Origin of the sequence: Pseudomonas sp. L7 (assembly GCF_046605565.1) — a bacterium.
Taxonomy (GTDB): domain Bacteria; phylum Pseudomonadota; class Gammaproteobacteria; order Pseudomonadales; family Pseudomonadaceae; genus Aquipseudomonas; species Aquipseudomonas wayambapalatensis.
This window is the reverse complement of the sequence record NZ_CP176784.1, coordinates 4,624,244-4,739,586: the sequence shown is the minus strand read 5'-3', so window position 1 is coordinate 4,739,586 and position 115,343 is coordinate 4,624,244. Positions and strand designations below refer to the sequence as shown.

Annotated in this window: 95 protein-coding genes, 1 other RNA gene and 2 pseudogenes (2 of these 98 running past the window's edge); 59 read left to right on the top strand and 39 right to left on the bottom strand. The window is 61.8% G+C overall.

Features of this window, described 5'->3' with window-relative positions:
- The 6 genes from ACK3BK_RS21795 to ACK3BK_RS21770 all read left to right on the top strand — a co-directional run.
- On the top strand, window positions 1-72 hold the final stretch of the coding sequence (locus ACK3BK_RS21795) for a gamma-aminobutyraldehyde dehydrogenase (RefSeq protein ID WP_238343440.1). It extends 1,386 nt beyond the left edge of the window; only the last 72 of its 1,458 coding nucleotides appear in the window; the start codon falls outside the window, past its left edge; the stop codon is at window positions 70-72.
- Between the two features lie 83 nt (window positions 73-155).
- Window positions 156-1,301 carry a putative ABC transporter substrate-binding protein YdcS gene (gene ydcS / locus ACK3BK_RS21790; protein ID WP_411383291.1) on the top strand — a complete coding sequence of 382 codons (1,146 nt, stop codon included), beginning with the start codon at window positions 156-158 and terminating at the stop codon, window positions 1,299-1,301.
- A gap of 198 nt (window positions 1,302-1,499) precedes the next feature.
- Window positions 1,500-2,525 carry an ABC transporter ATP-binding protein gene (locus ACK3BK_RS21785; RefSeq protein ID WP_411383290.1) on the top strand — a complete coding sequence of 342 codons (1,026 nt, stop codon included), beginning with the start codon at window positions 1,500-1,502 and terminating at the stop codon, window positions 2,523-2,525.
- A gap of 1 nt (window position 2,526) precedes the next feature.
- Window positions 2,527-3,477: an ABC transporter permease gene (locus tag ACK3BK_RS21780; protein ID WP_411383289.1), complete on the top strand. Its 951-nt coding sequence runs from the start codon at window positions 2,527-2,529 to the stop codon at window positions 3,475-3,477.
- Window positions 3,467-4,273, top strand: coding sequence for an ABC transporter permease (locus ACK3BK_RS21775; protein ID WP_186711580.1), 807 nt, complete (start codon window positions 3,467-3,469; stop codon window positions 4,271-4,273). The genes ACK3BK_RS21780 and ACK3BK_RS21775 overlap by 11 nt, the downstream gene beginning before the upstream one ends.
- A 35-nt stretch (window positions 4,274-4,308) precedes the next feature.
- Window positions 4,309-5,733 (top strand): gamma-aminobutyraldehyde dehydrogenase, encoded by a 1,425-nt coding sequence (locus ACK3BK_RS21770; RefSeq protein WP_411383288.1) that lies wholly within the window; start codon window positions 4,309-4,311, stop codon window positions 5,731-5,733.
- A gap of 132 nt (window positions 5,734-5,865) precedes the next feature.
- Here the strand turns inward: ACK3BK_RS21770 and ACK3BK_RS21765 are convergent, their stop codons facing one another.
- Complete coding sequence (locus tag ACK3BK_RS21765; RefSeq protein ID WP_411384519.1) at window positions 5,866-6,327, bottom strand: hypothetical protein; 462 nt, start codon at window positions 6,325-6,327, stop codon at window positions 5,866-5,868.
- 133 nt (window positions 6,328-6,460) lie between these two features.
- Window positions 6,461-7,405 (bottom strand): helix-turn-helix transcriptional regulator, encoded by a 945-nt coding sequence (locus ACK3BK_RS21760; protein ID WP_411383287.1) that lies wholly within the window; start codon window positions 7,403-7,405, stop codon window positions 6,461-6,463.
- 179 nt (window positions 7,406-7,584) lie between these two features.
- On the opposite strand from ACK3BK_RS21760, the gene ACK3BK_RS21755 reads away from it, so the two are divergent.
- The 3 genes from ACK3BK_RS21755 to ACK3BK_RS21745 are packed head-to-tail and all read left to right on the top strand — an operon-like array spanning window position 7,585 to window position 9,304.
- Window positions 7,585-8,031 carry a hypothetical protein gene (locus ACK3BK_RS21755; protein ID WP_186670370.1) on the top strand — a complete coding sequence of 149 codons (447 nt, stop codon included), beginning with the start codon at window positions 7,585-7,587 and terminating at the stop codon, window positions 8,029-8,031.
- A 3-nt stretch (window positions 8,032-8,034) separates the two neighbouring features.
- The gene (locus tag ACK3BK_RS21750; RefSeq protein WP_411383286.1) at window positions 8,035-8,685 is read left to right on the top strand and encodes a hypothetical protein; all 651 of its coding nucleotides are present in this window, start codon (window positions 8,035-8,037) and stop codon (window positions 8,683-8,685) included.
- Window positions 8,678-9,304 (top strand): hypothetical protein, encoded by a 627-nt coding sequence (locus ACK3BK_RS21745; protein WP_411383285.1) that lies wholly within the window; start codon window positions 8,678-8,680, stop codon window positions 9,302-9,304. Before ACK3BK_RS21750 ends, ACK3BK_RS21745 begins: the two co-directional genes overlap by 8 nt.
- 222 nt (window positions 9,305-9,526) lie before the next feature.
- Here the strand turns inward: ACK3BK_RS21745 and ACK3BK_RS21740 are convergent, their stop codons facing one another.
- The gene (locus ACK3BK_RS21740) at window positions 9,527-10,444 is read right to left on the bottom strand and encodes a LysR family transcriptional regulator (protein WP_411383284.1); all 918 of its coding nucleotides are present in this window, start codon (window positions 10,442-10,444) and stop codon (window positions 9,527-9,529) included.
- A 125-nt stretch (window positions 10,445-10,569) separates the two neighbouring features.
- Between ACK3BK_RS21740 and ACK3BK_RS21735 the strand changes: the two genes are divergently transcribed.
- From ACK3BK_RS21735 to dctM, 8 genes are all read left to right on the top strand, one after another.
- Complete coding sequence (locus tag ACK3BK_RS21735; RefSeq protein ID WP_186711573.1) at window positions 10,570-11,409, top strand: MaoC family dehydratase N-terminal domain-containing protein; 840 nt, start codon at window positions 10,570-10,572, stop codon at window positions 11,407-11,409.
- A 30-nt stretch (window positions 11,410-11,439) separates the two neighbouring features.
- Window positions 11,440-12,603, top strand: coding sequence for an acyl-CoA dehydrogenase family protein (locus ACK3BK_RS21730; protein WP_054895253.1), 1,164 nt, complete (start codon window positions 11,440-11,442; stop codon window positions 12,601-12,603).
- Between the two features lie 10 nt (window positions 12,604-12,613).
- The gene (locus ACK3BK_RS21725; protein ID WP_411383283.1) at window positions 12,614-13,963 is read left to right on the top strand and encodes an MmgE/PrpD family protein; all 1,350 of its coding nucleotides are present in this window, start codon (window positions 12,614-12,616) and stop codon (window positions 13,961-13,963) included.
- A gap of 20 nt (window positions 13,964-13,983) precedes the next feature.
- Window positions 13,984-15,183, top strand: a complete 1,200-nt coding sequence (locus ACK3BK_RS21720) for a CaiB/BaiF CoA transferase family protein (RefSeq protein ID WP_411383282.1) — start codon at window positions 13,984-13,986, stop codon at window positions 15,181-15,183.
- Between the two features lie 19 nt (window positions 15,184-15,202).
- A complete protein-coding gene (locus ACK3BK_RS21715) occupies window positions 15,203-16,030 on the top strand; it encodes an HpcH/HpaI aldolase/citrate lyase family protein (protein WP_186711570.1) in 828 nt (275 codons plus the stop codon).
- Between the two features lie 573 nt (window positions 16,031-16,603).
- Window positions 16,604-17,602 carry a TRAP transporter substrate-binding protein gene (locus ACK3BK_RS21710; RefSeq protein WP_411383281.1) on the top strand — a complete coding sequence of 333 codons (999 nt, stop codon included), beginning with the start codon at window positions 16,604-16,606 and terminating at the stop codon, window positions 17,600-17,602.
- 67 nt (window positions 17,603-17,669) lie between these two features.
- Entirely contained in the window at window positions 17,670-18,302 is a 633-nt protein-coding gene (locus ACK3BK_RS21705; RefSeq protein WP_186710382.1) for a TRAP transporter small permease, read from the top strand.
- Complete coding sequence (gene dctM / locus ACK3BK_RS21700) at window positions 18,302-19,585, top strand: C4-dicarboxylate TRAP transporter large permease protein DctM (protein WP_186670429.1); 1,284 nt, start codon at window positions 18,302-18,304, stop codon at window positions 19,583-19,585. Before ACK3BK_RS21705 ends, dctM begins: the two co-directional genes overlap by 1 nt.
- Before the next feature lie 64 nt (window positions 19,586-19,649).
- Here dctM and ACK3BK_RS21695 read toward each other — a convergent pair whose 3' ends face one another.
- Window positions 19,650-20,138 carry a hypothetical protein gene (locus ACK3BK_RS21695; protein WP_411383280.1) on the bottom strand — a complete coding sequence of 163 codons (489 nt, stop codon included), beginning with the start codon at window positions 20,136-20,138 and terminating at the stop codon, window positions 19,650-19,652.
- Between the two features lie 501 nt (window positions 20,139-20,639).
- Between ACK3BK_RS21695 and ACK3BK_RS21690 the strand changes: the two genes are divergently transcribed.
- The 5 genes and pseudogenes from ACK3BK_RS21690 (at window position 20,640) to ACK3BK_RS21670 (ending at window position 28,304) form a co-directional block, all read left to right on the top strand.
- Window positions 20,640-22,193: a GMC family oxidoreductase gene (locus tag ACK3BK_RS21690; protein WP_411383279.1), complete on the top strand. Its 1,554-nt coding sequence runs from the start codon at window positions 20,640-20,642 to the stop codon at window positions 22,191-22,193.
- A 207-nt stretch (window positions 22,194-22,400) separates the two neighbouring features.
- A pseudogene (locus ACK3BK_RS21685) lies at window positions 22,401-22,679 on the top strand (integrase core domain-containing protein); the annotation flags it as partial.
- Between the two features lie 572 nt (window positions 22,680-23,251).
- Window positions 23,252-25,456: a type I secretion system permease/ATPase gene (locus tag ACK3BK_RS21680; RefSeq protein ID WP_411383278.1), complete on the top strand. Its 2,205-nt coding sequence runs from the start codon at window positions 23,252-23,254 to the stop codon at window positions 25,454-25,456.
- Between the two features lie 45 nt (window positions 25,457-25,501).
- Window positions 25,502-26,776, top strand: a complete 1,275-nt coding sequence (locus ACK3BK_RS21675; RefSeq protein ID WP_238343441.1) for an HlyD family type I secretion periplasmic adaptor subunit — start codon at window positions 25,502-25,504, stop codon at window positions 26,774-26,776.
- 1 nt (window position 26,777) lies between these two features.
- A complete protein-coding gene (locus ACK3BK_RS21670; RefSeq protein WP_186722074.1) occupies window positions 26,778-28,304 on the top strand; it encodes a TolC family protein in 1,527 nt (508 codons plus the stop codon).
- A 189-nt stretch (window positions 28,305-28,493) separates the two neighbouring features.
- On the opposite strand, the pseudogene ACK3BK_RS21665 reads toward ACK3BK_RS21670, so the two are convergent.
- Window positions 28,494-28,865: pseudogene (locus ACK3BK_RS21665) on the bottom strand (DUF4113 domain-containing protein); the annotation flags it as partial.
- 106 nt (window positions 28,866-28,971) lie between these two features.
- Entirely contained in the window at window positions 28,972-34,530 is a 5,559-nt protein-coding gene (locus ACK3BK_RS21660; protein WP_411383277.1) for an Ig-like domain-containing protein, read from the bottom strand.
- A 615-nt stretch (window positions 34,531-35,145) separates the two neighbouring features.
- Here ACK3BK_RS21660 and ACK3BK_RS21655 point away from each other — a divergent pair.
- The gene (locus tag ACK3BK_RS21655) at window positions 35,146-35,598 is read left to right on the top strand and encodes an IS3 family transposase (protein ID WP_411383276.1); all 453 of its coding nucleotides are present in this window, start codon (window positions 35,146-35,148) and stop codon (window positions 35,596-35,598) included.
- Window positions 35,599-36,001: 403 nt separating this feature from the next.
- Here the strand turns inward: ACK3BK_RS21655 and ACK3BK_RS21650 are convergent, their stop codons facing one another.
- The 4 genes from ACK3BK_RS21650 to ACK3BK_RS21635 all read right to left on the bottom strand — a co-directional run bounded on the left by ACK3BK_RS21650 (window position 36,002) and on the right by ACK3BK_RS21635 (window position 43,329).
- Window positions 36,002-37,705: a LeoA/HP0731 family dynamin-like GTPase gene (locus ACK3BK_RS21650; protein WP_411383275.1), complete on the bottom strand. Its 1,704-nt coding sequence runs from the start codon at window positions 37,703-37,705 to the stop codon at window positions 36,002-36,004.
- Window positions 37,705-40,953: a DUF726 domain-containing protein gene (locus ACK3BK_RS21645; protein ID WP_411383274.1), complete on the bottom strand. Its 3,249-nt coding sequence runs from the start codon at window positions 40,951-40,953 to the stop codon at window positions 37,705-37,707. Before ACK3BK_RS21645 ends, ACK3BK_RS21650 begins: the two co-directional genes overlap by 1 nt.
- 290 nt (window positions 40,954-41,243) lie before the next feature.
- Window positions 41,244-42,155, bottom strand: coding sequence for a restriction endonuclease (locus ACK3BK_RS21640; protein WP_411383273.1), 912 nt, complete (start codon window positions 42,153-42,155; stop codon window positions 41,244-41,246).
- A 220-nt stretch (window positions 42,156-42,375) separates the two neighbouring features.
- Complete coding sequence (locus tag ACK3BK_RS21635; RefSeq protein WP_411383272.1) at window positions 42,376-43,329, bottom strand: DNA-methyltransferase; 954 nt, start codon at window positions 43,327-43,329, stop codon at window positions 42,376-42,378.
- Between the two features lie 101 nt (window positions 43,330-43,430).
- Between ACK3BK_RS21635 and ACK3BK_RS21630 the strand changes: the two genes are divergently transcribed.
- Together ACK3BK_RS21630 and ACK3BK_RS21625 are read left to right on the top strand one after the other, a co-directional pair.
- Window positions 43,431-43,667, top strand: a complete 237-nt coding sequence (locus ACK3BK_RS21630; RefSeq protein WP_411383271.1) for a helix-turn-helix domain-containing protein — start codon at window positions 43,431-43,433, stop codon at window positions 43,665-43,667.
- Entirely contained in the window at window positions 43,664-44,227 is a 564-nt protein-coding gene (locus ACK3BK_RS21625; protein ID WP_411383270.1) for a hypothetical protein, read from the top strand. The genes ACK3BK_RS21630 and ACK3BK_RS21625 overlap by 4 nt, the downstream gene beginning before the upstream one ends.
- A gap of 61 nt (window positions 44,228-44,288) precedes the next feature.
- Here the strand turns inward: ACK3BK_RS21625 and ACK3BK_RS21620 are convergent, their stop codons facing one another.
- From ACK3BK_RS21620 to ACK3BK_RS21605, 4 genes are all read right to left on the bottom strand, one after another.
- Window positions 44,289-44,591, bottom strand: a complete 303-nt coding sequence (locus tag ACK3BK_RS21620; RefSeq protein ID WP_411383269.1) for a hypothetical protein — start codon at window positions 44,589-44,591, stop codon at window positions 44,289-44,291.
- Between the two features lie 598 nt (window positions 44,592-45,189).
- A complete protein-coding gene (locus tag ACK3BK_RS21615; RefSeq protein ID WP_151924314.1) occupies window positions 45,190-45,453 on the bottom strand; it encodes a DUF3077 domain-containing protein in 264 nt (87 codons plus the stop codon).
- A gap of 516 nt (window positions 45,454-45,969) precedes the next feature.
- Window positions 45,970-46,361: a transfer-messenger RNA gene (gene ssrA, locus ACK3BK_RS21610) on the bottom strand.
- Window positions 46,362-46,466: 105 nt separating this feature from the next.
- On the bottom strand, window positions 46,467-46,760 hold the full coding sequence (locus ACK3BK_RS21605; RefSeq protein ID WP_063546147.1) for a hypothetical protein: 294 nt from the start codon (window positions 46,758-46,760) through the stop codon (window positions 46,467-46,469).
- Window positions 46,761-47,113: 353 nt separating this feature from the next.
- Here ACK3BK_RS21605 and ACK3BK_RS21600 point away from each other — a divergent pair, with 353 nt between their 5' ends.
- Genes ACK3BK_RS21600 through ACK3BK_RS21590 form a run of 3 tightly spaced genes read left to right on the top strand, consistent with a single transcriptional unit; the run spans window position 47,114 to window position 49,715 of the window.
- Window positions 47,114-48,550, top strand: coding sequence for a cytochrome ubiquinol oxidase subunit I (locus tag ACK3BK_RS21600; protein ID WP_411383268.1), 1,437 nt, complete (start codon window positions 47,114-47,116; stop codon window positions 48,548-48,550).
- Between the two features lie 3 nt (window positions 48,551-48,553).
- On the top strand, window positions 48,554-49,561 hold the full coding sequence (cydB, locus tag ACK3BK_RS21595) for a cytochrome d ubiquinol oxidase subunit II (RefSeq protein WP_186722437.1): 1,008 nt from the start codon (window positions 48,554-48,556) through the stop codon (window positions 49,559-49,561).
- A gap of 13 nt (window positions 49,562-49,574) precedes the next feature.
- Window positions 49,575-49,715: a DUF2474 domain-containing protein gene (locus ACK3BK_RS21590; protein ID WP_063546145.1), complete on the top strand. Its 141-nt coding sequence runs from the start codon at window positions 49,575-49,577 to the stop codon at window positions 49,713-49,715.
- Between the two features lie 380 nt (window positions 49,716-50,095).
- Here the strand turns inward: ACK3BK_RS21590 and ACK3BK_RS21585 are convergent, their stop codons facing one another.
- Complete coding sequence (locus tag ACK3BK_RS21585; protein WP_186709991.1) at window positions 50,096-51,220, bottom strand: methyltransferase; 1,125 nt, start codon at window positions 51,218-51,220, stop codon at window positions 50,096-50,098.
- A gap of 97 nt (window positions 51,221-51,317) precedes the next feature.
- Window positions 51,318-52,025, bottom strand: a complete 708-nt coding sequence (locus tag ACK3BK_RS21580; protein ID WP_411383267.1) for an autoinducer binding domain-containing protein — start codon at window positions 52,023-52,025, stop codon at window positions 51,318-51,320.
- A 203-nt stretch (window positions 52,026-52,228) separates the two neighbouring features.
- Here ACK3BK_RS21580 and ACK3BK_RS21575 point away from each other — a divergent pair, with 203 nt between their 5' ends.
- The gene (locus tag ACK3BK_RS21575; RefSeq protein WP_186668392.1) at window positions 52,229-53,005 is read left to right on the top strand and encodes a ferredoxin--NADP reductase; all 777 of its coding nucleotides are present in this window, start codon (window positions 52,229-52,231) and stop codon (window positions 53,003-53,005) included.
- A gap of 55 nt (window positions 53,006-53,060) precedes the next feature.
- Here the strand turns inward: ACK3BK_RS21575 and mscL are convergent, their stop codons facing one another.
- On the bottom strand, window positions 53,061-53,474 hold the full coding sequence (mscL, locus tag ACK3BK_RS21570; protein WP_054894040.1) for a large-conductance mechanosensitive channel protein MscL: 414 nt from the start codon (window positions 53,472-53,474) through the stop codon (window positions 53,061-53,063).
- Window positions 53,475-53,653: 179 nt separating this feature from the next.
- Between mscL and radA the strand changes: the two genes are divergently transcribed.
- From radA to ACK3BK_RS21530, 8 genes are all read left to right on the top strand, one after another.
- Window positions 53,654-55,021: a DNA repair protein RadA gene (gene radA / locus ACK3BK_RS21565; RefSeq protein ID WP_186710007.1), complete on the top strand. Its 1,368-nt coding sequence runs from the start codon at window positions 53,654-53,656 to the stop codon at window positions 55,019-55,021.
- A gap of 72 nt (window positions 55,022-55,093) precedes the next feature.
- Window positions 55,094-55,597: an RNA polymerase sigma factor gene (locus ACK3BK_RS21560; protein WP_186668387.1), complete on the top strand. Its 504-nt coding sequence runs from the start codon at window positions 55,094-55,096 to the stop codon at window positions 55,595-55,597.
- Between the two features lie 68 nt (window positions 55,598-55,665).
- Window positions 55,666-56,655, top strand: coding sequence for a FecR family protein (locus ACK3BK_RS21555; protein WP_411383266.1), 990 nt, complete (start codon window positions 55,666-55,668; stop codon window positions 56,653-56,655).
- Window positions 56,656-57,000: 345 nt separating this feature from the next.
- Window positions 57,001-59,664 carry a TonB-dependent receptor gene (locus ACK3BK_RS21550; RefSeq protein ID WP_186668419.1) on the top strand — a complete coding sequence of 888 codons (2,664 nt, stop codon included), beginning with the start codon at window positions 57,001-57,003 and terminating at the stop codon, window positions 59,662-59,664.
- A 78-nt stretch (window positions 59,665-59,742) separates the two neighbouring features.
- The gene (locus ACK3BK_RS21545; protein ID WP_411383265.1) at window positions 59,743-60,360 is read left to right on the top strand and encodes a heme acquisition protein HasA; all 618 of its coding nucleotides are present in this window, start codon (window positions 59,743-59,745) and stop codon (window positions 60,358-60,360) included.
- A gap of 162 nt (window positions 60,361-60,522) precedes the next feature.
- Window positions 60,523-62,286: a type I secretion system permease/ATPase gene (locus tag ACK3BK_RS21540; RefSeq protein ID WP_411383264.1), complete on the top strand. Its 1,764-nt coding sequence runs from the start codon at window positions 60,523-60,525 to the stop codon at window positions 62,284-62,286.
- 2 nt (window positions 62,287-62,288) lie between these two features.
- Complete coding sequence (locus tag ACK3BK_RS21535; RefSeq protein ID WP_411383263.1) at window positions 62,289-63,638, top strand: HlyD family type I secretion periplasmic adaptor subunit; 1,350 nt, start codon at window positions 62,289-62,291, stop codon at window positions 63,636-63,638.
- A 4-nt stretch (window positions 63,639-63,642) separates the two neighbouring features.
- Window positions 63,643-64,971 carry a TolC family outer membrane protein gene (locus tag ACK3BK_RS21530; protein ID WP_186710389.1) on the top strand — a complete coding sequence of 443 codons (1,329 nt, stop codon included), beginning with the start codon at window positions 63,643-63,645 and terminating at the stop codon, window positions 64,969-64,971.
- Window positions 64,972-65,020: 49 nt separating this feature from the next.
- Here the strand turns inward: ACK3BK_RS21530 and ACK3BK_RS21525 are convergent, their stop codons facing one another.
- Entirely contained in the window at window positions 65,021-66,538 is a 1,518-nt protein-coding gene (locus ACK3BK_RS21525; protein WP_411383262.1) for a nucleobase:cation symporter-2 family protein, read from the bottom strand.
- Between the two features lie 260 nt (window positions 66,539-66,798).
- The gene (locus ACK3BK_RS21520; protein WP_411383261.1) at window positions 66,799-67,173 is read right to left on the bottom strand and encodes a PilZ domain-containing protein; all 375 of its coding nucleotides are present in this window, start codon (window positions 67,171-67,173) and stop codon (window positions 66,799-66,801) included.
- Between the two features lie 434 nt (window positions 67,174-67,607).
- Here ACK3BK_RS21520 and ACK3BK_RS21515 point away from each other — a divergent pair, with 434 nt between their 5' ends.
- The 3 genes from ACK3BK_RS21515 to yjiA all read left to right on the top strand — a co-directional run bounded on the left by ACK3BK_RS21515 (window position 67,608) and on the right by yjiA (window position 70,940).
- Entirely contained in the window at window positions 67,608-69,674 is a 2,067-nt protein-coding gene (locus ACK3BK_RS21515) for a carbon starvation CstA family protein (protein ID WP_065864062.1), read from the top strand.
- A 13-nt stretch (window positions 69,675-69,687) separates the two neighbouring features.
- Window positions 69,688-69,885: a YbdD/YjiX family protein gene (locus ACK3BK_RS21510; RefSeq protein WP_054894051.1), complete on the top strand. Its 198-nt coding sequence runs from the start codon at window positions 69,688-69,690 to the stop codon at window positions 69,883-69,885.
- 80 nt (window positions 69,886-69,965) lie between these two features.
- Entirely contained in the window at window positions 69,966-70,940 is a 975-nt protein-coding gene (gene yjiA / locus ACK3BK_RS21505) for a GTPase (protein ID WP_411383260.1), read from the top strand.
- Between the two features lie 68 nt (window positions 70,941-71,008).
- Here yjiA and glyA read toward each other — a convergent pair whose 3' ends face one another.
- Window positions 71,009-72,262 carry a serine hydroxymethyltransferase gene (gene glyA / locus ACK3BK_RS21500; RefSeq protein WP_054894053.1) on the bottom strand — a complete coding sequence of 418 codons (1,254 nt, stop codon included), beginning with the start codon at window positions 72,260-72,262 and terminating at the stop codon, window positions 71,009-71,011.
- A 322-nt stretch (window positions 72,263-72,584) separates the two neighbouring features.
- Entirely contained in the window at window positions 72,585-76,406 is a 3,822-nt protein-coding gene (locus ACK3BK_RS21495; protein WP_411383259.1) for an EAL domain-containing protein, read from the bottom strand.
- A 370-nt stretch (window positions 76,407-76,776) separates the two neighbouring features.
- Between ACK3BK_RS21495 and ACK3BK_RS21490 the strand changes: the two genes are divergently transcribed.
- The 3 genes from ACK3BK_RS21490 (at window position 76,777) to gdhA (ending at window position 80,652) form a co-directional block, all read left to right on the top strand.
- Entirely contained in the window at window positions 76,777-77,181 is a 405-nt protein-coding gene (locus ACK3BK_RS21490) for a hypothetical protein (protein ID WP_411383258.1), read from the top strand.
- Between the two features lie 163 nt (window positions 77,182-77,344).
- A complete protein-coding gene (gene ettA, locus ACK3BK_RS21485; RefSeq protein WP_186721513.1) occupies window positions 77,345-79,012 on the top strand; it encodes an energy-dependent translational throttle protein EttA in 1,668 nt (555 codons plus the stop codon).
- A gap of 299 nt (window positions 79,013-79,311) precedes the next feature.
- Window positions 79,312-80,652 carry an NADP-specific glutamate dehydrogenase gene (gene gdhA / locus ACK3BK_RS21480; protein ID WP_186668366.1) on the top strand — a complete coding sequence of 447 codons (1,341 nt, stop codon included), beginning with the start codon at window positions 79,312-79,314 and terminating at the stop codon, window positions 80,650-80,652.
- A 31-nt stretch (window positions 80,653-80,683) separates the two neighbouring features.
- Here the strand turns inward: gdhA and ACK3BK_RS21475 are convergent, their stop codons facing one another.
- The 4 genes from ACK3BK_RS21475 to ACK3BK_RS21460 all read right to left on the bottom strand — a co-directional run bounded on the left by ACK3BK_RS21475 (window position 80,684) and on the right by ACK3BK_RS21460 (window position 84,145).
- Window positions 80,684-81,181: a GreA/GreB family elongation factor gene (locus ACK3BK_RS21475; protein WP_411383257.1), complete on the bottom strand. Its 498-nt coding sequence runs from the start codon at window positions 81,179-81,181 to the stop codon at window positions 80,684-80,686.
- Window positions 81,182-81,249: 68 nt separating this feature from the next.
- A complete protein-coding gene (locus ACK3BK_RS21470; RefSeq protein ID WP_186668362.1) occupies window positions 81,250-81,606 on the bottom strand; it encodes a hypothetical protein in 357 nt (118 codons plus the stop codon).
- A 119-nt stretch (window positions 81,607-81,725) separates the two neighbouring features.
- Entirely contained in the window at window positions 81,726-83,579 is a 1,854-nt protein-coding gene (locus ACK3BK_RS21465; protein WP_411383256.1) for a DUF4105 domain-containing protein, read from the bottom strand.
- 77 nt (window positions 83,580-83,656) lie between these two features.
- Entirely contained in the window at window positions 83,657-84,145 is a 489-nt protein-coding gene (locus ACK3BK_RS21460; protein WP_065864072.1) for a DUF3015 domain-containing protein, read from the bottom strand.
- A 253-nt stretch (window positions 84,146-84,398) separates the two neighbouring features.
- On the opposite strand from ACK3BK_RS21460, the gene ACK3BK_RS21455 reads away from it, so the two are divergent.
- From ACK3BK_RS21455 to ACK3BK_RS21435, 5 genes are all read left to right on the top strand, one after another.
- Window positions 84,399-86,837, top strand: a complete 2,439-nt coding sequence (locus ACK3BK_RS21455; protein ID WP_186668359.1) for a Lon protease family protein — start codon at window positions 84,399-84,401, stop codon at window positions 86,835-86,837.
- A 160-nt stretch (window positions 86,838-86,997) separates the two neighbouring features.
- Entirely contained in the window at window positions 86,998-87,336 is a 339-nt protein-coding gene (locus ACK3BK_RS21450; protein ID WP_186668357.1) for a hypothetical protein, read from the top strand.
- 99 nt (window positions 87,337-87,435) lie between these two features.
- The gene (locus ACK3BK_RS21445) at window positions 87,436-87,924 is read left to right on the top strand and encodes a TIGR00645 family protein (protein WP_003247486.1); all 489 of its coding nucleotides are present in this window, start codon (window positions 87,436-87,438) and stop codon (window positions 87,922-87,924) included.
- A gap of 131 nt (window positions 87,925-88,055) precedes the next feature.
- Window positions 88,056-88,361: a DUF6482 family protein gene (locus ACK3BK_RS21440; protein ID WP_411383255.1), complete on the top strand. Its 306-nt coding sequence runs from the start codon at window positions 88,056-88,058 to the stop codon at window positions 88,359-88,361.
- Between the two features lie 86 nt (window positions 88,362-88,447).
- A complete protein-coding gene (locus ACK3BK_RS21435) occupies window positions 88,448-89,065 on the top strand; it encodes an FKBP-type peptidyl-prolyl cis-trans isomerase (protein ID WP_186668353.1) in 618 nt (205 codons plus the stop codon).
- Window positions 89,066-89,229: 164 nt separating this feature from the next.
- Here the strand turns inward: ACK3BK_RS21435 and ACK3BK_RS21430 are convergent, their stop codons facing one another.
- The 3 genes from ACK3BK_RS21430 to ACK3BK_RS21420 form a co-directional block, all read right to left on the bottom strand.
- Window positions 89,230-89,475 carry a hypothetical protein gene (locus tag ACK3BK_RS21430; protein ID WP_186668351.1) on the bottom strand — a complete coding sequence of 82 codons (246 nt, stop codon included), beginning with the start codon at window positions 89,473-89,475 and terminating at the stop codon, window positions 89,230-89,232.
- A gap of 147 nt (window positions 89,476-89,622) precedes the next feature.
- Window positions 89,623-89,964 (bottom strand): zinc ribbon domain-containing protein YjdM, encoded by a 342-nt coding sequence (locus ACK3BK_RS21425; protein ID WP_186668349.1) that lies wholly within the window; start codon window positions 89,962-89,964, stop codon window positions 89,623-89,625.
- Window positions 89,965-90,137: 173 nt separating this feature from the next.
- A complete protein-coding gene (locus ACK3BK_RS21420) occupies window positions 90,138-91,106 on the bottom strand; it encodes a polyprenyl synthetase family protein (protein WP_065864077.1) in 969 nt (322 codons plus the stop codon).
- Between the two features lie 244 nt (window positions 91,107-91,350).
- Here ACK3BK_RS21420 and rplU point away from each other — a divergent pair, with 244 nt between their 5' ends.
- From rplU to ACK3BK_RS21395, 5 genes are all read left to right on the top strand, one after another.
- Entirely contained in the window at window positions 91,351-91,665 is a 315-nt protein-coding gene (gene rplU / locus ACK3BK_RS21415) for a 50S ribosomal protein L21 (RefSeq protein WP_003247466.1), read from the top strand.
- A 38-nt stretch (window positions 91,666-91,703) separates the two neighbouring features.
- Window positions 91,704-91,961 (top strand): 50S ribosomal protein L27, encoded by a 258-nt coding sequence (gene rpmA / locus ACK3BK_RS21410; protein ID WP_029614211.1) that lies wholly within the window; start codon window positions 91,704-91,706, stop codon window positions 91,959-91,961.
- 187 nt (window positions 91,962-92,148) lie between these two features.
- Complete coding sequence (gene cgtA, locus ACK3BK_RS21405) at window positions 92,149-93,372, top strand: Obg family GTPase CgtA (RefSeq protein ID WP_186668347.1); 1,224 nt, start codon at window positions 92,149-92,151, stop codon at window positions 93,370-93,372.
- Window positions 93,373-93,587: 215 nt separating this feature from the next.
- On the top strand, window positions 93,588-94,706 hold the full coding sequence (gene proB, locus ACK3BK_RS21400) for a glutamate 5-kinase (RefSeq protein ID WP_411383254.1): 1,119 nt from the start codon (window positions 93,588-93,590) through the stop codon (window positions 94,704-94,706).
- Between the two features lie 23 nt (window positions 94,707-94,729).
- Window positions 94,730-95,179: a CreA family protein gene (locus ACK3BK_RS21395; protein ID WP_186668416.1), complete on the top strand. Its 450-nt coding sequence runs from the start codon at window positions 94,730-94,732 to the stop codon at window positions 95,177-95,179.
- Window positions 95,180-95,306: 127 nt separating this feature from the next.
- On the opposite strand, the gene mksF is transcribed toward ACK3BK_RS21395, so the two are convergent.
- Genes mksF through mksB form a run of 3 tightly spaced genes read right to left on the bottom strand, consistent with a single transcriptional unit; the run spans window position 95,307 to window position 100,118 of the window.
- The gene (gene mksF / locus ACK3BK_RS21390) at window positions 95,307-98,138 is read right to left on the bottom strand and encodes an Mks condensin complex protein MksF (protein ID WP_112899166.1); all 2,832 of its coding nucleotides are present in this window, start codon (window positions 98,136-98,138) and stop codon (window positions 95,307-95,309) included.
- Window positions 98,135-98,842, bottom strand: coding sequence for an Mks condensin complex protein MksE (mksE, locus tag ACK3BK_RS21385; protein ID WP_186708123.1), 708 nt, complete (start codon window positions 98,840-98,842; stop codon window positions 98,135-98,137). The genes mksF and mksE overlap by 4 nt, the downstream gene beginning before the upstream one ends.
- Window positions 98,832-100,118, bottom strand: coding sequence for an Mks condensin complex protein MksB (mksB, locus tag ACK3BK_RS21380; protein ID WP_054892490.1), 1,287 nt, complete (start codon window positions 100,116-100,118; stop codon window positions 98,832-98,834). Before mksB ends, mksE begins: the two co-directional genes overlap by 11 nt.
- A gap of 271 nt (window positions 100,119-100,389) precedes the next feature.
- On the opposite strand from mksB, the gene ACK3BK_RS21375 reads away from it, so the two are divergent.
- Together ACK3BK_RS21375 and rimI are read left to right on the top strand one after the other, a co-directional pair.
- Window positions 100,390-101,184 carry an energy transducer TonB gene (locus ACK3BK_RS21375; RefSeq protein ID WP_186668345.1) on the top strand — a complete coding sequence of 265 codons (795 nt, stop codon included), beginning with the start codon at window positions 100,390-100,392 and terminating at the stop codon, window positions 101,182-101,184.
- Window positions 101,181-101,636 carry a ribosomal protein S18-alanine N-acetyltransferase gene (rimI, locus tag ACK3BK_RS21370; protein WP_186668343.1) on the top strand — a complete coding sequence of 152 codons (456 nt, stop codon included), beginning with the start codon at window positions 101,181-101,183 and terminating at the stop codon, window positions 101,634-101,636. The genes ACK3BK_RS21375 and rimI overlap by 4 nt, the downstream gene beginning before the upstream one ends.
- Window positions 101,637-101,648: 12 nt before the next feature.
- Here the strand turns inward: rimI and ACK3BK_RS21365 are convergent, their stop codons facing one another.
- Window positions 101,649-102,425 carry a TatD family hydrolase gene (locus ACK3BK_RS21365; protein ID WP_186668341.1) on the bottom strand — a complete coding sequence of 259 codons (777 nt, stop codon included), beginning with the start codon at window positions 102,423-102,425 and terminating at the stop codon, window positions 101,649-101,651.
- A 2-nt stretch (window positions 102,426-102,427) separates the two neighbouring features.
- On the bottom strand, window positions 102,428-103,420 hold the full coding sequence (gene cra, locus ACK3BK_RS21360; protein ID WP_186668339.1) for a catabolite repressor/activator: 993 nt from the start codon (window positions 103,418-103,420) through the stop codon (window positions 102,428-102,430).
- A gap of 279 nt (window positions 103,421-103,699) precedes the next feature.
- Between cra and ptsP the strand changes: the two genes are divergently transcribed.
- From ptsP to ACK3BK_RS21345, 3 genes are read left to right on the top strand one after another with little or no spacing between them, the layout of a single operon-like run.
- The gene (ptsP, locus tag ACK3BK_RS21355) at window positions 103,700-106,552 is read left to right on the top strand and encodes a phosphoenolpyruvate--protein phosphotransferase (RefSeq protein WP_411383253.1); all 2,853 of its coding nucleotides are present in this window, start codon (window positions 103,700-103,702) and stop codon (window positions 106,550-106,552) included.
- Window position 106,553: 1 nt separating this feature from the next.
- Entirely contained in the window at window positions 106,554-107,504 is a 951-nt protein-coding gene (gene pfkB / locus ACK3BK_RS21350; protein ID WP_186668335.1) for a 1-phosphofructokinase, read from the top strand.
- A complete protein-coding gene (locus ACK3BK_RS21345) occupies window positions 107,501-109,228 on the top strand; it encodes a PTS fructose-like transporter subunit IIB (protein ID WP_186721523.1) in 1,728 nt (575 codons plus the stop codon). The genes pfkB and ACK3BK_RS21345 overlap by 4 nt, the downstream gene beginning before the upstream one ends.
- Window positions 109,229-109,288: 60 nt before the next feature.
- On the opposite strand, the gene ACK3BK_RS21340 is transcribed toward ACK3BK_RS21345, so the two are convergent.
- A complete protein-coding gene (locus tag ACK3BK_RS21340) occupies window positions 109,289-109,504 on the bottom strand; it encodes a DUF3820 family protein (protein ID WP_054892498.1) in 216 nt (71 codons plus the stop codon).
- Window positions 109,505-109,728: 224 nt separating this feature from the next.
- Here ACK3BK_RS21340 and ACK3BK_RS21335 point away from each other — a divergent pair, with 224 nt between their 5' ends.
- Entirely contained in the window at window positions 109,729-110,205 is a 477-nt protein-coding gene (locus ACK3BK_RS21335) for a ferritin-like domain-containing protein (protein WP_411383252.1), read from the top strand.
- Here ACK3BK_RS21335 and ACK3BK_RS21330 read toward each other — a convergent pair.
- From ACK3BK_RS21330 to ACK3BK_RS21310, 5 genes are all read right to left on the bottom strand, one after another.
- Window positions 110,202-111,707, bottom strand: a complete 1,506-nt coding sequence (locus ACK3BK_RS21330) for a diguanylate cyclase (RefSeq protein WP_411384501.1) — start codon at window positions 111,705-111,707, stop codon at window positions 110,202-110,204. The genes ACK3BK_RS21335 and ACK3BK_RS21330 overlap by 4 nt on opposite strands.
- Window positions 111,708-111,922: 215 nt before the next feature.
- Window positions 111,923-113,254, bottom strand: a complete 1,332-nt coding sequence (locus ACK3BK_RS21325) for an OprD family porin (protein ID WP_411383251.1) — start codon at window positions 113,252-113,254, stop codon at window positions 111,923-111,925.
- A gap of 204 nt (window positions 113,255-113,458) precedes the next feature.
- Window positions 113,459-113,683: a hypothetical protein gene (locus ACK3BK_RS21320; protein ID WP_186668326.1), complete on the bottom strand. Its 225-nt coding sequence runs from the start codon at window positions 113,681-113,683 to the stop codon at window positions 113,459-113,461.
- Window positions 113,684-113,812: 129 nt separating this feature from the next.
- On the bottom strand, window positions 113,813-115,225 hold the full coding sequence (locus ACK3BK_RS21315) for a heavy metal sensor histidine kinase (protein ID WP_411383250.1): 1,413 nt from the start codon (window positions 115,223-115,225) through the stop codon (window positions 113,813-113,815).
- A protein-coding gene (locus tag ACK3BK_RS21310; protein ID WP_063546106.1) for a heavy metal response regulator transcription factor crosses the window boundary here: on the bottom strand, window positions 115,200-115,343 show its 3' portion. 531 nt of this gene lie beyond the right edge of the window; 144 of the gene's 675 nt are visible here — the last part of the coding sequence; the start codon falls outside the window, past its right edge; its stop codon occupies window positions 115,200-115,202. Before ACK3BK_RS21310 ends, ACK3BK_RS21315 begins: the two co-directional genes overlap by 26 nt.

The window sequence follows — 115,343 nt, the reverse complement described above, 5'->3', positions numbered from 1 at the left end:
TCCAGCGACTCGCTGCAGGACTACAGCGTGGTGCGCCACATCATGGCGCGTCACGGCGAGCTGCTCGACTGACACAAGAATCCGCTGGCGCCGCCAGGGACGTTGTTCGCTTGATACTGCCCCGACAATAGAAAGAACAATTTGGGAGATGAACGATGTACAAGACAGCGTTGCTCAGCGGGCTCGCCACCGCGCTCCTGGCCAGTGGCAGCCTCCAGGCCGCCGAAGCCCTGAAGGAAGTCGGCAAGGGCGAGGGCCAGCTCGATATCGTCGCCTGGCCGGGTTATATCGAACGTGGCGAGTCGGACAAGGCCTATGACTGGGTCAGCAAGTTCGAGCAAGACACAGGCTGCAAGGTCAACGTCAAGACCGCTGCCACCTCCGACGAGATGGTCAGCCTGATGGCCAAGGGTGGCTACGACCTGGTCACCGCGTCGGGGGATGCCTCGCTGCGATTGATCTACGGCAAGCGTGTACAGCCGATCGATCCGAAGCTGATCCCCAACTGGAAGAACCTCGACCCGCGCCTGCACGACGCGCCGTGGTACACCGTCGATGGCAAGACCTACGGCACCCCCTACCAGTGGGGCCCGAACCTGCTGATGTACAACACCAAGGTATTCCCCACCGCACCGGACAGCTGGAAAGCTGTATTCGAGGCCGAGAACCTGCCCGACGGCAAGCCGAACAAGGGCCGTGTGCAGGCCTACGACGGCCCGATCTACATCGCCGACGCCGCGCTCTACCTCAAGGCGACCCAGCCGGCGCTGGGCATCAGCGATCCGTACCAGCTCGACGAGAAGCAGTACGCCGCCGTGCTCGACCTGCTGCGCAAGCAACACGCCTTGATTCACCGCTACTGGCACGACACCACGGTGCAGATGAGCGACTTCAAGAACGAAGGCGTCGCCGCCTCCAGCGCCTGGCCGTACCAGGCCAACGCGCTCAAGGCCGAGGGCCAGCCGATCGCCACGGTGTTCCCGAAGGAGGGCGTCACCGGGTGGGCCGACACCACCATGCTGCATGTCGATGCCAAGCACCCCAACTGCGCCTACAAGTGGATGGACTGGTCGCTGGAGGCCAAGGTGCAGGGCGATGTGGCGGCCTGGTTCGGCTCGCTGCCGGCGGTGCCGCAGGGTTGCAAGGCCAGCGAGTTGCTCGGCGCCGAGGGCTGCAAGACCAATGGCTTCGACCAGTTCGACAAGATCGCCTTCTGGAAGACCCCGCAGGCCGAGGGTGGCAAGTTCGTGCCCTATAGCCGCTGGACCCAGGACTACATCGCGATCATGGGCGGGCGCTAGGTCAGGTTGCTGTGAGAGCTGACTTTGTGGGAGCAGTCCACTTTGTGGGAGCGGGCTTGCCCGCGAACACCGGCAAAGCCGGTGCCATTCACCGCGGTGTTCTTTTCGCGGGCAAGCCCGCTCCCACAAAGGCAGCACCCACAGAGGCCACTCCCGAAGGTCCGCCCCCGATAACTTCCAGCCCCCGGAGCCTCCACCATGCCCCCAGCCGTCCAGTTCACCCAGGTCTCCCGTCAGTTCGGCGAGGTGAAGGCCGTCGACCAGGTGTCGATCGACATCCAGGACGGCGAATTCTTTTCCATGCTCGGCCCCTCGGGCTCGGGCAAGACCACCTGCTTGCGCCTGATCGCAGGTTTCGAGCAGCCCAGCGCCGGTTCCATCCGCATCCATGGCCTCGAAGCCGCTGGCCTGCCGCCCTATCAGCGTGACGTCAACACGGTGTTCCAGGACTACGCGCTGTTCCCGCACATGAACGTGCTGGACAACATCGCCTACGGCCTGAAGGTCAAGGGCGTGGCCCGCACCGAGCGTTTACAGCGCGCCGAGCAGGCGCTGGAGATGGTCGCCCTCGGCGGCTATGGCTCGCGCAAGCCTGTGCAGCTCTCCGGCGGCCAGCGCCAGCGCGTGGCCCTGGCCCGCGCGCTGGTCAATCGCCCGCGCGTGCTGCTGCTCGACGAGCCGCTGGGCGCGCTCGACCTCAAGCTGCGCGAGCAGATGCAGGGCGAACTCAAGCGCCTGCAACGGCAACTGGGCATCACTTTCATCTTCGTCACCCACGACCAGAGCGAAGCGCTGTCGATGTCCGACCGTGTCGCGGTATTCAACAAAGGGCGCATCGAGCAGGTCGATACCCCGCGCAACCTGTACATGAAACCGGCCACCGCCTTCGTCGCCGAATTCGTCGGCACCTCCAACGTGCTGCGTGGGGAGCTCGCCAGCCAACTGGTCGGCGATGCCCGGCCGTTCTCCATTCGTCCCGAACACATCCGCTTCGCCTTGGGCGAACGGGGAGCCAGCGAAGTGGAGGTCAGCGGCCTGCTGCACGATATCCAGTACCAGGGCGCCGCAACCCGCTACGAGATCCGCCTGGACAACGGCCAGCACCTGAGCCTGAGCCAGGCCAACAGCCAGTGGGGCGACGGCCCGGCCAGCCACCAGCCGGGCCAGCGTGTCACCGCCCGTTGGGCGCGCGAGGCCATGGTGGCGCTGAGCGAGGGCGTGTGAGATGAGCCTGACCCTCGATGCCACGGCGCCGAAAGCCCGTCACGGCGCCCTGCGCGGGCTGTCCAACCTGCTCTACCGCAAGCCGACGCTGTACCTGTCGCTGCTGCTGGTGCCGCCGCTGCTGTGGTTCGGCGCGATCTACCTGGGCTCGTTGCTGACCCTGTTGTGGCAGGGCTTCTACACCTTCGACGATTTCACCATGACGGTGACGCCGAGCCTGACCTGGGCCAACTTCGCCGCGCTGTTCACCCCGGCCAACTTCGACATCATCCAGCGCACCGTGCTGATGGCCGTGGCGGTGTCCATCGCCAGTGCTGCGCTGGCGTTCCCCATCGCCTACTACATGGCGCGCTACACCAGCGGCAAGACCAAGGCGTTCTTCTACATCGCGGTGATGCTGCCGATGTGGGCCAGCTACATCGTCAAGGCCTACGCCTGGACCCTGCTGCTGGCCAAGGGCGGGGTGGCCATGTGGTTCGTCCAGCACCTGGGCCTGGAGCCGTTGCTGAACCTGCTGCTGAGCGTGCCCGGGGTGGGCGGCAACACCTTGTCGACTTCGAACCTGGGGCGCTTCCTGGTATTCGTCTACATCTGGCTGCCGTTCATGATCCTGCCGATCCAGGCGTCGCTGGAGCGCCTGCCGCCGTCGTTGCTGCAAGCCTCGGCCGACCTGGGGGCGCAGCCGCGCCAGACTTTCATGCAGGTGATCCTGCCGCTGTCGGTGCCCGGCATCGCCGCGGGCTCGATCTTCACCTTCAGCCTCACGCTGGGCGACTTCATCGTGCCGTCGCTGGTCGGGCCGCCTGGCTACTTCATCGGCGGCATGGTCTACGCCCAGCAGGGTGCCATCGGCAACATGCCCATGGCTGCGGCCTTCACCCTGGTGCCGATCGTGCTGATCGCCGTCTACCTGTCCATCGTCAAACGCCTGGGGGCCTTCGATGCACTCTGAAAAAGCGTCCTGGGGCCTGAAGCTTGCGGCCTGGGGAGGGCTGGTGTTCCTGCACTTCCCGATCCTGATCATCTTCCTGTACGCCTTCAACACCGAAGACGCTGCGTTCAGCTTTCCGCCGCAGGGCTTCACCCTGCACTGGTTCAGCGTGGCCTTCGCCCGTCAGGACGTGCTCGATGCCGTGACCCTGTCGGTGAAGATCGCCGCCCTCGCCACGCTGATCGCCATGGTACTGGGCACGCTGGCGGCGGCTGCGTTGTACCGGCGTGATTTCTTCGGCAAGGAAAGCATCTCGCTGATGCTGATCCTGCCGATCGCCTTGCCCGGCATCATCACCGGCATCGCGTTGCTGTCGGCGTTCAAGACCCTGGGCATCGAGCCTGGCTTCATGACCATCGTCGTCGGGCACGCGACCTTCTGCGTGGTGATCGTCTACAACAACGTCATCGCCCGCTTCAGGCGCACTTCGCACAGCCTGATCGAAGCCTCGATGGACCTGGGCGCCGACGGCTGGCAGACCTTCCGCTACGTGATCCTGCCCAACCTCGGCTCGGCGCTGCTGGCCGGCGGCATGCTGGCGTTCGCCCTGTCGTTCGACGAAATCATCGTCACCACCTTCACCGCCGGTCACGAACGCACCTTGCCGATCTGGCTGCTCAACCAGCTCGGTCGCCCGCGCGATGTGCCGGTGACCAATGTGGTGGCGATGCTGGTGATGCTGGTGACCATGCTGCCGATCCTGGGCGCCTACTACCTGACCAAAGGTGGCGAAGGCGTTGCCGGCAGCGGCAAGTGAACACGCGAACAAGAACCTGAGAAAAGGAGCGCTTCATGCAAACCAAACTGCTGATCAACGGCCAACTGGTCGCCGGTGAAGGCGAGTCGCTCGCCGTGCTCAACCCGGCGCTCGGCACTACCCTGGTGGAGATTGCCGAAGCCACGCCGGCCCAGGTCGACACCGCCGTGCGTGCAGCCGATGCGGCGTTCGAAGGCTGGTCCCAGACCGCCCCAAAGGATCGCTCGCTGCTGTTGCTCAAGCTGGCCGATGCCATCGATGCGCACGCCGAGGAACTGGCACGGCTGGAGTCGGACAACTGTGGCAAACCCTACCAGGCTGCGCTGAACGACGAGTTGCCGGCAGTGGCCGATGTGTTCCGTTTCTTCGCCGGCGCCAGCCGTGTGCTGCAAGGCTCGGCGGCGGGTGAGTATCTGCCGGGGCACACCTCGATGATCCGCCGCGACCCGGTGGGGGTGGTGGCGTCGATCGCGCCCTGGAACTACCCGCTGATGATGGCCGCCTGGAAGCTCGGCCCGGCCCTGGCGGCGGGCAATACCGTGGTGCTCAAACCGTCCGAGCAGACGCCGCTGACTGCCCTGCGCCTGGGCGAGCTGATCGCGGGCATCTTCCCGGCGGGCGTGGTCAACCTGGTGTTCGGCCGGGGCCCGAGCGTAGGCGAGCCGCTGACCACCCATCCCAAGGTGCGCATGGTCTCGCTGACAGGCTCCGTGGCCACTGGCAGCCGCATCATCGCCGGCACCGCCGACACCGTGAAGCGCATGCACATGGAGCTGGGCGGCAAGGCACCCGTGATCATCTTCGACGATGCCGACATCGATGCCGCGGTCGAAGGTATCCGCGCGTTCGGCTTCTACAACGCCGGGCAGGATTGCACGGCAGCCTGCCGGCTGTATGTGCAGAAGGGCGTGTACCAGGCGTTCGTCGACAAGCTCACGGCTGCGGTGGCGAGCATTCGTCTTGGCGAGCAGGACGATCCCGAGACCGAACTGGGGCCGTTGATCACCCAACAGCACCTGGAGCGCGTCAGCGGTTTCGTCGAGCGGGCGCGGCAGGTGCCGCATATCCAGGTCACCACGGGCGGCAAGCGTGCCGACCGGGCGGGGTTCTTCTTCGAGCCGACGGTATTGGCGGGCGCGCAGCAGGACGATGAAGTGGTGCGGCGCGAGATCTTCGGGCCGGTGGTGTCGGTGACCGAGTTCACTGACGAGGCCCAGGCGCTGGAGTGGGCCAACGACTCGGACTACGGGCTGGCGTCGTCGGTGTGGACCCAGGACGTTGGCCGCGCGCACCGGCTGGCGGCGCGCTTGCAGTATGGCTGCACCTGGGTGAACACCCATTTCATGCTGGTCAGCGAGATGCCCCATGGCGGGGTGAAGCTGTCCGGGTATGGCAAGGACATGTCGATGTATGGGCTGGAGGATTACACGGCCATTCGGCATGTGATGATCAAGCACTGATAGGCGATGGGGGCATCCCTGGGAGCCAGCCCAATCCCTGTGGGGGCGGGCTGGCTTTTAGAGTTTGAACAACACCGTTGTCCCCACAAGGTACTGAGCGGCAGCAGGGGAGAACCCGCATACCGCCTTGAATCAGTTGCTCGGCCGCTGCTTGGTCGCATCCAGCTCGGCTTTCTTGCCTGTCGTCACTTCAGTGATTTTTGCCGACTTCTCGATCGCCAGGTCGAAGGTGTCCTGCATCTTGGCGATGGCGTCGGTCGGGGTGCCGGCCAGGCCGCCCTTGGCCGCCCAATCGAAGTTCCATACCCCGGACAGGTTGTCGGCGCCGGGTACGTCGTGGGTTTCGATGGCGGTGAACACATCCGGGTGGCGCTGCATGTATTTCGCCGCATCCGACACATTGGCCGGTACATTGCCGGACTTGTTGTCGGCCAGCTTGTCGAGTTCGTCCTTGGTGATGGCCGACTTGCCGGTCTGGCGCATGTAGTCGGCGATCACCTGGCTCGACTTGGCGGTGTCCAGGCGGTTGTCGAAGGCCGAGCTCGAGGCTTTTGGCGTGTTGGACCCGCCACCAGCGGGGGTGATGGTAGACATTGGCTCTGCTCCCGAAACGGAAAGGAAGGGGTCGTCTTGATGACGGCTCCGGACGGTAGCATGGGCAATTGGCTAGTACTGTGAGGCTTCACAACGATTCACAACAGCTCACAGCTTTCACAGCGCAGGGCAATCACTCCATACCTGGCGGATGCCCGTGGTAGGCCTTGTAGGCGTTGCTGAAATTGGCCGGGTTGGCGTAGCCCAGGCGGTAGGCGATCTGCGCGACCTGCCATTTGCGTTGCAGCAGCAGCGTGCGGGCCAGCTCCATGCGCTGCTGGCGCAGGTACTGCAGCATCGACTGGCCGAACACCTTGGTGAAGGCGCGGCGCAGGGTGGTTTCGCCCACCCCGAGTTGCCGGGCCAGGGCCAGGCTGCCGGGCGGATCGACCAGGTCCAGGTCGAGCAGGCGCCGTGCTTCGTGGGCCAGGTCCCGTTGACCCCGTACCGTCGGCGTAGGTGCCTGTGGGCTGCCACCGAGGTGCGCGGCCAGTTCCACCAGCAACCCCAGGCTCAGGCTCTCCTGGTGCAGGCGTTTGAGCGTGCCGTGGTAGGGCGAGTGATAGAGCTGCAGCAGCAGGCGACCCAGCGCCGGGCAGCGCTCGAAATCGGTAAAGCGCATGCCGTCGGCGAGCAGCCCGAGCAGGGGTTGCAGGTGTGGGTCTTGCTCGGCCAGTTCGCGCAGGTAGTCGGCACCGACGCGCAGCCCGGCCATGCGCGCATGGCTGTCGGCGGGTAGCTGGTCGAAGGCTTCCATGTGCTCGCTCAGGCCCAGCGCGTGAGTCTTGCCGCTGAGGTAGTGGTTGAGTCGGCCGTCGACCCGGTGCTGCCATTGGCCGCTGAGCATGTGCACCAGGCACAGGCTGTCGGGCAAAACCTTGTGGATGCGCAGCGGCTCGGGAAACTGCAGGTCGCAGTCGAAGTACTGCAGGTGTGCGCGCACGGTGTGGGCGCGATAGTGACCGATCGCACTGCCCATGACCTGGCTGGCGGCGCTGTCGAGGACGCCCGCCTGGGCCAGCGAGCCTGGGCGGTCGAAGCTGAACTGCATGTCCAGGTAAGGGGTCCAGCGTTCCATCGGCCAAGCCTGTCCATAGGGTGTCGTGGCGGGTGGCGGAATGTTAACGCGAACACGCTTCGGGCGTCAGCCATTGTGCGCAACGGCCTGTTTGTTGTGCGCAGCGGCCAGGCCGGTTGGCAGGCTGGCCCACGCCCCTTTCAATACAAGGCCCCCCAGGATTTCGAGGAGCAAGCAGGATGTCGATTCATCGCAGATGGGCGGCCGGCATGGTCGCAGCATTGGCGCTCGTGGGCGCCATGGCTCAGGCCCAAGAGCGACCATCGGTGGCCGACAAGGTCGTGGCCTATGCCGGCGAGCAGGGCGTGAAGGTCTGGACCCTGCGCATCGGCGATCGCAGCGCCAACGAGGCGCTGGTGCAGGTCGAAGGTGTCGATCACGACTGGAACATGCGCATCCAGAAGATGAACGTCGAGAAGACCGACAAGCTGACCCGCTACTACACCACGGTCGACGGGCAAAAGTTCGCTGCACTGGTGATCCAGGGCTCGAACAGCTGGAGCGCCAGCGAACTGTATCTGCCCGGCGAAGCCCAGGCGCTGAAGATCGGCTACTCGCAGGCCCTGTCCGAACAAGGCAACGCCCAGGCGTTCCTGACCGATTACCTCAATGCCGGTACCCAGTAAGCCATGACCACGTCACAACATCCCGATCCATCCATTTCTCCCGACGAATACGGTCAGTCCCGCGCCGCCCAGCGCGACCGCGTGATCGCCGAACTGCGCCTGATGATCGAGCGAGTTCCGGAACAGACCGAATTCACCAACTCCCGACGCTACAAGCTGTGGGGGCCGATCATGTTGCTGGTATCGCTGGGCATGCTGGCGATGGCCGTCAACATGGGGCGAACCGGGCTGACGGTATGCGCCGGCTTCCTGGTCGTGTTCTCCCTGCTCGTCACCTGGCAGCACCGGGACGCGGGCAAGCATGTGTTCATGCGCCTGACCCGCCGCCAGCTGTTTGTCGATACGCTCGATGCGCCGATCGAAATGGCCGAGGTGCAAGACATTCTGGTCAAGGACGAAGGCTTGCTGACCTTGCAGAAACTCACGCTCGACTCTAACGCCCATCTGCCCAGGCATCACGTCGCCAGGCTGCAGGTATTCGGCAACCAGGCCATGTCGCTGAAAAAGCCCGAGCCGCATGTACGCATCCACTCTGCCGGGCTGATGACCGGTGGGCGCAAGCTGGGCTGCGACGAAATCGCCGCACTGCTGGGTGCCTACCGCGACGCCGCTTGTGCACAGCAGCAACTGGATGCCCTGCAGGCTCATGGCTGACACCGACCGGGAAACCTTGCTGGCCTGGCTCGGGGCTCACGCGGAGGAGTCCTGCAAGCCTTTGGCGCTGCACGAATCCTCGCGTGGCAAGGCGCTGGCCTGTGCGTTGCTGGCGTTTTCGCTGGTGTTGGTCGGAGGCTGGCTGGCCAGTTTGCCTGCGCAGTGGCAGATGCAATCCGGGCAATGGTTGCTGTGGGGGCCTGGCGTGCTGCTGCTGGTTGCCGGCGTGGCTGGGCTGGCGCTCGCCGAGGGGCTGCGCCGAAGACATGGCAAGTGTGTGCTGAGTGTGACTGACGACTGTGTGCTGTTCGCCAACTCGCACGCGCCGACGCCCTTGTACTGTTTCGATGGGTTCGAAATCGACCAGCGTCACCTGAGCATGACGCTGGTGTTTTCGCTGGCAGCCATCAGCCGTGCGCCGCAGCTTGCGCCTGCCTGCTTCAAGTCACTGGTGGCGCCGGATGCGTGGCCAGTGGCCGGTGGCTTGCGGGTGAAGTTGTGGGTGTGCACGCCGGTGGTGGACGGGCGGCGCGTCGATATGCAGGCGCTGACCGACCGGCTGTATGTCTGCATGGAAGCAGCCCAGGCGCGGCGCACGCTGGGGCAGTTGGGGATGTGATCCTGAGGGCGCTTTGGGGGAACAACTGTCTTGTTCAAAATCTAAAGGCCAGCCCAACCCCTCTGTAGGAGCGGGCTTGCCCGCGAAGCAGACGCCGCGGTGCATGGCCAGGGCTTCGCCCTGGTTCGCGGGCAAGCCCGCTCCCACAGAAGTGGACTGCTCCCGCAGCTGTGAAGGCAACTGTCTTGTTCAAAATCCAAAGGTCAGCCCAATCCCACAGGGTCACCCGCGGTCACTGTCAGCGCCGGTGCCAGCCGCCTGCGGCATCAAGGTCGCGATCAACGCCCGTACCGTCCCCGGCAACGCATCCAGCTCGCGTACCAGGATGCTGCGTTCACGCACCGCCCAGGGCTCGTCCAGGGCGATGGTGACCAGGTTCATGGTGTGGCTGTGGCGCACCGCCGCAGACTCGGGAATGATCCCGATCCCCACACCCGCCTCGACCATCCGGCAGATCGCCTCGAAGCTGGACATCTGGATCCGCAGCGCCAGGCTCTGGCCAATACGCTCGACGTGGTCGCGCAGGAACGTCAGCAAGGTGCTGCCGTCATGCAGGCCGATGTGCTGGTAGGCCAGGGTCTGCTTGAGCGTCACCTGGCGGCGGCCCGCCAGCTCGTGACCGGCCGGCACGATCAGCACCAGCCGGTCGGTACTGAAGCGCATCACCTGTAGACCCGCCGCCTCCACGGGCCCGGCGATGATGCCCATGTCGCTGCTGCCATCGAGCACCCCGCGCACGATATCGCGCGACAACCGCTCCTGCAGATCGACCGTCACCCCCGGCCGCTGGGCGAGAAACCCGGCCAGCACTTCGGGCAGGAACTCGGTCACCGCGGTGGTGTTGGCGAAGATGCGGATGTGCCCGGCCGAATCGGTGCCGAACTGGGTGAACTCGGCCTTGAGGTACTCCACCTGACGCATGATCAGGCGCGCATGGGTCAGCAGTTTCTGACCCGCGGGCGTCAGCTCCACGCCACGGCTGTCGCGGTACAGCAGGCGGGTATCGAGCTGCGCCTCGAGGGCCTTGATCCGCGCGCTGGCCGCGGCGGGGGAGAGAAACGCACGGCGCGCGCCTTGGGTGAGGCTCGGCGATTCGCCGATGTGGATGAAGAGCCGCAAGTCAGCCAGGTCGAAGTGCATGGGGAGTCCTGTCGTAGCAGAGGCGTTCGGCATTTATGAACGCTGGTTTACGCAAATGCAAATTCACAGAATGCCGGGCGCCTCGCATGATCGGCCCATAACAACAAATGCAGAGGCCCATGCTCATGACTGCTTCGACTTCGCCCACCGACTTCAGCGCCTGGATCGGCCGCACCGAAGAGGCCTGGGATGTGCTCAGCCGCAACCTGGTCAAGCGCATCGCCGCGACCTTCGGCGAGGCCGCGCCAGGCCATGGTGACGCGCTGCCGCACCTGTGGACCTGGTGCTTCTTCCAGGAGCCGCTGCCGGAGTCGCAACTGGGCACGGACGGTCACCCTGCCCGTGGCGGCTTCCTGCCACCGGCCGACAACCGCAACCGCATGTGGGCGGGCGGGCGGGTCGAGTTCATCGCGCCGTTGAAAGTTGGCGGTGAAGCCCACCGCCTGTCGACCATCCTGCACATCGAGGAAAAGCACGGGCGCACCGGCGCACTGCTGTTCGTCACCGTGCGCCACGATTACTCCCAGGACGGCCGCCTGTGCATCCGCGAGGAACAGGACATCGTCTACCGCGAGCCCAACCCGCCCAAGCGCGGCAGCGGCACGCCGAGCGAGGCGGGCGAGTGGAATGAAACCATCACCCCGACGCCGACGCTGCTGTTCCGCTACTCGGCCATCACCTTCAACGGCCACCGCATCCACTACGACCACCCCTACGTCACCGAGACCGAGGGCTACCCCGGCCTGGTGGTGCATGGCCCGATGATCGCCACCCTCAACCTGCGCGCCTTCGTGCGGGCCCACCCCGACAAGCCCGTGCGCCACTTCGCCTACCGCGGTGTGCGGCCGCTGACCCTGCCTGCAGCGTTCCAGGTCAGTGGCTGCATCGAGGCACCTGGCAAGGCACGCCTGTGGGCCGGCAATGCCGACGGCACAGCCCAGAGCGCCGAAGTGATCTTCGACTGACTTCCTTAAGCCTTCGCAGAGAATCCACACATGCACAGCTACGACAGCGATGACCTCAATGCCATCCGCGAGGGCGTGCGCGCCCTGTGCGCCGAATTTCCCGCCGAATACTGGCGCAGGATCGATGAAGAAAAAGGTTTTCCGGAAGCCTTCGTCAAGGCCATGACCGATGCCGGCTGGCTGTCGGCGATGATCCCCGAAGAGTACGGCGGATCGGGCCTGGGCCTGGCCGAGGCTTCGGTGATTCTCGAGGAGGTCAACCGCTGTGGCGGCAACTCCGGCACCATCCACGGGCAGATGTACAACATGTTCACCCTGCTGCGAAACGGCAGCGACGAGCAGAAGCGCTTCTACCTGCCCAAGCTTGCCAGTGGCGAGCTGCGCCTGCAGTCGATGGGCGTGACCGAGCCGACCACCGGCACCGACACCACCAAGATCAAGACCACTGCCGTGCGCCAGGGCGACAAGTACGTGATCAACGGGCAGAAAGTATGGATCTCGCGCGTGCAGCATTCGGACCTGATGATCCTGCTGGCACGCACCACGCCGCTGCCGGAGGTGAAGAAGAAATCCGAAGGCATGTCGATCTTCCTGGTCGACCTGCGTGAAGCGATCGGCAACGGCCTGACCGTGCAGCCGATCGCCAACATGGTCAACCACGAGACCAACGAGCTGTTCTTCGACAACCTGGAAATCCCGGCCAGCAGCCTGATTGGCGAGGAGGGCAAAGGGTTCCGCTACATCCTCGACGGCCTTAACGCCGAGCGCACGCTGATTGCCGCCGAATGCATCGGCGATGGCCGCTGGTTCGTCGAGAAGGCCAGCCAGTACGCCCGCGACCGCGTGGTGTTCGGCCGCCCGATCGGACAGAACCAGGGCGTGCAGTTCCCCATCGCCGAAGCCCATATCGAGATCGAGGCCGCCGACCTGATGCGCTGGCGTGCCTGCGCCGAATACGACAGCGGCGCCAACGCCGGGGCGGCGGCGAACATGGCCAAGTACCTGGCGGCCAAGGCCTCGTGGGAGGCGGCCAATGCCTGCCTGCAGACCCATGGCGGCTTTGGTTTCGCCAACGAATACGACGTCGAGCGCAAGTTCCGCGAGACCCGCCTGTACCAGGTGGCGCCGATCTCCACCAACCTGATCCTGTCGTACGTGGCCGAGCACCTGCTCGAGCTGCCGCGCAGCTTCTGAGGAGCCGACCATGCGTGATACCCAAGCCCTGGCCAGCTTCCTGGCCGACCTGCGCTACGAGGCCATCCCCGGCGCCGTGCTGGACCGCACCGAAGACCTGTTTCTCGACTGGCTCGGCTCGGCCCTGGCCAGCCAGGGATCGCACCCGATCCCGCTGTTCGAGCGTTACGCCGAACGCATGGGGCCCGCCTCGGGCCGTGCGCGCGTGCTGAGCAACGGCCGGCGTACCTCCGCCTATTTCGCCGCCCTGGTCAACGGCGCCGCCTCGCATCTGGTCGAGCAGGACGACCTGCACAACAGCTCCGTGCTGCACCCGGCCACCGTGGTGTTCTCCGCCGTGCTGGCGGCCGCGCAAGACCTGGGCAAGTCCGGCCAGGACCTGCTGCTGGCCTCGGTGGCAGGCTACGAGGCCGGCATCCGCATCGGCGAATTCCTCGGCCGTTCGCACTATCGGATCTTCCACACCACCGCCACGGTCGGCACCCTGGCTGCCGCCGTGGGCGTGGGCAAGCTGCTGGACTTCAACCAGGAGCAGTTCATCAATCTGCTCGGCAGCGCCGGCACCCAGGCTGCGGGGCTGTGGGAGTTTCTGCGCGACGCCGCCGACTCCAAGCAGCTGCACACCGCCAAGGCCGCCGCCGATGGCCTGCTCGCCGCTTACCTCACCGCCGATGGCCTGAGTGGGGCGCGCAACATCCTCGAAGGCGACCAGGGCATGGCCGCAGGCATGTCCAGCGATGCCGACCCCGCGCGGCTCTCCGACCGGCTCGGCACACGCTGGGCGCTGGCGGAAACCTCGTTCAAGTTCCACGCCTCGTGTCGTCACACCCACCCGGCGGCTGATGCACTGCTGCACCTGATGCAGCGCGAGGAGCTGGGCCACGAGCAGATCGCCGAAGTGATCACCCGCGTGCACCAGGGCGCCATCGATGTGTTGGGGCGGGTGACCACACCGACCACCGTGCATCAGGCCAAATTCTCCATGGGCACGGTACTGGGCCTGATCGCCGTGCATGGCAGTGCGCAGTTGCTGGAGTTCCGCGACCTGGCACTGACCGATCCGCGCATCGCCGCGTTCCGCGACAAGGTGCGCATGCAGCTGGACCCTGAGGTGGACGGTGCCTATCCGGCGCGCTGGCTGGGGCGGATCGAGGTGCGCTGCGTCGATGGCCGGCAGTTCAGCGCAGCCATCGACGAACCCAAGGGCGATCCGGGCAACACCCTGTCGCGCCCAGAGCTGGAGGCCAAGTTCCAGCGCCTGCTGGCCTATGCCGGGCAGCGCAGCGAGGCCGAGGGCCGAGCGCTGATCGAGCGCGTCTGGCAACTGCGCGACGCGCAGTCGCTGGCGGACCTGCATTGAACACCGAACAGGAATTTGCCATGACCCAATCCGCTCCCCGCCCGCTGGACGGCATCACCGTCGTCAGCCTGGAACATGCCATCGCCGCGCCGTTCTGCACCCGCCAACTGGCGGACCTGGGCGCGCGCGTGATCAAGATCGAGCGCCCCGGCAGCGGCGATTTCGCCCGCGGCTACGACCAGCGTGTCGATGGGCTGGCCTCGCACTTTGTCTGGACCAACCGCTCCAAGCAGAGCCTGACCCTGGACCTCAAGCAGGACGAGGCGGACGACATCCTGCTGGCGCTGCTGGCCAAGGCCGACGTGCTGGTGCAGAACCTCGCACCAGGTGCGGCGGCGCGCATGGGGTTGTCGTTCGAGGCCCTGCACGCGCGCTTTCCGCGGCTGATCGTCTGCGATATCTCCGGCTACGGCGAAGGTGGCCCGTACGAGAAGAAAAAGGCCTACGACCTGCTGATCCAGAGCGAGGGCGGTTTTCTCTCGGTGACCGGCGGGCCGGGCGAGGAACAGATGGCCAAGGCCGGATGCTCGGTCGCCGATATCGCTGCCGGTATGTATGCCTATACCGGCGTGCTGTCGGCGCTGCTGCTGCGTGACAAGACCGGCGTCGGCAGCCGCATCGACGTGTCGATGCTGGAGAGCCTGGTGGAATGGATGGGCTACCCGATGTACTACGCCTACAACGGTGCGCCGCCACCACCGCGGGCGGGCGCGTCGCACTCGACCATCTACCCATACGGGCCGTTCCCCACCGGCGGTGGCGGCACGATCATGCTGGGGCTGCAGAACGAGCGGGAATGGCAGCTGTTTTGCGAGAAGGTGCTGCTCGACCCGGCGCTGGCCAGCGATGCGCGGTTCTCCGCGAACTTCCGTCGCTCGGAGAACCGCGAGGTGCTGCGCCAGATCATCATCGACCGCTTCGCCGCGCTGTCGCTGGACGAGGTGGTGGCGCGTCTTGAGGACGCACAGATCGCCAACGCCCGGGTCAACGACATGCAAGGCGTCTGGCAGCACCCGCAGCTCAAGGCCCGCGACTGCTGGCGCGAGGTCGACAGCCCGGCTGGCAAGCTGCCGTCGCTGCTGCCGCCGGGGCGTAACGCCGCCTTTACCCCGCGCATGGACCCGGTGCCGGGGCTGGGCCAGCACAGCGCAGCGATTCTCGAGGAGCTGGGTTTCTCGGTCGAAGACCAGGCCCGGCTGGCGGCTGCTGGTGTCGTTTGATGACAAGGAGTGATTGCTGATGCCGCAAACCATCGTCCGTTCCGCGCTGTTCGTGCCGGGCAGCCGCCCCGAGCGTTTCGCCAAGGCCCTTGCTGCCGGTGCCGATGCTGTCATCGTCGATTTCGAGGATGCCGTCGAGGAGCCGCTCAAGCGCCAGGCGCGCGACAACCTCGCCGCCTTTCTGGCAGCCCATCCGCAGGCGCGGGTGTGGGTCAGGGTCAACGCCCCGGAGCATGCCGGGCATGCCGATGACCTGGCGTTCTGCGCGCAGCAGCCCGGCGTCAGCGCCGTGCTGCTGCCCAAGGTCGAAAATGCCGCCCAGGTGGCGGTGGCCTGGCGCACCGGCAAGCCGGTGCTGCCGATCATCGAGACGGCCAAGGGCTTGCTGGCGCTGGAGCGCATTGCCGGTGCCGAGGGGGTCGAGCGTTTGTCGTTCGGTAGCCTGGACCTGGCGCTGGACCTGAACCTCAACACTGACAGCGCCTCGGCCCAGCGCTTTCTCGACCAGGCGCGCATGGCGGTGCAGTTGCATTCGCGCGGCGCCGATCTGGCGCCCCCGCTGGACGGGGTGTTCCCGGCCATCGGCGACCCGCAAGGGCAGCAGCGGGCCATGCGCCATGCCTACGACATGGGCTATGGCGGGGCGCTGTGCATCCATCCCAGCCAGGTGCCGTTGATTCATGGCGTGCTGGCGCCGAGCAGCGAAGAGCTGGCCTGGGCACGGCGGGTGGTGGACGCCAGTGTAGCGGCCAAGGGCGCCGGGGCGTTCCAGCTCGATGGGCAGATGGTCGATGCGCCGGTGCTGTTGCGGGCGCAGCGGCTGTTGGCATTGGCCGAAAGCACCTAGGCCTTTCGCGGGGCAAGCCGGTGCCCGACACCGCGGTGTCCTTTTCGCGGGCAAGCCCGCTCCCACAGGAGCTGGGCTGGTTTAAGACTTTGAACAAGACAGTGGCAGGTACAGCGCTGACTCTGGGCTAAACGCTGTACCTGTAGGAGCGGGCTTGCCCGCGAACACCGGCAAAGCCGGTGCCATATCCACTGATGTATCTGTGGGAGCGGGCTCGTCCCGCGAACACCGGCAAAGCCGGTGCCATATCCACTGATGTATCTGTGGGAGCGGGCTCGTCCCGCGAACACCGGCAAAGCCGGTGCCATATCCACTGATGTATCTGTGGGAGCGGGCTCGTCCCGCGATCACCGGCATAGCCGGTGCCATATCCACTGATGTATCTGTGGGAGCGGGCTCGTCCCGCGATCACCGGCATAGCCGGTGCCATCCCCCAGCCACCCAGGAGCGTTCACCCCAGCCAAACGCAGGCTTACACAAAAGCAGATTCTCGAAACACGCCCGATTGGGCCATCGTACCCTTGGCAACGCTTCCCTGCTGACCCCTTCCAACAACAATAAAAGGTGACACCGATGTTGAAGCTGACCCAGGCGCTGTTGTGCGCCGCCGCCGTGTCCATGGCCGGGCTCGCCCAGGCTGCCGATCCTGTGATCATCAAGTTCGCCCACGTGGTGGCCGACAGCACGCCCAAGGGCCAGGGCGCGCTGATGTTCCAGAAACTGGTCGAGGCCGACCCGCAGCTCAAGGGCAAGGTCAAGGTCGAGGTCTACCCCAACTCCTCGCTGTTCGGCGACGGCAAGGAGATGGAAGCCCTGCTGCTGGGTGACGTGCAGATGCTCGCGCCTTCGCTGGCCAAGTTCGAGCACTACAACAAGCAGGTGCAACTGTTCGACCTGCCGTTCCTGTTCAACGACCTCGCTGCCGTCGACCGCTTCCAGCAAGGCCCGCAGGGCAAGGCGCTGCTGACCTCGATGGAAGACAAGGGCATCCGTGGCCTGGCCTACTGGCACAACGGCCTCAAGCAACTGTCGGCGAACAAGAAGGTGATCCTGCCCAAGGATGCCCGCGGCCTGAAGTTCCGCGTGCAGGCCTCCAGCGTGCTCGAAGAGCAGTTCAAGGCCATTCGCGCCAACCCGCGCAAGATGAGCTTCGCCGAGGTCTACCAAGGCTTGCAGACCGGCACCGTCAACGGCACCGAGAACACCTGGTCGAACTACGAAAGCCAGAAGGTCAACGAAGTCCAGCCGTTCTTCACCGAGACCAACCACGGCCTGATCGACTACATGGTGATCACCAACGCCAAGTTCTGGAACAGCCTGCCTGAAGATGTGCGCAGCGAGCTGCAGACGATCATGGACAAGGTCACCGTCGAGGTGAACAAGCAGGCCGAAGAGCTCAACCAGGCCTCGCGCCAGAAGATCATCGACGCCAAGACCAGCGAGATCGACCAGCTGACGCCCGAGCAGCGCGCCCAGTGGCGTGAAGCCATGCGCCCGGTGTGGGACAAGTTCTCCGACCAGATCGGCGCCGACCTGATCAAGGCTGCCGACGACGCCAACAAGCCGTCCTGATCGCTTCCATCGCCCATGGCCACCTGCAGCGCAGGTGGCCCGGCTTCCTTCTGTCCGGAGAATGCCCATGCACAGGATCAGACGCGTCTGGGAGCACTTCGAGGAGGGCATGATCGCCTTCCTCCTGGCGGCCATGACCTTGATCACCTTCATCTACGTGGCGCTGAACAACCTCTACACCCTGTTCTACAGCCTCAGCGACCACTGGAGCTTCGCCAGCGAGCTGCTGCTCGACATCGGCGACCACTTGATGGGCTACGCCCAGGAAATGACCTGGAGCATCGCCCTGACCAAGGCGCTGTTCGGCTGGCTGATCTTCTTCGGCATCGCCTACGGCGTGCGTACCGCCGGCCACCTCGGCGTCGACGTGCTGGTGCGGCGCACACGCAAGCCGGTGCAACGCATCCTGGCGATGATCGCCTGCGCCTGCTGCCTGGCCTATGCCGGGTTGTTCCTGGTTGCCAGCATCAAGTGGGTGAATGCCGTGTTCGTCGCCGGCATCGGCGCTGAAGACCTCGACCGCTACGGCATCAAGATCGGCCACATCGCGCTGATCGTGCCGTTCGGCTTCGCCCTGATCATCGTGCGCTACCTGGAAATCCTCTACCGCATCTTCACCCACCGCCAGACCAGTCTGGGCCTGGCGGATGAAGCTGCAGAGGCGAGCAAACTGGCCAACCCGGGCGAGGAGTCACACTGATGACCGTTATCTGCCTGTTCCTGCTGCTGTTCGTGTTCATGTTCCTCGGCGTGCCGATCGCCATTTCCCTTGGCCTGTCGGGCGCGGTGTCGATCCTGCTGTTCAGCCAGGACTCGCTCAGCTCGCTGGCGATCAAGCTGTTCGAGACCTCCGACAGCTACACCTTCCTGGCGATCCCGTTCTTCCTGCTCTCGGGCGCGTTCATGACCACCGGCGGCGTTGCCCAGCGCCTGATCGATTTCGCCAACGCCTGCGTCGGCCACATTCGCGGCGGCCTGGCCATTGCCGCAGTGCTGGCGTGCATGCTGTTCGCCGCGCTGTCCGGCTCCTCGCCCGCCACCGTCGCCGCCGTCGGCTCCATCGCCGTGGCCGGTATGGTGCGCTCGGGTTATCCGAAGGAGTTCGGCGCCGGGATCATCTGCAACGCCGGCACGCTCGGCATCCTCATTCCGCCGTCGATCGTGATGGTGGTGTACTCGGCCGCCACCGAAACCTCGGTGGGCAAGCTGTTCATGGCCGGTGTGATACCCGGGATCCTGCTCGGCCTCGCCTTGATGGTGACCATCTACATCGTCGCCCGCGTCAAGAAACTCCCCGCCCAGCCGCGTGCCAGCTTCGCCGAATGGCTGCGCACCGCCCGCCGCGCGTTCTGGGGCCTGTTGCTGCTGGTGATCATCCTCGGCGGCATCTACAGCGGCATGTTCACCCCGACCGAAGCGGCGGCGGTGGCGGCGGTGTACTCGGCTTTCATCGCGCTGTTCGTCTACAAGGACATGCGCCTGCGCGACTGCCCCAAGGTGCTGCTCGAGTCCGGGCGCCTGACCATCATGCTGCTGTTCATCATCGCCAACGCCATGCTCTTCGCCCACGTGCTGACTACCGAGCAGATTCCCCAGCAGATCACCCAGTGGGTGCTCTCCGAAGGCCTGACGCCGATCGGCTTCCTGATCATGGTCAACGTGGTGCTGCTGGTGGCGGGGAGCTTCATGGAGCCTTCGGCGATCATCCTGATCCTGGCGCCGATCTTCTTCCCGATCGCGATGAAGCTGGGCATCGACCCGATCCACCTGGGGATCGTGATGGTGGTGAACATGGAGATCGGCCTGGTGCATCCACCGGTGGGGCTGAACCTGTTCGTGACCAGTGCGGTGACTGGCTTGACCCTGGGGCAGACGATCCGCGCGGCCCTGCCGTGGTTGTCGATCCTGCTGCTGTTCCTGGTGTTGGTGACGTATGTGCCGTTTATTTCGCTGGCGTTGCCGGAGTGGTTGGGGATGCCGTAGGGGCGGTTGGCATTTCGGACCAAAGGCGCTGACGCTGATCGTCAGCGCCTTCTGGTCGCAGCCCTCAGGAGCCCTTGATCTTGGCGAATCCATGGGTGACGGAGATCAAACGCATACTCAGTCCGAATTCTTCCACGGGGCCTTCGTAGACCGCTCGATGGATACCGGCGCCGAAATACTTCACAACGGTTCCGGCATCAACAGGGGCATTGTGCAGCGGCTTGCCGTCTTTGTCATAGATGACCACACGGCTATAGCCCAACGAAGAAGAGAAGCAATCCAGCGCCAGATAGTTTGTGGGGTTGGCGAAGGTCAGTTCAAAGGAGGCATCAGTTCCGCTATGTCCGGTTGTTCCGTGGACAAGGATGCTGTTTTGGCCGTTGCTGTCTTCCAGCACTATGAATTTAACGTTGTTGCCACTGGAACTCAGCGTGAGCATGTATCCCAGCCTTTGCTCTTCACCTTTGAGTTCACTACCGGGGTTCAGATCCTTAAAAGAATCAGTGATGTAGGGTATTTGGGAGTCCTTATAAAGCTCATTCATCTTGGTCATCGTCTGCTCCTGAAGGGCGAACCCCTGAGTTTCGGTTGGGATAACGACGAACGCATGAGGGCTGGCTGTATTCCAGGCTAAACAAGAAGGAGACCTACCCGCCCATACAGGCTCGGGGTTCATGTTGGGTGAGGAATAACAGGGTCGGCAACTGGCAGACTTGTCAGTTGCCGGTTGCCTGTAGGGCTTCTATGTTCAGCGATTTTGTCTGCATTTGGCTTGAGTCGGCTGCGAGTACTCACAAAGCCAGCACCCTGTGCCGGCAGGGCAGGAGCATTCAGTCATACAGCCACGGCTTGAGCTCGGCCAGGTTGCTGATGACCACCTGCTGTACCAATTCACTCCGTGGCTGTCATCCTGCTGCTGTTGCTGGTGCTGATGACCTACGTGCCTTTCTTTTTGCCGGCGCGCCCTGCGCCGGGTCGGATAATCGACCGATATCGGTGCGGAATGCTGCGCAGCAGAATCTTGGGTTCCTACTGACACTCAGGCACTGAACGCATGCAGCAACTGACTGATCACACATACGATTTCATCGTCTGTGGCGCCGGCACCTCGGGGTGCGTGGTCGCCGCCCGCCTTGCCGACCAGCCCGGCGCCCGGGTCCTGCTGATCGAAGCCGGCAGTGCCTACACCGGCCCGCAGGTCACCGACCCCGCGCAATGGCCGGCGAACCTCGGTTCCGAGCGCGACTGGGGGTTTGAGGCCCAACCCAACCCCGCCTTGAACGGCCGCCGCATGGGGTTGAACATGGGCAAGGGGCTCGGGGGTGGCTCCAGCATCAACGTGATGGTGTGGGCGCGCGGCCACCGTTCGGACTGGGACCACTTCGCCGAGGAAAGCGGCGATCCTGGTTGGGGCTACGAATCGGTGTTCGGCTACTACCGCAGCATCGAAAGCTGGCAAGGCCAGCCCGACCCCCTGCGTCGCGGCTCGACTGGCCCCGTGCACGTCGCCCAACCTCGCGCGCCCCAGCCCCTCGCCTTGGCCACCCTGGAGGCCGCCAGCCAACTGGGCATCCCCCATTTCGACAGCCCCAACGGCGAGATGATGGAAGGCCCCGGCGGCGTCGCCATCGCTGACCTGCGCATCAAGGAAGGCAAGCGTGACTCGGTGTACGACGCTTATATCGTGCCGCGGCTGCACAACCCGAACCTGCACATCCTCACACAGGCGCTGGTGGCTCGCGTGTTGTTCGATGGCCGTAAGGCGATAGGTGTCGAGGTCGTGGTCGAAGGCCAACTGCAGCGTTTCTACGTGACGGGTGAAGTGATCCTGTCGATGGGCGCGGTGAACACCCCCAAGGTCTTGATGCAGTCCGGCATCGGCCCGGAGGCCGAGTTGCGTGCGCACGGCATCCCGTTGCTCAACCCACTGCAAGGCGTGGGGCAGAACCACCAGGACCACGTCGCCTTCGGCTGCACTTGGGCGTACTCGCAGCCGCAGCCAGTCGGCGGCGGAGGCTGCGAGGCGACCCTGTACTGGAACAGCGACTCCCGCCTGGACGCGCCGGACTTGCTGCACTGCCAACTGGAATTCGCCGTACCTTCACCCCCCGAGGTCGGCATTGCCCCGCCGGCGCAGGGGTGGACGATGTTCGCCGGGTTGGCCAGGCCCTTCAGCCGCGGACAGTTGCGGCTGTCGGGCGCTGGTGTGCTGGACAAGATGCTGATCGAGCCGAACACCTTGAGCGCGCCGGAGGACATGGCCGCCGCGTTGGCTTCGGTCGAGCTGTGCAGGGAGTTGGGGAACCATCGGGCGTTTGCTGGGTTGGTGAGCGGGGAGGTCGTACCTGGACCGCGGGATAAGCAGGGAATGGAGCGATTCTTGCGCAACTCGGCGGTGAGTTTCTGGCACCAGTGCGGGACGGCGAAGATGGGCCGGGATGAGAGGGCGGTGGTGGATCGCGCGTTGAGGGTTTATGGGGTAAGCGGCTTGCGAGTGGCGGATGCTTCGGTGATGCCGCGGATCACCGTGGGGAATACGATGGCGGCTTGTGTGGTGATTGGGGAGCGGGGGGCGGACCTTTTGCTGGGCAGTCGAGCGGTGTTGTAAGGGGTCTGCTGATACGCAATTTTCGAGGGGACGGGTGGGGGCGTGCGCTGTTGGCATTCTGTGTCGGCACGCGCGGACATTCAGTCTTCCAGCCACGTCCTGAACTCGGCCAAGTTGCTGATGGCCAACTGCCGTGCCAATCCAACCCCTGGCTGCCGGGACTGAATCTTGTGAAGTTCACCGATCGTTGCGTAGTGACGGTGAATGAGCCGTCAGTTGCGCCGGAGACCGTGGCGCTACCGCATTCGCCAGAGCATGAGCCGCCGAGGGAACTGCCGGGATAGTGCACCGATGGAGCGTGTATTTCGCAGTTCGAAATCAGAGTGGATACCGACCACGGGCTACCTGACCGGGCAACAAGTTCAACAAGACATTGGCCAATACCTGATGAGCCACTACAACTGGATCCGACCTCATCAGTTCAACGATGGACTGGCTCCGGCGAAAGCTGAAGAAAAACTCAAAACCGTGTCCGGGATGAGTTGACCACTACATGTCCAGCAAGGCGTGGGTGCGGTGATGCCGGGTTGCATGGCGGGGAAACCTGGAAAGCACAAGCCCGGCGTTCGGAATGCTTCGCAAAGGCTAGACAAGGCGAAACGGGGGAGGAACGCCCGGGCGCGCGCCCGACTGTACTGGAGTACATGAGCATTCCAAGCCCCGTTTCAACGCAGTATGGCCGAGTGCAGATACATTTCAGATAGAGCCTAGCTTGAATTCCGGAGTGAATCGTTGGGTGCTCATAAATTTCCTCCTCTGCTTAAGGCAGGAGATGTCTACGGCGTCGCGGGCTGACCAGTACCTCTGTCGTGCTCTGTAGGAAATTTCCTACAGAAAAACTCCCTATCGCTCTCAATAATCACCTTATCTACCGTAATCGGCTTATCCAGGCGATGCGTCTAACGATATAAGCACTTGAAAAGTTCATGCGGGGGCAATAGTTGAATCCCCTGCGAGTGCGGTGATAGTTATTAAAAATTTGTGAAACCATCAATCAAAATATGAAATTCATGCAGCTCTGACTGTAAGAAAATTATTTGGAATGAGGTGCAGAAAAAGTGGAGAGCGGTGACGATTTTAGCGTGATAGATGAGCTGATTGAAGAGCGGTCGGATTCGCTCCTTTCAGCTGTGAAATTTATTTGTAAATTTTATAATAAAGAAGTAAGTGAAGCTGTTTTATACGCGGGTCTACCTCGTGGTAGAGCGTTGTCGCCGATTGCGGCAGTGCGGATGCTTGAGCAAGTAGGTATGAAGGCCGGCTGGGTTCAGCGTTCACTTGATCAGATTTCTGATTATTTGTTGCCCGTTGTGCAAGCCGGTGGAGATGGACGTTACTGTGTCATTCTCCGGAAAAATATAGATAAAGGTAAATGGGTATACGATGTCGTTTTTCCAGAGCATGGAGGACGGGTCGTTATCGATGAGGCAGAGCTGCTGAGGCAGTGTACGGGGTATTTTTTATTGGTCGGCGCCGTCCCGAAATTGGATGCGTGCAGTCAAGACGACCTACTGTATAACAAACCCAGCCAATCCCATTGGTTGCTGTCCGTCATCTGGCGTTTTCGATTTTATTTTTACAGTGCCGCGCTTGCAGCGTTGCTGGCGAATATTCTGACGTTGGCCATCACTTTTTTCACCATGAACGTCTACGACCGCGTTGTGCCTACGCAGGCGTATGTATCGTTGTGGTCAATGGCAATCGGTGTGTTGATCGCGATAAGCCTTGAATTTGCTTCGCGGCAGATTCGTGCATATTTACTGGATGTGGCGGGAAAAAAAGCGGATTTGATTTTAGGGGCCAAGTTATTTCGCCAGGTCATGGCGGTGCGATTAGAAAGCAAACCGGGGTCTTCTGGGGCATTTGCCAACCAATTCCGTGAATACGAGTCCGTGCGGGACTTCATCACCTCGGCCACACTGGCGACATTGTCAGACTTGCCTTTCTGTCTTATGTTCCTCGGCATTATTTATTGTATTGGCGGGGCGCTGAGTATTATTCCGCTGTTGGCAGTGCCTTTGATTGTGCTGGTGAGTATTGCCTGCCAATGGCCGTTGTCACGTTATATGCAGGAAAACTTGCGAGAGATTTCTTTGCGACAAGGATTGTTGATTGAGACGCTGGAAGGCATGGAGGCATTAAAGGCTTCGCGTGGCGAAAGTGTTATGCAGAAACGTTGGGATGATTTTAGCGCACTCGCTACTGCATCTGCGATGAAAAGTCGGTTCTTATCAAGTCTAACCACTAACTTCGTGATGTACGTGCAACAGATGGTCACGGTACTGATCGTCTTAACCGGTGTCTATATGATTCATGACGGCCAGCTTACAATGGGCGCGATGATTGCTGTGGTCATCCTCTCGGGTCGGTCACTGCAACCATTAGGCGCCGTGGTGGGGTTGGCGCTGCGTTATCAGCAGGCTAAAGCGGGTATGAAGTCGCTGAGTATGCTGATGAGCCTGCCGGTGGATCGGGACCCGCAGGCAACCTTTCTCCCTGCGCCTAACCTTGAAGGTCATCTTAGTCTGAAAAAAATCAGTTATGTTTATCCGATGCCTGGAGTCGTGGCGCCTCCGAAAGCGCTGGACAACATCAATTTAACCATCGCACCGGGTGAACGGGTAGTAATACTTGGCAATATTGGCAGCGGAAAATCTACGCTACTCAAACTGATGGCGGGACTTTATAGGCAGAGTGAAGGCCGCTTGGCGTTGGATGATATTGATGCATCGCAAATAGACCCTGCCGATTGGCGGTCGCTCGTGGGGTACGTAGGGCAGGACTGCCAATTGTTCTTCGGCTCTTTGCGCGAAAACGTGATGATTGGTAATCCGGGTGCAACTACCCAGCAATTTCTGCGCGTCGCCAAAATCACCGGATTGGACAAAATCGCTTCACGCCATCCTTCGGGTTATGACATGCCGATTGGTGAGATGGGGCGTAACTTGTCTGGTGGGCAAAAGCAATTGATCGCGCTGGCCCGTTGCTTGATGCTGGAGCCCAAGGTGCTCTTGCTGGATGAGCCTACCAGTGCGATGGATGGTTTAAACGAGGCTCAGTTCATTGAGCAGTTGGGAAACTTGAGTGCCTCGCACACCTTAGTAATCGTGACTCACCGTATGTCGATGCTCAGTATCGTCCAGCGTCTTGTCGTGATTGAGAATGGATGCATTGTCGCTGATGGTCCTAAAGAGCAAGTGCTTGTGGCGCTGAATGGTCAGCATCGATCGCCCGAAGATACTCACCTCGGCACATCTCAATGATAGGGCGTTCTGCTTACCCGCTCTGCATTGCCAGGATAATTTTCCATGTCATTTAAAAAGTTAATGCGCTTGCTTGGTAAAGGTCGGCCCGTGCATCGTAAAAAAGTTCAGCATGCTTTACGCGTTGAAGATGAAGCATTCATGCGAGACTTAAAAGGTGCGTTGATTGAGCAGCGCACCCCGGCCAGCGCGTTAGTATTATGGCTGATAGCGGCGGCGATGGTGTTCGGTATTCTTTGGGCTAATTTTGCGCGTGTGGAAGAGGTCACCCGTGGAGAGGGAAGAGTCATACCAGCCAGCCGTGAGCAGGTGATCCAGAGTTTGGAAGGCGGGATCATGAAAGATCTCTTTGTCAAGGAAGGTGATGTTGTAGAGCCGGGGCAGAAGTTGTTGCAGATCGATCCGACGCGGGTGGGTGCCAATTATGGTGAAGCGTTATCACGGGTCCAGGGGTTAAAAGGAGCTATTGCTCGTTTGCGTGCAGAAGCTTATGACACGCCGCTCGTGTTTCCTGAAGATATTAAGCAGAACGCGTCTATCGTGCGCGATGAAACCCAAGCTTTTAACTCTCGCCAGAGAACGTTATTGGAAAGTGTTAAAGCTCTGCGTCGAAGCTTGGAGTTGGCAGACGGTGAAATCAAACTGTCCGCGCCCATGGCGCAGCAGGGCCTCGTGTCCGAAGTGGAAATTATGCGCTTACGTCGTCAGGCTAACGAGTTCAATTTGCAAATTGCTGAGCGTCTCAACCGATTTCGCTCGGAAGCCAACAACGAGTTGACACGTTCGGAAAGCGAGTTGGCACAAGCTTTGGAGGTACTCAAGGGGCGTGAAGATATTGTGAATCGCACGACGATCACGGCTCCGGTACGAGGAACGATCAACAATATCCAGGTCACTACACGTGGTGGGGTAATTCAACAAGGGGCGGAAATCATGACGCTGATTCCGCTGGAAGACCGGTTATTGGTCGAAGCCAAGATCAAGCCTGCAGACGTGGCGTTTATTCGTCCTGGCCTGACAGCGACGGTTAAGATCTCGGCCTACGACTACGCGGTTTATGGTGGACTCGTCGGCAAGGTTGAACACATAAGCCCCGATACTTTATTTGACGAAGACAAAGCCCGTTTCGGCAGGGATAACTCGACTTACTACAAAGTCTATGTTCGAACAGACCGTGCTGTCTTGGAGGCGGGTGGACACAAGCTCCCAATCATTCCCGGTATGATCGCCAGTGTTGATATTAAAACTGGAGAAAAAACGATCCTGTCCTATCTGCTGAAACCCATATTCAAAGCACAAGAAGCCTTTCGGGAGCGATGACATGAACAGCTCACCCTTGACGTTTAGGAAAATGACTTTCATATCAATAGGGTTGGCCTGCGCTTATGTAAATTTCAGCGGTGTAGTACTCGCACAAGAAAATAAACAGCTGCGACTGGACGATCGTCAAATCGCGGCGTTAATTCACCGGTTTCCTTCCTCTGCAACGGTGCCCGCCTCACCGACCACTGGTCATATACTCGCGACGACTCCAGCCGTGAAAAGGCAAGACCTCGCCATCAATCCCACGATTTCTACGCTTCAGGGGCCCACGTTGCGTTCAGTGGCGGTAGGTAGTGAGCTGCCCGTGAATAGAGAATTGCGTTCGTTGATGAGAGATTTTGTGGCCAAGGCATTACGTCACAGCCCAGAGGTGCGGGTGTCTATTGCAAATGAAAACGTTGCCGCTTACGAAATTGATGAGGTCAAAGGGCGACGCTGGCCTCAAGTGCGTTTGGGGATGAATTCAGCATTAACTAAGAATGACAGCGGTAGCTCGAATAGTAACCGTACGGCGGGTACCTTGAGCGTCATCACGAATGTGTGGGATTGGGGGAAAAACGCCAGAGATACAGGCGCGGCTACGGCGTCACTTGAAGTTAAAAAGCAGAACAGCCAAGCGGAGCGGGAGCGGGTGGCGTTCAATACGACGTCCGAGTTGATCAATCTATTGCGCGCCATACGAAGTTCCGAAGTGGCTGAGGATTATGTACGGCAGATGAGCGACCGAGTCGATATGTTGTCTAAAATTACTCAAAACGACAAAGGTCGGGCGAGTGAGTTGGTCCAGGCTCGTGCCAGGTTGTTATCGGCGCAAGCTAGCCGTGAACAGATAATTGGCCAGCAGCACATTTCTCAGATTCGACTTCATCGGATTTTGGGTGAGGAGGTGCCAGAGGTATCCGGCGCTTTACTGGTTCTCAGTCGCCCTATGATTGACCAAACAGCCGCATTATCGTCGCTTGATGTTCACCCTTTGTTGCTGCAACTCAAAGCCCGGGCGGACGTCGAAGGCGAGCGCCAAAAGGCGCTCAAGGCTCAGGGACTTCCCGGGCTCAATCTCGTCGTACGTAAAGAGCAAAGGGATTCAATGGGAAGTCATGCGAGAGGCCCAAATGATTGGTATGCCGGTGTAGATGTGCAGTGGGATATCTTTAGTGGTGGTTCCAATACGGCAGCCCAGAAGGCTGCAGGAGAGCGTAAAACTTCAGCATTGGAAGAGTATCAAAAAACGGAGCAAGATTTGCGCCTGGAGATCATGCGTTCGACTCAAAACCGAGCGAACGCCTTGCAACAGGCAAGAAACTATCAGCAGCTAGCCATAGAAACCGATCGTGTGCGCAAGATGTATTATGAGCAGTGGTATCATTTAGGAAAACGCACATTGCTTGATGTGTTGGTGGCTGAAAATGAGCACTTTAACAGTCAGTTGCAAGCGATTGGAGCTATCAGTGATAGCCTAATCAATGACCTGAGTATTTTATCTAGCTCGGCACAATTGCTGAGCCATTTGTCTGTTGGGGAGTAGCGATCTGATCTACAGCGGTCAACCATTCGCGGGCACAGAATCGATTTTTCCTTCGCAACTGTCGGCGGCACAAAGCCATTGCGTTTAGGCGGTTTCATTCATGAATCCTCTGATCTTGAAGCATCCGACCTCAATACCTTCATCCCGGAGCATGGCAGTGGTGGGCTGTGTACAACGGACCTGCCAAAACTAGTCAAGCCTGGTAGTGAAATTCTGACTGATCAGCTCTCGACCCATAGCCGAGTCAGGAGTCGCCAGCACACTGGCTGTGCGCAGGATGCCATGACCACAATGGCCATTAATCTGATCCAGCACCCTCATTACTCTCGACGTGTCTGGAGGTGGCGACACTGCAAACAGATCGTCGGTGGATTCACCTGGCTGGGACAGGTTTGGCAAGACGATCTCAGCTTTGCTGTGCTTGAAGCCCGGCCGGAATACCTGATCCAGCGCCTCGAAGGCGGCTTTTTTTACTCACTGCACATCATCGGTGGGGTAGGGCAGATCCGCCACTACACCATTTGCATACGTTGCTTCCTCGGGATTGAACATTTCCGTCTTGTAATATATGAATCAAATTTGCTCGGAAAAGCGTTCTTGTGTAACGGCTTGAGCAACACCCAAGCCGTTACACTTTTCTTGAGCTAAAGTGGGTTACAAGTCAGTATTACACCCAATTAACATTGATTGTTTGTTCTATCAATAACTGCCCTTGGTGATCACCCACACTATTGTAGACATTATAGGCATGGCCTTCAGAGTAAATGGTTTTTGTGCTTTCAGTTTTCCACTCACCTTTATCTTTCACCTCAACCACGTTGTCGCTACTACCTTTTATAACAACCTGGTTGCGCGAAACAGTCTCATCCAACCCAGAGCTGAAGTTGCTTTTATTAAACATATTCATGCCAGACGTCATATCCATAACATGCTTCAAGTCAATCGTCAGCTTCATTTTGTTACCCCCATTCAAGTCCAAGACTTCCATGTTGGCAAGACGCGAAAGCCCGACGCCAGTCTTGATGGTGCCTAGCCCTGTTGTAGTGATTTTGGTGAGATCGAAGTCGTTGACATCCTTCTCAAAGGCCAGCGTATCGATACCGTTGCCGCCATCAATTCGAGCCAAGCGCCCATGCAATCCCGCACTTTCCTGGAAACCTTTAAGCAGAAAAGACAGGTTATCTTTATTCAAGATAATCACGTCATCTCCGGAACCTGCATAGATGACGTCGGCACCTCCCTTGCCATAAATAGTGTCATTGCCTGCCGTTCCTTTAATGAAATTGCTATCCGCATTTCCCATTGCAAGTCCGGTGGTGTTATCAACACTGATGGACGGTTCTGCCCCGAGAGACGTGCCACCCAAGTACAGTTTTCCGCTAGATTGGTATGAGCCAACGTAAATATCCGGCAAACCATCGCCATTAATATCTAGACGACCGGCGATCGATGCGCCATCTGCCTGCTCTTTTGGCACAACGATACCCTGTTTGGGGGTGAATTTCGCCATATCAATTTTTTCGTTATCGGCTTTCCCGAAAATAATATAGGAATTCTGGTAGCTGCCGTAAGAACCACCCTGTTTAGCGGCTCCAGCTCCTGAATTACCATAGGTGGAATAAGCGAAATCCATAAGACCATCACCATTGATATCACCCAGGGCGCGGACGTCGCCATACTTTGTCGGCTGCGCCGCAAGCGCACTCGAAGCATCAATCATATAGCCACGATTATTTTCCTTAAGCCACTTTTCCTCCAGCACGATCTTATTGCGGAACTTGCTGAATTCTGCCAGCGTGCCCCCATATACGACAAACAAGTTGGTGCCATCATTCACCAAAACGTCTGAAAAGCCGTCACCGTTAGTATCGCCTACCCCCGCAACCGACTGAACCTGGTTAACCTCACGGGCACCGGTTCCTGTTACCCATTCAAAGTCCGTCGTTTTACTGATGCTCCCCCGATCAGGGTTTCCGATAGTAATACCTCGAGCGGTCACAATACCTCGGCTACCACCACCTAAAAAGTCACCGGTAGCCGATACGTATTGCGCACCACTGTAAAAGGCATCGTAGCTGTTGACGTTTGTATCAGAGGCGCCAAATTTAAAATCCGTTACAGTGTTTTTAGGATCAACCTGCTTCCCCCCAAATACGACAGTGGAGGTTCCATTTTGCCCAAATGCCCCATATCCGCCCAAAACAGTATCCATCAGGCCATCGCCGTCCAGATCGCCCGCGCCGCTAACAAAATACCCGGTACCAATAACTTTCGGGTTTTCAAACATTTTCATGTATTTTTCTGATGTAACCCCAAGGTTTTGGGCTCCATTGTAAACACGTACATCTGCCCTGGATCGGCTATTCGTCCCGCTGTGCACCGATGCAATATCGTTAAGACCATCGCCGTTAGTATCACCCAAGCCAGCCGTATGAAAACCGGTATCAATATTTCCAAGTTGATACTTAGGATGCTGACTTTCGGAAACATTGGCGTTACCTCTTAACAGGGCATTATAATTTCCACTGTCGTAACCCAGGCCTGCAACAGAATCGAATCCACTGCCATCCACGTTGCCTGCAGAATCTACAGACCAGACTCCTTGGCTACCTGTAATTGCGATAGGCTTATTGGTTGGTCCGTTGAAGGTAACTTGCGAAACGCTTGAAGCCTCACTGAGGTTAGAGGCTGCATCCAGCGCGTTGACATAGTAACTGTGCTGGCGGTTACTTTGAAAAGGCAAAGCAGCTGTCCACTCACCATTGGCGTCAGCGACAACGCGCATTAGTTCGACATTCTTTCCATCCGCATTTTTGTGGAAGATAATAACCGTTGCATTGGCTTCCGCATGACCGCGAAGTGTCGGGGTATTATCAACAGTGGCTTTACCACTTTTGACATCCACGCCATCTTTGGTCACGATGCTGTCCAAGGTGGGGGCGGGCGGGGGAACCGTATCAATGGTTAAGTTTACCGTCACTTGCGCACCTTTCACATTACGGGCGCCATCGATGATCCTGACGTCATAGTTATAAACCCCATCCGAATGTGCCGGTAACTTAATACTCCAGTTCCCGTCGCTATCGACGGCCCCTAGCGCAACACGCTTGCCGTCGCCCTTGCTGATGATTTCTATACTGTTGCCACTACCGACCCCTGTTGCTCGTCCGTGTAAGGTGGGAGCTGGGTCATTAGTTGGCACATTCAGTGGGTGACGTTCAAATTTATTGTTTGCAATTATTTGACCGTCAGAACCGACCGTATCGGTATAACTCTCAACCTTCACTTCATACTTTGTAAAAGGGTTTTCGTAACTTTTTACAGTCGCAGCGCTTTCGCGCCCCTGTCCATCAATGGCAACCGCTTTAAACTCGGAAGTCCCCTGAGGCGCAGGGCCAGAAAGGGTAAAGTTCCCGTCAGCGTCCACGACAACCGTTTTGGTCACCTTGTTCGGGAGTTCTATGCGGACTTTCAGCCCAGGTGCTGATTTGCCCGTCAACGTGAATTCGCCAGTCGCTTGGTCCGTGGCGATATCATAAGTCGGCGCCGACGGTCTAGCCAAATTGTACGTCAAGTTTGCCGGCACGCTTTTGTTACCGGCAGCATCGATTGCAACGGCTGATATATTACCGTTTGGCTGAGGATCGTTGATGTCCAACTTGAAATTGCCGTCGGGACCGGCTTTCACGTTGTGGGTCTTGCCGTCCGGTGAGGTTATGTTGACCGTGCTGTTGGGCTCGGCTTTACCGGTGATGGCGATCCCCTCATTGGGCTTGCTGATCACGTTCAGCCCTGTCGGGGCATCCGGTGGCGTAGTATCAATTTTCGGGTCTGCAATGAACTCCAGAATTGCAGGCAAACTTTTGTTATTTGCTGCATCCGTTGCAGTGATGATGATCTTGCCGTTTGGCTGAGGATCGTTGATATCCAGCTTGAAATTGCCGTCGGGCCCGGCTTTTACGTTGTGGGTCTTGCCGTCCGGTGTGGTGACGTTGACCGTGCTGTTGGGCTCGACTTTACCGGTGATGCCGATCCCCCCAGTGGGCTTGGTGATCACGTTCAACCCTGTCGGAGCATCCGGTGGCGTAGTGTCGATTTTCGGATCTGCTATGAAGTCCAGAATCGCAGGCAAACTTTTGTTATTTGCTGCGTCTGTTGCAGTGATGATGATCTTGCCGTTTGGCTGAGGATCGTTGATATCCAACTTGAAATTGCCGTCGGGGCCGGCTTTTACGTTGTGGGTCTTGCCGTCCGGTGTGGTGACGTTGACCGTGCTGTTGGGCTCGGCTTTACCGGTGATGCCGATCCCCCCAGTGGGCTTGGTGATCACGTTCAACCCTGTCGGAGCATCCGGTGGCGTAGTGTCGATTTTCGGATCTGCAATGAAGTCCAGAATCGCAGGTAAACTTTTGTTATTTGCTGCGTCCGTTGCAGTGATGATGATCTTGCCGTTTGGCTGAGGATCGTTGATATCCAACTTGAAATTGCCGTCGGGCCCGGCTTTTACGTTGTGGGTCTTGCCGTCCGGTGTGGTGACGTTGACCGTGCTGTTGGGCTCGGCTTTACCGGTGATGCCGATCCCCCCAGTGGGCTTGGTGATCACGTTTAACCCTGTCGGAGCATCCGGTGGCGTAGTGTCGTTTTTCGGGACCGCAACGAAGTCCAGAATGGCAGGCAAACTTTTGTTATTTGCTGCGTCCGTTGCAGTGATGATGATCTTGCCGTTTGGCTGAGGACCGTTGACATCCAACTTGAAATTGCCATCGGGCCCGGCTTTTACGTTGTGGGTCTTGCCGTCCGGTGTGGTGACGTTGACCGTGCTGTTGGGCTCGGCTTTACCGGTGATGCCGATCCCCCCAGTGGGCTTGGTGATCACGTTCAACCCTGTCGGAGCATCCGGTGGCGTAGTGTCGATTTTCGGGTCTGCAATGAAGTCCAGGGTTGCAGGCAAACTTTTGTTATTTGCTGCGTCCGTTGCAGTGATGATGATCTTGCCGTTTGGCTGAGGACCGTTGGTATCCAACTTGAAATTGCCGTCGGGCCCGGCTTTTACGTTATGGGTTTTGCCGTCCGGTGTGGTGACGTTGACCGTGCTGTTAGGCTCGGCTTTACCGGTGATGCTGATCCCCCCAGTGGGCTTGGTGATCACGTTCAACCCTGTCGGAGCATCCGGTGGCGTAGTGTCGATTTTTGGGTCTGCAATGAAGTCCAGAATCGCAGGCAAGCTTTTGTTATTTGCTGCGTCCGTTGCAGTGATGATGATCTTGCCGTTTGGCTGAGGCCCGTTGATATCCAACTTGAAGTTGCCATCGGGTCCGGCTTTTACGTTGTGGATCTTGCCGTCCGGTGTGGTGACGTTGACCGTGCTGTTGGGCTCGGCTTTACCGGTGATTCCGATACCCCCAGTGGGCTTGGTGATCACGGTCAACCCTGTTGGGGGGGGAGGAGGGGATGTATCGGCACTTGGGTCAGCCGTATAATTTCCAGTCAGCGTTTTGCTGGTGCGCCCCGAGCTATCCGTTGCCGTCGCCGTAAAAGAGCCATTGGGCTGCGGCACCTTGCTTGCAAAACTGAAACTCCCGTCGTTCCCGGCTATCACGCTAATTTTTGAGCCATCCGGAAAGGTGAAGTCAATGCGCGAGCCAGGAGCTCCTTTGCCAGTGACAGCCATGGTACCGTCGGCTTTAGTGGCTGTCCTAACCTGTGGAGGTTCTGGAGCCGTGGTATTCGGTTTTACGGTGTTAACCCGGTGCCCTCCCCCCCCTCCACCACCTGATTGAGTTAATGCGAACACCCCCAAGGCTGCACCACCCAATAGAGCGCCTTTAGTTAATGGCGAAAGATCATTGAATGATGAACTGATTTTACCCAGCACGGAGTCGGCACCCTGTGCATTTTGTGCGCTTTGCTGAAACGGTTCGTAGCTGACCCCCAGTGGCTGATTTGCAAGTGCGGGCTCTTGAATAACGGCTTCTGTCAATTGCCCATTATCATTGAAGACCAGGGAGTTCTCTTTGCTATCGCGATCGTCAAAGAACTTTTTAATCACTAACCTTTTTTTGTCGAGAAAATCAATAATCAAATTGTCGCCGCTGCGAGTCATTTGCCTGACGGAGAGTTGCCCTGCATTAACGATGACAACGGATGCCGTCTGCAATGTTACTTCCGGGCCTTCGACCAAATTTTGTGTTTGAGTTTTTTTATCAAAAATTATTACTTTCGACATGTACGTTCTTCCTAAAATGCCAAGAAAGCTTTCCGTTCAGCCCCTCTCTGATCTAGGTGAGCATAATGGCGTAATAAAACCTCACACCATAATTCAAACGGAAAGGTCAGACCCTGTTAGTAGCTGAGTGGCCTCATTCGGCGCGCACCCTATAAGATATTAAAATATGCAGATAAACTACTGTGTAGGAAATTTCCTACGGTGGTTTTGTAGTGGTCTAATGAAACCGAATGAACGAGCACCCTGAAAGACAAGACACCGTTTCACCCTTACGGCAAGGGATAGGCAAACGGGGGAGCTTTTGGGCCAGGAGCGGCACCGTTGCTGGAGCCCGGAGCAAAAACTAGCCAGGTTCGCGAGAGCCTTGAGCCAGGACAAAACGTGTCGGTGGTGGCTCGGTGCAACGGCATTAATGCCAAGCTGAACCGGGACGACACAGTGCCGGAGAAGCTGTAGTGCCGGCCTCAGAGCTGAGCGATGCGCTCAAGCAGATCCGTGAACTGCAACGGATGCTGGGTAAAAAACAATGGAAGCGCAAATCCTCAAAGCGGCCGTGGAGATAGCCCGGTCGCGAAAATGGTTTATCCACTCACCTTTGTTGCCGCGGGACGACCCGTGAAGCTGGTCAGCGAATGTTTCAGCGTGGCGCGCTCGCAACTAGCGGTTAGAATCAAGCAATCGGCATCGCCCAAAGTACGGCGAAGCAGGCTTGTGAAGGGCGCTGAACTGGTGGCCGAAATCCAACAACAGGTCAGCGAACTGCCCAACTATGGCTGCCGTCGAGTCTGGGGATTGCTGCGTCGCGCCCGTGAAACCAGGTCGCTACCGGCGATCAATGTTAAGAGGGTTTACCGGGTCATGCGTGATTACAACCTGCTGCCTGACCGCCGGATCAAACAACCCAGCGTGCCGCGTCGGAAGGAGGGCCGTATTCCGTGCAAACCAGCGATACGCGCTGGTGCTCGGACGGCTTTGAGTTCCACACTGTGGCAACAGATGATCGGCAAACGACAACGCTACGAACCGAGCGAAAGAGCGTGTGCAATGAATGCGCAACAGATACGTTGAGCCGCATGAGGAAATTCGCGACTCAAATGATAAAGTCGGCTGATCCATAAGTTGCCGGATGCGAATCGCCATTTGGGGGAGATCCACCGCGAGAGCGGCGTGACCTTCAAGGCTCGGGCCACCTAGTTTGCTGTCATCGACAGCGCTCGCACGGCCAGTTCTACGCCTGTGGATAAACCCGGTCAAGGGTCGACATTCAGCGCCACTTTGGACTTTAAGAGCGGTTATCCACCGGTGGTATTCCGTGGCAACCCCCGGACAACGTGGTTGCTTTTAGCTCTTCAAAGTAAAGGCCTTCCAAACAGGGCGATCTTGCAGTGCCCTATCGACGATAGGGCATGAGCCGATGAAGCCTGGGGTTGTAGCCCAGGCTTCTGTCTGCCCTGTGTGGGTATTGGGGCGGTTAGTTCAACGTTCTGAACTCAGCATCGATGGTTTCAGCTTCAACCCGCCATGCCTGGAAGAGCTGTTGGCGCACACGGCTTTCATCCAGATTGCTTTGCAACTCTTGCCGGCGGGTATTGAGCTGAAGGTAGTCGGGGAAGAATTCTTCCTTGAAACGTTCAGCGTTCACCAAGGCGATGAAGTCCTGGCGCTGTTTTTCGAAGTTGTCGACCATCGTTGCAATGGTTTTCTTGAAGGCTTCTTCGCGTTTGTATTGCTCCCAGCTGTCCCACGCTTCGAGTGCCACACCCAGCAAAGCCAGAGCACCATTAGCGCCCTTGGCGAATTTCACTGCGCCCCAGGGTTTGAACTTCAGGTATTTGCCGATATCCATGCCAACCGTCTTGGCAATCGTCGAGATGCCATCTCGAGCGGCCAGTACCGTGGTGTTGTTGATGAGATTGCCCTTGAGCACGTGGTTGATGCCTTGTTTTCCGAGGGCTTTGACCGTCGTATTGAAGTGATTGACCTCACTGTCGAAGCCAATCTGCATCTTTTCGACCTCAAGGGTGATCGACTGGGTCTGGCGGCTGAACTCGTTTTGCAGCCGTGTGGCGAGGATGATGCCTTCGGCACCGACCTCTCGTTCGAAGAAATCGGTGAACGTTTCAAGGCTACAGCCTTTGGCCTGCAGGATCAGATCGGCGAAGTAGCGCGTGGCAAACTCGCGCAGGCTGATACGTGCTTCTTCGATCTGCTGACCGGTGCTTGCCAATTGCTTACCTAACCGACCATTGAGCTCGTCGAGCTTGCTGACTTCGAGGGAAACCTTGTGGTCGTTTTCGACAGCGATCGGCAGTTGGTTGTTGAGCACATCGCGAATTACGCTGGTACGCATTTCATTAGCCAGCGCAGCGCTGCCACCATTGTGCTCGATCTTCGCTGTGGTCGCCGTTTGCAGGGTTGCGATATGCGACAGGGTCTTGAATTGTTCCAGGTGAGACAGCCAGTGCTCCACACCGAGGTCGAAGGGATTGGCAGCCACGGCAACTATCGAAAGATCGGCTGCTTCCTGATCGCTCAGACCAATCTGTTCGCGAAGCCTGCCCGTGACGTTGTCGCGCTTGACCTGCAGATTGGACTCATAGTCCTGCTCGTCTTCTACGTCAGCTACCTCGTCGAAGCGACTGAGCACGAACACTGTGCGCGGCAGCAGGCCCAGGGTGCGGAACAACCAGTTCAGGTCTTCCTTATGGCTTTCCTTGATCGGGTTGGTCGGGTTCATCACGTACAGCACCAGGTGAGATTCGCTCACGTACTTCTTGGTGATGTCCTTGTACTTCTCGATGGCATGGGTTTCGGCGTTTTCCTGCTCCTTGAAACCGAACAGGCCCGGTGTGTCGATCAGTACGAAGTCATCATCGACCTCATAGATTTTCACCTCGTTGGAGGATTCTGCATGACTGATCTTCATGCTGGATTTATCCAGCTTTTCCATCCAGGCTGCCGCAATCGATGTCTTGCCCTCGGAGAAACCTCCGATCAGCGCGACCTTGAGTTTTTCACCGGATACGCTGTTGATGGCATTCCTCAACTTGCTGCTCAGGGCCCCGTCGATCGGCACGCCGGCCTTTGCACCCTGGTCGAGAAAACCTTGCAACCGTTCGAGCAGCGACAGTGCGTCGGCCTGTTGGGCCTTGAATGTCTTGAGGGTATTTTCCATTACAGTTTTCCTGCGATTTCGATTTGGCGGGAGAGCACTTTCAGGCGTTTGGTGGAGCGAGCCAGCGTTTCAACCTGGCTGGAAGCTTGCTTGGCAGGCGCTTCCAGCGCCCGATCAAGTTGCTCGATCGTCTTCTGCATTTCGCTCAGTGCGCTTTCCAGATTTTCACGTAATGCACTGCGCAGTTGTTCGGTAGCGCCGAGCAGGTTTTTATCGGTTGCCTGACGTTGCTGAGATTTCTTGAAGTCGGAATCGAATGCGCCCCAGATCGCTTTGCCAACCGAGATCAAAGCGGTCAGAACCGAAGCCCCAACGAACCACAGGCTGGCACCGCCGGTGAAGGGGGCTGCTGCGATTCCCAGAAGGCTGGCGATCAGTCCCGCAACCTTGATGCCATTGTCGATTTTGATATTGAGTTTGAAAGGCTGATTGAACTTCATACTGCCGAGCTTTCCATAGCTTGCGGTCAGTTCCTGAGCATGCTTTTCGAATCGCTTGAGAATATCTTCGGCAGCCTTCTGGAAGGTGCTCACTTCAACGTTGATGACCTTGGGCAACTGCTTGCCCAACGCGTGTTGCTGTTCCTCAAGCTGTTCGCTCAGGGCCGCCTTGAGGGCATCGTTGCTGATGTCTCCTTCGATCTTCGCATAGACGCTGTTTCGCACCTTACTGGCGAAGCTGTGGATCAAGGTCTCGCCTGATGATTCAAGGCGTTTCTTCAGCGCATTGAAGCTGCTGTTCAACTGGCTCTTGGCGCTTTGCTCTTCTTCGTTGAGTTTGGCCGCCAGCGCCGAAAGCGTTTGTTGAACACCTGAGAGCGTGCCGGTGGTGTCGGTGAGTGCTTCATTGGCCTTGTTGAAGTTGGCCCGAATGATCTTGGACTGGCCGTCACGGATCAATTTCTCGTCGAGCAACTGCAGGAAGCCTCGCAGGCGAGACTTCTCCAAGAGTTCGTCGGCACCAAAGTCCGCGAGCACCTTGGCCCGACGATTGGCGTTCGATGAACCCGGCGCGAAGTGATGGGTCGAGGCAAGGAATGCTGGCAATGCGGTCAGCGCGAACACCTCCCGGTAGTGTTTGCCAAGCTGGTCGGCCATCTTCTGATCCAAGCCAGCAAGACTCGTGGTTTCGTCTTCGGAAACCAGCGGTCGGCCGTTCAGGGAGTTCTTGGGGCTGGTGATCTTCTTGTTGAAGATTGTCCAGACTTCGGTTTGTGCAGAGAGATGCTTCTTGATCTTCTCCAATGTGCCCACGTTCTGCCCATCGCCCGTCTGCGGAGGTGCTGCCTGGTTGGTGACGTAGAATACGGCGTGAGCTATCTGTACGGCGCGCTCGATTTCCTCCAGTACCAACCCTTCCTTGCCTTCGATACCCGGTACATCCAGCAAGGCGAAGGGGTGGCCGTCCAGTTCGAGGTCATAACGCTGTGTTTTCCGCGTGAAGTCGGCACTACCGTCACCGATGATCTGCCCGTCGGCGTGGATCTTCAGCTCGGTCACCAGTTGCACCAACTGAGTTTCAACTTCCAGGCGCTGTTGTACGAGCGTCCGTTGCTGCTCAGTAGTCTCTGCCTGTTGAGCGGTAAGCGCCGTACAGGCATCGTCGCGTGCACGGGTGATTTCGGCTAACTGCTGCTCAAGTGCAGTGCGGGCGTGCTCGGCTTTCTGCCGTTCGGTATCCAGTGTCACTGCAGCGCTGTCGCGTGCTGCCGTGGCGGTGGCCAACCGGGCAGTGGCATCGTTGAGCTGGAGTTCTTCCGGCATTTTTCTGAACAGGTTCAGCAGCGTCTGCCAGAGCGAAGCCGTGCTTTTACGTTCGGCGAGAAGGCTGTGCAAACGGGTAACGGCAGCTAGAGCATCTTTGTGCGCGTGCTCGTGTTGCTGGAGCGTGTTATCTAATTTCTGTGTCAGCTCGCTGGACTGGGCATTGGCCTGATCCAACGCATCGCGAGCCTGCTGGTAGGGTTGCTCGTACTGCTGCACTGCGGCGGTCAACTGCCGCGTGAGTTCATCAAGTCGCGCTTCGGTCTCCTCAATGCATTGTTGCAAGCGCTGGAGGTTTTCTTCAGTCAGTTCGTACTGTTCGTGCAGCTTGCGGAAGGCCTCCTGGCTCGCCCGCTTGCCTGGCTCCTGCAGCAGAATCCGCAACGTCTCGATGAGTGTCGACTTGCCTGCCCCGGTTTCACCATAGAAAGCGATGGTGAAGGTGTTCCACTCGGCGTTCTTCTCCAGTTCCGCCAACCGATCGAACAGCGCGGTACGATGTTCGGTGAGCCGCCGCAGCGCTTCTTTCCTGGCCAGGTTCAAGGCTTCGTCGTCCGAAGAGTGCCTCAGCTCACCGATGATGAGGGCCAACTCATCGTTGATTTGCTGGTAAACCTCGCGGGGGCTGTTCAGTTCGAGAGTCATGTAGGGTTCTTCGATGGATTTTTCGTACGCCTGGGGTGGCGGGAAAGGGTCAGCATGAGCGAGGGTCGGCTCAGGAGCGTTCGGCGTAATTGCTTTGAAGCGTGTTTCGGTCAACACCTCGGGGAGTCGCTCCCAGTAATCTGTGTGACCAAAGTCGTTCATTTCGACGCTTTCGAAGTGCTCGACCACGTTGCGTCCCAGGCAGGTTTCGCCCCAATTGAGCAGCAACGTCCGGTCTGTCTTCGAATACGCGTTGATCATCCTGCCTTGCAGGCGCTTTCGCATCTGGCTCGCTTCAATGGCTGAGACCTCGACTGCCGCAGCCATCAGCAGTACATCGTTGATTGCCAACTGATGCCTTCTGGAGAAACTTTTCAGACTGCTGACCACCACCCGACCGCCAAGAGAGTGGCCGATCAGATTGATGGTTTCGACCTGGGGGTGTTTGTTGCGCAGGTACTCTTTCAGTTGGTCCAGCAGCACAACACCCATGCTCTCTGCACGAGCGCGGGCATCGCTGAAATTCTTCAGACGGTCTTTGACCACAGCCCCCACCAATCCCAGGGAAGGACCGAAGCCCCCGGTAGCGCCGAGCGGTACGAGGTTAAGGCTGCCTGCACCCAGCGACCAGAATGACGCGGTGTCGAAGTGCAGATAATGGTTTGATGGCCAGAAGGCAAAGATATTGATGAAGTTACCGAGTTGCGCGGGAATTCTTTCAAGCAGGAGTTGCTTATCTTCGTCGTTGTGCCCGGCGCTGTAGCCGTGGATGAAGATGTTGGCTTCGGTCGTGTTGGTGCTGGAGGACGGCGACGACTGGAACAGGAATGGCAGGGACATCGGCGGCTCCCTATCTGCAGGCGTGCTGCTTGTGGGGCGGTATTGGCCGAGAGGGGGAGTCTGAGTACTCCAGACACAGATGCGATGAGGTCTGGCGCCTGAGGAGGGAGTCCTTGGCTTGGTCCATAGCTGCAACTTCCCTGTGATCGTGAACCGGGTTTCGTGTGGATGCCTGGAAGGGAATTTACCTCGTTTAGGTGGCATATTGCCATGCCTGGGGCAGGGACGACTCAGATTCCCTGCGGAGATCGGCGCAGGCGCATGGGCAGGCGATCAACGCTACGGCGCAGTTAGTCCTCGGTGAAGTAGTCGCTATCCAGATGCTTCACTTCGTAGACCTGTTTAACGCTGCAGCCCAGGTTGTAATCGACCATCAGTCGGGCGAGTTCGGCGCCATCGATAAGCACCACTTTGATGTCCAGGCTCAAGGCAGCGTCGCGGGCTCCGGCGGAGAAGTCGGATGTCGTGATGAAGACGCCTTTACGGGCGCGTTTACGGGTCAGCGCCCCGATGAACTTATCGATCTCAGGCCGATGCACCGTGTTACCCCAGCGCTTGGCTTGCAGGTAGATGACATCCAGCCCGAGCTTGTCTTCCTTGATGATGCCGTCGATACCATCGTCGTTGGTTTGCTGGGTTGCGCTGCCGGCCTCTTTGCGTGAACCCCCGTAGCCCATGGCGATCATGAGATCGACTACTAATTGCTCGAAGAATGTCGGCGAAGCGGCGCGGACTTGGGCGAGGAGGTCGTCTGCCAGTGATTGCATCAGTGCCTGGTGGGCTGTGGACAGTTGTTCATCAGGAGTGGATTGCTCGGTGGGGTCAGGTTGGGCTGCCAGCATTGGGTTGTTGGCAGGGTTCGCGGTGTGGAATGCGGCGAACTCTGGAAATTGCTTGAGCCAACTGACAGTGATGCGGGCAGGGCCGTTGTTAAGGGCCTCAAGGCCGCGTGGAGTGATCTGGACCAGGCCTTTGGCCGGGATCACGAGCAGACCGGCTTTGTTTAGATAGGTGCGCGCCCAGCCGACTCGGTTGTTGATGATTGTTTGTTTACCTGACGGGAGGCGTTCGGTGCGTTCGTTCTCGGTTAGGTTGAACTCGTTGGCTACGTGCTCGCGAAGATCGCTGAGCGTGATCGGAGCGCGGTCGGCAACGATGGTCAGGATAGGGCGCATGATGGTTTGGAAGTCTGGGATGGGCATGAGGGAAGTCCTTTTCGCAGTATGGGACTAGTTTTAATAGTGAGGAGCTACAAGGCCGTTGTCGAGAGCAACGATGATTGAGTTTTGACTAATGATGGAGTGGTTTTATAGTTGCTGTGGATTATGCGGGGCGTTCTGCGACGACTTGTCGTAGCACAGTTAAAGACAATATGGGGAAAAGCGTAGGCGCTTATTTTTCAGCGCCTACATATGGGGTGTTTTATTGGCTCTCAAAGGTAAGCTGTGCTTGTTTTTGGTAGGTGCTGAGATTTACGTACTCTCCATTAAGGATTCTGTCATATATATTTTGCAAGTCGTTTTTTTCGCAGTTTTTATCTACAAAGCGAAAGGCTGATGCTGCAACGTATTCAGGGAGCATTTCAAAGCTGCACCAGTTCCTGCCAGTGGCTTCTGCAACTTGCCCCGTAGTGTTCGAGCCTCCAAATATATCAACAACCAAATCCCCGGGCTCAGTGAGCATTTGTATAAAAAACTCTGGGAGTCGCGCCGGAAATCTCGCTGGATGCCCCTTTAGTCCAAGCTTTTTGCATGACGCTAAATATGCGCCGTTAGACTCAGAGTTTGGAATTTGTAAAAGATTTGGGGGGATTGCACCGCCATTGTCCTTGCCAAAGCTAGTGCTGATGTCGTGGCCTGAGGGACGAGCTTTTGCTGTATAAAATTTCTCGGGATCTTCAATTAGTTTCTTCATGCGGTCGCTATATGGAGCGAGTACTTTTGTGATATCCGATTTCGGCCATTCGGTCTTGCTGAACCACCAAACAGTATTTACTGCATCCTTGACCCGCAGTTTACGCTTGTTAACCCACTCGATAGGGCTGGGAAGCTTAGATGGGTTGAACCAATAAAAGTCTTCGGCAAGGAAAAATTTTAATTCGTCAATCATTCGAATTAGTACGCGAAAGTTGTAAAGGCTTCTTACTGGGACGCCTTTCATATATGCGCCACCGAAATCTACTACAAAGCTTCCGTCGCTTTTGAGCTTTTGATGAACTAGTCGCGCGAAACCTAGGAACCAGTCGATATACGCATGTTGGTCTAAGTTCCCGTACTCCTTTTGTCTCTGTAAGGCGAAGGGCGGGCTCGTCATCACAAGGCTAACACTGTTGTCGGGCAGTTTCGTTAAAAGCTCCATAGAGTCGCCAATGAACATAGACCCATTGGCTGTGGAGTACGCTGGGGGTAGGTCAAGCATCATAAAAAGCTACTCATAGTCTGTAGATTCATTGTCATCAGAGCACGATTATCTCCTTTATGACCAAAAACATAAAGCCCTCCGCGACGAGGCATCTGCTCGCATCGAACCTCAGGAAAATGAGGACAGCTCTTGATCTGTCACAGGAGGATCTGGCTCATGCCGCTGGGCTCCACAGGACCTACGTGGGGTCTGTGGAGCGGGGTGAGCGAAATATTTCGATCGATAATATTGAAAGGCTCGCTATGGCTTTGGGGGTGTCGTCGTCGAAGTTACTAGAGGAGGGAGAGCAGTGAATTTAATTCCACATGATGATTTGGTTGAGTTGGAAAAGCTGTGGCCGTCCATCCAAGAATATCAGAACCTGGCACGTAAACATGGTATAGACGATGTGTTTCAGGATAATGGCGGTAAATTGCTTCAAGTACTGTTAAGTCTTGGTCTAAAAGTGTTGCCAGGACGTGAAGGTAATGATGCTGTAGACGCAGACGGGCAGGAGTATGAGCTAAAGTCTGCGAACTCTGAGTTAGTAGTGAGCTTCTCAACTCACCATCATATGAATCCAGTTATTATTGGGAAATATAGAAAGGTTCCGTGGATTTTTGCCATTTACAAGCATATTGCTATACAAGCTATTTATCTTCTTATGCCGTCTCAGTTGGAATTTTATTTTTCTAAGTGGGAGGGTAAGTGGTACGAGGATGGTGGAAAAGATATAAATAACCCGAAGATTCCGATTTCCTATGTAATAGAGCATGGTAAGTTATTGTACGGGGTTGCTCCTGTTCCGCCCTTTGGTAAGCGTAAGAAAACAGTGCCGCTGGACGCCGGAGGGTTTGAGGCTGATGATTTTTAAAATAGTTACTGTTCAAGTTTTCTAATGAGTATTAAGTGCATATTCTCAAGTGGTTGTTATGCTATAGCCAGTGGTTGGGGATTAGCATCTCGTGGCGTTTTGCGACGGATTTTAGCATTGATAGAATTTCTGCATGTCGTGTTTTTTCCTCAGGACACCAAGCGTCACGTTTACTTAGTAATTCTTTCAGCTCGCTGAGGTTGTACATGTTTAGGCGATGAAAGTTGCCCCAGCTTGGGATGCCGAAGAGATTGTAGATGATCGTTGTCGAATCGCGCTCGCTAACTAGGCGTCTATTGCCGTTGAGCATACTTTCTGCATTTTCTGCTTCGTCCCGATCTTCATAAGTATTCAATAGTTTCATGATTGTCTGATGTCCTTAAGATGTTTTTGGGTGCTGCCTCGTAGGCAAGTAGGGTGTTGGTTTCTTTGTTTGTATAAAACTATGAAAATATCTGCATTTGTAAAAATTGATTGTCATGCTGTAATGCACTCCTATCTTATCACTGCTCGCTTGTAAGGCCAATGGCAGGTTCAGTGTAGGTGATGTCATTCATCTGCTGCAGTGTTGGGTTGACTAGTTAAGTGTTAACTGCGGGCTGTTTTTGCGGCGCTATATTTTATGGTGTCTGAGGTTGGCGAAAATGGATGGCTGAGAGGCATTCCGAAGATCGTGGGTGCAGACCTTCTAAGGCCATCACGCGAGGTAAAAGCAATGATCTGCTGTCTTTTTAATAGGTGGTTTGCTGTTTTTTAAATGGGGCTATTGGTTGCGGTGTTCAATGTATATGTTATGGTTGGTTTATGATTTAAAATTTAGTAATGCGGGCTTTTTTATATGGCTTAAGTCTAACTACAGCTCGTGGCTATTGAGTTTCATCTAGCCTAAGCGCGGCAAATTTTTTCGCGTCATGAAGCAACGCCACGGAGCTGTAGTTCAGTTTAGACGAGGTGTGTATCGTTCAGCGCATCATCCCCAACTCCGCATCATCCAGCAGCGCTTTACCCAGCGCGCAGAGATAATGTCCGGCCCAGATAAACGTTGGTTTATTCTCCATTAGCCCTTCTACGGTGAGGTCTCGAGCGTACCCCATCAGCTCTGAGGCTTGCTCCCTAGCCCGTTCGCATGGGATGCCGGGCTCGATACGAAACAGCGGGTGAGTTTGATTTTCACCTTGGTAGAACACTGTTTCACCGGCTGTGCATTTGATGTTTTCAGTGGGCATCGATCAATCCCCCTGATTGAAATGCATCAGGGGGCCTAGAGTCATGAGCTGCAGTCTTCCGCGACAACGCTGGCGCAAAGGCCAAGCACTCTCACCCGCATGCCCAAGGAAATCGAGTAAAGCTGGCGGATCCGGAACAATCTTCAACATGATTTGTTTCCCTTCAAAACGCCATCACCCTCCGCCGTCAAACAGAGGGTGGCAGCTGTACGCGGGTTGACAGACCGGCGGAAACAACAAGTTCCGGCGCACGCAAGCGTGCCCGCACGTACAGCCGCCATAACGACGAGCCGTTTTGTTGTTTACCGTTGCGACCTGTCAAAGTCATGCCGTTGATGAGCAACGACTCGGCGAGACTAAGACCCTGAAAAAGCGACCGCAACGGAAAACAGGCGCCGGCAGTATCTTTGGGAAACGGACTACACGAAAGGGGATGAATCCGATTTTCAGCGCCCTGAACCTCAAACGGCAGCCACAAAAAAAGACGCCCAAGGGCGTCTTCTTCTGTTTCGGATTTGGTGGAGCCGGGGGGATTTGAACCCCCGTCCGCCAGTACTCCGCTGTCGGTACTACATGCTTAGCCGTGTCTACTGAGTTAATCCGCAGCCGCCCGACGGGCAGGGTGCTTTGGACGAGTTGGGTAAGTTTTAGTCGCTTTGCCCCCAACGTGCTACACGACGATCCTGTTCTGTATGACAATCATTTCGGGTTTACAGGCATCCCCTGATGATTGCTGGAGCCGAAGCTACCAGGAGAGCGGGCTCAGCTGCTTACGCAGCGAGAGCGTAGCCCTCGTAGTTTTCGTCATTGGCAACTATAGAAAGTTGCAACAGTGGATTTACGAGTTCTGTTACCAACTCGGCATGCACCTAGAGTTTCGCTACCGGCGTCGAATCCTGATCGGCCCCACACTCAGCTCTAGCTGACGTATCTCTCGACACGTGCCGCCGAGTATACGCCTTTGCGCGGGCGGCGTCGACTGCTGCTGCCGCCGCCCGTTGCAACAGAGCGGCTCAGGCGCCGCTGCCGCCGGCCGAGCCGCTGCCTTTCTCGGTCTTTTCCAGGCGCTCCAGCACCTTGCTGGTGATGGCGATGCACTCCTTGGTATCGCCGCTGGCCTGGGCGGCCTTGGCTTTGTCGACATGCTCGGTGAGGGCCTTGTCCAGACCTTCGGACGTGGCGCCGGCGGTAGCCATGCTGTCGTTGATCTTCTGCAGGTTGATCGCGCACAAGTCATCGGCAGCGAATACAGGCGAGGCCAGCAGGGTGGCGGCCGCGAAGAGGGCGGAAAGCGCTGTACCTTTCATGGGTGTCTCCTGGTGAAGGCCTCTGGAAGGTGGGCCTGAAAGGTGGACTGTGGCCATTGGCCAAGGGTTCCATCGGGGTTGACCGGGCGATCCACCAAACCCGTCGCGAGTAAAGAGGGTGAGGCAACCGGTCACGCGGCAAACCACCACACAGCCTGCCCTGGCATTCGGGACTATGCTTTCCAACAGTCGTTGATCTGGATCAATCGTTCCAGATGAAACGAGTTGGCCGCCTGGCCAGAATCCCTGCGATCGAACAGAACAATTCGACAACAGCGCACTCGATCACCGTGGGGGCAGTGAGCGCGAGGGTCACGAGCCCGGACGCCCGGATTACCTGAAGAGGAAGCACTATGTTCGGTTTAGAGGCCTTGGAGCTCGCCCGAATCCAGTTTGCGTTTACCGTATCCTTCCACATCCTGTTCCCGGCCATCACCATTGGCCTGGCGAGCTACCTGGCGGTCCTCGAAGGCCTCTGGCTGAAGACCAACGACAATGTCTACCGCGACCTCTACCACTTCTGGTCGAAGATCTTTGCCGTCAACTTCGGCATGGGGGTGGTCTCGGGGCTGGTCATGGCCTATCAGTTCGGCACCAACTGGAGCCGTTTCTCCGACTTTGCCGGCGCCGTCACCGGGCCTTTGCTGACCTATGAAGTGCTCACTGCCTTCTTCCTCGAAGCCGGTTTCCTCGGGGTCATGCTGTTCGGCTGGAACCGCGTGGGGCGTGGGCTGCACTTCTTCGCCACGGTGATGGTGGCGCTCGGCACACTGGTGTCGACCTTCTGGATCCTCGCCTCCAACAGCTGGATGCAGACGCCCCAGGGCCACGAGATCATCGATGGCCGGGTGGTGCCGGTCGACTGGCTGATGATCATCTTCAACCCCTCGTTCCCCTACCGCCTGATGCACATGGCCACGGCTGCGTTCGTGGCCACGGCGTTCTTCGTCGGTGCCTCGGCGGCCTGGCATCTGCTGCGCGGGCGGGATAATCCGGCGGTGCGCAAGATGCTGTCGATGGCCATGTGGATGGCGCTGATCGTTGCGCCGATCCAGGCGGTGATCGGTGACTTCCATGGCTTGAACACGCTCAAGCACCAGCCGGTGAAAATCGCCGCCATCGAAGGCCACTGGGAGAACAAGCCCGGCGAGCCGACGCCGCTGATCCTGTTCGGCATCCCCGACATGAAGGCCGAGACCACGCGCTTCAAGATCGAGATTCCGGCATTGGGCAGCCTGATCCTGACCCACAGCCTGGACAAGCAAGTGCCGGCGATGAAGGAATTCCCGCCTGAAGACCGGCCGAACTCGACCATCGTGTTCTGGTCGTTCCGGGTCATGGTCGGGCTGGGCTTCCTGATGATCTTCGTGGGGCTGTGGAGCCTGTGGCTGCGCAAGCGTGGCACGCTGTACAGCTCGCGGCCGTTCCTCTACCTCACGTTGTGGATGGGGCCGTCGGGGCTGATCGCGATCCTCGCAGGCTGGTTCACCACCGAGATCGGCCGTCAGCCGTGGGTGGTGTATGGGCTGATGCGCACGGCGGACGGGGTGTCGAACCACAGCTACGGACAGCTCGGCTTCACCCTGGTGATGTTCGTGGTGGTGTACTTCGCGCTGTTCGGCACCGGCATCGGCTACATGATGCGCCTGGTGCGCAAGGGGCCGCATACCGGCGAGGGCGACACGCAGCCACCGGGAGGTCCGGGGCAGAAACGCACGCCAGCGCGGCCGCTGTCGGCTGCCGATGACGGCACGGAACACGACGCCGTCAGCCTGAACAAGGGGAACTGAGCCATGGGTATCGATCTTCCGCTGATCTGGGCCGTGATCATCATCTTCGGGGTGATGATGTACGTGGTCATGGATGGCTTCGACCTGGGAATCGGCATGCTCTTCCCCTTCGTCAAGGGCGAGCGTGACCGTGATGTGATGATGAACACCGTCGCCCCTGTGTGGGACGGCAACGAAACCTGGCTGGTGCTGGGCGGGGCGGGGCTGTTCGGGGCCTTCCCGATGGCCTACTCGGTGGTGCTTGAGGCGCTGTACCTGCCGCTGATCCTGATGCTGGTGGGCCTGATCTTCCGTGGCGTGGCCTTCGAGTTCCGCTTCAAGGCCAAGGCCGACAAGCGCCACCTATGGGACAAGGCGTTCATCTGGGGTTCGCTGGTGGCCACTTTCTTCCAGGGCGTGGCGCTGGGGGCCTTCATCGAGGGCTTCAAGGTGGTCGACCGCCACTACGCCGGTGGCGCGTTTGACTGGCTGACGCCGTTCAGCATCTACAGTGGCCTGGGGCTGATCGTGGCCTATACGCTGCTGGGTTGCACCTGGCTGATCATGAAGACCGAAGGGCCGCTGCAGAAGCAGATGCACGACCTGGCGCGGCCGCTGGCGCTGGTGCTGCTGGTGGTGATCGGCATCGTCAGCCTGTGGACGCCGCTGGCTTATCCACAGATCGCCGATCGTTGGTTCAGCATGCCCAACCTGATCTGGTTCATGCCGGTGCCTGTGTTGGTGCTGGTGACCTTCTATGGGTTGCTCAAGGCGGTGGCGCGCAACGCCAACTACACGCCGTTCCTGCTGACCCTGGTGCTGATTTTCCTGGGCTACAGCGGGTTGGGCATCAGCTTGTGGCCGAACATCATTCCGCCGTCGATCTCGATCTGGGATGCCGCTGCGCCAGCGCAGAGCCAGGGCTTCATGCTGGTGGGGACGCTGTTCATCCTGCCGTTCATCCTGGGGTACACCTTCTGGAGCTACTACGTGTTCCGCGGCAAGGTGACCCACGACGATGGCTACCACTAGGGAGTGCCGGGCGATGGATATCGAGGAGAAGAAACCGCTGTGGCAGCGCCTGGGTTGGCTGGTGCTGATCTGGGCGCTGAGTGTCGCGGCGCTGGGGATCGTGGCCTATGGCATGCGCATGTTCATGAGTGCGGCGGGGTTGAGTACGCATTGAGCCGGGTAAGGGCTTTGTTGTCCTGGTAGGAGCACCTTCCTTGTTCAAAATCTAAAGGCCAGCCCGGTCCTTGTGGGAGCGGGCTTGCCCGCGAAAAGGATACTGCGGTGCATGGCACCGGCTGCGCCGGTGATCGCGGGACAAGCCCGCTCCCACAGAAGACTGGTTCCCCACAGAAGACTGGTTCCCACAGAAGACTGGTTCCCCACAGAAGACTGGTTCCCACAGAGGACTGGTTCCCCACAGAAGACTGGTTCCCACAGAACACTGGTTCCCATAGAGGACTGGTTCCCACAGAAGACTGGCTGGTTTCAAACCCTAACCCTGGACCCGACATTGGGCTGGCTTTTGGGTTTTTTACAAGACAGTTGGCCCTACGATCACTTGCGCGCCTTGAGCACCACGAACTTTGGCGTCGCCGCGACCTGCTCCACACCGCGGAACAACCGCGACAGCTTGCTGTGATAGCCCAGGTGGCGGTTGCCGACGATGTACAGCGCGCCGCCGACCACCAGCGCCTCCCGGGCTTGCTGGAACATGCGCCAGGCGAGGAAGTCGCCGACCACTTGCTGCTGGTGGAATGGCGGGTTGCACAGCACCACATCCAGCGACTGCTTCTGCTGCCCGGCCAGGCCATCATCGGCGTGGATGTCCGCTGCGCGATCGCCCAATGCCGCCTGCCAGTTTTCCCGCGCCGATTGCACGGCCATGTACGACTCGTCCACCAGCGTGTAGTGCGCATCCGGGTTGGTCAGTGCACTTGCGATGGCCAGCACGCCATTGCCGCATCCCAGGTCTGCGACCCGGGCGCTGCCGAGGTTGCGCGGCAGGTGCGGGAGGAAGGCGCGGGTGCCGATGTCCAGGCTTTCGCGGCAGAACACGTTGGCATGGTTGACCAGCTCCAGCGCTGGGCTGTCCAGGCGGTAGCGGGTGGGGTAGGGCGAAGCTGCGACGGGGCGCTCGCCAACCGTGGCGATCAGCAGGCGGGCCTTTTTCTGCGCAAGCGACGCCTGGACCGGGCCAATGTACTGCTCCATCAGATCGCCGGCGGCACGCGGCAGGTGCTTGATCATCGCCCCGGCGATCACTTCGGCGCCGGGTGCCAGCTTGCCCTGCAGGCGGATCAGTTGTTCCTCGAGCAGCGCGAGGGTCTTGGGTACGCGAATCAGTACGCGGTCGAACGGCCCCTGCCAATGATCGCTGGAGGGTACGAAGGGCACGCTGTCGTAAGGTTTGCCATTGCGCGCGAGGTTTTTCTCCAGGGCCAGGTGGGCCAGATAGGAGTCGCCGCTGCTGGTCACCTGCACGTGGCCGGCGAGGCTTGCCGCCAAGGCGCCGAAGCTGTCGTTGAGGATCAGCACGCGGCACGCGGCTTGAGGTGCCTGGGCTGCCAAATGGCTCAGCAGGTACTCGTCGGCAGCGTCGAAGGCTTGCAGGGGGTCGTTGTTCTGCTCCGGCTGGCGGATCAGGTCGAGTTCGGCGAAGGGGCTGGTCAGCAGGGGCATGGGGGAACGGACTCGATGCGGCTTTGCCTGTGGTGGACGACCACAGGCGTCAAAACGTTCGATTCTACAGGGCTTTGCCGATGACGGGCAGTGACTCTCAGATTAAACCGTGACGCACGGCAACCACGACGGCAGCGGTCTTGTTGGACACGTTGAGCTTGGTGATCACGCTGCGGATATGAAAGTTCACGGTGCTCGGCGACAGCGAGAGAATGCAGGCGATGTCTGATGCGGTCTTGCCATCAGCGGTCCACTTGGTGACCTCCAGCTCACGGTCGGTCAAGGCTGGGGCCGGATCCATCGCCTTGCGGTGATGATTGCAGATCAATTCATGCAGCACGTTGTGCAGCCAGAGCAATTGTGCGCTCTCGGCCAGGAATTCGAGTGTCGAGATCGGGTGCCTGGGGCGGGCCACGCTGAGCTGGCTGATGTCGTGGATGTGATCGTGGAGCGATTGCGTCCACCCATGCCGCAGGCCATGACTGCAGGCGAGGCTACGGTATTCGGGGGCCTCTTTATAGAGTTCGTCTTCCCAGAGCACTGGGGCCGTGGAGCTGCGGCTGAGGGCCATGACAGGGTCTTGCTCGATGAAGTGGCGATCTGCCTGATAGTGGGCATTCCACTCCTTGGGAAAATTGTTGTACAGGATCACATGGGCACGTTGTGCAGGAACATGTAGGTGCAGCGCAAGCCCGAGGTACTCCATCCCCATCTCTTGAACGAGTGCGATGGCTTGGTCGAACATGCGTTCTGGGTGCCGCTCACCCAGCAACGCATGGAGATTTTCGGGCTTCCAATGCGACATGTTCTTGCTCCAAGTGGATCCATAATTTCACGACATCCACCCGAGTGTAGGAAAAGCTGACTAACGCGCAGGAAATTTTTCGCTATAGCCAATGCCTGAATATAGATTTTGTTGTACCTGATCTGTACGAGACCCTACAGCTCCTCGGTGTTCCTGCGCGTCACTTTGCGCCACACTTGGCGTATTCACCTTGGGAGTCCGTCATGACCGCCAGTGCCGACAAGTTCACTTCGCAAACCCTGCTCGATGTCCAACCTTTGACGCCGAACCTCTTCAGCCTGCGTGTAACGCGTGATGCGGGGTTCCGTTTTCGGGCCGGGCAGTTCGCGCGCCTGGGGGTGTCCAAGGCCGACGGCAGTGTGGTGTGGCGGGCCTATTCGATGGTCAGCGCGCCCCATGACGAGTTTCTCGACTTCTTCTCCATCGTGGTGCCGGGTGGCGAGTTCACCAGCGAATTGAGCCGGCTGGGAGAGGGCGACACACTGCTGATCGATCGTCAGGCTTTCGGCTACCTGACCCTGGATCGCTTCGTCGGTGGCCGCGACTTATGGCTGCTGGCCACAGGCACCGGTATCGCGCCCTTCGTGTCGATCCTCCAGGACTTCGAGGCCTGGGAGCGCTTCGACAACATCAAGCTGGTGTATTCGGTGCGTGAAGCCAAGGAGTTGGCGTACCTGGACCTGATCGCCGGGCTTGAGCAGCGCGACTACCTGGCCGAGTTCGCCGGCAAGCTGCAGTTCATTCCGGTGGTCACGCGTGAGGTACATCCTGGCGCCCTGAATGCGCGGATCACCACGCTGATCGAGAGCGGCGAGCTGGAGCGGGCGGCGGGCCTTGAGTTTTCGCCGGAGCATTCGCGGATCATGCTGTGCGGCAACCCCGACATGATTGACGAGACACGCAAGGTGCTGAAGGCGCGCGACCTGCAACTGAGCCTGAGCAAGCGGCCGGGGCAGGTGGCGGTGGAGAATTACTGGTAGGGCGCTTTGCGCGCGACGCTATCCGGGGCCGTATCGCGGCCCCGGTGCGTTTCGGTCACGGCTGGCGGTTCTGCGCCTTGAGCAGGTCGCGGATCTCGGTCAGCAGGGTTTCCTGTGGCGTCGGCACCGGTGGGGTGGTGGGGGCCACGGCCTCTTCGCGCTTGAGGCGGTTGATCGCTTTCACGCCCATGAAGATGGCGAACGCCACGATCACGAAGTCGATGACGGTCTGGATGAACTTGCCGTAAGCCAGCACCACCGCCGGGATATCGCCTTCGGCGGCCTTGAGGGTGATCGCCAGGTCACTGAAGTCCACACCGCCGATCAGCAGGCCCAGTGGCGGCATGATCACGTCGCCCACGAACGACGAGACGATCTTCCCGAAGGCCGCGCCGATGATGATACCAACCGCCATGTCGACGACATTTCCCTTGACCGCGAAGGCCTTGAACTCGCTGAGCACGCCCATGTTTTATTCCTTTGTAACAAATGGTGAGGTAAACGCAGTGTAAGCCACTAAAACGCTTCATGCGCTGCATTCAGGGCTACAGACTGCCATTAGAACGAATAGTTTTGTCGCACGCAGCAGCGCCCGAGGCACATCGGGCTTGGGCTATCATGGCGGTCTTTGCCCAGGAGACTGACCCGATGGCCAAGGCCAAGCGCTTGTATGGCTGCACCGAGTGCGGCGCGACCTTTCCCAAATGGGCCGGCCAGTGTGGCGAATGCGGCGCCTGGAACACCCTCGTTGAAACCATGATCGAAAGCGCCGGCGCCGCAGCGCCTTCCGGGCGTGCGGGCTGGACTGGGCAGCAGGCGCAGATCAAGACCCTGGCCGAGGTCAGCGTCGAGGAGATCCCGCGCTTCACCACCAGCAGCACCGAGCTTGACCGCGTGCTCGGCGGCGGCCTGGTCGATGGCTCGGTGGTGCTGATTGGCGGTGACCCGGGGATCGGTAAATCCACCATCCTGCTGCAGACCCTGTGCAACATCGCCACGCAGATGCCTGCGCTGTACGTCACCGGGGAAGAGTCGCAGCAGCAGGTGGCCATGCGTTCCCGGCGCCTGGGCCTGCCCCAGGACCAGCTCAAGGTGATGACCGAAACCTGCATCGAAACCATCATCGCCACGGCGCGGGTGGAAAAGCCGCGGGTGATGGTGATCGACTCGATCCAGACCATCTTCACCGAACAACTGCAGTCGGCGCCTGGTGGCGTGGCCCAGGTGCGCGAGAGCACGGCGCTGCTGGTGCGTTATGCCAAGCAAAGCGGCACGGCGATCTTCCTGGTTGGCCACGTGACCAAGGAAGGCTCGCTGGCAGGCCCGCGGGTGCTCGAGCACATGGTCGACACCGTGCTGTATTTCGAGGGTGAATCGGACGGGCGCCTGCGCCTGCTGCGGGCAGTGAAGAACCGCTTCGGTGCGGTCAACGAGCTGGGCGTGTTCGGCATGACCGATCGTGGCCTGAAGGAGGTCTCCAACCCTTCGGCGATCTTCCTCAACCGCACCCAGGAAGAGGTGCCGGGCAGCGTGGTGATGGCCACTTGGGAGGGCACTCGGCCGATGCTGGTCGAGGTGCAGGCGCTGGTCGACGACAGCCACCTGGCCAACCCGCGACGGGTCACCCTGGGCCTGGACCAGAATCGCCTGGCCATGCTGCTGGCGGTGCTGCATCGCCATGGCGGCATCCCCACCCATGACCAGGACGTGTTCCTCAACGTGGTCGGCGGGGTCAAGGTGCTGGAAACCGCATCCGACCTGGCGCTGCTGGCGGCGGTGATGTCGAGCCTGCGTAACCGGCCGTTGGCCCATGGCCTGCTGGTGTTCGGCGAGATCGGTCTTTCTGGCGAGGTGCGCCCGGTGCCCAGCGGTCAGGAGCGCCTGAAAGAAGCGGCCAAGCATGGCTTCAAGCGCGCCATCGTGCCCAAAGGCAACGCACCGAAGGAAGCCCCGCCAGGGCTGCAGGTGATTGCGGTGACGCGTCTGGAGCAGGCCTTGGACGCACTGTTCGAATGACCGACCTTCTTGCAACTGATTCTCAGTAGCGAGTAGCATTCCGCCACCTTGCGACCACCAGCTGGAGTGCGTGTGGCGGAGTCCGATCTCAAGCGCTTGTTCATCAAGCATGCGAAAACCCTGCAGGGGCTGCTGACGCGCAAGGTGCGTGATCCGCAGCTGGCTGCCGACCTGGTGCAGGAAAGTTTCCTGCGTCTGGCCGAGCAGCAGCGCCAGGAAACCATCGACAACACGCCGGGCTACCTGTACCGCACGGCGCACAACCTGATGATCGATCACCTGCGCCAGCAGCAGCGGCGCAAGACCGACCTGGTGCCCCACGAGGCCCTCGAAGGCATCGTCGAAGAGCGCCCGGGGCTTGAGGAGCAGGCTGCCCGCGAGCAGCACCTGCGCCGCGTGCAAGCCATGCTCGAAGCGCTGCCCGAGCGCACCCAGCAGGTCTTTCGTCTCAACCGCCTCGAAGGCATGACCCATGCCGAGGTCGCCCGCCACCTGGGGATTTCCGACAGCTCCGTGCAGAAGCATCTGGCCAAGGCCCTGGCCTATGTGATGCAGTGCCTGCAGGACGGCGGATGACCAACGGTTTACTGACAATTGCCCCTTCAGACGTCAGCCCAGACATAACCAGATCGCGAGAGAACCGTGTGAGCAGCGAGAACCAGCCCGAGCAAGCAATTCGCGAGCAGGCCGCCGACTGGGTGGTGCGCGAGAGTGCCGGCCCTCTGAGCGACCAGCAGCAGCGGGCGCTGGCGCAGTGGTGCGCCGCCGATCCGCGGCATGTGCAGGCCTATGAGTTTGCCCGGGCAACCTGGGCCGATCTGGGCGCCTTGAGCGAGCTGGCGTTGCCGGTGCGTCGTGGGTTGCCGCCGACGCTTGCGCGGCCAGTGCGCCGTCGTTCGCGCTGGCGTCGGGCGATGACGGGCGTGGCGGCCATGCTGGTGGTGGCGTTCGGTGTGGCGCAGGCGCCGCAACTGCTGCTGGACTGGCGAGCCGACTATGTCACTGGCGCGGGCGAAGTGCGGCGGGTGACGCTGCCCGATGGCAGCCTGGTCGATCTGGACAGCCGCAGCGCCATTGCCCTGGCCTTCGACCAGGGCGAGCGACGTGTGCGCTTGCTGGCGGGCGAGGCGGTGTTCAGTGCGGCGCCGGTGACGGAGCGCGAGCGGCGGCCGTTCGTGGTCGAATATGCCGGAGCGACCATCCGCGCGCTGGGCACACGCTTCGTGGTCGGGCAGGCGGGCGAGGGTGGCTGGGTCGGGATGCTCGAGCATCGCGTTGCCGTCGACTTGCTGAGCCCGCCACAGCGGGGGCGCGCCGACCAGGTAGTGGAGCAGGGGCAGAGCGTGCGCTATGACCAGGCCGCTGGTGTGCGGCCCTGGCCGGAGCAGAACCTGCAACGGGCCACCGACTGGGAGCGCGGGGTGCTGGTGTTCGAGCGCCAGCCGCTGGCCGAGGTGGTGGCGCGGCTCAACCGCTATCGCCCGGGCAGGTTGATGGTGGTGGATTCGCAGCTCGCGCAGCGCGAGGTGAGCGGGGTGTTTCGCCTTGACCAGCTGGCGGCGGTTGGCGGGGTGCTGAGCGATGAACTGCAGGCGCGGCGGGTCGAGCTGCCTGGGTTGACCTTGATCTACTGACCTTTGCTCGGTGGTGTTCTTTTCGCGGGCAAGCCCGCTCCTACAGGTACTCCACTGATTTCTGTAGGAGCGGGCTTGCCCGCGAAAAGGACACCGCGGTTTCTGACCCCGGCGATGCCGGTGATCTCAGCCCCTTCCAACCCCCCCCCCGCAAAATCTTTTTTCATTTTCCCTTACTGACTTTTCCGCCCCTGCGCGTCTGATTTTTGAGATTGATTTTCATTACTAGAAAACGCCAACAACAGACGAGCCTTCGCAGTGACCACGCCACGACAACAGACCCTTCGACCTTTCGGTCGCCTCGCCCTGGCCAGCAGCCTGGTCCTGGGCGCCTGTGCCTTGCCGATGGGGATCGGCATGTCCCACGCCGCGCCAGCGGCCAACGCCGCCAGCCGCCAACTGATCCAGTTCGACATCCCGGCCCAGGCGCTCGACAGCGCCGTGCTGGCCTACGCCGAACAGTCGGGTGTGCAGGTGTTCTTCGACAGCCGCAAGCTGGCCGGGCTGAACAGTGCAGGCCTGCAGGGCGCGCATGCCGCCGAAGATGGCCTGCGCCAACTGCTGCAAGGCACGCCGGTACGCTATCGCTTCAGCGCAGCTGGCCAAGTGGGGCTGGAGCGGGTGGAATCGGGCGACCAGGCGCTGGAATTGGGTGCGACCCACGTCGAGTCCACCCGTGACGGCGACTGGGTCTACATGACCCCGCGCTCGGTCAGCGTCGTCACCCGCAAGCAGATCGACCAGCGCCCTCCGCGCCACGCCGCCGACATGCTCGAGCAGACCGCCGGCGTGTACACCGCGGTCAACCAGCGCGACCCCGGGCTGTCGGTGAACATCCGCGGCGTGCAGGACTACGGCCGGGTCAACATGAACATCGATGGCATGCGCCAGAACTTCAGCGTCAATGGCCATCAGCAGCGCAACGGCGTGATGTTCATCGACCCCGAGTTCGTGCAGAACGTCGAGATCGACAAAGGCACCTCCGCTGGCATGGGCGGCGCCGGGGTGATCGGCGGGATCGCCAGCTTCGGCACCATCGATGCCCGCGACTTGCTCGCGCCGGGCAAGGAGGTCGGCGGTCGCCTGCGCGCCGGGCATGGCATCGGCGCGCTGGGCAACGGCACCTACTTCAATGGCAGCGCGCTGTTCGCCGTGGGCAATGAAGTCGGCGACATTCTGGTCGGCCACAGTGAGCGGCATTTCGGCGATTACCGCAGCGGCACGCAAAACGCCGGTAATCTCGGCACCCAGATGCGCGGCAAGCTCGAGGACCGCCAGGCCTGGAAGAGCTGGCTCAATGGCGAGGTCGGCGGGATGGACAGCGTGACCCGCTCGCAGATCTTCAAGCTCGGCCTGAACCTGCCCGACGAGCAACGCCTGCAGTTCAGCTACTTCGAGACCGACACCGACAGCAAGGACGCCTGGACCGTCAAGGATTCCGGCAGCCATGACTACTACTACCGCGTCACCGGCACCAACGACATCAACGCCAGGAACGCGGCCCTGGACTACAGCTTCAACCCCAACGAGCTGATCGACTTCAAGGCCAAGCTCTACTACGTCACCACCCGCCAGGATCGCTGGAACGCCAACAACGCTTCGTCCGAGAACAGCGGCAACCGCGTCGAGGACTACACCGACCGCTACCAGACCGACACCTGGGGTCTGCAACTGCAGAACACCTCGCGCTGGCACCTGTTCCAGGCCGACAGCCTGACCTTCAACTACGGCAGCGAGGCGTTCCAGGACACCTTCCGCCCCAGCACCAACCGCATCGCCGCGGTCAACGAAACCGAGTCGCTGCCCTACGTGCAGGGCGCCAACCCCAAGGGCAAGCGGGTCATGGCCAGCCTGTTCGGCAACCTCAGCTACGAGCATGACGACTGGCTGGTGGTCGATGCCGGCCTGCGCTATGACCGCTATCGCCTGACCGGCAAGACCGGGGTCACCACCTGGATGTACCCCGAGGGCGTCACCGAGACCAACCTGCGCCGTCAACGCACCGACCTGTTGTTCGAGGAAGACCGCGAAGAAGGCCGTTTCTCGCCGACCTTCGGCGTCGCCGTGAAACCGGGCCTGGACTGGCTGCAGGTCTACACCCGCTGGGGCCGTGGCTGGCGTCCGCCGGCGGTGACCGAGGCGTACATGAGCGGCCGCCCGCATGGCGGTGGTAACGAGATGGTCTACCCGAACCCCTTCCTCAAGGCTGAGGAGTCGCACAACTGGGAGTTGGGGCTGAACATCTTCAAGGAGTCGCTGCTGCGCAGTGGCGACCGCTTCGCAGCCAAGATCGCCTACTTCGATACGCGCATCGACAACTTCTCGTTTCTCGACACCAACGCCAGCCTGCCGGGCTCCAGCGTATCGGGCATCGCCCTGGGCCGCTCGGTGTACCAGAACAACCTCGAGACCACGCAGTTTCGTGGTGTGGAATACAGCCTCGACTATGACGCCGGTGACTACTACGGCCAGCTCAGCTACACCCACATGATCGGCAGCAACGACTTCTGCTCCAACCAGTTCTACCTGGGCGGCGCCCAACAGCTGGTCAGCGCCGGAACCGTGCTGCGCCCGGTGCGGGTCGGCAGCCGCATCATCATGCTGCCGGTGCGGGTCTCGCGGGCCGAGGCCAATGCCACGGAAAACAACCGCGTCAGCTGCGGCGACATCATGGGCAACGCGTCCTACATGCCGGCCGACCGCGGCTCGCTGACCCTGGGGATGCGCTTTCTCGACAAGACCCTGGATGTCGGCATGCGCCTGCGCTACAGCGAAGGCAACGGCAAGAACCTCGACACCCACGGCTACAGCCAGATCGACCAGGCCATGTGGCCCAAATACAAAGTCTATGACCTGTACGCCAGCTATTGGATGACCCCCAGCCTGAACCTGGCGCTGTCGTTGGAGAACGCCACCGACGAGGCCTATTTCGTGGCCATGGGCGACGTCAACAACCTGTCCCTGGCCCGCGGCCGGACCTTGAGCGGCATGCTCGAATACCGATTCTGAAACACCTGGGTTCGCCCACTCCGGGCAACACGAGGGCAAGACGCCTTCGTCTCAACCAAGCAGCACAGAGGAACCGTCATGACTATTTCCGTCACCTACGATCCAGCGTTCGGCAGCGCCACCGTCGACGACTACCTGGCCTTCTGGAGCGCAGGTTTCGTCACCGCCGGTCACGGCTACAGCAACACCGGCGGCTTCAGCAACGGCAGCCGTGATGGCGACCAGTATGCGACCCATGGCGCCAATGGTTCGGACTACGCCTTCATCGCCGATTCCGACACCGCCAACGGCCTGCACTACGTCTTCGATCCGCTCAAGTCGCCGGGCGACAACCAGAACCACTACCTGTGGGGGTCGCTGGACAACGTCAGCCTCGGCGAGGTCCTCGGCGGTGGCGGTGGCAGCGACTTCAGCCTGAGCAACTACGTGGTCAGCTTCAACGGCCTGGACCTGGATGCCGCGCTGGGCGCTGGCCGTGCCGGCAACGAAGTACAGAGCGTGATCTACGGCCTGATGCAGGGCAACACCTCGGCGCTGGAAGGCGTACTGGACACCCTGCTGGCCAGCTACGGCGTGTCGACCGACAGCACCTTCGACGCCATCGCCGCGGCACTCGGTGGCGGGGCGTCGAGCTTCGCTGCAGCCGAGGCAGTGGGTGTTCAGGCGTTGCCTGAGGACCTGGCCCTGGCGGCCTGAGGCCGGGCATGAAAAAGGCCAATGGCAGATCGCTCTGTCATTGGCCGTGTTGCCTGCACCCTGGCCCATGTCTTGTTGGGCCCGGGCCGGGGTGCTGCGAAATTCTGCGAGGTGGCGGCTGCCGGGTCAATGGCGGCGCCGCCTCGTCCTTCGAGGTCATCGATGAGTACACCGCGCAACGCCGCTGCCGATGAACTGTGGCAGACCCTCAAGTCCTGCCGTGGCGGGCTGGGCAACATCGCCCTGTTCACCGCCGTGGCCAACGTGCTGATGCTGGCGCCGGCGCTGTACATGCTGCAGGTCTACGACCGGGTGCTGTCGTCGGGCAACGAGATGACCTTGCTGATGCTCAGCCTGATGGTGCTGGGCCTGTTTGCGTTTCTGGGTGTGCTGGAGTGGCTGCGCAGCCTGGTGGTGATTCGCCTGGGTACGCGCATGGACCTGCAGCTCAACCCGAGGGTGTTCGACGCCGCGTTCCAGGCCAGCCTCGACGGCCACAAGGGCAGTGCCCAGCAGGCCCTGGGCGACCTGACCCAGTTGCGCCAGTTCGCCACCGGGCAAGCGCTGTTCGCGTTCTTCGATGCCCCTTGGTTTCCGCTGTATCTGCTGGTGATCTTTCTGTTCAGCCCATGGCTGGGCTTGCTGGCAGTGGTTGGCGCGCTGCTGCTGGCCGGGCTGGCCTGGCTCAACGAGCGCCTGACCCAAGGCGAGTTCATCGAGGCCGGGCGGTTGTCGCAGCAGGCGATGCAGCAGGCTTCGGGCAACCTGGGCAATGCCGAGGCGATCGCCGCCATGGGCATGCTCGGCGCTGTGCGTCAGCGCTGGAGCCTGCTGCACCACGGCTTTCTGGCCCGGCAGAACCTGGGCAGCGAGCGCAGCGCGGCAATCACGGCGGTGTCCAAGAGCGTGCGCCTGGCGTTGCAGTCGCTGGTGCTGGGGCTGGGTGCGTGGCTGGCGCTGGAGCACCTGATCAGTCCGGGGATGATGATCGCCGGCTCCATCCTCATGGCCCGGGTGCTGGCGCCGATCGATCAGTTGATCGGTGTATGGCGCCAATGGGGTTCGGCGCGCCAGAGTGCCGAGCGCCTGGGGTTGCTGCTGCGCCGTTATCCGCCTCTGCCCAGCGGGATGCCGTTGCCAGCGCCACAGGGGCGGTTGCGGGTCGAGCAGTTGAATGCGCGGGTGCCAGGTGGGCAGCGTCCTTGTCTGAGCGGCATCGGGTTCGAGCTGGCCGCCGGTGAGTCGCTGGGGCTGATTGGCGCTTCCGGCTCCGGCAAATCGACCTTGGCCCGCTTGCTGGTGGGCGCTGCCAATCCGGAGTCGGGCAAGGTCTGCCTGGACGGCGCTGCGTTGGTACAGTGGCAGCCTGAGGCGTTGGGCGCGCACATCGGCTACCTGCCGCAGGACGTGCAACTGTTCGCTGGCAGCATTGCCGACAACATCGCCCGGCTTGGTGCGGTGGACGCCTCGGAAGTGGTCGCGGCCGCGCAGTTGGCCGGGGTACACGAGCTGATCCTGCGACTGCCGCAGGGTTATGACACGCAATTGGGCGAGGGCGGCGCGGGGCTGTCTGGTGGGCAGCGTCAGCGCATCGGCCTGGCCCGGGCACTGTACCGGCTGCCGGCGCTGGTGGTGCTCGACGAACCCAACGCCAACCTCGACGAAGCTGGCGAGCGCGCCTTGCTGGCAGCGCTCGCCGAGCTCAAGGCGCGGGGCCGGACACTGGTGATGATCAGCCACAAGTCGAGCCTGCTGCTGGGGCTGGACAAGCTGTTGGTGCTGCACGGCGGAGTGATGCAGCAGTTCGGCCCGACCACGCGGGTGCTGCAGGCCGCCACCCGGCCTGCGCCCCCCAGCGCTTCGCCACCTGCCGCGGTGCGTACCGGCGTGACTTACAGCTTCAACCAGGGTGGTCAGAGATCGTGAACATGAGTGTGCACCCGTTGTTTCCCCCCGCGCCCGGCCCTGCTGCGACGGGCAATATCCACCCCCTGCGTGACGACGCCCGCGGCCCGGCGAAGGCCGGACGCTGGCTGGTGCTGGCCGGTTTTGGTGGCTTCCTGTCATGGGCGGCGCTGGCGCCGTTGGACAAGGGCGTGCCGGTCAGTGGCAATGTGGTGGTGGCCGGCAGTCGGCAGGCGGTGCAGCACCCCACGGGCGGGGTGATTGGTCAGCTTTCGGTGCGCGACGGCGATCAGGTGCAGGCGGGGCAGGTGCTGCTCAGCCTCGACCCGACCCAAGCCCAGGCCCAGCAGGGTTCGTTGCGGGTGCAGTACGTGAATGCGCGGGCCATGGAGGCGCGGCTGCTGGCTGAGCGCGATTCGGCGCAGAGCGTGACCTTTCCGGCCGATCTGCTCGCCGAAGCCGCCACCCCCTGGGTGGCGACTGCGCTGGAAACGCAGCGACAACTACGCACCAGCCGGGCCCAGGCGCTGAGCCTGGAACTGGCGGGCTTGAACGAAAGCATCGCCGGTGCCGAAGCGTCGCTCAGCGGCCTGCAAGGTTCGATGAGCAGCAAGCAGGCCCAGCGCGAGGCGCTCGACGAGCAGTTGCGCGGCCTGCGCGAGCTGGCCCGTGACGGCTACATCCCGCGTAACCGCCTGCTCGACAGCGAGCGCCTGCTGGCGCAGGTCAATGGCTCGATTGCCGAAGACCTCGGCAACATCGGCCGCACCCGGCGCCAGGTACAGGAGTTGAAGCTGCGTGTCAGCCAGCGTCGCCAGGAATTCCAGAACGAGGTACGCCAGCAGTTGAGCGAGTCCCAGGCCAGCGCCGAGGACCTGGGCAATCGCCTGCGCAGCGCCGAGTTCGACCTGGCCCACACCCAGGTGCGCGCGCCGGTCGCGGGCACTGTGGTGGGGCTGAGTGTGTTCACCAACGGCGGGGTGATCGCGCGCGGTCAGCAGTTGATGGAAATCGTCCCTAGCGATGCGCCGTTGCTGGTCGATGCTCGGGCGCCAGTGGAGCTGGTCGATCGCCTGCGCCCGGGCCTGCCGGTGGAGTTGCTGTTCGTTGCCTTCAACCAGAGCACCACGCCACGGGTGGCGGGGGAGGTGAGCCTGGTCTCGGCGGATCGCCTGCTCGATGAAAAGACCCAGCAGCCGTATTACCAGGTGCGCATCAAGGTCAGCGAGGACGGCGCGCGGCAGCTTGCTGGGCTGGACATTCGCCCCGGTATGCCGGTGGAAGCTTTCGTGCGCAGTGGTGAGCGATCGCTGCTGAGCTACCTGTTCAAGCCGCTGGCCGACCGGGTGCACATCGCCCTGAGCGAGGAGTGAGCCGATGCGCCTGTTGTTGCCCATCCTGTTGTTGGGCCTGGTTTTGCCAGCGCATGCCCTGGACTTGAGCGATGCCTACGCCCTGGCCCTGCGTAATGACCCGACCCTGCACGCGGCCATCGCCGAGCGCGATGCCGGCGTCGAGAACCTCGCCATCGGCCGCGCCGGGCTGTTGCCGAATCTCTCCTATCGCTACAACCGTGCACGCAACGACTCGGAGGTGACCCAGCGCAGTCAGTTCGGCGATGTGACCAGCCAGCGTGACTACCGCAGTTACACCTCGACCCTGACCCTGCAGCAGCCGTTGTTCGACTACGCGGTGTGGAGCGACTATCGCCGTGGCGTGGCCCAGGCCGCGATGGCCAACGAGCGCCTGCGCGGTCGCAGCCAGGAACTGATGGTGAGGGTGTTCTCCGCCTACAGCGAGGCGCTGTTCGCCGACGAGCAGATCGCCCTGGCCCAGGCCCAGCGGCGTACTTTTGCCGAGCAACTGCAGCTCAACGAGCGCTTGCTCAGGAATGGCGAAGGCACCCGCACCGATGTGCTGGAGACGCGCGCCCGCTACGAATTGGCCCAGGCTCAGGAGATCGAGGCCGGCGACAATCTCGACGCGGCCTTGCGCAGCTTGCAGGCGATCACCGGTGAGGCGGTCGGCGCCGAAGACCTCGCGCCGATGTTGCCGTCGCGCTCGGTGCAGCCGCTGGTGCCAGCGCGTTTCGAGCCCTGGCGCGACCTGGCCTTGGCGCACAACGCCGAGCTGGCCAGCCAGCGGCATGCGCTGGACGTCGCAGCCCAAGGGGTGGAGCGTCAACGTGCCGGGCACCTGCCGAGCCTGAGTGCCTACGTCAGCAAGGGGATTTCCAGTTCGAGCTCGGAGAGTACCTACAACCAGCGCTACGACACCGACAGCGTCGGCATCCAACTGAGCGTGCCGTTGTTTGCCGGTGGTGGTGTGTCGGCGCGGGTGCGCCAGGCGCAGGCCGAGCGCGATGGCTTGCAGTTCCAGGTCGATGCGCAGGTCAGCGACACGCTCAATCAGTTGCGTCGCCAGTTCAACTTGTGCGCCAGCAGCACCGCGAAGATCCGCGCCTACGGGATGGCGGTGAATGCGGCCAGTGCGTTGGTCGAGGCGACTCGGCGCAGCGTGCAGGGGGGAGAGCGGGTCAACCTCGATGTGCTCGATGCCGAGCAGCAGCTGTACGGGGCGCGGCGTGATCTGGCCCAGGCCCGGCATGAGTACCTGCGGGCCTGGGTGCAGTTGCGCTACTTGGCGGGGGTATTGGATGCCAAGGATGTGGAGGTATTGAACGGGTACTTCGTGGCGCGCGGTTGAAGGCGGTGTCGCTTGATGGCTGCACCGCTTCTACGGGCTTTGCATCCTGTCAGTGCTCCGCCACCGCCTTGCGTCTGAGCACCTGTTCGCCGTGTTCATCGATGTCCATCACCGGCACTTCGTTGCCATCGGCATCGAACAGCTTGCCATCCTTGAAGTAGTCGCCATCGCGCAGCACCGAGATGTCCGAATACTGGATGGTGCGCTCGTATCCGGCTGCGAATACCGACTGCTGGTCCGAGTTGCCGGCGGTGAAGTGGTTGAAGATCAGGTTCAGCAGGATCGCCATGATCGCCGCCGAGCTGATGCCCGAGTGGAAGATGGTTTCGAACCAGTTGGGGAACTGGTGGTAGAAGTTCGGCGCGGCGATGGGGATCATGCCGAAGCCCAGCGAGGCGGCCACGATGATCAGGTTGACGTTGTTCTTGTAGTTCACCTTCGACAGGGTGCGGATGCCGCTCGCCGCCACGGTGCCGAACAGCACGATGCCTGCACCGCCCAGCACCGGGGTGGGGACTGCGGCGATGATCCTGCCCATGATCGGCAGCAGGCCGAGCACCACCAGGATCACCCCGCCGGTGGCGACCACGTAGCGGCTCTTCACACCGGTCACGGCCACCAGGCCGACGTTCTGAGCGAACGCGCTCTGGGTGAAGGAGCCGAAGATCGGCGCCAGGATGCTCGATGCCATGTCGGCGCGCAGGCCGTCGCCCAGGCGCTTGGAGTCGACCTTGGTGTCGATGATCTCACCGACCGCGAGGATATCCGCCGAGGTCTCCACCAGGGTCACCATGATCACGATGCACATCGACAGGATCGCCGCGATATGGAACGTCGGCATGCCGAAGTGGAACGGGGTAGGGAAGGCGAACATCGGGCCTTCGCCGACCTTGCTGAAATCGGCCATGCCCAGCGCCCAGGCGATCAGGGTGCCGGCGACCATGGCCAGGAGGATCGACAGGCGCGAGATGCTGGCGCTGCCCAGCTTGCTCAGCAGCAGGACGATGGCGAAGGTCAGCGCCGCCAGGCCGATGTTGGCCATGCTGCCGAACTCCGGCGAGGCGCTGTTGCCGCCCATCACCCAGCGTGCGGCCACCGGCATCAGGGTCAGGCCGATGGTGGTGATGACGATGCCGGTGACCAGCGGCGGGAAGAACTTGGTGATTCGCGAGAACACCGGAGTGATCAGAAAGCCGATCAGCGATGCCGCCATGACTGCGCCCAGCACCGCCGGCAGGCCTCCGCCGCCCTGGCTGCCGAGAATCGCGCCCATGGTTGCGACACCGGCGAACGACACACCCTGCACCAGTGGCAACTGGCAGCCGAAGAAGGGTAGCCCGAGGGTTTGCAACAAAGTGGCCAGTCCGCCAGCAAACAACGATGCGGCAATCAGCAGGCCGATCTCCGCCGGGGCCAGGCCGGCGGCCTGACCCAGGATCAGTGGCACGGCGACGATCCCTCCGTACATGGTCAGGACGTGCTGCAGGCCATAAGCCAGGTTGGCACCAAGCCCGAGGTTTTCGTCCTCGGGGCGCTTGGCAGGAGACGTGCTGGTGGACGTAGTCATTGGAGCAGGCTCTCTGTTTATTGTTGTGCCGATACTGTAGACAGGTCCGACAAAATATTGCCAGGTAAATTGTATACAATATTTTGATCTGGGCAGCCGCAGATCCGGCAGGACGGTGTTCCTGACCGCAATGCAGATAGCGTTCCAACATGGGGATGGCGGTTTAGAAGGGTGTGTACAAAAAGCTTGGCAGCCTGTGAAAAGCTGTCTAGATGGGCAGGAAATAGGGGTGGGTCATTTTCTTAGCAGGCTAAAAGATTTCAATCTTCGATAAGTTCGCGCAGTTCGCGCATCATTTCGGTGCTGTCTGCCAGGTTCAGTTCCACAAGACGGTGCAGATGGGTCATCGAATCGACGTCGATATAGAGGCAGACGAAACCCAGGCGAGTGGGTTCTTCGTGGCGCAGTTCCACCTGCATGCGGACCTTGACCTCTTTGTCGAGGTGGATGAGCGCATCGAAATCCTGGGTCAGGTCGGCGTCCCAGGGCTCCGGCCGCTCGACCAGCAGGCCCTTGAGCGACAGGTCGAGCAGTTTCACCGGCCAGCGCCGGCTGCCCTGCTTCAGCTCGGTGGGGGCGTCGAAGTCGATGCGCTGGAAGCGCCTGCGCTCGTCAGTTCCGGAAGGGTGGGTCATGGCGGATCCTCGTCAGTTGATCTGACTATAGACCAGCCACGCCCGTTGCGGTTTGGCCGCGACTGATGCGATTCAGCCTGTGCCAGGGCGGGCGCTGGGCTGCTCCGCCTGCTGGGGGGGCGCGGGGGTGATCAGTGGCTCCTTGCGAACCTGCAGCGCGACCAGAATCCCTGCTGCCAACAGCACAAGCAAGCCGATTTGTATGGCCCGGATACGGTTCTTCATTAGGGCATCCCTGCCTCGATCAGCGATGCCGAAATGATCGAGCGGTCTGGGCTGCAGCACAACTGGCAGAAATATCAGGTCGCTTTTCGCACCCTGCCCGCGCCGCTCTAGGGCGGCGCGGGCAGGGTGCAATTCAATATGGTAAAGCTGGCGAGCAGGCCCTAGACTCAGTGAGCTGTCTATTCCAACCACTTAGCTGGAAGCATGCCATGAATAACAATAACAGCCTGCTACGTCACATCCCGTGGCTGGCGCTGGCAGTCATAGGAGCCTGTGCGCTGGGTGTGGTCGCCCTGCGTCGCGGTGAAGCCATCAACGCCTTGTGGATCGTGGTCGCGGCTGTGGCCATCTACCTGGTCGCCTACCGCTACTACAGCCTGTTCATCGCCACCAAGGTGATGCAACTCGATCCGCGCCGGGCCACCCCGGCGGTACTCAACAACGATGGCCTGGACTACGTCCCGACCAACAAGCACATCCTCTTCGGTCACCATTTCGCCGCCATCGCTGGCGCCGGCCCGCTGGTCGGCCCGGTGCTCGCCGCGCAGATGGGCTACCTGCCCGGTACGCTCTGGCTGATTGCCGGCGTGGTACTGGCAGGGGCCGTGCAGGACTTCATGGTCCTGTTCCTCTCCACCCGCCGTAACGGCCGTTCGCTGGGCGACATGGTGCGCGAGGAAATGGGCCGCATTCCGGGCACCATCGCCCTGTTCGGCTGCTTCCTGATCATGATCATCATCCTTGCGGTGCTGGCGCTGATCGTGGTCAAGGCCTTGGCCGAGAGCCCGTGGGGCATGTTCACGGTGATGGCGACCATCCCGATCGCCATGTTCATGGGCATCTACATGCGCTTCATCCGCCCGGGCCGTATTGGCGAGATTTCGCTGATCGGCGTGGTGCTGCTGCTGGCATCGATCTGGCTGGGCGGCGTGATCGCGGCGGATCCTGTGTGGGGCCCGGCGTTCACCTTTACCGGCGTGCAGATCACCTGGATGCTGGTCGGCTATGGCTTCGTCGCCGCCGTGCTGCCGGTGTGGCTGGTGCTGGCACCGCGTGACTATCTCTCGACCTTCCTCAAGATCGGCACCATCATCGGCCTGGCCATCGGTATCCTGATCATCGCGCCTGAGCTGAAAATGCCGGCCCTGACCCAGTTCACCGACGGTACCGGCCCTGTGTGGAAGGGCACCCTGTTCCCGTTCCTGTTCATCACCATCGCCTGCGGCGCGGTGTCCGGCTTCCATGCCCTGATCAGCTCGGGCACCACGCCCAAGCTGCTGGACAACGAAACCAACGCCCGCTACATCGGCTACGGCGGCATGCTGATGGAATCGTTCGTCGCCATCATGGCCATGGTCGCCGCCTCGGTCATCGAGCCGGGCGTGTACTTCGCCATGAACAGCCCGGCCGCAGTGGTCGGTGCCGACGTCGTGTCGGTGGCGCAGACCGTCAGCAGTTGGGGCTTCACCATCACCCCCGAGCAGCTCGAGGCCACCGCCCGTGACATCGGCGAGCACACCATCCTGGCGCGTGCCGGTGGTGCACCGACGCTGGCGGTGGGGATCGCGCAGATCCTCCACCAGGTATTGCCGGGTGAGAACACCATGGCCTTCTGGTACCACTTCGCGATCCTGTTCGAGGCGCTGTTCATCCTGACTGCCGTGGATGCCGGTACCCGTGCCGGGCGCTTCATGCTGCAGGACCTGCTGGGCAGCTTCGTGCCAGCGCTCAAGCGCACCGAGTCGTGGACCGCCAACCTGATCGGCACCGCCGGTTGCGTGGCGCTGTGGGGCTACCTGCTGTACCAGGGCGTGATCGACCCGCTGGGCGGTATCAACACCCTGTGGCCGCTGTTCGGTATCTCCAACCAGATGCTGGCCGGTATCGCGCTGATGCTCGGCACCGTGGTATTGATCAAGATGAAGCGCGAGCGCTATATCTGGGTCACCTTGCTGCCAGCGCTGTGGCTGCTGATCTGCACCACCACCGCAGGCCTGATCAAGCTGTTCGACCCGAACCCGGCAGTCGGCTTCCTGGCCCTGGCCAAGAAGTACAGCACCGCGCTGGATGCCGGTCAGGTTCTGGCACCGGCCAAGGACATCGGCCAGATGCAGCACGTGATCTTCAACGCCTACACCAACGCCGGGCTCACCGTGCTGTTCCTGGTGGTGGTGTTCAGCGTACTGTTCTTCGCCATCAAGGTCGGTATCGCCGCCTTGGGTCGCAAGGAGCGCAGCGACAAGGAAACCCCATTCCAGGCCCTGCCTGACGCTTGAGAGGATTGCAGCGATGTTCAACGACCTGGGGCGACTGGGTAAGTATCTGGGGCAGGCTGCCCGACTGATGGTCGGCATGCCCGATTACGACACCTATGTCGAGCACATGCAGAACAAGCATCCGGACAAGCCGGTGATGAGCTACGAGGACTTCTTCAAGGAGCGCCAGGAAGCCCGTTACGGTGGCAAGGCCGGCCCCAAGTGCTGTTGAGTCTGTAACTTGCTTGAACCTGTGGGAGCCCGCGCAATCGGGCTCCCACAGTCATTTTCGGCTTCAATGGAGGCAAACGCGTGCATACCCCGATTCCCGTCACCGTGCTCACCGGCTTTCTCGGTGCCGGCAAGACCACCTTGCTCAAGCACATGCTCAAGGCCGAGCATGGCCTGAAGATCGCCGTGATCGAAAACGAATTCAGCGAGGCGGGCATCGACAGCCAACTGCTGGGCGACGAACCGGTACAGGTGATGACCCTGGCCAACGGTTGTGTGTGCTGCAGCATCCATGGCGACCTTACCCGTGCCTTGTACCTGCTGCTCGAACGCCAGGATGCCGGTGAAATCGCCTTCGATCGCCTGGTGATCGAGTGCACCGGCCTCGCCGACCCGGCGCCGGTGGCGCAGACCTTCTTCATCGACGAGGAGCTGCGCGAGCGCTATATCCTCGACGGCATCATCACCCTGGTAGACGCCAAGCATGCCGAGTTCCACCTGACCCAGGCCATCGCCCAGGCCCAGGTCGGGTTCGCCGATCGCCTGCTGCTGAGCAAGACCGACCTGGTCGAAGCAGACGTGGTCGACGCGCTGCGCGAGCGTTTGGCGCGGATCAATGGCCGCGCACAGATCCGCGTGGTCGAGCATGGTCGTATCGACCTGGCTGAGCTGCTCGATGTGCGCGGTTTCAACCTCAACCCGGACTTGGGGCTGAGCCCGAGGCCGACCCTGCGTCCGGTGCTCAAGCCCGCGACCCCGGACCGTATCTCCACCCTTGTGCTACGCACGGAAAAGCCGCTGGACATCGACCGCCTCAGCGACTTCATGAACCAGTTGCTGGAAGACCATGGCAAGCAATTGCTGCGTTACAAGGGTGTGTTGAACATCGCCGGGGAGGACCGTCGGCTGGTGTTTCAGGGCGTGCTCAAGCTGTATGGCTTCGACTGGGACGCCGAGTGGAAGGAGGGCGAGGTGCGCGAAAGCGTGATGGTGTTTATCGGTGATGAGCTGCCGCAAGACCGGATACGCGGGGATTTTGCCGCGTTGGCTGGCTGACAGGTGCGCAAGACATAAGCAAAAAGCCCGGCACAAGGCCGGGCTTTTTCACATCAGGCGATTGCCAATCAGTTGCCGTACACCGGCAGCTTCTTGCAGATGGCCTTGACCTTCTCACGCACGGCGTCGATCACCGCTTCGTTGTTCAGGTCGGCGAGGATGTCGCAGATCCAGCCGGCCAGCTCGCGGCACTCGGCTTCCTTGAAGCCGCGGGTGGTGACGGCCGGGGTGCCGAAGCGCAGGCCCGAGGTGACGAACGGCGAACGTGGGTCGTTCGGGACCGAGTTCTTGTTCACGGTGATGAAGGCTTTGCCCAGCGCGGCGTCAGCGTCCTTGCCCGAGATTTCCTGCTTGATCAGCGACAGCAGGAACAGGTGGTTCTCGGTGCCGCCGGAAACGACGTCGAAACCACGCTCGATGAACACGCTGGCCATGGCCTGGGCGTTCTTCACTACCTGCTGCTGGTAGGCCTTGAACTCAGGCTGCAGGGCTTCCTTGAAGCAGATCGCCTTGGCGGCGATGACGTGCTCCAGCGGGCCACCCTGGGCGCCCGGGAAGACCGCGGAGTTCAGCTTCTTCTCGATGTCGGCGTTGGCACGGGCCAGGATCAGGCCGCCACGTGGACCACGCAGGGTCTTGTGGGTGGTGGTGGTGACCACGTCGGCGAATGGCACCGGGTTCGGGTAGACGCCAGCGGCGACCAGGCCAGCGACGTGGGCCATGTCGACGAACAGGTAGGCACCTACCTTGTCGGCGATTTCGCGGAAGCGGGCGAAGTCCAGGACCTGCGAGTAGGCGGAGAAGCCGGCGACGATCATCTTCGGCTTGTGCTCGACAGCCAGGCGCTCGACTTCGTCGTAGTCGATCAGGCCGTTGCCATCGATGCCGTACTGAACGGCGTTGTACAGCTTGCCCGAAGAGCTGACGCTGGCGCCGTGGGTCAGGTGACCGCCGTGGGCCAGGCTCATGCCCAGGATGGTGTCACCGGCCGACAGCAGGGCCAGGTAGACGGCAGCGTTGGCCTGGGAGCCGGCGTGCGGCTGGACGTTGGCGTAGTCGGCGCCGAACAGTTCCTTGGCGCGGTCGATGGCCAGTTGCTCGACGACGTCGACGTACTCGCAACCGCCGTAGTAGCGCTTGCCTGGGTAGCCTTCTGCGTACTTGTTGGTCAGAACCGAGCCCTGGGCCTCCATGACCGCTGGGCTGGTGTAGTTTTCCGAAGCGATCAGCTCGATATGCTCTTCCTGGCGCAGGGCTTCTTGCTGCATGGCTTCGAAGAGCTCGGCGTCGTACTTGGCAATGGTCAAATCACGGCTGAACATGGCGGTCCTCAAGGATCGGGGCTGAATTGGGATGGCATTCTAACCGATTGGGTCGGGCCTGGCATATGAAGTGGCATCAAGTCGCGGACCAGTGGGCTTCATGTTGCAGACCGCGCGGGAGCTGGGCTGAGGCAGGGCGCTAGTTGACTCCGAAGTCCGTTTTTTCGATACCTGGTGGAGGCTGGATTGGTGTCCAGCTTCTTCGGGCAGTCCACCCTGTAGGAGCGGGCTTGCCCGCGAACACGGGCGTAGCCCGTGCCAGGCGGCGCGTTGTCCTTTTCGCGGGCAAGCCCGCTCCTACAGGGACTGCGTGGCGGCACGATCACTGAAACATGAACAAGGTTTCGTTGCTGAACTGCGCCTCGAACTGGTTGGCCGGCATCGGCCGGCCGAACAGGTAGCCCTGGACTTCGTCGCAGCCGTGCTCACGCAGGAATTCCAGCTGTTCATGCGTTTCCACGCCTTCGGCGATCACCGCCAGGTTGAGGCTGTGGGCCATGGCGATGATTGCCCGCGCGATCTGCGCATCCTGCTCGCCTTCGGGCAGGCCGTCGACGAAGGTGCGGTCGATCTTCAGCACGTCGATGGGGAACTGCTTGAGGTAGTTGAGCGACGAATAGCCCGTGCCGAAGTCGTCCACCGCGATGCTCAGGCCCAGGTTCTTCAGGCTGTCGAGGATCTGCATGGCCTCGTTGACCTCGCGCATCAGGATACTTTCGGTCAGCTCCAGCTCCAGACACGCCGGCGGCAGGCCGGTTTCTTCGAGAATGGTCGCGATCCGCGTCCCCAGCTGGCCGTCGGAGAACTGCCGCGCCGAGATGTTCACCGACACCTTGGGCACCCGCACCTTGGCCTTGTGCCAGGCCTTGAGCTGGCGACTGGCCTCGCGCAACACCCAGTCGCCGACGTCGACCACCAGGCCCAGTTCCTCGATCACCGGGATGAAGTCGCCCGGCGGCACCAGGCCGCGACGTGGATGGCGCCAGCGCAGCAGCGCTTCGGCGCCGGTCAGGCGCTTGCCGTCGCCGCTGAACTGCGGCTGGTAGTAAAGCATGAACTCGTTCTGCTCCAGGGCGTGGCGCAGGTCGCTTTCCAGCTCCAGGCGCTCCAGGGCACTGGCGTTCATGTCGGCCTGGTAGAACTGGAAGTTGTTCTTGCCGCGCTCCTTGGCGTGGTACATCGCCGTGTCGGCGTTCTTCATCAGTTGGCTCAACTCGTTGCCGTCCTGCGGGCTGAGGGCGATGCCGATACTGGCGGTGACGAAGAACTCGCGATTCTCCAGCACGAATGGCCGCACCAGGCTGGCGAGGATGTTCTCGGCCACATGAATGGCGCGGTTCAGCGCCATTTCGCGGCTGGTACGCGACTGCAGCAGCAGGGTGAACTCGTCGCCGCCCATGCGCGCCACGGTGTCGTCTTCATCGACACAGGCCAGCAGGCGCTCGGCCATGTCCTTGAGCATGCGATCGCCTGCGGCGTGGCCGAGGGAGTCGTTGATCGGCTTGAAACGGTCGAGGTCGAGGAACATCAGCACCACCCACGACTTGTGCCGCTCGGCCTGCTGCAATGCCGTGTGCAGGCGGTCCTGGAACAGCGTGCGGTTGGGCAGGTGGGTGAGGGCGTCGTAGTACGCCAGGCGGTGGATGCGCTGCTCGCTGGCCTTGCGCTCGCTGATGTCGGTGAAGAAACACACATAGCTGGCCAGGTCGCGCTCATCGTCGAGCACCGCGGTGATGCCGACCCAGGCCGGATAGTGCTCGCCGCTGCGGCGCTTGAGCCACACTTCGCCTTCCCAGGTGCCGCGCTGGTTCAGTTGCTTGAGCACATAGCCCAGGTGCGCGTCCTGCTGGCCTTCGACGGTGAGCATGTTCGGGCGCTGGTCGAGTACTTCATCGGGCGCATAGCCGCTGACCCGGCTGAAGGCTTCGTTGACCTGGACGATATAGCCGGCCGGGTCGGTGATCAGGATCGCCGAGGTCGAGTGCTCGAATACCGTCGCCGCCATGCGCAGGTCTTTCTCGGCGCGTCGCTGCTGGCTGATGTCGCGCCCCACCCCAAGCACGCCTTCGAAGCGTTCGTGATCGTCCCACACCAGCACCAGGCGCAGCTCGATGGGGATCTTGCGACCGTCGGCACGCAGGCAGTCGAACAGGAATACCTGGGTGGGCAGTTGACTGCGCAACTGGCGCAGTTGCTCGCGGTCGTCCAGCGCCTTGCTGACCCGCTCCATGAGGCTCTGCATGCCGCTGAGCTGGGAGGGGTTGGCGATGATCGATGGCCAGCCGTTGTCGAAGATGTAGTCCACCGGATAGCCCAGCACCGTCTGCACCGAGGGGCTGATGTAGTTGAGCTGCAACTGGTTGTCGGTGGAGAAGATCACGTCGCTGATGCTTTCGGCGAGCATCCGGTAGCGCTGCTCGCTGTCACGCAGCGACTGGCTGGCCTCGATCTGCACCGTGACGTCCTTGCCCACGCCGATGATCCGCGTGACCTGGCCTTCGCCATCGCGGGCCAGGACCTGCTCGCGGATGTCGTAGCAGCGCCAGCCGCCGTCGCGGTGGCGGAAGCGCAGTTGGCAGTGCAGCGACTGGCTGTGACCGCTGTCGCGCTGTTGCTGGCGCAGGCTGCGGTAGTGCTCGGCATCCTCGGGGTGCAGCAGCAGCTCCCAGAAGTGATCGCCCATCTGCGCAAGCTCCGAGCGGTCGTAGCCCAGGGTTTGCCCCAGATGGCGGTTGCTGAAGATCATGCGCCGGTTGTGCACGTCCTGAACGTAGAGCTGGTCGGGTACGGTACGCACGACGTCCGACCAGAAGCTTTCACGTTCGAGCAGCGACAGTTCGACCTGCTTGCGGCTGGTGATGTCGCTGATGCTGAGGATCACGGCCTGATAGTCGCGCCGCTGCTGGGGCAGGCGGGCCATGAGCCACAGGTGCAGCTCGCCACCCAGTGGCGAGGGCAGGCGTACTTCCAACTCGAACTGCGCGCGCTGTTCGATCAGGGCGTCGAGCAACTGCATGCCGATACTCTCGCGGCCATCGCCGCTGCCCTCGATCAACCGCTGCCAGGCGCCCTCGTTGCAGGTCACGTTGAGCAACTGGCGTGCAACTTCGTTGATCTCGGTGATCTTCAGTTCCTGCAGCAGGTTGCGGCGCAGGCTCGGCTCCAGTGCCAGGCTCTGCTTGAGCGCGGCGAGGTTGCGCAGGTGGTAGCGATCGAGCTGGCCGGGCAGGCTCGACAGGTCGAGCACGCACAGGGCCACGCCGGTGCTCTCGAAGATATCCTGATAGCGCCGGCGGTCTTCCTGCAGGGCCTGCTGGCGGCGGCGCATGTTGATCAGCGCCAGGCCCGGCAGCAGGGCGCAGAACAGCACCAGCAGGCTCTTGCCCAGCAGGGCCGGCAACAGTTTATCGCGGGCCGAGGCCGGGTCGTGCAGGCCGCGGACCTGCCAGGTACTGTTGTCGATGAAGGCCAGCAGCACGCTGTGCAGCGCCGATGGGTTGGCGTGGGCGACACCGCTGCGCTCGATCACTGCGCCGTCACGGCTGTTTTCCAGCAGCCAGAGCGGGTGGATCGGTGTGTTGAGCTTGCTGGTCAGCTCCTGGTAGTAGTCGGCGGACAGGCGCAGCAGCCAGTAGCCGCGATCTTGTTCGGTGGGCTGGCGCAGCAGCAGGTAGACCAGCTGGTTGTCGCTCGAATTACCATAGAAGTAGGCGTTACCCTGGTTCAGACGTACCAGGCCGTCGATCGTTTGGCGGTCGGGGCTGTCGCGCAGGCTGTCGCCGCGGATTTGCCCGTTGCTGTCCAGCCAGGCCAGGCCACGCAAGGCCGGCAAGCGTCCCCTGAGTGTCTGCAGCAGCGCCGGCAGGGCCGCAGGCGACGGCGGCTTGACGTAGGGCTGCACCAGATTCATGGCCTGCTGCGCCTTGAGCGCCATGTTCAGGGTCAGGTGGTGGGCCAGTTCCGCACTCGTCGCCACGCTTTGCTGGCGCAGGTCGGCCTGTGTGTGGCGGAACTGCGAGAACAGTTGCCAGAACAACAGCCCCAGCAGGACCAGGGCCAGCAGGGCAAGCGCACCCTTGAGCGAGCCTCGCAACGAAGCAGGCGGCGCAGGGCGCTGGATGGGCGGTCGGGTGAAGTTGGTCAAGCGTTGGTCCTGCGATTGGGCTGGCGAAGGCAGGGGGGATCATGCACGCGGCATGCCGCCGTGGCGCACTATAAGGCCGGACATACGAAAGCGGCTAGGCTCTGTCTGATATGTATCTGCACTCGCCCATACTGCGTTGAAACGTGGCTCGGAATGCTCATGTACTCCAGTACGCTGCGCTTCCTCCCCCCGTTTCGCCTTGTCTGGCCTTCGCGCAGACACATTTCAGACGGACCCTAGCATGCCTTGGATTATGGCAAAGTGCCAGCCGATATGTCTCGTCCCGGCGCCGGCCGGGTGTTCGGCAAGCCCCTGCAACCTGTGCGAGAATGCCGGCCGTTTCATAGTCAACGCATCGGAGAAGCACGGTTTGGTTACCCACTATTCCACCAATGGCCTCGATTCCGCCTGTGGGCGCAGCAGTCAGACTTTGGTCAGCACTGCCGTGGCCGACGACGTATCCTGCAAGTCCTGCCAGCGCTCGTTCGCCAAGTCCGACGCGGCGGCTGCCCAGCGCAAGACGCCGTCGCTGGCCGAGCTGCGCAAGTCGGCCAAGGCTGCGCTCGAGCCGGCCGAAGTCGCGGTTGTTGCCGCCGAGGTGAAACCTGCAGCGAAGGTTGTGAGCAAACCGGCGAGCAAGCCGGCCGGCAAGACCGTCGAGACCCCGGCCCGCACCGGCGGTTTCAGCGTCAAGGCCGCCTGGGCCGCGCGCCTGGCCGAAGAAAGCGGGCGGTCGCGCCTGCCGCGCGGCAAGGGCAAGCAGCGTCACGTCTGATCGCTCGCGCAATGCCGACGTGCAGATCCTGCACATGGCAGCCATTCACCAAGACTTGGCGTAGAATGGCCAGCTTTGTTCAACGACACCTCGAATACAGATCGCCCTGACCCGTTCAGGGCGCTCGTCGATGTCTTTACCTATCCATATAGAGGGCTTGGTTTTGGCTCAATACGTCTACACCATGCATCGGCTGAGCAAGGTCGTGCCGCCGAAGCGGGAAATTCTCAAGAACATCTCCCTGTCGTTCTTCCCCGGCGCCAAGATCGGCGTGCTGGGCCTGAACGGCGCCGGTAAGTCCACGCTGCTGCGGATCATGGCGGGTGTCGACAAGGAATTCGACGGCGAAGCCCGTCCGATGCCCGACATCAATGTCGGCTACCTGCCGCAGGAGCCCCAGCTGGACCCGAACAAGACCGTGCGTGAAGTGGTCGAGGAAGCGGTCAGCGTGATCAAGGACGCCCAGGCGCGCCTGGACGAGGTCTACGCCGCCTACGCCGACCCGGATGCCGACTTCGACAAGCTGGCCGCCGAACAGGCCAAGCTCGAAGCCATCCTGCAGGCCGCTGACGGTCACAACCTGGAGCGTCAGCTGGACGTCGCTGCCGACGCTCTGCGCCTGCCGGCCTGGGATGCGCGCATCGAGCACCTGTCTGGTGGCGAGAAGCGTCGTGTGGCCCTGTGCCGCCTGCTGCTGTCGGCCCCTGACATGCTGCTGCTGGACGAACCGACCAACCACCTGGACGCCGACTCGGTGGCCTGGCTGGAGCGCTTCCTGCACGACTTCCCTGGCACCGTGGTCGCCATTACCCACGACCGTTACTTCCTCGACAACGTCGCCGGCTGGATCCTCGAACTGGACCGCGGCGCAGGCATCCCGTACGAAGGCAACTACTCGGGCTGGCTGGAGGCCAAGTCGGACCGTCTGGCGCAGGAATCCAAGCAGCAGAGCGCCCACGAGAAGGCCATGAAAGAGGAACTGGAGTGGGTGCGCAAAGGCGCCAAGGCCCGCCAGTCCAAGTCCAAGGCTCGCCTGCAGCGTTTCGAAGAGATGCAGTCGCAGGAGTTCCAGAAGCGCAGCGAGACCAACGAGATCTATATCCCGGCAGGTCCGCGCCTGGGCGACAAGGTCATCGAGTTCAAGAACGTCTCCAAGGGCTATGGCGACCGCGTGCTGATCGACAACCTGTCGTTCTCCATGCCAAAAGGCGCCATCGTCGGCGTTATCGGCGGTAACGGCGCCGGTAAGTCGACCCTGTTCCGCATGCTGATGGGCAAGGAGCAGCCGGACTCGGGCAGCATCGAGATCGGTGAAACCGTGCAACTGGCCTGCGTCGACCAGAGCCGCGAGGATCTGGACGGCAGCAAGACCGTGTTCCAGCAGATCTCCGACGGTTCCGACCAGATCCGCATCGGCAACTACGAGATCCCGTCGCGCACTTATGTGGGCCGTTTCAACTTCAAGGGCGGCGACCAGCAGAAGTTCGTCAAGGACCTCTCCGGTGGTGAGCGTGGCCGTCTGCACCTGGCACTGACCCTGAAAGAGGGCGGCAACGTTCTGCTGCTCGACGAACCGTCCAACGACCTGGACGTCGAGACCCTGCGTTCGCTGGAGGAAGCCCTGCTGGACTTCCCGGGCGCCGCCATCGTGATTTCCCACGACCGTTGGTTCCTGGACCGCGTGGCGACCCACATCCTGGCTTACGAGGACGACTCGAACGTGGTGTTCTTCGAGGGCAACTACACCGAGTACGAAGCCGATCGCAAGAAACGCCTGGGCGACGCTGCTGCCCAGCCGCACCGGGTACGGCACAAGAAGCTGGCGCAGTAAGCCGGTTTTTGTTGCACAAGGATGGGGCCCTCAGGGGCCCCATTTTTGTGCCTTGCTGGGAGTGGTGGTGCTTCATTCGCGGGCAAGCCCGCTCCTACAAGGGAAGCTTGCCGGTCCAGGCCCTTGTAGGAGCGGGCTTGCCCGCGAATGCCACACCTCGGTGACGGTTTGTATACATTTATATAAAACGCACCAAAAAAATTCAGAAAAACGACATTTTGCCCTGTTCCAGTGCGATTGCTTCTTGATAGAGTCCGGAAAAAATCAATAAGTCCAATCCTCTTGGTGAGATGTCTACCATGATCGAATCCGTCGACCATTTCCTCGCACGCCTGAAGCAGCGTGACCCTGCCCAGCCCGAATTCCACCAGGCTGTCGAAGAGGTGCTGCGCAGCCTCTGGCCGTTCCTCGAAGCCAACCCCCACTACCTGCAGGCCGGCATCCTCGAACGCATGGTCGAGCCGGAGCGTGCCGTGCTGTTCCGCGTGTCGTGGGTCGATGACCAGGGCAAGGTCCAGGTCAACCGCGGCTATCGCATCCAGATGAGCAGCGCCATCGGCCCCTACAAGGGCGGGCTGCGCTTCCACCCGTCGGTGAACCTGGGCGTGCTCAAGTTCCTGGCCTTCGAACAGGTGTTCAAGAACTCGCTGACCTCGCTGCCCATGGGCGGCGGCAAAGGTGGCTCGGACTTCGACCCCAAAGGCAAGAGCGATGCCGAAGTCATGCGCTTCTGCCAGGCATTCATGAGCGAGCTGTACCGCCACATCGGCGCCGACCTCGACGTGCCGGCCGGTGATATCGGTGTTGGCGCCCGTGAGATCGGCTTCATGTTCGGCCAGTACAAGCGCCTGGCCAACCAGTTCACCTCGGTGCTGACCGGCAAGGGCATGACCTATGGCGGCAGCCTGATCCGGCCGGAAGCCACCGGCTACGGCTGCGTGTACTTCGCCGAGGAGATGCTCAAGCGTAAAGACCTGCGAATCGACGGGCGTCGCGTGGCCATCTCCGGTTCTGGCAACGTAGCCCAGTATGCGGCGCGCAAGGTCATGGACCTGGGCGGCAAGGTGATTTCGCTGTCCGACTCCGAAGGCACGCTGTTCTGCGAGGCCGGGCTGAACGACGAGCAGTGGGATGCGCTGATGGAGCTCAAGAACGTCAAGCGTGGCCGCATCAGCGAGCTGGCCGAGCGTTTTGGCCTGGAGTTCCGCAAGGGCCAGACGCCGTGGAGCCTGCCGTGCGATATCGCCCTGCCGTGCGCCACCCAGAACGAACTGGACGTCGAGGACGCCCGCGCCTTGCTGCGCAACGGCTGCGTCTGCGTCGCCGAAGGCGCCAACATGCCGACCACGCTCGAGGCGGTGGATGTGTTCATCGAGGCGGGCACCCTGTTCGCACCGGGCAAGGCGTCCAACGCCGGTGGCGTTGCGGTGTCGGGCCTCGAGATGTCGCAGAACGCCATGCGCCTGCTGTGGACGGCGGGTGAGGTGGACAGCAAGCTGCATGCGATCATGCAGTCGATCCACCATGCGTGCGTGCACTATGGCGAGCAAGCCGATGGCTCGGTCAACTACGTCAAGGGCGCGAACATCGCCGGCTTCGTGAAAGTGGCGGATGCCATGCTGGCGCAGGGCGTGGTCTGATCCACGATGGTTAGGGGCTGCATTGCAGCCCCTAACTTTCACCCAGGATCTCGACCACCTCGATGGACAGATCCCCCGCCGGCCGCCGCCACAGCACCTCATCCCCAGGCCTTGCGCCAAGCAGCGCCCGCCCCAGCGGTGAGCCCCAGTTGATCAGCCCCCGCGCTGCATCGGCCTGGTCTTCCCCGACCAGTTGCACCTTGTGCTCCTCATCCTGCTCATCGACAAACCTCACCCGGCTGCCGATCTGGACCTTGTCCTGCGAGGTCGCAGGTGGCACCACCTGGGCGCTCTGTACGCGTGTGCGGAAGTAGCGCAGGTCGCGCTCGGTATCGGCCAGGCGCTGTTTGTCGGCATGCTCACCCTGGGCTTGCAGATCGCTGTGCAGGGCAATGAGCGCCGCCACGCGTTGCTGCAGTTGCGCAAGACCGCTGGCGGTGACGTAGTTGGGCTGGTCGCTGACCCGTCGCTCCACCGGCTGGCTGGCCTGGGCGGCGGCCTGGTCTTCGTTGACGAATGCTCGGCTCATGAACGGCCTCCTTGTTTCTGGAGACCATGGTGAGGGTTGTCGAGTTTCCCTGAATGTCTGGCTGCGACCTAATTGTGACGATAGGCGCGCGCTGCACCGCGGTCTTTTTCCTGCTGCCATTCGCGGTCACGCTCGTCCCAGTAGCGCTCTCGGTACTGGCGCGTGTCTTCGCTGTTCTGCATGGCATGGCACTGACGAAAACCATCGTCCCAACCGCTTTCGTAGCGACGATCGTGGAGGTAGCGCGGGACGTCCTTGCGAAAATCTCCGACCATCAGCCCCGCCGCCTGGCGGCCACTGCTGCAGCCGTCCTGGAAACCATCGGCATAGGCCGGTGGGTAGCCCTGGTCGAGCATCTGCTCGCGGGTGGACTGGCAGCCGACCAGCAGCAGGGTTATCCACAGGGCGAAACCGTACCGCGACATAGACACTGGACCTCCGGGTGATAGGGGAAGTCTAGGTCGTGGATTGTCGCGGCGATGTCAAAACGCCGTCGAAGGATTGCACGTCATGATGCGAATCCCTGTGGCCCCACGCAAAGGTATCAGTACTGGTACCACTTCAACTCCAGCATCACCTCGTTCTGCGAGGTGGCCAGGTGGCTGAACTCGCGCTTGGCGCTCAACCTCAGGCCCAGGTTCTGCGAAATCTCCCACTGCTGGTTCAGGCTCAGGCTGCGCCGCACTTCACCATTGGTGAAGTAATCGCCTTTTGCCTCCAGGGTCATGTTGCCCAGCCCGTTGCGCCACAGCAGGCCACCATTGAAACCGGCCGCCGGCGAGATGAACTCGGCGAAGTCATTGTGATGTTCGACCCGCACCGTACCGAGGGCAAAGCCCAGCAGGCCGTCGGCAAGCTGCCAGGTCCCACCGCCGCCGCCGTTGACGTGGCTGACCAGCACCTCGTCGTCATGCTTGCCCGGCACCCGCTCGAGGCCGCCAGCCACCTGCCACGACCAGGGCTTGAGCAGTTCGTTGCGCGGGGTCAGTGAGCGGATGGTGGCCAGGTCCAGGCGTTGCACCTGCCAGTCGTTGCCCTCGTACTGGCGCAGCTTGAGCTGGAGGATCTCGATCTGTGCGCCGAGCGGGAAGCCGTAGGCGTTGTCGTTGAGGTCGTGGTAGGCCATGCGCAAGCCGTACTCGGCGAAGGCGCGGTCTTCGCGGGTGCCGACACCCAGCTGCCAGGTACGCGACTGATGACCGTCCTCGGGCAGGCCGGGGCGTTCGATCTGCAGCGGTGGCGGCGGGTTGCGGTTGATCGCCCGCAGCAGCTCGAAGCTGCGCCTGGCCTGTTCCGGGTCACGCTCCTGGCCGGTGGCGCGGTAGCGTTCCAGGCGATAGGCGGCATCTTGTACCAAAGCCTGGCGTTCGCGTGGCAGGGCGGTGAACTCGGGGCTCTGCAATTGCGCAGTGTCGGCGCTGACGGCCAATACCTGCTGTTTTTCGTGATGGTCCAGTGGCTCGGCGCGGGCCAGCAGCTCGCGTTCGCGCGATGGCCGGTAGCGCACATCGGACACCAGCCCCGACTGCTTGACGGCCTTGACCGTATCGGTAGGGATGGCGGTGAGCGGGAACTGCGAGGTCAGGTCCAGCCCGGGGCGGGCGACCTGCAGCAGCTCCAGCAGGCGGTAGGAGCAGTTCTCGTCGAAGAAGAAATAGTCGAACTGCACCTGCTTGAGTTCCCAGACGTGCTCGACCATGCGCCCGGTCTCTTCAGGCGTCAGGTCCAGCTGGTACTCCCACAGGTCGCGGTTCTCCAGGCTGCGGTATTCGGAGAGTTTCTCCTGGTACGGCATCATCGCGAACAGCCCGGGGTAGCCGCCCATCAGGCCTTTCCAGGCGTAGAGGATGCTGTTGTCGCTGCCTTCGATATAGGCGCCGAAGTTGATCGCGTAGCTGAGCAGCGTGGTGTCGTTGCTGCGGGTGTCGGCCTTGTCGATGCGCAGCAGGGTATGGCCGAACATCGAGGACGGGCTGTTGAGGTAGGCCGCCGGGAAGATCAGCACCGCGCTGTGCGGTGCGACGTCGGCGTACCAGCGGCTGTATTCCTGGCAGTCCGGGGTCGGCAGGTCGCTGAGCTGCAGTTGCTCGCGTAGCCAGCGGGTGCGCGCCGGAAAGACGCATTGGGCGTGTTTGTCGCCCAGGCTGGCCGGGGCATACAGCGCATCGACCGTGGCCCGCAGTTCGCGATCCGGATGATGGGCGCCGTCCTCGGCGAGAAAGAATTTGTCGTCGTCCACATAACTGCGCCAACCGCCCAGCTTGGCGGTTTCGTAGTGACCCAGTGCGATCCAGTAGCGGTCGGCGGCCAACTGCTGCACGCGCGCGTCATCCAATGAAGGTGCCGCGTAGGCAGGGGCGCAGGCGCATAACGTCAGGTAGGCGAAGCGTTTGAGCATATCGGGCAACTACTTCTGAATGATGCCGAAGGGAGGCGGGCGAAACCCGCCCCGCAAGCGGGGCGGGCAGGTCGAACTTACGCTTCGGTAGCGTACTTCGCCAGTTGCGGATCTTTTTTCAGGACCGCGATGGTGTTGTTGTGGACATCTTCGGCAGTGACGTTGGCGCTGCTGAAGATCTGCTGGAAGTGGTCGTGGGTGACCGAGGCGAAGTGCGCGCGGTCTTCGGGTTTGACGCCCAGTACCACGGCGTAGGTGGTCAGGGCTTCGCCCTGGCCCTGAGCCATGTCTTCGGACAGTTCGTTCATGGTGCCATTCATGGCCAGCCACGATTTACCGCCGTAGGTGAGCGCTGCCTTGGTGGAGCAGCCGTTGGTGCCGGAGGTCATGCCGAAGGTGGCGTTACCGGAGGTGCCGTTAGTGGTGGAGGCCAGGAAGTGCGCCGGAGTGCCGCGCTGGCCTTCGAACAGCAGGTTGCCCCAACCGCAGTTCGGGCCGCCTGGCGCTTCGGCCATGGCATTGATCGAAACCGCGGCGAACAAGGTACCCAGAAGAATCCGTTTCATAGCGTTATTCTCTTTTTCGATACGTATCAATGATCAGGGTTGTCTGGCAGTTCACTGCCAGGACGGGGAAGCGTTTTACCCACCCGCGCAGTTTGGAGTTTAGGCACGATCCAATAGTTGCGTAGTTGATTGCGAAAAAATCTTGGACAAACCTTTTTAACGCCTGCGACATAAAGTCCCGCGGAGCCTTGCAAGGCGCGCGCCCCCGGCGCCAGAATGCTGCGTATCCGCCCCGCCGAAGTAAGGAAACCCAATGCCCGATCCTGTTGCTGCGCGCCTGCGTCTCGCGCCCGAAGCCCTGACCCGGCGTTTTTCCCCCGAGCAGTTTGCCTTCACCAACACCGATGATCTGGAGCCGTTTCGCGGAGTACTGGGCCAGGAGCGTGCCGTCGAGGCCCTGCAGTTCGGCGTGGCCATGCCACGCCCTGGCTACAACGTCTATGTGATGGGCGAGCCGGGCACCGGCCGCTTCTCCTTCGTCAAGCGCTACCTCAAGGCCGAGGGCAAGCGCCAGCAGACCCCGGCCGACCGGGTCTACGTCAACAATTTCGAAGATACCCGCGAGCCGCGTGCGCTGGAGTTGCCGGCAGGCACTGCTGGCGAGTTCATCGCCGACATGAACGGTTTGATCGGCAACTTGCTGGCAACCTTCCCGGCGGTGTTCGAGCACCCGTCCTACCAGCAGAAGAAGGGCGCCATCGATCGCGCCTTCAACCAGCGTTACGACCGTGCCCTGGATGTGATCGAACGCGCGTCGCTGGAAAAGGACGTGGCGCTGTACCGCGACGCCAGCAATGTCGCCTTCACCCCCATGGCCGAAGGCAAGGCGCTGGATGAGGCCGAGTTCGCCCAGTTGCCTGAAGAGGTCCGCGAGCAGTTCCACGAAGACATCGCCGAGCTGGAGGAGCGTCTCAACGAGGAACTGTCCAGCCTGCCGCAGTGGAAGCGCGAGTCGAACAACCAACTGCGCGAACTGAACGAAGAAACCATCACCCTGGCCCTGCAACCGCTACTGGCCCCTCTGTCGGAGAAGTACGCCGAGAACGCTGCGGTGTGCGCTTACCTGCAGTCGGTGCAGTTGAACCTGCTGCGCACCGTGGTCGAGCAACTGGTCGACGATGCCAAGACCGACGCGGTGGCGCGCAAGATGCTCGAGGAGCAGTACGCGCCAAGCCTGGTGGTGGGGCATCCGGTCAATGGCGGCGCGCCGGTGGTGTTCGAGCCGCACCCGACCTACGACAACCTGTTCGGTCGCATCGAGTACAGCACTGACCAGGGCGCGCTTTCCACCTCCTACCGCCAACTGCGTCCGGGGGCATTGCACCGCGCCAACGGCGGCTTCCTGATCCTGGAAGCGGAGAAGATGCTGGGCGAGCCCTTCGTCTGGGATGCGCTCAAGCGTGCGTTGCAGTCGCGCAAGCTGAAAATGGAGTCTCCCCTGGGCGAGCTGGGGCGCATCGCCACCGTCACCCTGACGCCGCAGATGATCCCGCTCAACGTCAAGCTGGTGATCATCGGCTCGCGTCAGCTCTACTACGCGCTGCAGGATCACGACTCGGACTTCCAGGAGATGTTCCGCGTACTGGTCGACTTCGACGAAGACATGCCGATGGTCGACGAGAACCTCGAGCAGTTCGCCCAACTGCTGCGCACGCGCACCAATGAAGAGGGCATGGCGCCGCTGACCAGCGATGCCGTGGCGCGCCTGGCGACCTTCAGCGCGCGCCTGGCCGAGAACCAGTCGCGCCTGTCGGCGCGTATCGGCGACCTGTTCCAACTGGTCAGCGAGGCGGACTTCATCCGCCAGTTGGCCAACGACGAGATGACCGATGCCGGACACATCGAGCGCGCGCTCAAGGCCAAGGCGACCCGCACCGGGCGGGTGTCGCAGCGGGTGCTCGATGACATGCTCGCCGGCATCATCCTGATCGATAGCGAGGGGGCGGCCATCGGCAAGTGCAACGGCCTGACGGTGCTGGAAGTCGGCGATTCGGCATTCGGCATGCCTGCGCGGATCTCCGCCACGGTCTACCCGGGCGGCAGCGGCATCGTCGACATCGAGCGTGAGGTCAACCTCGGCCAGCCGATCCACTCCAAAGGCGTGATGATCCTCACCGGTTACCTGGGCAGCCGCTATGCCCAGGAGTTCCCCCTGGCGATCTCGGCGAGCATCGCGCTGGAGCAGTCCTATGGCTACGTGGACGGCGACAGTGCTTCGCTTGGCGAGGCCTGTACGCTGATCTCGGCGTTGTCGCGCACGCCACTCAAGCAGTGCTTCGCCATCACCGGTTCGATCAACCAGTTCGGCGAAGTGCAGGCGGTGGGCGGGGTCAACGAGAAGATCGAAGGCTTTTTCCGCCTGTGCGAAGCGCGTGGCCTGACCGGCGAGCAAGGGGTGATCATCCCGCGCGCCAACGTCGCCACGTTGATGCTCGACGAGCGCGTGCTGCAGGCGGTCGAGGCCGGGCGCTTCCATGTCTATGCGGTGAGCCAGGCCGATGAGGCGCTGAGCCTGCTGGTGGGCGAGGACGCTGGTGCGCCCGACGAGAAGGGCGAGTTCCCCGAAGGCAGCGTCAATGCAAGGGTGGTCGAGCGCCTTCGGGCCATCGCCGAGATGATCAGCGAGGAAGAGATCAAGGACGCCGAAAAGGAACGGCTGGAGGAGATGGTGGCTGAGGCCAAGCCTGCCTGAGTCAATAAACCGGCGCTGGCGGCCAAGTGCTACCGTTCAGCGCCGGTTTTCCAGCAATGCTCACCTGTCATCTATGCTGGAACTTAAGGAGTTGTCAGGGTTCAGGATGGAAACAGCCTGTCGTGCAGGCTGAACAGGGCTTCTCAGAGGGGACGCCGCCATGCGCAACCTCAGCCTCACCCGCCAGTGCCTTGGCCTGGTGACCCGCATCGAGTGCAGCATCCGTCCGCTGGCCGGCGACAACGGCATGTGGACCTTGCTGTTTGCCGCCGGCATGGCCGGTGAGCAGCCTTCGGCGATCAAGGCGCAAGGGCCGTTTCATGGGCCGATGGTGGCCGAATCGGTGATGAACGCCATTGTCGACAGCTTGACCCTGCACGGCTACCAGGTGGCCGAAGATCCGCAAATCTGGTGCCTGCACCTGCAGGCGCAATTGCGGCGGATCAATGGCGAGCGTTGTCGCAACCTTGGGGACTACCAGTTCCGTCCGGACAATTGAAGAGGGCTCTGCGGCAACCCGCCGCAGACTTTTGCTGTCATAGATGGCTGGCTATACTCGCGCACGCTTTTTCAGTCATCTCATGAGCCCCTATCCTCCATGGAACGTATTCTCGAAAACGCGATGTATGCCTCCCGCTGGCTACTCGCTCCGATCTATTTCGGCCTGTCCCTGGGCCTGCTGGCGCTGGCGCTGAAATTCTTTCAGGAAGTGGTCCACGTCCTGCCCAACGTCTTTGCGCTGAGCGAGGCGGACCTGATCCTCGTGATCCTTTCACTGATCGACATGTCGCTGGTCGGCGGCCTGTTGGTGATGGTGATGATCTCCGGCTACGAGAACTTCGTCTCGCAACTGGACATCGACGAGAGCAAGGAGAAGCTCAACTGGCTGGGCAAGATGGATTCTTCTTCGCTGAAGATGAAGGTTGCGGCGTCGATCGTGGCCATTTCCTCGATTCACCTGCTGCGCGTGTTCATGGATGCGCAGAACATCTCCACCGACTACCTGATGTGGTACGTGATCATCCACATGACCTTCGTGGTCTCGGCTTTCTGCATGGGTTATCTGGACAAGCTGACCAAGCATTGAGTCGGTGAAGGCCGTTTCGCGGGTTTACCCGCGAAAGGCACGACGCGGCCCGACCGACGGCCCCTTGCCTAATCCCAGCTTCTGTACAAAAAATGAGCACTCATGCGGGGTTTCCGCAGCGAGGTGCATTCATGAATCTGCATCAGCTCAATTCCGAGGCCAGGGCCGGCCACGTCGATGAACTCAACCTGATCGCCATCGAAGGTGGTGACTACCTGCTCGAGGCCCGGATCAAGGGTCACGCCCATCCTCTCCACGCCCCCCGCGGAGAGCGCTTGAGGGTGCACTCGGTCGAAGATGCACGATTGCTCCTGAAAGCCCTGCCGATGCTGTCGATGAATCTGGTGCACTGGTCGGTGCAGGATGAGATGTGCGGCATGGGCAGCCACCCGGATGAAGACCTCAAGGTCCCGATTTCCCAGCGTTCGGCCTGGTAGCTGCTTCGCGCAGCCCCAGTGTGCTAGGCTGCTTGCCCTTTTCACCAAGGGCGCGGATGCAGTGCGCCCTTAAGCGGAGCAAGCCAATGTCCGAACTCAACCTGTCCACCGACGAATCCCGCGTCAGCTACGGTATCGGCCGTCAGCTGGGCGGCCAGCTGCGCGACAACCCGCCACCGGGTGTGAGCCTGGAAGCGATCCTGGCCGGCCTGACCGACGCCTTCAACGGTGCCGACAGCCGCGTCAGCGAAGCCGACCTGTCTGCCAGCTTCAAGGTTATCCGCGAAGTGATGCAGGCCGAAGCTGCCGCCAAGGCCGAGGCCGCCGCCGCCGAGGGCAAGGCCTTCCTGGTCGAGAACGCCAAGCGTGATGGCATCACCACCCTGGCCTCGGGCCTGCAGTTCGAAGTGCTGACCGCAGGTAGCGGTGCCAAGCCGAGCCGCGAAGACAACGTGCGTACCCACTACCACGGCACCCTGATCGACGGCACCGTGTTCGACAGCTCCTACGAGCGCGGCCAGCCTGCCGAATTCCCGGTAGGTGGCGTGATCGCTGGCTGGACCGAGGCGCTGCAACTGATGAACGCGGGCAGCAAATGGCGCCTGTACGTGCCGAGCGAGCTGGCCTATGGCGCGCAAGGCGTTGGTAGCATCCCGCCGCACAGCGTGCTGGTGTTCGACGTCGAGCTGCTCGACGTTCTGTAAGACTGCGTCATCTTCATCGCGGGACCAGCCCGCTCCCACATGTGCCCCGCAGGCTCTAATGCGCAGGTGTACTGGTGGGAGCAACTGTCTTGTTCAAAATCTAAAGACCAGCCCAATCCCTGTGGGAGCGGGCTTGTCCCGCGAAGAGGCCGGTAATGCCGGCCTCAATTCCAGTCCGTTCCCCCTGGGCGCAACGCCCGCGCATAGCAGAACAGAAACAGATTCCTCACCAGCTCCTTAAGTACCCCAGGCTCGCTCGAGCTCAGGCCGTTGAGGTCCAGGTCGCCCTGGTCACGCAGTTCGTCGAGTGCTTCTTCCTCGAGCACGGCACAGACTTCGCCGGTCTCGCGATGGAGGATGCGCAGGTAGGGATGGGGGCGGTCGAGCCAGGCGTCGATCAGGTAGGTCATGGCTATTCTCCTTGGAAAGCGTTTCCAATGAGAATAATTCCTATTATCAAAATAGCAAGTGACTATTGGATTAATTCTGCCAAAGGGTGCAGATGATCCTGTTGCAGGATCTGTCAGGGCCACCCGAGGGCGGCCCTGCAAATAGCCTCAGACCTTGCGCACGAACTCGGACTTGAGCTTCATCGCGCCGATGCCGTCGATCTTGCAATCGATGTCGTGATCGCCGTCGCACAGGCGGATGTTCTTGACCTTGGTGCCGACCTTGACCACCAGCGAAGAGCCCTTGACCTTGAGGTCCTTGATCACGGTGACGGTGTCGCCATCCTGCAGGACGTTGCCGACCGAATCCTTTTTCACCACGTCATCGCTGTTCGCCTCGGCGTCGCCGATGGCCGACCATTCGTGGGCGCATTCGGGGCAGATCAGTTGGGTGCCATCCTCGTAGGTGTATTCGGAGTTGCAGGCGGGGCAGGGCGGCAAAGTGCTCACTTCGGTTCCTTGGTGTACAGAGGGTTAAAGGCGCACATTGTATAAGGTTTTGCGGCGAAAATGTTTTTTGTCCGCACAAAAGCATTCGCGGGCAAGCCAGCTCCCACAAAAGGCCTGATGTACTTGGGCCCTGTGGGAGCGGGCTTGCCCGCGAATGAAGACGATGCGATCTATCAGTGCGTACGCGCGACCGCGAACTCGCTCAGCTCGACCAGCGCATCACGATATTCGCTCGCCGGCAGCACTTCCAGGCAGGCGATGGCACGGGCGACGTAGTCGCGGGCCATCTGTGCGGTGTAGTCGAGCGCGCCGGAGGCTTCGACGGCGATGCGGATCTGCTCGAGGTCTTCCAGGCCACCCTTCTGGATGGCCTGGCGCACCAGCGCCGCCTGCTCTGGCGTGCCTTCGCGCATGGTGTAGATCAGCGGCAGGGTAGGCTTGCCTTCGGCCAGGTCGTCGCCGACGTTCTTGCCCAGGGTTTCGGAGTCGCCCTTGTAGTCGAGCAGGTCATCGACCAGCTGGAAGGCCACGCCCAGGTGGTCGCCGAAGGTACGCAGGGCCTCGCGCTGTTCGTCGCTGGCGCCGGCCAGCGCCGCGGCGCTGTGGGTCGAGGCTTCGAAGAGCATGGCGGTCTTGCCGCGGATGACGTCCATGTACACCTCTTCGGTGGTGCTGGCATCGCGCACGCGCGACAGCTGCAGCACTTCACCCTCGGCGATCACCCGGGTGGCCTTGGAGAGGATCTGCATGACCGGCATCGAGCCCAGTTCGACCATCATCTCGAACGAGCGCGAATAGAGGAAGTCGCCGACCAGCACGCTCGGGGCGTTGCCCCACAGGGCGTTGGCGGTGGAGCGGCCGCGGCGCATGCCGGACATGTCGACCACATCGTCGTGCAGCAGGGTGGCGGTGTGCAGGAATTCGATGGTCGCGGCCAGCAGGCGCAGGTCGTCGCCTTCGCGGCCCAGGGCCTTGCCGCACAGCAGCACCAGCAATGGGCGCAGGCGCTTGCCACCAGCGGATGTGATATAGTCGCCGATCTTCGATACCAGCGGCACGCGCGAGGTCAGCTGCTTCTTGATGATCTCGTCGACGGCGCTGAAATCGTCAGCTACCGCGCGGTAGAAGGATTGGGGTTGCATCGGCTGCTCCATTGAGGTTGCGCGGCATGCTAGGTCGCGGGTCCCGGTGTGTCAAGGCGCGCTGCCTGCACCCTCGGGGCGGCACTTGCAAGGCTTTACCGGGTTGCGTACAATCGCGCACCCTAACTTCCTGGGCAGCACCTGCCTTACGCAATTGCACCGGGCCGTTCCAGCCTTGTGCAGCCATGCCAGCCAATACTCATCATATAAAGCGCTGGGTGAGCAGGATTATCGGAGATTCAAAATGTCCTACGCAGTAATCGTTACCGGCGGCAAGCAGTACAAAGTCGCTGAAGGTGAATTCCTCAAGATCGAGAAACTGGAAGTCGCCACTGGCGAATCCGTGACTTTCGATCGCGTTCTGCTGGTTGCCAACGGTGAAGAAGTCACCATCGGTGCTCCAGTCGTCGCTGGCGCCAAAGTAGTGGCCGAAGTGGTTTCGCAAGGCCGCCACGACAAGGTTCGCATCATCAAGTTCCGTCGTCGTAAGCACCACATGAAGCGCATGGGCCACCGCCAGTGGTTCACCGAGATCAAAATCACCGGTATCCAGGCTTAATCCCCTAGGTCCCCTGAATTTATTTGGAGAATTGAACCATGGCTCACAAGAAGGCTGGTGGTAGTACTCGTAACGGTCGCGACTCAGAATCGAAACGCCTTGGCGTGAAGATGTATGGCGGCCAGGTTATCAAGCCGGGCAACATCATCGTCCGTCAGCGCGGCACCGAATTCCACGCTGGCTACGGCGTTGGCATGGGCAAGGATCACACCCTGTTCGCCAAAATCGACGGCGTGATCAAGTTCGAGAAGAAAGGCGAGTTCAACCGCCGTTACGTGAGCATCGTCGCCGCTTAATCGCGACGTCGCTCCAGAAGCCCCGTCATGCGACGGGGCTTTTTCGTTTGTGGTGAGCCTCTTGCAAAGCTGTTTGTCTGGGCTGCCGGCGTTGGTTTCTGATGGTACGGGGCCGCCGCGCTCATTTTTGCAAGAGCCTCAGGGTTTTCTGGTTTTCAGCTCGTCGTCCGACGAGAGGCGGTTTTGAATGAAGTTTGTTGACGAAGTATCGATCCGGGTAAAAGCCGGTGACGGCGGTAACGGTTGCATGAGCTTCCGCCGCGAAAAATTCATCGAGAACGGTGGTCCCAACGGCGGTGACGGTGGCGACGGCGGCTCGGTGTACATGGTGGCCGACGAGAACCTCAACACCCTGGTCGACTACCGCTACACCCGCCACCACGAGGCCCAGCGTGGCCAGAATGGCGGCAGCACCGACTGCACCGGCAAGAAGGGCGAGGACCTGTTCCTGCGCGTGCCGGTCGGCACCACGGTGATCGATGCCTCCACCCAGGAAGTCATCGGCGACCTGATCACCCCCGGTCAGAAACTGATGGTCGCCCAGGGCGGCTGGCACGGCCTGGGCAACACCCGCTTCAAGTCGAGCACCAACCGTGCGCCGCGCCAGACCACGCCAGGCAAGCCGGGCGAACAGCGCGACCTGAAGATGGAAATGAAAGTGCTGGCCGATGTCGGCCTGCTGGGCCTGCCGAACGCTGGCAAGAGCACCTTCATTCGCGCCGTCTCGGCCGCCAAGCCGAAGGTTGCCGACTACCCGTTCACCACCCTGGTGCCGAACCTGGGCGTGGTCAGCGTCGACCGCTGGAAGAGCTTCGTCATTGCCGACATTCCCGGCCTGATCGAGGGCGCCTCCGAAGGTGCCGGCCTGGGTATCCGCTTCCTCAAGCACCTGGCCCGTACCCGTGTGCTGTTGCACCTGGTCGACCTGGCGCCGCTGGACGAGAGCAGCCCGGCCGATGCCGCCGAAGTGATCATCAACGAGCTGGCGCAGTTCAGCCCGGCACTGGTCGATCGTGAGCGCTGGCTGGTGCTGAACAAGGCCGACATGGTGATGGAAGACGAGCGCGACGAGCGTGTGAAGGAAGTCGTCGATCGCCTGAACTGGGATGGCCCGGTCTACGTGATCTCGGCCATCTCCAAGCAGGGCACCGAGAAGCTCAGCCACGACCTGATGCGCTTCCTCGAAGACCGCGCCGACCGCCTGGCCAACGACCCGGCCTACGCCGCCGAGCTCAAGGACCTCGACCAGCGTATCGAAGACGAGGCCCGCGCCCAGCTGCAGGCCCTGGACGACGCCCGTACCCTGCGTCGTACCGGCGTCAAGAGCGTCCACGACATCGGCGACGATGACGACTGGGATGACTTTGAAGACGACGAGGACGGTCCGGAAATCATTTACGTGCGCGACTGACCGGTTGCAGTACACTGGACGCCGCTCTTCGAGCAGTGTGCCGTGATCAGGCTTGGGCGTTGAGCCCATCGCGGGACGAGCCCGCTCCCACAGGTCCGCTGCGATCCTTGTGGGAGCGGGCTTGTCCCGCGATGGCCTCAACCCCCTCTCACGGTACGCCGCTCAAATGAGCGGCGTTTTGGTATCTACAGATTCGACATAGGTTGGAAGAGAAGATGCGAAGCAAGGTGACGGGCGCCAAGCGCTGGGTCGTGAAGATCGGCAGTGCGCTGCTGACCGCCGATGGCAAGGGCCTCGACCGTGGTGCGATGGCAGTCTGGGTCGAGCAGATGGTGGCGCTGCGTGAAGCGGGCGTGGAACTGGTACTGGTCTCCTCAGGGGCCGTGGCCGCAGGCATGAGCCAGCTGGGCTGGACCACGCGACCGAGTGCGATGAACGAGCTGCAGGCGGCCGCTTCGCTCGGCCAGATGCGCTTGGTGCAGGCCTGGGAGTCGAGCTTCGGCGAGCACGGCAAGCACACCGCGCAGATCCTCCTGACCCACGACGACCTTTCCGACCGCAAGCGTTACCTCAATGCCCGCAGCACCCTGCGTACCCTGGTCGACCTGGGCGTGGTGCCGGTGATCAACGAGAACGACACCGTGGTTACCGACGAGATCCGCTTCGGCGACAACGACACCCTCGCCGCGCTGGTGGCCAACCTGGTCGAGGCCGACCTGCTGGTGATCCTTACCGACCGCGACGGCATGTTCGACGCCGACCCGCGCAACAACCCCGAAGCCCAACTGATCTACGAAGCCCGCGCCGACGATCCGTCGCTCGACGCCGTGGCGGGCGGCATCGGTGGCGCCCTGGGGCGCGGTGGCATGCAGACCAAGCTGCGTGCTGCGCGCCTGGCCGCGCGCTCCGGTGCCCACACCATCATCATCGGTGGCCGTATCGAGCGCGTGCTGGACCGCCTGAAGGCTGGCGAACGCCTGGGCACCTTGCTGTCGCCTGAGCGTGGCATGCTCGCCGCGCGCAAGCAGTGGCTGGCTGGCCACCTGCAGACCCGCGGCACCCTGGTGCTCGATGCCGGCGCTGTGAAGGCCCTGCGCGAATCGAACAAGAGCCTGTTGCCGGTCGGCGTGAAGACTGTGCAGGGCAGCTTCCGCCGTGGCGAAATGGTGGTCTGCGTCGGCCCCGATGGCCTGGAAGTGGCCCGTGGCCTGGCCAACTACAGCGCCCTGGAGGCGCAGAAGATCATCGGCCAGCCGTCGGACGCGATCGAAAGCCTGCTGGGCTACAGCGCCGAGCCTGAGCTGGTGCACCGCGACAATCTGGTTCTGGTCTGAAGGAGACGCCCGTGCTGAAAAGGATGTTTGCCGTGGCAGCGTTGATGCTGCCGATGCTGGCCGGTGCCGAGGAAATCGGCCAGGTGTCCACCGTGTTCAAGTTCCTTGGGCCCAACGATCGCATCGTGGTCGAAGCGTTCGACGACCCCAAGGTCGAGGGCGTGACCTGCTACCTGTCGCGGGCCAAGACCGGCGGCGTTAAGGGTGGGCTGGGGTTGGCGGAAGACCGCGCGGAGGCATCGATCGCCTGCCGTCAGGTCGGGCCGATCAACTTCAAGGGTGAGCTCAAGGATGGCGAGGAGGTGTTCAAGGAACGCACCTCGCTGGTGTTCAAGACCATGCAGGTGGTGCGTTTTCTCGACAAGAAGCGCAACACGCTGGTGTACCTGGTGTACAGCGACCGGATAGTCGAAGGTAGCCCGCAGAATGCGGTGACGGCGATTCCGATTCTGCCTTGGGCGCATGCCCAATAAACGACGCAGCTCCTCCCCCTGTGGGAGCGGGCTTGCCCCGCGATAGGGCCCGACCTGGCGGCGAGGTTGCCAAGGCGGGCCCTATCGCGGGGCAAGCCCGCTCCTACAGGAATGGGCCGCGGTTGCCTCAGGCCAGCTCTTCGGCCTGATCCTCACGCACGATCGCTTTCACTTCATCCCGCCGACTGATGTACTTCCAGTCCGCCTCGTCGATGTAGATCCCGTTCGGCCCACTGCCGCCTTCCAGATCGATCGCCACGCGCGCCGACACCTGCGGCTTCACGCTCGCCAGGATAGGTACGAAGCCCAGCTGCTGGCTGGTCTCCAGCAATGCCGCCTGGTTGCGTTCGTCGATGTCCGCCGCTTCGTCGAGGTAGTAGGGCAGGCGAATGCGCCCGGCCAGGTCGCGGTCCATCAGGTGCAGCAACAGGTACATGTTGGTCAGCGCCTTGATGGTCATGGTGGTGCCGTTGGAAGCGGCGCCGTCGATGTCGGCGTGGATCACCGGCTGGCTGTTGATCTTGGTGATCTCGAAGGCCAGCTCGAACAGGTCTTTCAGGCCCAGCTGGTTGTGGTTGGCCGCTACCAGCCGCGCCAGGTACTCCTTGGCCTCTTCGTTCTTGTGATCCTGCTCGGCGCTCTGCGTGAGATCGAACACCGACAGCGTTTCGCCTTCCTCGTACTGGCCGGCACTGTGGATGATCTGGTCGATGTGCTTGAGCGCTTCCTTGTTCGGCGCCAGCACCACGCGGAAGCTCTCCAGGTTGGACACCTGGCGCTTGTTGATCTCGCGGTTGAACAGCGCCAGCTGGTGCTCGAGGCTGTCGTAGTCGCTGCGGATGTTGCGTAGGGTCCGGGCGATGTCGGTGACCGCCGCGCGGCGCGCCTTGGCCAGGGTGAGGGCTTCCTCGGTGCGGTGCGAGTAGGCGTTGATCAGCAGCATCAGGCGACGTTCCATGTCGTCTTCGCTGTCGAACTTGGCCACGCCTTTCAGGCGCACCTGGGCGTACAGCGCCTCGATCTGGTTATCGACGCGCTGCAGCGCCTGCCAGCTGTCCTGGTAGTCGTTGAGCAGTGGCAGCAGGTTGTCCATCGAGTCATCGACCGGCTCCATGAACGGCGTGCCGAACGGCAGGTCGGCCGGCAGCAGCTGGCGGCGGCGCAGGGCGTCGTCCAGGGTGCGCTGCTTGGCTTCCATGTCGGCGATCTGGCGGCCAACCAGTTGCAGCTTGGCCGACAACTGCTGGACGCGCTCGGTGAAGGCGTCACTGGAGCGCTTGAGCTCGTCCTGGGCGGCTTCGAACTGCGCCAGTTGCTCCATTTTCTCTGGCTCTTCGGCGCTCAGGGTCTCGGTGCGGCGGAAGTCTTCCAGGGCTTTCTGCGCATCCAGCACCTGCTGGTACAGCGCCTCGGTCTGGGCTTTGCTCGCGGCGCGGTCCAGGGCTACGGCCTGCTGGGTCTTGAGCTGCTTGAGCTCCTTTTCCAGGCGCTCTTTCTGGTCGCGCAGGGCGGCACGGTCGGCCAGGGCCTGCAGTGCGGGCGGCTCGATGTGCGACAGGTCGATGGACAGGCCCGGCACTTCGAAGCGCTCGCCCTTGAAGCTGTCGAGCACGCCTTCAAGCGTCTTGACCCACAGGTCGCTGTCGTCCAGCTCGATGCCCCGATCGCCCAGCGGCAGGCTGAACAGCGCGCCATTGAACAGGCGCATCAGGCGATCGACATCCTGCTGCGAGAACTCCTCGCGCAGGCGTGCGTAGCTGTTGTTGTCGGCGTGCTCGAGCTGTTGCTTGACCGCCTTGACGCGTTTTTCCAGGTCGCGCACGCGCTCGTCGAGGTCTTCGGCGGAGAACTGGCGCGACTGCGCCAGGGCGCCGGCCAGTTCGTCGTGGGCGTCCTTGGCGGCGAGCAGTTGCTGCTCCAGCACCTTGACGTCATCGACCAGGGCGAAGCGGTGCTTGAGCACCGACAGCTCGCCGAGCCAGCGCTGGATGCCGGTGATTTCGCGCTCCAGGCGCATCAGCTCCTGGGTGCCGCCACGCTGGTCGTTCTGCAGGCCATCCTGCTCGGCGCGGTAGTGCTCGGCCTGGATCACCAGCTCTTCCTTGCGCGCTACGGCGTAGTCCTGCCAGGTGCCGAGCAGGCTGTCGAGCAGGGGGGAGAGACGGTGCAGCTTGCCGCGCAGGATGTCGCGCTGGGCCACGCCGCCGGCAAGTGCTTCGACCAGCGGGCCGGCAGCGACCAGGGCGTTGTAGTCCTGCTCCATGCGGCGCACGTCGCGGAAGGCTTCTTCACAAGCCGCAATGTAGTCGACGCTGCCCGAGCGCAGGCTGTGCTCGAAGGCATCCAGGAACAGCTGCTTGAGCTTGGCAGCAGTGATCTCGCGCATGTGCAGCAGGTTGATGAACAGCGCGCGGAAGGTCTTCAGGCTCTGCTCGCTGGTCGAGCGCAGCGGGATCAGGGTGAGGTCCAGCGGCACCGAGGTGTGGCCGCCGACCAGCAGCCGGCGCAGTTCGTCCGGCTTGAGTTCGTAGGCCTTGAGGCCGTTGCGCTCGAGGTTGGTGAACAGCTCCTTCTGGCGCAGGCAGGTGTCGTCTTTCTGGTAGTGGGCCAGGTCCAGCTCGCCCTGATAGGCGAAGAACTGGTGGCCGAAGCCGCCGCCGGGGCCGCGACCGACCACGCCGATCACGTGCGGGCCGTGGGGCAGGTTCAGTTCGCAGAGGATGTAGCTGGTGTCGCTGGCGAAGTAGAAGCGCCGCGACTGCTCCAGGCTGTACTTGCCGAAGCTCATGTCCGACATGCGTGCCAGGATCGGGAACTGCAGGGCGTTGATCGACGCCGATTTACCCAGGTTGTTCGCGCCATAGACCGACAGCGGGTGTTCCAGCGGGAACAGGCCGAGGCTGTAGCCGGCGGTGTTGAGCAGTGCGAAGCGGCGAATGCCGTAGCGTTCCTGGCTCATGCGTCAATCTCCTGTTGCTCTTCGCGGATGGCCCGGGCCAGGGCGTCTTCTTCGCTCTCGTCGCCCTCGAAGGGGGTGAGGTCGAGCGGATCGTCGGTGCGGTTGAGTTGTTCCGGGGTTTCTTCCTCGACCAGCACCGGGACCGGCAGCGGCAGGTCGCTGTGCAGGGTGGCGGCCAGGTCGCGGTCCTGCTGGACCGACAGGCACACATCGAGGAAGCGGTGCATCGGCGGCAGGAAGCGGTAGATGCCGCCTTCTTCATGGGCGAAGCCCAGCTGGGTCATGCGGCGCAGGATCTTCTCTTCGAGCTCCTCGACCGTCTGCACTTCGGCTTGCAGGAACAGGTCGCGGTATTTTTCCAGCAGCGAGGGCAACTCGTCGCGGCCGATGCTGCCGCCGTCGAGCACGGCCATCGGGTCGCGGCCCTGGTCGGCCAGGTGTTCGACCAGGATGAAGGTGAACAGCGACAGGCGCTGGGCGGTCTTGTTGACCTGCGCGGCGGCCTGTTCGGGGACGAAGTAGTAGAAGCCACGGGTGTCGCAGACCAGCTCGAAACCGAGCGCCTTGAACAGGGTGCGGTACTGGTCCTGGAAGTTCGACAGTTGCGCGTACAGTTCCGGGTCGCGGCGGCTGACGTGGAAACCCTTGAACAGCTCGCGGAAGATCGGCGCGAGCTGGGACAGTTCGGAAAGATCAAGATGCATTGGCTGGGCTCGCGGTGGATTCGGTGGCTGCCGGTTGTTGTTCGCGGCTGGATGTCAGGGCGAAGGAACGCAGGCTGACCAGGTGTTCGCGGGTGGTGTAGTCCTGGCGCTGCAGGCGCTCGCGGCTGAAGCGCTTTTCGCGCGAAAGGCGCGAGAACCAGTACAGCAACTCGTCGGTGGCACCTTCGGGTTCCTGCTCCAGCAGCCAGACCATCAGATCCGGCAGCGGCAGGGCGTCCTCGCAGCGTTCGAGCATTTCCTTGACCGTACGCGGTGCGCGTGGCAGCGGGCCCTTGTGGGTCTTGTGCGCCTTGGGGAAGCGCGCAGGCTTGGGCTCGAAGCGGGCCAGGGCGTAGACATAGGCCTCGACCTGGCTGGCGCTGCCCAGGAAGGTGCTCTGCGGCCGGGTGAACATCGGCATGGCCGCTTGCGGCACGGCGTCGATGCCCTTCTTGCGGATCACCGACAGGGCCAGTGCCGCGCCGCGGGTGACGGCGTTGTGTCGGCGTGCTTCCTCACGCAGCGGCAGCAGCAGCTCGCGGGCGTGGCGCAGGGTGAGCTGGGCGCTGGTCTGCATCTCGAGGATACGCGCGTGGGTGCGCAGCAGCATGTCGTCGTCGACCAGGTGGCCCAGGCGCGCCTGCTCGCCCAACAGGCGCAGCAGCACGGTCTCGACCTTGCGTACGCCCTGTTCGAAGGCACCGTCGGCGTTGACCAGCTGGATCATCGGTTCGACGTATTCGTCCCAGGTCGCCAGGACCTCGGCGTAGCGCTGGCGCAGGGGGATCTGGCGGTTGCTGGTCTTGGCCCGTTCGGCCACGGCGACCAGCGCCTGTTCGTCGTTGTCGAGCTTCTTCAGGACATCGCGCACGCGCATGTCGAGCAGGCGCAACTGGCGGGCCAGGTCGTCGCTGTCGCGGTTGTCGAAGGCGTCCTGGATGTGTCCGGCCAGACGCTCGAGGTGGCGCAGGTAGGCTTCGATCTCCAGGCACAGGCCAAGGCGGTGCTCGCGGCGCAGGTAGGCGAGGAAGTCGTGGATCTGCGCGTTGAGCTCGAAGCGGTTCGGGCTCTTGGCAACCGGGACCAGGATGTCCAGGCGAATCCACACGTCGAGCAGCTGGGTGATGTCCTGCGGCGTGCTCTCCACCTGCTGGCGGGCCAGTTGCTGACGCAGCTCGACCAGGCTCAGGGTGCCCTGGTCGAAGCGCTCGCACAGCGGCTCGATCAGGGCCCAGTGTTCGGCTAGGGCGCGTAGGACGCGCTTGGGTTCGATCATTGGCGGGTCGACTCTTGCCAAATAAAAGGGGCGATTGTACTGCATACGGGGGGGAGGATTTCACCCCTTGGTCCGGGATTTGCGTTGATCTGTGCCAGCCTCTTCGCGGGCAAGCCCGCTCCCACAGATACAGCGCCTGGCCCCGTGGGAGCGGGCTTGCCCGCGAAGAGGCCGACACAAGCAATAAATTTTTCCGCCAGCCTGTTGCAGCACGGTGTCGCCAACAGCGTTAGAATGCCCGACTGAACCAAGCCCCCCGGATACCCGTGCCTTGCTGACCGAACCCCGCCGCCGCGCCTACCTTTCCGCCATGCAAGTGGTGCACTGGCTGCCGCGTGCCGAACTGCCGTTCGCCGCGCCTTCGCGCCCCGAGCTGCTGTTGCCGGTGGCGCCGGTCGAGGAGCTGGATGTCGAGGTGCAGCCGGTGCGCCAGGCGCCTGCGCAGGGCGAAGCCGCGTCGGTCCATGCCCGCTCCGGCGAGCGACCGAAAATCGAGATCCCGCGCCCCGGCAGCACGCCCAAGCCTGCTGCCAAGCCGGTCGAGCGCGAAGAGGAGGCGCCCAAGGCTGCCCGTCCGTCCCCGGTGCCGCCGCCGCGTTTCGCCCTGCAACTGCTGCGCGCCGGCACGTGCCTGTTGCTGGTGGAGCTTGCCACCGGCCAGCCGTTCCAGAGCCGCGACCCTTCTTACCTGTTGCTCAAGGACATGCTGCGCGCTGCGGGCCTGCCGGACGCGCCGCAGATCATCGGCGAGCCGGTGCGCTGGCCGCTGTTCGTACGCGGCAACATGGAGCAGGGGCCGGAGGCTGCGCGTGATTTCGTCCAGGGCTTCATCCAGGCCCGCCTCGAAGAGGCCCCCTGCACCTGCCTTTGGCTGATCGGCCTGCCAGCGGTGCGTTTTGCCGGCGACGCCGATGCCCAGGCCTACTACCAATCACTGAAGATCGACGGCCTGGGCGATGTCTGGGCATTGCCGGGTCTTGAACTGTTGATGGACGAACCGCAACGCAAGGCGGACGTCTGGAAAGCGATGCGCCAGCTGATGGCGCGCTGGAAGAGCGTTGAATGAGTGACTCGATCAGTTTCCGCCCGATGACCGAGGCGGATCTGGATAACGTGCTGAAGATCGAATATGCCGCCTTCAGCCACCCCTGGACCCGCGGGATCTTCCAGGATGCGCTCAAGTCCTACGAAGTGTGGCTGATGTTCGACGGCCAGCAGCAGGTAGGGCATGGCGTGATCAACGTGATCATCGACGAAGCGCACCTGCTCAACATCACGGTCAAGCCGGAGAACCAGGGGCGCGGCCTGGGCTTGCGGCTGCTCGAACACCTGATGGCGCGTGCCTACCAGCTCAATGGGCGCGAGTGTTTCCTGGAGGTGCGTGCCAGCAACCAGTCGGCCTATCGTTTGTACGAGCGCTACGGATTCAACGAGATCGGTCGGCGTCGCGATTACTACCCGGTCGCTGGCGGGCGTGAAGACGCCCTGGTGATGGCCTGCACCCTGTTCGAAGAGTAACCGCCTGCGCGGCTACCAGCCGAACAGCTCACAGGCGTTGCGCGTACTGGCCTCGGCCAGCGCCACGCACTCCACCCCCATGACCTCGGCCAGCGCTCGGGCAATATCGGGCAGATGCTCGGGGCTGTTGCGCGCGCCGGGGTGCATCACCGGCGGCATGTCTGGCGCGTCGGTCTCCAGTACCACGCTCTCCAGCGGCAAGCGCGGCAAGGTCTTGCGCAGGCGCAAGGCCTGCGGCCAGGTGGCGGCGCCACCCAGGCCCAGCTTGAAACCGAGCTTGATGTATTCGCGGGCTTCTTCGTAGCTGCCGGCGAAGGCGTGGATGATGCCGGCGCGTGCGGGCTTGTAGCGCTTGAGGGTGGCGATCACCTGGGCGTGGCTGCGGCGTACGTGCAGCAGCGCAGGCAATTCGAAGTCGCAGGCCATCTGCAATTGCGCTTCGAACAAGGCCTGCTGGCGGTCCTTGTCGAGCTCGGGCAGGTAATAGTCCAGGCCGAACTCGCCGACCGCACACAGGCGTGGATCGCCGCGCAGGCGTTCTAGCCACGCGCGCAGTTGCGCCAGGTGTTCGGGCCGGTGCTGCTCGAGGTACACCGGGTGCAGGCCGAGGGCGGCTGGCAGGCGTGCATCGCTGCAAGCCAGGTCCCAGACCCGCTGCCAGTTGCCCTGATCCACCCCCAGTACCACCATGCGCTCGACCCCCAGCGCCGCTGCGTTGGCCAGCAGGCGCTCGCGGTCGGCGTCGAAGTCGGGGAAGTCCAGGTGGGTATGGGTGTCGATCAGGCGCATGTTCAGGCCGAAATGCGCTGCTTGAAGGTTCGCGCCACGGCATGTACGCCTGGGGCGTAGGTCTTCTGCTCGATGGCGGCCAGGGCCAGCTCCAGTGCGGTGGCGGCGATCTGACCGTGCTGCTGGGCCATGGCGTTGACCGGCAGCGGCAGGAAGTCGAGCAACTGGTTGTCGCCGAAGGTGCCCAGTTGCAGCCCACGTGGCCCGCTGGCACGGGCTTGCAGGGCGTCGAACACGCCTTGCAGCAATACGTAGGAGGTCGTCACCAGGGCATCGGGCAGGTCGCCGAGCTCGTCGATCAGCGTTTCCATCAGGCGCTGGCCACAGGCGCGGCTGAAGGCGTCGCCTTCGTAGCGGCGAACTTCGCCATCAAAACCTTGCAGGGCCTCGTCGAACCCCCCGGCGCGGGCCTGGCTGACCGATAGCTCCGGACGCGCACCGATCAAGGCGATGCTGCGAGGCTTGCTGCCCAGCAGGCTTTCGGTGAGTTGGCGGCTGGCATCGCGGTCGTCGCTGATCACCGAGCAGAAGTGCGCGGGGTCGAGGCGGCGGTCGATGGCAATCACTGGCAGGCCCTTGCTCTGCATTTCGCGATAACTGTCATCTTCCGGCGGCAGGCAACTGGCGACGAACAACGCATCGCAGCGGCGAGCGCGGAACAACTGCTGCAGCTGGCGTTCGCTTTCGGGCTGGTCATCACTGCTGGCGATCAGCAACTGGTAGCCACGGGCTCGCGCGCCCTGTTCGAGCTGCTTGGCGATGCGTGCGTAGCTGGGGTTTTCCAGGTCCGGGAGGATGAAGCCGAGGGTGCGTGTGTGCCGACTGCGCAGGCCGGCAGCCTGGGGGTTGGGCGTGAAGTCGTGGGCATCGACCACGGCGCGCACCCGCTCGACGGTGGCGCTGCTGATGCGCTGCTGTTCGGCCTTGCCGTTGATGACGTAGCTGGCAGTGGTCACGGAAACACCGGCCAGACGTGCGATATCGCTGAGTTTCACCGCATTTTCCTTGTTATTACCGGGGCAGCCTGGGGCGCCTGATCGGTTAGTCTTACTCAGAATTGTGTCCAAGTGCAGGCGACCATTGTCGCAATTGTTCCGACAAACTGGGGCTTTTTCCTACGCAGATTATCGAGTAACGTGGCCGCCTGGTCAGATTAAACGTTTCAGCATCCGATTGAACGGGAACTGCCCCTGAGCCCGCGGGTGAAAAAACGCGTTGAATCCCACAACAATAACCTCAGTCCCGAGCGACGGGTACTGCAAAAGGAGAAGGTCATGCTCGAGCTCGCGAGAGAGCAGATAGCCATGGGCCAGGTTGCCAGCGATAAAGCAGCGGCACTGCGCCTGCTGGCCGATCGGCTGGTCAGCGATGGCCTGGTCGCCGAGGGTTACCTCCAGGGCCTTGAGGCTCGCGAGGCGCAGGGCTCCACGTTCCTCGGCCAAGGCATCGCCATTCCCCACGGTACCCCGCAGACCCGCGACCTGGTGTACGCCACCGGTGTTCGCCTGTTGCAGTTTCCCGAGGGGGTGGACTGGGGCGATGGGCAAATCGTCTACCTGGCGATCGGCATCGCCGCGCGCTCTGACGAACACCTGCGCCTGCTGCAACTGCTGACGCGTGCCCTCGGTGAAACCGACCTGGCCGAGGCGCTGCGCCGCGCCAGCTCTGCCGACGCACTGCTCAAGCTGTTGCAGGGGGCGCCGCGTGAACTGGCGCTGGATGCACAGCTGATCGGTCTGAACCTGCCCGCCGAAGACTTCGCTGAACTGGCCTGGCGCGGTGCGCGCCTGCTCCAGCGTGGCGGCTGTGTAGACAGCGGTTTCGCAGCGCTGTTGCAGCAGGCCGAGCCACTGCCGTTGGGGGAGGGGTTGTGGTGGTTGCACAGCGAGCGCGATGTGCTGCAGCCTGGCCTGGCGTTCGTGACGCCGCAGCAGCCCCTGCGTCATCGTGACCAGCCGTTGAACGGCCTGTTCTGCCTGGCCAGCCTTGGCGCTGCGCACCAGGCCTTGCTCGAGCGCCTGTGTCAGGTGCTGATCGAAGGGCGCGGGCAGACCCTCTACCAGGCCACCAGCAGCCGCGATGTGCTGCAGGTGCTGGGCGGCGAGGCGCCGCCCGATTGGCCCAGCGTGCGCGTGATACTGGCCAACCCCCATGGCCTGCATGCCCGCCCGGCGAAGGTGCTGGCGCAACTGGCCAAGGGCTTCGAGGGTGAGATCCGCATCCGCCTGACCGACAGCGGCCATCCCGGCGTATCGGTGAAAAGCCTGAGCCGCCTGCTGTCGCTGGGGGCCCGGCGTGGGCAGGAACTGGAGCTGATCGCCGAGCCGGGGATCGCCAGTGATGCCCTGCCGGTGTTGCTGGAGGCCATCGAACAGGGCCTGGGCGAGGACGTCGAACCGTTGCCGGCCTTTGCCCTGCCGGTTGCCGAGGTGGTGCGCGAAACCTTGCAGGCGCCGCTGCCGGGCAGCCAGGTCCAGGGTGTCGGTGCCGCGCCTGGTATCGCCAGCGGGCCGGCTCATGTACGGATTGAGCGCCAGATCGATTATCCGCTGCGCGGCGAATCCTGCGCCCAGGAACGTGCCAGGCTGCGTGCTGCCCTGGCAGCGGTCAACGCCGAGCTGCAGACACTGGTGCAACGCAGCGACAAGGCCATCGGTGAGATCTTCATCACACACCAGGAGATGCTCGCCGACCCGGCACTGGGCGATGAGGTGGACCTGCGCCTGGCCCAGGGCGAAAGTGCCGCAGCGGCGTGGATGGCGGTGATCGAGGCGGCCGCCAGCCAGCAGGAGGCCCTGCGCGATGCGTTGCTTGCCGAGCGTGCCGCCGACCTGCGCGACATTGGCCGAAGGGTGCTGGCCCAGCTGTGTGGTGTCGCCGAGCAGGCCGAGCCGGCACAGCCCTATGTGCTGGTGATGGCTGAAGTCGGGCCGTCCGATGTGGCGCGTCTCGACCCGGCGCGGGTTGCCGGCATCGTGACCGCTCAAGGCGGGGCCACCGCGCACAGCGCCATCGTTGCCCGCGCTTTGGGCATTCCGGCGGTGGTCGGTGCCGGGGCGGCGATCCTGCTGCTGGAGGCGGGTACGCCGCTGTTGCTCGACGGGCAACGTGGCAAGGTCAGCGTTGCGCCGCCTGCCGATGAGCTGCAGCGTGCGTTGGCCGAACGCGATCAGCGTGAGCAGCGTCTGCAGGCCGCCTGGGTCAAACGCCATGAGCCGGCCGTGACCCGCGATGGCCATGCCGTCGAAGTCTTCGCCAACATCGGTGACAGCAGTGGCATCGACAAGGTGGTCGAGCTTGGCGCCGAAGGCGTCGGCCTGTTGCGCACCGAACTGATCTTCATGGCTCATCCGCAACTGCCGGATGTGGCCACCCAGGAAGCCGAGTATCGCCGCGTGCTCGATGGCCTGCAGGGGCGCCCGTTGGTGGTGCGCACCCTCGATGTGGGCGGTGACAAGCCCTTGCCCTACTGGCCGATCGCCGATGAAGACAACCCCTTCCTCGGCGTGCGTGGCGTGCGCCTGACCCTGCAGCGTCCGCAGGTCATGGAGGACCAGTTGCGCGCCTTGCTGCGCGCGGCCGACGACCGGCCACTGCGGATCATGTTCCCGATGGTCGGCCAGATGCACGAGTGGCGCGCGGCCAAGGCCATGGTCGCGCGGCTGCGTGAGGAGATCCCGGTCAATGACCTGCAGGTGGGGATCATGGTCGAGGTGCCGTCGGCTGCGCTGCTGGCCCCGCAACTGGCCCGGGAGGTGGACTTCTTCAGCATCGGCACCAACGACCTGACCCAGTACGCCCTGGCCATCGACCGCGGCCATCCGAGCCTGTCGGCCCAGGCCGATGGTCTGCACCCGGCGGTGCTGCAACTGATCGACATGACCGTGCGCGCCGCCCATGCCGAAGGCAAGTGGGTGGGCGTGTGCGGTGAACTGGCGGCCGACCCGCAGGCAGTGCCGGTGCTGCTGGGGCTGGCGGTGGACGAACTGAGCGTCGCGGCGCGCAGCGTCGCCGAAGTCAAGGCCCTGGTGCGCCAGGCCGATTACCCGACGGCCCGTGCCCTGGCGCGCGAGGCCCTGCAACAGGACAGCGCCGAGGCGGTACGGGCGCTGGTGGAGCGTTATTGAAATGGCCAAGATTCTCACCCTGACCCTCAACCCTGCGATCGACCTCACGGTAACCCTCGAGCGCCTGCACGCCGGCGAGGTCAATCGCACCCATGACCAGCGCAGCCACGCCGCCGGCAAGGGCCTGAACGTTGCCCAGGTGCTGGCTGACCTTGGGCATCAGGTGACTGTCAGCGGCTTTCTGGGGCGCGACAACCTGCAGCCTTTCGAAGCGTTGATTGCCCGCCGCGGCTTCGACGACGGTTTCGTTCGCGTGTCGGGCGAAACCCGCACCAACATCAAGCTGGTCGAGGCCGATGGCCGGGTCACCGATGTCAATGGCCAGGGCCCGCAGGTCGACGACGCGGCCCAGGCCGAGCTGCTCGAGTACCTGGCACAGCGGGCAGCCGGGCATGACGTGGTGGTGGTGGCAGGCAGCTTGCCGCGTGGCGTCAGCACGCAGTGGTTCTGCCAGTTGCTGGGGCAGTTGGCCGCACAGGGCCTGAAGGTGGCGTTGGACACCAGCGGCGAAGCCTTGCGCGCCGGTCTGCAAAGCACACCCTGGTTGGTCAAGCCCAATACCGATGAGCTGGGCGAGCTTTTCGGCATCACCGTGCAGGCTTTTTCCGAGCAGCGCGATGCCGCCCGGCGTCTGCTCGACAGCGGCGTCACTCACGTGGTGGTGTCCCAGGGCGAGCACGGGGTGAACTGGTTCGCCGCTGACCTGGCACTGCATGCCCAGCCGCCCAAGGTGCGCATCGCCAGTACCGTGGGCGCGGGCGACTCGCTGGTGGCGGGCATGGTTCATGGCCTGCTGCAGGCCGAGAGCGCCGGGCAGACCTTGCGCCGCGCCACGGCCATCGCTGCCCAGGCGGTGACCCAGGTGGGCTTCGGCATCGACGACCGCGAACAGCTGTCGCGCCTGGAGGCTGCCGTGCAACTGACAGAACAACAACAAGAGGCTCGCCGATGAACATTGCGATCGTCACCGCCTGCCCGAATGGCCAGGTGTCGAGTGTATTGAGTGCACGCTTGCTGGCCGCCGCGGCCCAACGCCGGGGCTGGAGTACCAGTGTCGAGGTGTGGGATGCCGAGCACCCCGAGCGGCGCCTGAGCCCCGCGCAGATCGCCGAGGCCGACTGGGTGCTGGTGGTCAGCACGGGTTCGGTGGACCTGAGTCGCTTCGTCGGCAAACCGGTGTACCAGAGCACCCCGGCCCAGGCGCTGGCTGATCGCGAAGGTTTCCTCGATGAAGCGGCGGCCAACGTCAAGGTGCTCGAAGCGAGCGGCGCCGAGGTGCCAAGCCGCAGCGCTGCACCCCGTATCGTGGCGGTCACCGCCTGCCCGACCGGTGTGGCCCATACCTTCATGGCGGCCGAAGCCTTGCAGCAGGCTGCCCGGGAGCTGGGCTACGGTTTCAGTGTCGAGACCCAGGGCTCGGTGGGCGCACGCAACCCGCTGACGGCCGACGCCATTGCCGAGGCGGACGTGGTGCTGCTGGCAGCCGACATCGAGGTGCCGGCTGCACGCTTCGCGGGCAAGCGCATCTACCGATGCGGCACTGGCATCGCCCTCAAGCAGGCGCGGGCGACCCTCGACAAGGCGCTGGCCGACGCCAAGCTGGAAAGCGCCGAGGGCGCAGCCGAGACGCCCGCGAAAAGTGAAAAGGCCGGTGTCTACAAACACCTGTTGACCGGCGTGTCGTTCATGCTGCCGATGGTGGTGGCAGGTGGGCTGCTGATCGCCCTGTCGTTCGTCTTCGGCATCGAGGCGTTCAAGGAGCCGGGCACCTTGCCTGCGGCCTTGATGCAGATCGGTGGCGAGGCGGCATTCAAGCTGATGGTGCCGATGTTGGCGGGGTATATCGCCTGGTCCATCGCCGACCGCCCGGGCCTGGCCCCAGGGATGATCGGTGGCCTGCTAGCCAGCACCCTGGGGGCTGGTTTCATTGGCGGTATCGTCGCGGGCTTTCTTGCTGGCTACAGCGCCAAGGCCATCAGCCGCTGGGCGCGTCTGCCCACCAGCCTCGAAGCGCTCAAGCCGATCCTGATCATCCCGCTGTTGGCCAGCCTGTTCACCGGGTTGGTGATGATCTACGTGGTCGGTCATCCGGTGGCGGCGATGCTCGAGGGACTGACGCGTTTTCTCGACAGCATGGGAACCACCAATGCGATCCTGCTCGGATTGCTGCTGGGTGGGATGATGTGCGTCGACCTCGGCGGGCCGATCAACAAGGCGGCCTATGCGTTCTCGGTAGGCTTGCTGGCCTCGTCGAGCTACGCGCCGATGGCGGCGACCATGGCCGCTGGAATGGTGCCGCCGATCGGCCTGGGAATCGCTACCTTTTTGGCCCGGCGCAAGTTTGCCCAGAGTGAGCGCGAGGCGGGCAAGGCGGCATTGGTGCTGGGGCTTTGCTTCATCTCCGAGGGCGCGATTCCCTTCGCGGCGAAGGACCCATTGCGGGTGATTCCGGCGAGCATCGCCGGCGGTGCGCTGACGGGGGCGCTGTCGATGTACTTTGGCTGCAAGCTGATGGCGCCGCACGGTGGGCTGTTCGTGTTGCTGATCCCCAACGCGATCAATCATGCGCTGCTGTACCTGCTGGCGATCCTGGCCGGGAGCCTGGTGACGGCGGTGGTGTACGCGCTGATCAAGAAGGGGGAGCGGGTGGAGATGGTGGTGGCGCCGGCCAAGTGATCGGCTGGAGGCACTGGAGGATGCTTCGCAGGCTTGCCCGCGAAGCATCCAGCACTGATCTCAACGCTTGTGCCGCAATGGCACCAGCAACTCGCCCAGGCCGTTGTGATCGATCTCATGCATCAACGCCAGCAACCCGCCCAGCTCGCCGGGCGGAAAGCCCTTGCGCGCGAACCATGCCAGGTAGTCGCCCGGCAGGTCGGCGATGATCCGGCCCTGGTATTTGCCGAAGGGCATGGTCCGTGTGACCAGCAGTTGCAAGGATTCGGGTTTCATTCGGTGAACCTGGTGCGCTGAAAGCGCCGACCATACAGCAATCGCTGTGCGTATCCACCCTGCAATCTGCACGAGCGCGCAAGCGGCGATCATGCAGAACACCGTTTCACTGTCGTCGCGACTATGAAATAAGTAACTGATTTGTAAGCTTTTTATTTTATGTTCAGGCTTGGCATGAAGACTGCTCCAGTCATAGGGACTATCACCTGCCAAGGAGTTACGCCATGAGCAACCCCAACAAAGATGTGATCGACGTGCTCAACGACCTGATCGAGTACTGCAAGGACGGCGAAAAGGGTTTCAAGGAGTCGGCCGATGACGTCAAGAATCCTGAGCTGAAGACCTTCTTCGTCCAGCGAGCGACGGCCTGTAACCAGGCCGCTGCCGAACTTCAGGCTGAAGTACGTAATCTTGGTGGCGATCCCGAGACCTCGACCAGCTTGAGCGGTGATATTCACCGTGGCTGGGTCAACCTCAAGTCGATGGTGACCGGCAAGGATGAAGAAGCGGTGCTCAACGAAGTGGAGCGGGGCGAAGACCATGCCCTGAAGGCCTACAAGGAAGCCCGAGAAAAGCTCGTTAAGCTCAATAACCCCAGCGCGCAGAATGCGCTGACCTTGGTCGATCGCCAACTGCAAGGCGTACAGCGCAATCACGACCAGGTGAAAGCACTGCGTGACGCTGCTCGCGCCCGCTCCTAAGCAACAGGCGTGACAGGCCCTTCTACCCGGTTACGGCCCCCCGCCTTGGCCCGGTAAAGGGCTTCATCCGCGGCACCCAGCACTTCTGTAAGGTCGTGTTGGGTGCCGGGTTCGTAAAGGCCGATGCCAATGCTGACCGTGATTGGCTGCTCATCGGCACCGAATCGCGGCATTGCTTCGACACTCAGGCGAATGCGCTCGGCCAGCAGCAACGCACCGGCCAGTTCGGTTTCCGGCAACACCACCTGAAATTCTTCGCCACCGTAGCGCGCTGCCAGATCGGCCGGCCTGCGGATGCAGCGATTGATGGTGCGCGCCACCTCACGCAGGGCATGGTCGCCGCCAGCGTGGCCGTGACGCTGGTTGAACGCCTTGAAGTGATCCACATCCACCATCAGTACCGCCAGCGCCGTGCGGTTGCGTTGCGCGCGCGCCCATTCCTGACGCAGGACCTGATCGAGGCGACGTCGGTTTGCCAGCCCCGTGAGGCTGTCGGTGGCTGCCAGGGTGGCCAGGCCCTGCTCGGCATCGTGGCGCCGACGCAGTTCGCGCCCCAGCAGCACGGTCAGCCAGAGTATGCCCAGGCATAGCACCCCCGTGGCCAGGCCGACGATCAGCGCCGTGCGCCGCCAGGCCTGGAAGACTTCGGAAGACGAGTGCGCTACCAACACGATCAGCGGCAGTTCGCCCACGCGCGCGAACGTGTACATGCGCCGCTCGTCGAACAGGTTCGAGTGTGCGCTGAAACTGCCGCTGCGCGCCTTGAGAATGCGCTGGAAAATAGGGTACTGGCTGAAGTCGCTGCCGATCGGTAGGTCTTGTGGCCGGGTCGGTTGTCGAGCGAGTAACTGGCCGCTGGTGTTGAGCAGGTTGATGCTGCTGTGCTCGCCGATATCCAGGCGCTGGAACAGTTCGCTGAAATAGGACAGGCGCAGGGCGCCGGTCGCCAGGCCTGCGAACTCACCATTGGGGCCGGGAATGCGCCGGCTGAAACTGATGCACCAATCGAGATCGCCCAGCTGTGCCTTGAACGGTGGACCGACCAGCAGACCGAGGTTGGCATTGGCCTGGTGGGCCTTGAACACCCTCGTGCTGGCGAAGTTGGCCTGGCGTGGAATGATGCTGGTGGAGTCGCCCACCACGTCGCCCTGGGCGTCGAGCCACAGCACATCGCCGCGGCTGCGGTCGACGAAGGCCTGGTTGAACAGCAGGCGTTGGCGCAGCGGGCCGGGGACTTCCGGCAGCTCGCGGCGCCCGACTGCCCAGATCAGGCCCTTGAGCGACTGGTCGTAGAGTTCGGCGTTGCGCAGGATGTCACTTTCGATGAGCTGGACGATGTTGTTCGAGGCGCGGATGGAGGACTGTTCGACACTGTCCCGTTCGCGGCCGAGCAGATAGCTGACGATACCTACAATCGCGAGCACGGCGAGGCAACTGCCCAGGTTGAGGATCAGCTCGGGGTGAGGCCTGGGAAGGATCGGGCGCGGGGATCGAGTGTGCAACATCAGGCTCGCTACTGCATAGGCCCCTCTTTCCGTGAGGGTAGGGCTATAAAGCGGCGGCAATATTCTAGGGAAGTGGCAATTGTCGGACAAGATTAGTCCGTCGGAAATGCATCAGGGGCTTCGCGGGACGAGCCCGCCCCTACAGGGCTGTAGGAGCGGGCTCGTCCCGCGATCACCGGCAACGCCGGTGCCATCCGCTGAGAGAGGGCCGATCAGAACACGTTCAGCGGATAGTCGACGATCACACGCAGCTCGTCGTTATCGTTATCCACGGCCGAGTACCCCTGGCTGCCACGGTGGCTGGCATAGCGCAGCAGCACCGACAGGTCCTTGAACTGGCCTTCCTGGAACACGTACTTCACGTCCAGGTCGCGTTCCCAGTGGCGCGCATCCTTGCCGTCCTCGCTGTACCAGTGGCCATAGCCAACGCTGTTCGGATCAGCCTTGGTGAGGTCCAGCTTGCCGCGCGAATACGACAGCGACGAGGTCAGCCCGGGGATGCCGAGCCCTGCGAAGTCATAGTCGTATTGCAGCTTCCACGAGCGCTCGTTGGGGCCGTTGAAGTCCGAGTACATGCGCGAGTTGTCGAGGTAGATGCTGTCGCCCAGGTTGATGTAGTCGAACGGCGTATTGCCGTTGACCCGCTGGTAGGCGGCAGTGACGCTGTGATGACCGGCCGCCACGGTGAAGTGCAGGCTGTAGGTGTTGTTGTCGATCTTGCCCAGTTTCGACTGGCCAGTGTCCTGGGTGTGGTAGAAGTGCACGCCCGGGTTGAGGCTGACCAGGTCATTGACCACATAGGTGTAGTCGAAGTCGGCGTAGTACTGGTTCCAGATGTCTTTCAGTTCGGCGGCGTAGAGGTTGGCGGTGATGTTCTCGGTGCCGTTCCACGCGGCGCCAGCCCACGACAGGTGCTTGCTGCGCTGGTCGTCGGTCTGCTGGCTATAGTAGGTGTCGATGCGGCGGTGGCCGCTCTGGTTGTAGGGCTTGGTGAAGCTCACCTGGCCGCCTTCGAGCAGCAACCCGTCGACGCTGGTGTTGGTCAGCGCCACGCCACGGAAGGTCTGCGGCAGCATGCGCGTCTCGCCACCGGCGATCACTGGGTTGGTGAGGAACAGGTCACCGGCCTTCAGTTCAGTGTCGAAGCCCTTGAGCTTGATCGCGGCGCCCGCGGTGGAGAATGAATGCGGCGCGGCGCCCAGTTCGTCTTCGTTCTTCTGGTGGGTCGGCAGGATGCTGGTGCCAGCGTGGCCGCCACCGCCATCGAGCTTCAGGCCCAGCATGGCGTGGGCATCGACACCGAAACCGATCACACCGGGCGTGTAGCCCGACTCGAAGCGGGCGACGGCGCCCTGGCCCCACTCGCGATTGTCGCGCACACCCTGGTTGAGTTGGTTGCGGTTGAAGTAGGCGTTGCGAAAGTGCAGGTTCAGCGACGAACCCTCGATGAAGCCATCAGCCTTGTCGTCGTCCGCCTGGGCGGCGTGGGGAATCGTTGCGGCCAATGCAACGAACAGTGGCGTGAAACGGAAAGCGAAGGACACGAGTAAATGCTCCTTTGGTCTAACGGTGGGGCAGTTTCTAATTGTCGGAATTGCAGTTTCTTGTGAGGGACGTTACAAACCGGCTGATAATTAAAGCGCATAAAAAAAGCCGCTGATGCGCAGCGGCTTTAAAAGGCTAACATATCGACACAGGCACTGCCCATGGCGTAGCCGGGGGAAAACAGGACGTGTTCCGGCTGCCGGTCAGCTGTCGGCATTGACATCGTTCGAGACTTTGGAAGCTGTCTGTTGCGCGTCTTTCGTCGCGCCTTGGTGCTGCGCGGCATAGGCATCCTGCGACTGTTGCAGGGTGGCGGCAATCTCTGCGTTACGGGCGACGAAGGCCGGCGATTCCTCAGCCATGGCCAGGGGCGACAACAACAGGGACGACAGGACGAAGACGCTGGCAATACCCATACTGTTGGACATTTGAAACAACCTTCTTGCGTGGCAAGTGTGAGTGAAGACAGGGCTAAGTTAGTCCTGAACAGGCACTTGAAACAGCACCGCAGAGGATAATCACTCTTGCGCAAAAAGTAAGAATTGCTGCGTGGGTCTTCAGACTTTTACCCTAAACCCGCGTAGTTGAGCGCTCGGCAGGTTGATGCCGAAAGTATTGGCGCCCTCTTCGCTGCGTACAAAGACGCTGCCGCCATGCATCAGCGCAATGGCCTTGACGATCGCCAAGCCCAACCCATGGTTACCACCGCCGCTGTTGCTGCGCGCGGCGTCGACCCGATAGAAACGCTCGAACAGCAACGGCAGGTGGGCCTCGTCGATAGCCGGCCCGGGGTTGCTCACGGCGATGCTGACCCGCTCCTTATCGACATCGATCCGTACCTGGATCACTTGCCCGGGGGCAGTGTGCTGTACCGCGTTGTTCAGCAGGTTGATAAGCGCGCGGCGCAGTTGTGCCTTTTCGATCGGGGCCTGGGCATCGCCGCTGACTTCGACGCTGACGCGCGCGTCTTCGAGGATGTAGTCGAGGTAGTCCAGAGTGGTCGCCACTTCCTCGGCCAGTGACGCCTGGGTCAGCGCGGTGGCCTTGCTGCCCTGGTCGGCGCTGGCCAGGAACAGCATGTCGTTGATGATGCTGCGCAACCGTTCGAGTTCCTCGAGATTCGATTGCAGCACTTCGAAGTAGTGCTCGGCGCTGCGCCCTCGGGTCAGGGCCACTTGGGTCTGGCCGATCAGGTTGGTCAGCGGCGAGCGCAGTTCGTGGGCAACGTCGGCGTTGAAGGCTTCGAGCCGCGAATAGGCCTGGCTGACCCGGTCGAGCGCGGCGTTGAAGGCCTTGGCAAACTGCGCCAGCTCCGGCGGCAGGTCCTGGGTGCGCAGGCGGCCGTCCAGGCGCGGCGGGGCCAGCGCCTGGGCTTCTGCCGACAGCGCCAGCAGTGGGCGCAGGCCGATGCGTGCGACCCAGTAGGCCAGCAGCGAGGCCAGCAGCACACCGAGCACGGCCAGGCCGACAATGGCCACCAGCAGGCTGTGCTGGGCCTGCCAGAAGGTTTGTGTGTCGATACCGATCATGAAGCGTACCGCCGGCCGTTCACCCAGGGCCGGCAGTTGGCTGACCAGGATCTTGAACGGATAGGGGTTGTCGGCCAGGCGCAGGTCGCGCATGCCTTCCGGGCCCTGGGCGAAGCGGCGCAACTGCTCGTTGGGGTGGCCGTACTCGAAGCGCGGATCATCGCTGACCACCCAGAAGCGGATGCGCCGGTCTTCTTCGGCCAGCAGGTTGAGTTTGTTGTGGATCTTCGCCCAGTGTTCCAGGGTGCCGAAGCGGTTGAGGGTGGACTCCAGCACGCTGAAGCGCGCATCCAGCTCGGCCGTCGGCAGCAGGTCGAGGCTGCGGTCGACCTGGCGGTACAACGCGCTGCCGATCAGCACGAACACCGCCAGCGCCACTAGCGTGAACAGCAGCGATAGGCGCAGGGCCAGGGAGTTAGCCCGCACGGTTTTCCAGGACATAGCCCATGCCTCGGATGGTGTGCAGCAGCTTGTTGTCGAACGGCCCGTCGAGCTTGGCGCGCAAGCGCTTGATCGCGACCTCGACAACGTTGGCGTCGCTGTCGAAATTGATGTCCCA

Bases quoted from the DNA above. Each gene is read 5' to 3' on its own strand.
- ydcS (WP_411383291.1), top strand. From the start codon at position 156: ATGTACAAGACAGCGTTGCTCAGCGGGCTCGCCACCGCGCTCCTGGCC.
- ACK3BK_RS21785 (WP_411383290.1), top strand. From the start codon at position 1,500: ATGCCCCCAGCCGTCCAGTTCACCCAGGTCTCCCGTCAGTTCGGCGAG.
- ACK3BK_RS21780 (WP_411383289.1), top strand. From the start codon at position 2,527: ATGAGCCTGACCCTCGATGCCACGGCGCCGAAAGCCCGTCACGGCGCC.
- ACK3BK_RS21775 (WP_186711580.1), top strand. From the start codon at position 3,467: ATGCACTCTGAAAAAGCGTCCTGGGGCCTGAAGCTTGCGGCCTGGGGA.
- ACK3BK_RS21770 (WP_411383288.1), top strand. From the start codon at position 4,309: ATGCAAACCAAACTGCTGATCAACGGCCAACTGGTCGCCGGTGAAGGC.
- ACK3BK_RS21765 (WP_411384519.1), bottom strand. From the start codon at position 6,327: ATGTCTACCATCACCCCCGCTGGTGGCGGGTCCAACACGCCAAAAGCC.
- ACK3BK_RS21760 (WP_411383287.1), bottom strand. From the start codon at position 7,405: ATGGAACGCTGGACCCCTTACCTGGACATGCAGTTCAGCTTCGACCGC.
- ACK3BK_RS21755 (WP_186670370.1), top strand. From the start codon at position 7,585: ATGTCGATTCATCGCAGATGGGCGGCCGGCATGGTCGCAGCATTGGCG.
- ACK3BK_RS21750 (WP_411383286.1), top strand. From the start codon at position 8,035: ATGACCACGTCACAACATCCCGATCCATCCATTTCTCCCGACGAATAC.
- ACK3BK_RS21745 (WP_411383285.1), top strand. From the start codon at position 8,678: ATGGCTGACACCGACCGGGAAACCTTGCTGGCCTGGCTCGGGGCTCAC.
- ACK3BK_RS21740 (WP_411383284.1), bottom strand. From the start codon at position 10,444: ATGCACTTCGACCTGGCTGACTTGCGGCTCTTCATCCACATCGGCGAA.
- ACK3BK_RS21735 (WP_186711573.1), top strand. From the start codon at position 10,570: ATGACTGCTTCGACTTCGCCCACCGACTTCAGCGCCTGGATCGGCCGC.
- ACK3BK_RS21730 (WP_054895253.1), top strand. From the start codon at position 11,440: ATGCACAGCTACGACAGCGATGACCTCAATGCCATCCGCGAGGGCGTG.
- ACK3BK_RS21725 (WP_411383283.1), top strand. From the start codon at position 12,614: ATGCGTGATACCCAAGCCCTGGCCAGCTTCCTGGCCGACCTGCGCTAC.
- ACK3BK_RS21720 (WP_411383282.1), top strand. From the start codon at position 13,984: ATGACCCAATCCGCTCCCCGCCCGCTGGACGGCATCACCGTCGTCAGC.
- ACK3BK_RS21715 (WP_186711570.1), top strand. From the start codon at position 15,203: ATGCCGCAAACCATCGTCCGTTCCGCGCTGTTCGTGCCGGGCAGCCGC.
- ACK3BK_RS21710 (WP_411383281.1), top strand. From the start codon at position 16,604: ATGTTGAAGCTGACCCAGGCGCTGTTGTGCGCCGCCGCCGTGTCCATG.
- ACK3BK_RS21705 (WP_186710382.1), top strand. From the start codon at position 17,670: ATGCACAGGATCAGACGCGTCTGGGAGCACTTCGAGGAGGGCATGATC.
- dctM (WP_186670429.1), top strand. From the start codon at position 18,302: ATGACCGTTATCTGCCTGTTCCTGCTGCTGTTCGTGTTCATGTTCCTC.
- ACK3BK_RS21695 (WP_411383280.1), bottom strand. From the start codon at position 20,138: ATGACCAAGATGAATGAGCTTTATAAGGACTCCCAAATACCCTACATC.
- ACK3BK_RS21690 (WP_411383279.1), top strand. From the start codon at position 20,640: ATGCAGCAACTGACTGATCACACATACGATTTCATCGTCTGTGGCGCC.
- ACK3BK_RS21675 (WP_238343441.1), top strand. From the start codon at position 25,502: ATGTCATTTAAAAAGTTAATGCGCTTGCTTGGTAAAGGTCGGCCCGTG.
- ACK3BK_RS21670 (WP_186722074.1), top strand. From the start codon at position 26,778: ATGAACAGCTCACCCTTGACGTTTAGGAAAATGACTTTCATATCAATA.
- ACK3BK_RS21660 (WP_411383277.1), bottom strand. From the start codon at position 34,530: ATGTCGAAAGTAATAATTTTTGATAAAAAAACTCAAACACAAAATTTG.
- ACK3BK_RS21650 (WP_411383275.1), bottom strand. From the start codon at position 37,705: ATGGAAAATACCCTCAAGACATTCAAGGCCCAACAGGCCGACGCACTG.
- ACK3BK_RS21645 (WP_411383274.1), bottom strand. From the start codon at position 40,953: ATGTCCCTGCCATTCCTGTTCCAGTCGTCGCCGTCCTCCAGCACCAAC.
- ACK3BK_RS21640 (WP_411383273.1), bottom strand. From the start codon at position 42,155: ATGCCCATCCCAGACTTCCAAACCATCATGCGCCCTATCCTGACCATC.
- ACK3BK_RS21635 (WP_411383272.1), bottom strand. From the start codon at position 43,329: ATGTTCATTGGCGACTCTATGGAGCTTTTAACGAAACTGCCCGACAAC.
- ACK3BK_RS21630 (WP_411383271.1), top strand. From the start codon at position 43,431: ATGACCAAAAACATAAAGCCCTCCGCGACGAGGCATCTGCTCGCATCG.
- ACK3BK_RS21620 (WP_411383269.1), bottom strand. From the start codon at position 44,591: ATGAAACTATTGAATACTTATGAAGATCGGGACGAAGCAGAAAATGCA.
- ACK3BK_RS21615 (WP_151924314.1), bottom strand. From the start codon at position 45,453: ATGCCCACTGAAAACATCAAATGCACAGCCGGTGAAACAGTGTTCTAC.
- ACK3BK_RS21605 (WP_063546147.1), bottom strand. From the start codon at position 46,760: ATGAAAGGTACAGCGCTTTCCGCCCTCTTCGCGGCCGCCACCCTGCTG.
- ACK3BK_RS21600 (WP_411383268.1), top strand. From the start codon at position 47,114: ATGTTCGGTTTAGAGGCCTTGGAGCTCGCCCGAATCCAGTTTGCGTTT.
- cydB (WP_186722437.1), top strand. From the start codon at position 48,554: ATGGGTATCGATCTTCCGCTGATCTGGGCCGTGATCATCATCTTCGGG.
- ACK3BK_RS21590 (WP_063546145.1), top strand. From the start codon at position 49,575: ATGGATATCGAGGAGAAGAAACCGCTGTGGCAGCGCCTGGGTTGGCTG.
- ACK3BK_RS21585 (WP_186709991.1), bottom strand. From the start codon at position 51,220: ATGCCCCTGCTGACCAGCCCCTTCGCCGAACTCGACCTGATCCGCCAG.
- ACK3BK_RS21580 (WP_411383267.1), bottom strand. From the start codon at position 52,025: ATGTCGCATTGGAAGCCCGAAAATCTCCATGCGTTGCTGGGTGAGCGG.
- ACK3BK_RS21575 (WP_186668392.1), top strand. From the start codon at position 52,229: ATGACCGCCAGTGCCGACAAGTTCACTTCGCAAACCCTGCTCGATGTC.
- mscL (WP_054894040.1), bottom strand. From the start codon at position 53,474: ATGGGCGTGCTCAGCGAGTTCAAGGCCTTCGCGGTCAAGGGAAATGTC.
- radA (WP_186710007.1), top strand. From the start codon at position 53,654: ATGGCCAAGGCCAAGCGCTTGTATGGCTGCACCGAGTGCGGCGCGACC.
- ACK3BK_RS21550 (WP_186668419.1), top strand. From the start codon at position 57,001: ATGGGGATCGGCATGTCCCACGCCGCGCCAGCGGCCAACGCCGCCAGC.
- ACK3BK_RS21545 (WP_411383265.1), top strand. From the start codon at position 59,743: ATGACTATTTCCGTCACCTACGATCCAGCGTTCGGCAGCGCCACCGTC.
- ACK3BK_RS21540 (WP_411383264.1), top strand. From the start codon at position 60,523: ATGAGTACACCGCGCAACGCCGCTGCCGATGAACTGTGGCAGACCCTC.
- ACK3BK_RS21535 (WP_411383263.1), top strand. From the start codon at position 62,289: ATGAGTGTGCACCCGTTGTTTCCCCCCGCGCCCGGCCCTGCTGCGACG.
- ACK3BK_RS21530 (WP_186710389.1), top strand. From the start codon at position 63,643: ATGCGCCTGTTGTTGCCCATCCTGTTGTTGGGCCTGGTTTTGCCAGCG.
- ACK3BK_RS21525 (WP_411383262.1), bottom strand. From the start codon at position 66,538: ATGACTACGTCCACCAGCACGTCTCCTGCCAAGCGCCCCGAGGACGAA.
- ACK3BK_RS21520 (WP_411383261.1), bottom strand. From the start codon at position 67,173: ATGACCCACCCTTCCGGAACTGACGAGCGCAGGCGCTTCCAGCGCATC.
- ACK3BK_RS21515 (WP_065864062.1), top strand. From the start codon at position 67,608: ATGAATAACAATAACAGCCTGCTACGTCACATCCCGTGGCTGGCGCTG.
- ACK3BK_RS21510 (WP_054894051.1), top strand. From the start codon at position 69,688: ATGTTCAACGACCTGGGGCGACTGGGTAAGTATCTGGGGCAGGCTGCC.
- glyA (WP_054894053.1), bottom strand. From the start codon at position 72,262: ATGTTCAGCCGTGATTTGACCATTGCCAAGTACGACGCCGAGCTCTTC.
- gdhA (WP_186668366.1), top strand. From the start codon at position 79,312: ATGATCGAATCCGTCGACCATTTCCTCGCACGCCTGAAGCAGCGTGAC.
- ACK3BK_RS21475 (WP_411383257.1), bottom strand. From the start codon at position 81,181: ATGAGCCGAGCATTCGTCAACGAAGACCAGGCCGCCGCCCAGGCCAGC.
- ACK3BK_RS21470 (WP_186668362.1), bottom strand. From the start codon at position 81,606: ATGTCGCGGTACGGTTTCGCCCTGTGGATAACCCTGCTGCTGGTCGGC.
- ACK3BK_RS21465 (WP_411383256.1), bottom strand. From the start codon at position 83,579: ATGCTCAAACGCTTCGCCTACCTGACGTTATGCGCCTGCGCCCCTGCC.
- ACK3BK_RS21460 (WP_065864072.1), bottom strand. From the start codon at position 84,145: ATGAAACGGATTCTTCTGGGTACCTTGTTCGCCGCGGTTTCGATCAAT.
- ACK3BK_RS21455 (WP_186668359.1), top strand. From the start codon at position 84,399: ATGCCCGATCCTGTTGCTGCGCGCCTGCGTCTCGCGCCCGAAGCCCTG.
- ACK3BK_RS21450 (WP_186668357.1), top strand. From the start codon at position 86,998: ATGCGCAACCTCAGCCTCACCCGCCAGTGCCTTGGCCTGGTGACCCGC.
- ACK3BK_RS21445 (WP_003247486.1), top strand. From the start codon at position 87,436: ATGGAACGTATTCTCGAAAACGCGATGTATGCCTCCCGCTGGCTACTC.
- ACK3BK_RS21440 (WP_411383255.1), top strand. From the start codon at position 88,056: ATGAATCTGCATCAGCTCAATTCCGAGGCCAGGGCCGGCCACGTCGAT.
- ACK3BK_RS21435 (WP_186668353.1), top strand. From the start codon at position 88,448: ATGTCCGAACTCAACCTGTCCACCGACGAATCCCGCGTCAGCTACGGT.
- ACK3BK_RS21430 (WP_186668351.1), bottom strand. From the start codon at position 89,475: ATGACCTACCTGATCGACGCCTGGCTCGACCGCCCCCATCCCTACCTG.
- ACK3BK_RS21420 (WP_065864077.1), bottom strand. From the start codon at position 91,106: ATGCAACCCCAATCCTTCTACCGCGCGGTAGCTGACGATTTCAGCGCC.
- rplU (WP_003247466.1), top strand. From the start codon at position 91,351: ATGTCCTACGCAGTAATCGTTACCGGCGGCAAGCAGTACAAAGTCGCT.
- rpmA (WP_029614211.1), top strand. From the start codon at position 91,704: ATGGCTCACAAGAAGGCTGGTGGTAGTACTCGTAACGGTCGCGACTCA.
- cgtA (WP_186668347.1), top strand. From the start codon at position 92,149: ATGAAGTTTGTTGACGAAGTATCGATCCGGGTAAAAGCCGGTGACGGC.
- proB (WP_411383254.1), top strand. From the start codon at position 93,588: ATGCGAAGCAAGGTGACGGGCGCCAAGCGCTGGGTCGTGAAGATCGGC.
- ACK3BK_RS21395 (WP_186668416.1), top strand. From the start codon at position 94,730: ATGTTTGCCGTGGCAGCGTTGATGCTGCCGATGCTGGCCGGTGCCGAG.
- mksF (WP_112899166.1), bottom strand. From the start codon at position 98,138: ATGAGCCAGGAACGCTACGGCATTCGCCGCTTCGCACTGCTCAACACC.
- mksE (WP_186708123.1), bottom strand. From the start codon at position 98,842: ATGCATCTTGATCTTTCCGAACTGTCCCAGCTCGCGCCGATCTTCCGC.
- mksB (WP_054892490.1), bottom strand. From the start codon at position 100,118: ATGATCGAACCCAAGCGCGTCCTACGCGCCCTAGCCGAACACTGGGCC.
- rimI (WP_186668343.1), top strand. From the start codon at position 101,181: ATGAGTGACTCGATCAGTTTCCGCCCGATGACCGAGGCGGATCTGGAT.
- ACK3BK_RS21365 (WP_186668341.1), bottom strand. From the start codon at position 102,425: ATGCGCCTGATCGACACCCATACCCACCTGGACTTCCCCGACTTCGAC.
- ptsP (WP_411383253.1), top strand. From the start codon at position 103,700: ATGCTCGAGCTCGCGAGAGAGCAGATAGCCATGGGCCAGGTTGCCAGC.
- pfkB (WP_186668335.1), top strand. From the start codon at position 106,554: ATGGCCAAGATTCTCACCCTGACCCTCAACCCTGCGATCGACCTCACG.
- ACK3BK_RS21345 (WP_186721523.1), top strand. From the start codon at position 107,501: ATGAACATTGCGATCGTCACCGCCTGCCCGAATGGCCAGGTGTCGAGT.
- ACK3BK_RS21340 (WP_054892498.1), bottom strand. From the start codon at position 109,504: ATGAAACCCGAATCCTTGCAACTGCTGGTCACACGGACCATGCCCTTC.
- ACK3BK_RS21335 (WP_411383252.1), top strand. From the start codon at position 109,729: ATGAGCAACCCCAACAAAGATGTGATCGACGTGCTCAACGACCTGATC.
- ACK3BK_RS21320 (WP_186668326.1), bottom strand. From the start codon at position 113,683: ATGTCCAACAGTATGGGTATTGCCAGCGTCTTCGTCCTGTCGTCCCTG.
- ACK3BK_RS21315 (WP_411383250.1), bottom strand. From the start codon at position 115,225: ATGTCCTGGAAAACCGTGCGGGCTAACTCCCTGGCCCTGCGCCTATCG.